104 protein-coding genes and 8 pseudogenes (2 of these 112 only partly in view) are annotated in these 113,416 nt (G+C 69.7%); 58 read left to right on the forward strand and 54 right to left on the reverse strand.

Features of this window, described 5'->3' with window-relative positions:
- The 6 genes and pseudogenes from M2157_RS46190 to M2157_RS46215 all read right to left on the reverse strand — a co-directional run.
- Window positions 1-667, reverse strand: partial view of an MFS transporter gene (locus M2157_RS46190; RefSeq protein WP_280859531.1) — the 5' end (the start) only. Its footprint begins 686 nt before the window's first position; the window shows 667 of its 1,353 coding nt (coding positions 1-667); it begins with the start codon at window positions 665-667; its stop codon lies off the left edge, out of view.
- Between the two features lie 355 nt (window positions 668-1,022).
- The gene (gene uidA / locus M2157_RS46195; RefSeq protein ID WP_280868451.1) at window positions 1,023-2,834 is read right to left on the reverse strand and encodes a beta-glucuronidase; all 1,812 of its coding nucleotides are present in this window, start codon (window positions 2,832-2,834) and stop codon (window positions 1,023-1,025) included.
- 52 nt (window positions 2,835-2,886) lie between these two features.
- Window positions 2,887-3,708, reverse strand: a complete 822-nt coding sequence (locus M2157_RS46200) for an SDR family oxidoreductase (protein WP_280868452.1) — start codon at window positions 3,706-3,708, stop codon at window positions 2,887-2,889.
- 25 nt (window positions 3,709-3,733) lie between these two features.
- A pseudogene (locus M2157_RS46205) lies at window positions 3,734-4,937 on the reverse strand (family 1 glycosylhydrolase).
- 240 nt (window positions 4,938-5,177) lie between these two features.
- Window positions 5,178-5,759 (reverse strand): hypothetical protein, encoded by a 582-nt coding sequence (locus tag M2157_RS46210; protein ID WP_280859527.1) that lies wholly within the window; start codon window positions 5,757-5,759, stop codon window positions 5,178-5,180.
- A gap of 189 nt (window positions 5,760-5,948) precedes the next feature.
- Entirely contained in the window at window positions 5,949-6,923 is a 975-nt protein-coding gene (locus M2157_RS46215) for a GlxA family transcriptional regulator (RefSeq protein ID WP_280859526.1), read from the reverse strand.
- A gap of 135 nt (window positions 6,924-7,058) precedes the next feature.
- Here M2157_RS46215 and M2157_RS46220 point away from each other — a divergent pair, with 135 nt between their 5' ends.
- Together M2157_RS46220 and M2157_RS46225 are read left to right on the forward strand one after the other, a co-directional pair.
- Window positions 7,059-7,697 carry an HD domain-containing protein gene (locus M2157_RS46220; RefSeq protein WP_280859525.1) on the forward strand — a complete coding sequence of 213 codons (639 nt, stop codon included), beginning with the start codon at window positions 7,059-7,061 and terminating at the stop codon, window positions 7,695-7,697.
- 78 nt (window positions 7,698-7,775) lie between these two features.
- The gene (locus M2157_RS46225; protein WP_280868453.1) at window positions 7,776-8,696 is read left to right on the forward strand and encodes an NADP-dependent oxidoreductase; all 921 of its coding nucleotides are present in this window, start codon (window positions 7,776-7,778) and stop codon (window positions 8,694-8,696) included.
- 123 nt (window positions 8,697-8,819) lie between these two features.
- Here M2157_RS46225 and M2157_RS46230 read toward each other — a convergent pair whose 3' ends face one another.
- From M2157_RS46230 to M2157_RS46260, 7 genes and pseudogenes are all read right to left on the reverse strand, one after another.
- Window positions 8,820-9,611 carry a carboxypeptidase-like regulatory domain-containing protein gene (locus M2157_RS46230; RefSeq protein ID WP_280859653.1) on the reverse strand — a complete coding sequence of 264 codons (792 nt, stop codon included), beginning with the start codon at window positions 9,609-9,611 and terminating at the stop codon, window positions 8,820-8,822.
- 45 nt (window positions 9,612-9,656) lie between these two features.
- Window positions 9,657-11,213, reverse strand: a pseudogene (locus M2157_RS46235) (MFS transporter); the annotation flags it as partial.
- 150 nt (window positions 11,214-11,363) lie between these two features.
- Window positions 11,364-11,846, reverse strand: a complete 483-nt coding sequence (locus tag M2157_RS46240; RefSeq protein ID WP_280859522.1) for a MarR family transcriptional regulator — start codon at window positions 11,844-11,846, stop codon at window positions 11,364-11,366.
- A gap of 63 nt (window positions 11,847-11,909) precedes the next feature.
- Window positions 11,910-13,064 (reverse strand): oxygenase MpaB family protein, encoded by a 1,155-nt coding sequence (locus tag M2157_RS46245; protein WP_280868454.1) that lies wholly within the window; start codon window positions 13,062-13,064, stop codon window positions 11,910-11,912.
- 102 nt (window positions 13,065-13,166) lie between these two features.
- Window positions 13,167-14,222, reverse strand: coding sequence for a polyprenyl synthetase family protein (locus tag M2157_RS46250; RefSeq protein WP_280868455.1), 1,056 nt, complete (start codon window positions 14,220-14,222; stop codon window positions 13,167-13,169).
- Window positions 14,212-14,496: a polyprenyl synthetase gene (locus tag M2157_RS46255; protein WP_280859519.1), complete on the reverse strand. Its 285-nt coding sequence runs from the start codon at window positions 14,494-14,496 to the stop codon at window positions 14,212-14,214. Before M2157_RS46255 ends, M2157_RS46250 begins: the two co-directional genes overlap by 11 nt.
- Before the next feature lie 157 nt (window positions 14,497-14,653).
- A complete protein-coding gene (locus M2157_RS46260) occupies window positions 14,654-15,400 on the reverse strand; it encodes an SDR family oxidoreductase (protein WP_280868456.1) in 747 nt (248 codons plus the stop codon).
- A gap of 440 nt (window positions 15,401-15,840) precedes the next feature.
- Between M2157_RS46260 and M2157_RS46265 the strand changes: the two are divergent.
- The 3 genes and pseudogenes from M2157_RS46265 to M2157_RS46275 form a co-directional block, all read left to right on the forward strand.
- A pseudogene (locus M2157_RS46265) lies at window positions 15,841-16,161 on the forward strand (MFS transporter); the annotation flags it as partial.
- Between the two features lie 115 nt (window positions 16,162-16,276).
- Window positions 16,277-17,446 (forward strand): MFS transporter, encoded by a 1,170-nt coding sequence (locus M2157_RS46270; protein WP_280868560.1) that lies wholly within the window; start codon window positions 16,277-16,279, stop codon window positions 17,444-17,446.
- 118 nt (window positions 17,447-17,564) lie between these two features.
- Window positions 17,565-17,981, forward strand: coding sequence for a nuclear transport factor 2 family protein (locus M2157_RS46275; protein ID WP_280859516.1), 417 nt, complete (start codon window positions 17,565-17,567; stop codon window positions 17,979-17,981).
- A gap of 37 nt (window positions 17,982-18,018) precedes the next feature.
- Here M2157_RS46275 and M2157_RS46280 read toward each other — a convergent pair whose 3' ends face one another.
- A complete protein-coding gene (locus tag M2157_RS46280) occupies window positions 18,019-18,798 on the reverse strand; it encodes an IclR family transcriptional regulator (protein WP_280859515.1) in 780 nt (259 codons plus the stop codon).
- A 148-nt stretch (window positions 18,799-18,946) separates the two neighbouring features.
- On the opposite strand from M2157_RS46280, the gene M2157_RS46285 reads away from it, so the two are divergent.
- The 4 genes from M2157_RS46285 to M2157_RS46300 all read left to right on the forward strand — a co-directional run bounded on the left by M2157_RS46285 (window position 18,947) and on the right by M2157_RS46300 (window position 23,502).
- Window positions 18,947-20,146, forward strand: a complete 1,200-nt coding sequence (locus M2157_RS46285; RefSeq protein ID WP_280859514.1) for an FAD-dependent monooxygenase — start codon at window positions 18,947-18,949, stop codon at window positions 20,144-20,146.
- A gap of 205 nt (window positions 20,147-20,351) precedes the next feature.
- Window positions 20,352-22,049, forward strand: coding sequence for a thiamine pyrophosphate-binding protein (locus M2157_RS46290; protein ID WP_280859513.1), 1,698 nt, complete (start codon window positions 20,352-20,354; stop codon window positions 22,047-22,049).
- Between the two features lie 61 nt (window positions 22,050-22,110).
- On the forward strand, window positions 22,111-22,929 hold the full coding sequence (locus tag M2157_RS46295; RefSeq protein WP_280868457.1) for an SDR family oxidoreductase: 819 nt from the start codon (window positions 22,111-22,113) through the stop codon (window positions 22,927-22,929).
- Window positions 22,930-22,950: 21 nt separating this feature from the next.
- On the forward strand, window positions 22,951-23,502 hold the full coding sequence (locus tag M2157_RS46300) for a VOC family protein (protein WP_280859511.1): 552 nt from the start codon (window positions 22,951-22,953) through the stop codon (window positions 23,500-23,502).
- A 421-nt stretch (window positions 23,503-23,923) separates the two neighbouring features.
- Here the strand turns inward: M2157_RS46300 and M2157_RS46305 are convergent, their stop codons facing one another.
- The 7 genes from M2157_RS46305 to M2157_RS46335 all read right to left on the reverse strand — a co-directional run bounded on the left by M2157_RS46305 (window position 23,924) and on the right by M2157_RS46335 (window position 30,908).
- Entirely contained in the window at window positions 23,924-24,862 is a 939-nt protein-coding gene (locus M2157_RS46305) for a dioxygenase (RefSeq protein ID WP_280868458.1), read from the reverse strand.
- An 11-nt stretch (window positions 24,863-24,873) separates the two neighbouring features.
- Window positions 24,874-25,929 carry a maleylacetate reductase gene (locus M2157_RS46310; RefSeq protein ID WP_280859509.1) on the reverse strand — a complete coding sequence of 352 codons (1,056 nt, stop codon included), beginning with the start codon at window positions 25,927-25,929 and terminating at the stop codon, window positions 24,874-24,876.
- Window positions 25,929-26,525, reverse strand: coding sequence for a nuclear transport factor 2 family protein (locus M2157_RS46315; protein ID WP_280859508.1), 597 nt, complete (start codon window positions 26,523-26,525; stop codon window positions 25,929-25,931). Before M2157_RS46315 ends, M2157_RS46310 begins: the two co-directional genes overlap by 1 nt.
- 33 nt (window positions 26,526-26,558) lie before the next feature.
- A complete protein-coding gene (locus M2157_RS46320; protein WP_280859507.1) occupies window positions 26,559-28,049 on the reverse strand; it encodes an aldehyde dehydrogenase in 1,491 nt (496 codons plus the stop codon).
- Between the two features lie 175 nt (window positions 28,050-28,224).
- Window positions 28,225-28,641, reverse strand: a complete 417-nt coding sequence (locus tag M2157_RS46325; protein ID WP_280859506.1) for a nuclear transport factor 2 family protein — start codon at window positions 28,639-28,641, stop codon at window positions 28,225-28,227.
- Window positions 28,638-29,600, reverse strand: a complete 963-nt coding sequence (locus tag M2157_RS46330) for a PDR/VanB family oxidoreductase (protein WP_280859505.1) — start codon at window positions 29,598-29,600, stop codon at window positions 28,638-28,640. The genes M2157_RS46325 and M2157_RS46330 overlap by 4 nt, the downstream gene beginning before the upstream one ends.
- Window positions 29,601-29,609: 9 nt before the next feature.
- Window positions 29,610-30,908: a Rieske 2Fe-2S domain-containing protein gene (locus M2157_RS46335; protein WP_280859504.1), complete on the reverse strand. Its 1,299-nt coding sequence runs from the start codon at window positions 30,906-30,908 to the stop codon at window positions 29,610-29,612.
- Window positions 30,909-31,202: 294 nt separating this feature from the next.
- On the opposite strand from M2157_RS46335, the gene M2157_RS46340 reads away from it, so the two are divergent.
- Both M2157_RS46340 and M2157_RS46345 read left to right on the forward strand, forming a co-directional pair.
- Entirely contained in the window at window positions 31,203-31,844 is a 642-nt protein-coding gene (locus tag M2157_RS46340; protein WP_280859503.1) for a TetR/AcrR family transcriptional regulator, read from the forward strand.
- Window positions 31,845-31,979: 135 nt separating this feature from the next.
- Window positions 31,980-32,402 carry a heme-binding protein gene (locus M2157_RS46345; protein ID WP_280859502.1) on the forward strand — a complete coding sequence of 141 codons (423 nt, stop codon included), beginning with the start codon at window positions 31,980-31,982 and terminating at the stop codon, window positions 32,400-32,402.
- 201 nt (window positions 32,403-32,603) lie between these two features.
- On the opposite strand, the pseudogene M2157_RS46350 reads toward M2157_RS46345, so the two are convergent.
- A pseudogene (locus M2157_RS46350) lies at window positions 32,604-33,281 on the reverse strand (transposase family protein).
- A 135-nt stretch (window positions 33,282-33,416) separates the two neighbouring features.
- Between M2157_RS46350 and M2157_RS46355 the strand changes: the two are divergent.
- Window positions 33,417-34,187, forward strand: coding sequence for an aminoglycoside phosphotransferase family protein (locus M2157_RS46355; protein ID WP_280859501.1), 771 nt, complete (start codon window positions 33,417-33,419; stop codon window positions 34,185-34,187).
- Window positions 34,188-34,724: 537 nt separating this feature from the next.
- On the forward strand, window positions 34,725-35,024 hold the full coding sequence (locus M2157_RS46360) for a hypothetical protein (protein WP_280859492.1): 300 nt from the start codon (window positions 34,725-34,727) through the stop codon (window positions 35,022-35,024).
- A gap of 309 nt (window positions 35,025-35,333) precedes the next feature.
- Here M2157_RS46360 and M2157_RS46365 read toward each other — a convergent pair whose 3' ends face one another.
- Window positions 35,334-35,828, reverse strand: coding sequence for a MarR family transcriptional regulator (locus M2157_RS46365; protein ID WP_280859491.1), 495 nt, complete (start codon window positions 35,826-35,828; stop codon window positions 35,334-35,336).
- A gap of 146 nt (window positions 35,829-35,974) precedes the next feature.
- On the opposite strand from M2157_RS46365, the gene M2157_RS46370 reads away from it, so the two are divergent.
- Together M2157_RS46370 and M2157_RS46375 are read left to right on the forward strand one after the other, a co-directional pair.
- Window positions 35,975-36,583, forward strand: a complete 609-nt coding sequence (locus M2157_RS46370) for an SDR family oxidoreductase (RefSeq protein ID WP_280868459.1) — start codon at window positions 35,975-35,977, stop codon at window positions 36,581-36,583.
- Between the two features lie 59 nt (window positions 36,584-36,642).
- A complete protein-coding gene (locus tag M2157_RS46375) occupies window positions 36,643-37,083 on the forward strand; it encodes a DUF6069 family protein (protein ID WP_280859489.1) in 441 nt (146 codons plus the stop codon).
- 169 nt (window positions 37,084-37,252) lie between these two features.
- Here M2157_RS46375 and M2157_RS46380 read toward each other — a convergent pair whose 3' ends face one another.
- Both M2157_RS46380 and M2157_RS46385 read right to left on the reverse strand, forming a co-directional pair.
- A complete protein-coding gene (locus M2157_RS46380) occupies window positions 37,253-37,945 on the reverse strand; it encodes a VOC family protein (protein ID WP_280868460.1) in 693 nt (230 codons plus the stop codon).
- 166 nt (window positions 37,946-38,111) lie between these two features.
- The gene (locus M2157_RS46385; RefSeq protein WP_280859487.1) at window positions 38,112-39,161 is read right to left on the reverse strand and encodes a LacI family DNA-binding transcriptional regulator; all 1,050 of its coding nucleotides are present in this window, start codon (window positions 39,159-39,161) and stop codon (window positions 38,112-38,114) included.
- Window positions 39,162-39,259: 98 nt separating this feature from the next.
- Here M2157_RS46385 and M2157_RS46390 point away from each other — a divergent pair, with 98 nt between their 5' ends.
- The 5 genes from M2157_RS46390 to M2157_RS46410 are packed head-to-tail and all read left to right on the forward strand — an operon-like array spanning window position 39,260 to window position 46,833.
- Window positions 39,260-40,567: an extracellular solute-binding protein gene (locus M2157_RS46390; RefSeq protein WP_280868461.1), complete on the forward strand. Its 1,308-nt coding sequence runs from the start codon at window positions 39,260-39,262 to the stop codon at window positions 40,565-40,567.
- Window positions 40,564-41,508 carry a sugar ABC transporter permease gene (locus M2157_RS46395; protein ID WP_280868462.1) on the forward strand — a complete coding sequence of 315 codons (945 nt, stop codon included), beginning with the start codon at window positions 40,564-40,566 and terminating at the stop codon, window positions 41,506-41,508. The genes M2157_RS46390 and M2157_RS46395 overlap by 4 nt, the downstream gene beginning before the upstream one ends.
- A gap of 8 nt (window positions 41,509-41,516) precedes the next feature.
- Window positions 41,517-42,383, forward strand: a complete 867-nt coding sequence (locus tag M2157_RS46400; protein ID WP_266375211.1) for a carbohydrate ABC transporter permease — start codon at window positions 41,517-41,519, stop codon at window positions 42,381-42,383.
- A complete protein-coding gene (locus M2157_RS46405) occupies window positions 42,383-44,182 on the forward strand; it encodes a DUF2264 domain-containing protein (RefSeq protein WP_280868463.1) in 1,800 nt (599 codons plus the stop codon). The genes M2157_RS46400 and M2157_RS46405 overlap by 1 nt, the downstream gene beginning before the upstream one ends.
- Window positions 44,179-46,833 (forward strand): discoidin domain-containing protein, encoded by a 2,655-nt coding sequence (locus M2157_RS46410; RefSeq protein ID WP_280868464.1) that lies wholly within the window; start codon window positions 44,179-44,181, stop codon window positions 46,831-46,833. The genes M2157_RS46405 and M2157_RS46410 overlap by 4 nt, the downstream gene beginning before the upstream one ends.
- 349 nt (window positions 46,834-47,182) lie before the next feature.
- Here M2157_RS46410 and M2157_RS46415 read toward each other — a convergent pair whose 3' ends face one another.
- On the reverse strand, window positions 47,183-48,064 hold the full coding sequence (locus M2157_RS46415; RefSeq protein WP_280859481.1) for a LysR substrate-binding domain-containing protein: 882 nt from the start codon (window positions 48,062-48,064) through the stop codon (window positions 47,183-47,185).
- Window positions 48,065-48,135: 71 nt separating this feature from the next.
- On the opposite strand from M2157_RS46415, the gene M2157_RS46420 reads away from it, so the two are divergent.
- The 5 genes and pseudogenes from M2157_RS46420 to M2157_RS46440 all read left to right on the forward strand — a co-directional run.
- Window positions 48,136-49,341 (forward strand): thiolase family protein, encoded by a 1,206-nt coding sequence (locus M2157_RS46420; RefSeq protein WP_280868465.1) that lies wholly within the window; start codon window positions 48,136-48,138, stop codon window positions 49,339-49,341.
- Window positions 49,338-50,033 carry a 3-oxoacid CoA-transferase subunit A gene (locus tag M2157_RS46425; RefSeq protein WP_280868467.1) on the forward strand — a complete coding sequence of 232 codons (696 nt, stop codon included), beginning with the start codon at window positions 49,338-49,340 and terminating at the stop codon, window positions 50,031-50,033. The genes M2157_RS46420 and M2157_RS46425 overlap by 4 nt, the downstream gene beginning before the upstream one ends.
- Window positions 50,030-50,701 carry a 3-oxoacid CoA-transferase subunit B gene (locus M2157_RS46430; protein WP_280859478.1) on the forward strand — a complete coding sequence of 224 codons (672 nt, stop codon included), beginning with the start codon at window positions 50,030-50,032 and terminating at the stop codon, window positions 50,699-50,701. Before M2157_RS46425 ends, M2157_RS46430 begins: the two co-directional genes overlap by 4 nt.
- Before the next feature lie 30 nt (window positions 50,702-50,731).
- Window positions 50,732-51,526, forward strand: coding sequence for an IclR family transcriptional regulator (locus M2157_RS46435; RefSeq protein ID WP_280859477.1), 795 nt, complete (start codon window positions 50,732-50,734; stop codon window positions 51,524-51,526).
- 120 nt (window positions 51,527-51,646) lie between these two features.
- A pseudogene (locus M2157_RS46440) lies at window positions 51,647-51,925 on the forward strand (oxidoreductase); the annotation flags it as partial.
- A gap of 317 nt (window positions 51,926-52,242) precedes the next feature.
- Here the strand turns inward: M2157_RS46440 and M2157_RS46445 are convergent.
- Complete coding sequence (locus M2157_RS46445; RefSeq protein WP_280868468.1) at window positions 52,243-53,451, reverse strand: MFS transporter; 1,209 nt, start codon at window positions 53,449-53,451, stop codon at window positions 52,243-52,245.
- A gap of 98 nt (window positions 53,452-53,549) precedes the next feature.
- Here M2157_RS46445 and M2157_RS46450 point away from each other — a divergent pair, with 98 nt between their 5' ends.
- The 4 genes from M2157_RS46450 to M2157_RS46465 all read left to right on the forward strand — a co-directional run bounded on the left by M2157_RS46450 (window position 53,550) and on the right by M2157_RS46465 (window position 56,126).
- Window positions 53,550-54,131 (forward strand): TetR family transcriptional regulator, encoded by a 582-nt coding sequence (locus M2157_RS46450; protein WP_280859475.1) that lies wholly within the window; start codon window positions 53,550-53,552, stop codon window positions 54,129-54,131.
- Window positions 54,128-54,262 (forward strand): hypothetical protein, encoded by a 135-nt coding sequence (locus M2157_RS46455; protein ID WP_280859474.1) that lies wholly within the window; start codon window positions 54,128-54,130, stop codon window positions 54,260-54,262. Before M2157_RS46450 ends, M2157_RS46455 begins: the two co-directional genes overlap by 4 nt.
- 9 nt (window positions 54,263-54,271) lie before the next feature.
- Window positions 54,272-54,928 (forward strand): hypothetical protein, encoded by a 657-nt coding sequence (locus tag M2157_RS46460; protein WP_280859473.1) that lies wholly within the window; start codon window positions 54,272-54,274, stop codon window positions 54,926-54,928.
- 694 nt (window positions 54,929-55,622) lie between these two features.
- On the forward strand, window positions 55,623-56,126 hold the full coding sequence (locus tag M2157_RS46465; RefSeq protein ID WP_348541843.1) for a GNAT family N-acetyltransferase: 504 nt from the start codon (window positions 55,623-55,625) through the stop codon (window positions 56,124-56,126).
- Window positions 56,127-56,231: 105 nt separating this feature from the next.
- Here the strand turns inward: M2157_RS46465 and M2157_RS46470 are convergent, their stop codons facing one another.
- The 7 genes from M2157_RS46470 to M2157_RS46500 form a co-directional block, all read right to left on the reverse strand.
- Complete coding sequence (locus M2157_RS46470; RefSeq protein ID WP_280868561.1) at window positions 56,232-56,768, reverse strand: GNAT family N-acetyltransferase; 537 nt, start codon at window positions 56,766-56,768, stop codon at window positions 56,232-56,234.
- A 68-nt stretch (window positions 56,769-56,836) separates the two neighbouring features.
- Window positions 56,837-57,457, reverse strand: a complete 621-nt coding sequence (locus M2157_RS46475; protein ID WP_280868470.1) for a hypothetical protein — start codon at window positions 57,455-57,457, stop codon at window positions 56,837-56,839.
- Window positions 57,400-58,416, reverse strand: coding sequence for a DUF4232 domain-containing protein (locus tag M2157_RS46480; protein ID WP_280868471.1), 1,017 nt, complete (start codon window positions 58,414-58,416; stop codon window positions 57,400-57,402). The genes M2157_RS46475 and M2157_RS46480 overlap by 58 nt, the downstream gene beginning before the upstream one ends.
- Window positions 58,417-58,932: 516 nt before the next feature.
- Window positions 58,933-59,541, reverse strand: coding sequence for a superoxide dismutase (locus M2157_RS46485; protein WP_280868472.1), 609 nt, complete (start codon window positions 59,539-59,541; stop codon window positions 58,933-58,935).
- Between the two features lie 557 nt (window positions 59,542-60,098).
- On the reverse strand, window positions 60,099-61,565 hold the full coding sequence (locus M2157_RS46490; protein WP_280868473.1) for a hypothetical protein: 1,467 nt from the start codon (window positions 61,563-61,565) through the stop codon (window positions 60,099-60,101).
- Window positions 61,566-62,308: 743 nt separating this feature from the next.
- Complete coding sequence (locus tag M2157_RS46495; RefSeq protein ID WP_280868474.1) at window positions 62,309-63,283, reverse strand: alpha/beta hydrolase; 975 nt, start codon at window positions 63,281-63,283, stop codon at window positions 62,309-62,311.
- A gap of 94 nt (window positions 63,284-63,377) precedes the next feature.
- A complete protein-coding gene (locus tag M2157_RS46500; protein ID WP_280868475.1) occupies window positions 63,378-63,695 on the reverse strand; it encodes an antibiotic biosynthesis monooxygenase in 318 nt (105 codons plus the stop codon).
- 143 nt (window positions 63,696-63,838) lie between these two features.
- Here M2157_RS46500 and M2157_RS46505 point away from each other — a divergent pair, with 143 nt between their 5' ends.
- The 3 genes from M2157_RS46505 (at window position 63,839) to M2157_RS46515 (ending at window position 67,031) form a co-directional block, all read left to right on the forward strand.
- The gene (locus M2157_RS46505) at window positions 63,839-64,744 is read left to right on the forward strand and encodes an AraC family transcriptional regulator (RefSeq protein WP_280859464.1); all 906 of its coding nucleotides are present in this window, start codon (window positions 63,839-63,841) and stop codon (window positions 64,742-64,744) included.
- A gap of 159 nt (window positions 64,745-64,903) precedes the next feature.
- Window positions 64,904-65,653: an SDR family oxidoreductase gene (locus tag M2157_RS46510; protein ID WP_280868476.1), complete on the forward strand. Its 750-nt coding sequence runs from the start codon at window positions 64,904-64,906 to the stop codon at window positions 65,651-65,653.
- 937 nt (window positions 65,654-66,590) lie between these two features.
- A complete protein-coding gene (locus M2157_RS46515; RefSeq protein ID WP_280868477.1) occupies window positions 66,591-67,031 on the forward strand; it encodes a VOC family protein in 441 nt (146 codons plus the stop codon).
- Between the two features lie 335 nt (window positions 67,032-67,366).
- Here the strand turns inward: M2157_RS46515 and M2157_RS46520 are convergent, their stop codons facing one another.
- From M2157_RS46520 to M2157_RS46530, 3 genes are all read right to left on the reverse strand, one after another.
- A complete protein-coding gene (locus tag M2157_RS46520) occupies window positions 67,367-68,155 on the reverse strand; it encodes a peptidoglycan-binding protein (RefSeq protein WP_280868478.1) in 789 nt (262 codons plus the stop codon).
- Window positions 68,152-68,313 (reverse strand): hypothetical protein, encoded by a 162-nt coding sequence (locus M2157_RS46525; RefSeq protein WP_280859457.1) that lies wholly within the window; start codon window positions 68,311-68,313, stop codon window positions 68,152-68,154. The genes M2157_RS46520 and M2157_RS46525 overlap by 4 nt, the downstream gene beginning before the upstream one ends.
- A 148-nt stretch (window positions 68,314-68,461) precedes the next feature.
- Window positions 68,462-69,064, reverse strand: a complete 603-nt coding sequence (locus tag M2157_RS46530; RefSeq protein ID WP_280868479.1) for a peptidoglycan-binding protein — start codon at window positions 69,062-69,064, stop codon at window positions 68,462-68,464.
- Window positions 69,065-69,442: 378 nt separating this feature from the next.
- On the opposite strand from M2157_RS46530, the gene M2157_RS46535 reads away from it, so the two are divergent.
- Entirely contained in the window at window positions 69,443-69,574 is a 132-nt protein-coding gene (locus M2157_RS46535; RefSeq protein WP_280868480.1) for a hypothetical protein, read from the forward strand.
- 344 nt (window positions 69,575-69,918) lie between these two features.
- Here the strand turns inward: M2157_RS46535 and M2157_RS46540 are convergent, their stop codons facing one another.
- The 6 genes from M2157_RS46540 to M2157_RS49200 form a co-directional block, all read right to left on the reverse strand.
- Window positions 69,919-71,481 (reverse strand): long-chain fatty acid--CoA ligase, encoded by a 1,563-nt coding sequence (locus M2157_RS46540; RefSeq protein ID WP_280868481.1) that lies wholly within the window; start codon window positions 71,479-71,481, stop codon window positions 69,919-69,921.
- Window positions 71,482-71,530: 49 nt separating this feature from the next.
- Window positions 71,531-72,388, reverse strand: coding sequence for an SDR family NAD(P)-dependent oxidoreductase (locus tag M2157_RS46545; protein ID WP_280868482.1), 858 nt, complete (start codon window positions 72,386-72,388; stop codon window positions 71,531-71,533).
- Window positions 72,381-73,229, reverse strand: coding sequence for an alpha/beta hydrolase (locus M2157_RS46550; RefSeq protein WP_280868483.1), 849 nt, complete (start codon window positions 73,227-73,229; stop codon window positions 72,381-72,383). Before M2157_RS46550 ends, M2157_RS46545 begins: the two co-directional genes overlap by 8 nt.
- 229 nt (window positions 73,230-73,458) lie before the next feature.
- Window positions 73,459-74,046 (reverse strand): hypothetical protein, encoded by a 588-nt coding sequence (locus tag M2157_RS46555; RefSeq protein WP_280868484.1) that lies wholly within the window; start codon window positions 74,044-74,046, stop codon window positions 73,459-73,461.
- A gap of 666 nt (window positions 74,047-74,712) precedes the next feature.
- Complete coding sequence (locus M2157_RS46560) at window positions 74,713-75,120, reverse strand: hypothetical protein (protein ID WP_348541844.1); 408 nt, start codon at window positions 75,118-75,120, stop codon at window positions 74,713-74,715.
- 417 nt (window positions 75,121-75,537) lie between these two features.
- Window positions 75,538-75,687 (reverse strand): hypothetical protein, encoded by a 150-nt coding sequence (locus M2157_RS49200; RefSeq protein WP_348541845.1) that lies wholly within the window; start codon window positions 75,685-75,687, stop codon window positions 75,538-75,540.
- 422 nt (window positions 75,688-76,109) lie between these two features.
- Here M2157_RS49200 and M2157_RS46570 point away from each other — a divergent pair, with 422 nt between their 5' ends.
- Window positions 76,110-76,973: a universal stress protein gene (locus tag M2157_RS46570; RefSeq protein WP_280868486.1), complete on the forward strand. Its 864-nt coding sequence runs from the start codon at window positions 76,110-76,112 to the stop codon at window positions 76,971-76,973.
- A gap of 188 nt (window positions 76,974-77,161) precedes the next feature.
- Here the strand turns inward: M2157_RS46570 and M2157_RS46575 are convergent, their stop codons facing one another.
- From M2157_RS46575 to M2157_RS46585, 3 genes are all read right to left on the reverse strand, one after another.
- Window positions 77,162-78,121 carry a sigma-70 family RNA polymerase sigma factor gene (locus M2157_RS46575; protein WP_280868487.1) on the reverse strand — a complete coding sequence of 320 codons (960 nt, stop codon included), beginning with the start codon at window positions 78,119-78,121 and terminating at the stop codon, window positions 77,162-77,164.
- Window positions 78,122-78,146: 25 nt separating this feature from the next.
- Window positions 78,147-79,346 (reverse strand): FAD-dependent oxidoreductase, encoded by a 1,200-nt coding sequence (locus M2157_RS46580; RefSeq protein ID WP_280868489.1) that lies wholly within the window; start codon window positions 79,344-79,346, stop codon window positions 78,147-78,149.
- A gap of 359 nt (window positions 79,347-79,705) precedes the next feature.
- Window positions 79,706-80,671, reverse strand: a complete 966-nt coding sequence (locus M2157_RS46585; protein WP_280868490.1) for a DUF1152 domain-containing protein — start codon at window positions 80,669-80,671, stop codon at window positions 79,706-79,708.
- 270 nt (window positions 80,672-80,941) lie between these two features.
- Between M2157_RS46585 and M2157_RS46590 the strand changes: the two genes are divergently transcribed.
- From M2157_RS46590 to M2157_RS46605, 4 genes are all read left to right on the forward strand, one after another.
- Entirely contained in the window at window positions 80,942-81,466 is a 525-nt protein-coding gene (locus M2157_RS46590; RefSeq protein WP_059209554.1) for a PadR family transcriptional regulator, read from the forward strand.
- Window positions 81,463-82,161: an ABC transporter ATP-binding protein gene (locus M2157_RS46595; RefSeq protein WP_280859442.1), complete on the forward strand. Its 699-nt coding sequence runs from the start codon at window positions 81,463-81,465 to the stop codon at window positions 82,159-82,161. The genes M2157_RS46590 and M2157_RS46595 overlap by 4 nt, the downstream gene beginning before the upstream one ends.
- On the forward strand, window positions 82,158-84,455 hold the full coding sequence (locus M2157_RS46600; RefSeq protein ID WP_280868492.1) for an FtsX-like permease family protein: 2,298 nt from the start codon (window positions 82,158-82,160) through the stop codon (window positions 84,453-84,455). The genes M2157_RS46595 and M2157_RS46600 overlap by 4 nt, the downstream gene beginning before the upstream one ends.
- Before the next feature lie 426 nt (window positions 84,456-84,881).
- Complete coding sequence (locus M2157_RS46605; RefSeq protein ID WP_280868493.1) at window positions 84,882-85,379, forward strand: lamin tail domain-containing protein; 498 nt, start codon at window positions 84,882-84,884, stop codon at window positions 85,377-85,379.
- 225 nt (window positions 85,380-85,604) lie between these two features.
- Here the strand turns inward: M2157_RS46605 and M2157_RS46610 are convergent, their stop codons facing one another.
- Window positions 85,605-85,958 (reverse strand): hypothetical protein, encoded by a 354-nt coding sequence (locus M2157_RS46610; protein ID WP_280859440.1) that lies wholly within the window; start codon window positions 85,956-85,958, stop codon window positions 85,605-85,607.
- A 291-nt stretch (window positions 85,959-86,249) separates the two neighbouring features.
- On the opposite strand from M2157_RS46610, the gene M2157_RS46615 reads away from it, so the two are divergent.
- Window positions 86,250-87,188 (forward strand): RIO1 family regulatory kinase/ATPase, encoded by a 939-nt coding sequence (locus M2157_RS46615; RefSeq protein WP_280868494.1) that lies wholly within the window; start codon window positions 86,250-86,252, stop codon window positions 87,186-87,188.
- A 566-nt stretch (window positions 87,189-87,754) separates the two neighbouring features.
- Here the strand turns inward: M2157_RS46615 and M2157_RS46620 are convergent.
- Complete coding sequence (locus tag M2157_RS46620; RefSeq protein WP_280859438.1) at window positions 87,755-88,570, reverse strand: SAM-dependent methyltransferase; 816 nt, start codon at window positions 88,568-88,570, stop codon at window positions 87,755-87,757.
- Window positions 88,571-88,744: 174 nt separating this feature from the next.
- Between M2157_RS46620 and M2157_RS46625 the strand changes: the two genes are divergently transcribed.
- A complete protein-coding gene (locus M2157_RS46625; protein ID WP_280859437.1) occupies window positions 88,745-89,350 on the forward strand; it encodes a hypothetical protein in 606 nt (201 codons plus the stop codon).
- 151 nt (window positions 89,351-89,501) lie between these two features.
- Here the strand turns inward: M2157_RS46625 and M2157_RS46630 are convergent, their stop codons facing one another.
- From M2157_RS46630 to M2157_RS46640, 3 genes are all read right to left on the reverse strand, one after another.
- Complete coding sequence (locus M2157_RS46630) at window positions 89,502-90,746, reverse strand: MFS transporter (protein ID WP_280868496.1); 1,245 nt, start codon at window positions 90,744-90,746, stop codon at window positions 89,502-89,504.
- Entirely contained in the window at window positions 90,743-91,027 is a 285-nt protein-coding gene (locus M2157_RS46635) for a hypothetical protein (protein ID WP_280859435.1), read from the reverse strand. The genes M2157_RS46630 and M2157_RS46635 overlap by 4 nt, the downstream gene beginning before the upstream one ends.
- 827 nt (window positions 91,028-91,854) lie before the next feature.
- Entirely contained in the window at window positions 91,855-92,016 is a 162-nt protein-coding gene (locus M2157_RS46640; protein ID WP_280868497.1) for a hypothetical protein, read from the reverse strand.
- Window positions 92,017-92,204: 188 nt separating this feature from the next.
- Here M2157_RS46640 and M2157_RS46645 point away from each other — a divergent pair, with 188 nt between their 5' ends.
- The 10 genes from M2157_RS46645 to M2157_RS46690 all read left to right on the forward strand — a co-directional run bounded on the left by M2157_RS46645 (window position 92,205) and on the right by M2157_RS46690 (window position 105,689).
- Complete coding sequence (locus tag M2157_RS46645) at window positions 92,205-93,386, forward strand: ROK family transcriptional regulator (protein ID WP_280868498.1); 1,182 nt, start codon at window positions 92,205-92,207, stop codon at window positions 93,384-93,386.
- Window positions 93,387-93,799: 413 nt separating this feature from the next.
- Window positions 93,800-95,323 (forward strand): sugar ABC transporter ATP-binding protein, encoded by a 1,524-nt coding sequence (locus tag M2157_RS46650; protein ID WP_280868499.1) that lies wholly within the window; start codon window positions 93,800-93,802, stop codon window positions 95,321-95,323.
- Window positions 95,320-96,348 (forward strand): ABC transporter permease, encoded by a 1,029-nt coding sequence (locus M2157_RS46655; RefSeq protein ID WP_280859431.1) that lies wholly within the window; start codon window positions 95,320-95,322, stop codon window positions 96,346-96,348. Before M2157_RS46650 ends, M2157_RS46655 begins: the two co-directional genes overlap by 4 nt.
- Window positions 96,349-96,446: 98 nt before the next feature.
- A complete protein-coding gene (locus tag M2157_RS46660) occupies window positions 96,447-97,496 on the forward strand; it encodes a substrate-binding domain-containing protein (RefSeq protein ID WP_280859430.1) in 1,050 nt (349 codons plus the stop codon).
- 68 nt (window positions 97,497-97,564) lie between these two features.
- Window positions 97,565-98,761 (forward strand): Gfo/Idh/MocA family oxidoreductase, encoded by a 1,197-nt coding sequence (locus M2157_RS46665; protein ID WP_280868501.1) that lies wholly within the window; start codon window positions 97,565-97,567, stop codon window positions 98,759-98,761.
- A 16-nt stretch (window positions 98,762-98,777) separates the two neighbouring features.
- Window positions 98,778-99,785, forward strand: coding sequence for a sugar phosphate isomerase/epimerase family protein (locus M2157_RS46670; protein ID WP_280868502.1), 1,008 nt, complete (start codon window positions 98,778-98,780; stop codon window positions 99,783-99,785).
- Window positions 99,786-100,279: 494 nt separating this feature from the next.
- Window positions 100,280-101,431 carry an inositol-3-phosphate synthase gene (locus tag M2157_RS46675; RefSeq protein ID WP_280868503.1) on the forward strand — a complete coding sequence of 384 codons (1,152 nt, stop codon included), beginning with the start codon at window positions 100,280-100,282 and terminating at the stop codon, window positions 101,429-101,431.
- Entirely contained in the window at window positions 101,428-102,096 is a 669-nt protein-coding gene (locus M2157_RS46680; protein ID WP_280868505.1) for a UbiA family prenyltransferase, read from the forward strand. Before M2157_RS46675 ends, M2157_RS46680 begins: the two co-directional genes overlap by 4 nt.
- Before the next feature lie 104 nt (window positions 102,097-102,200).
- Window positions 102,201-103,364, forward strand: coding sequence for a sugar phosphate isomerase/epimerase family protein (locus tag M2157_RS46685; RefSeq protein ID WP_280859425.1), 1,164 nt, complete (start codon window positions 102,201-102,203; stop codon window positions 103,362-103,364).
- A gap of 204 nt (window positions 103,365-103,568) precedes the next feature.
- Window positions 103,569-105,689: a PQQ-dependent sugar dehydrogenase gene (locus M2157_RS46690; RefSeq protein ID WP_280868506.1), complete on the forward strand. Its 2,121-nt coding sequence runs from the start codon at window positions 103,569-103,571 to the stop codon at window positions 105,687-105,689.
- Between the two features lie 92 nt (window positions 105,690-105,781).
- Here M2157_RS46690 and M2157_RS46695 read toward each other — a convergent pair.
- Window positions 105,782-105,955 (reverse strand): annotated as a pseudogene (locus tag M2157_RS46695) (CoA-transferase); the annotation flags it as partial.
- Between the two features lie 455 nt (window positions 105,956-106,410).
- On the opposite strand from M2157_RS46695, the gene M2157_RS46700 reads away from it, so the two are divergent.
- The 8 genes and pseudogenes from M2157_RS46700 to M2157_RS46735 form a co-directional block, all read left to right on the forward strand.
- Window positions 106,411-106,908: an SRPBCC family protein gene (locus M2157_RS46700; RefSeq protein ID WP_280868507.1), complete on the forward strand. Its 498-nt coding sequence runs from the start codon at window positions 106,411-106,413 to the stop codon at window positions 106,906-106,908.
- Entirely contained in the window at window positions 106,901-108,520 is a 1,620-nt protein-coding gene (locus tag M2157_RS46705; protein WP_280868508.1) for an NAD(P)/FAD-dependent oxidoreductase, read from the forward strand. Before M2157_RS46700 ends, M2157_RS46705 begins: the two co-directional genes overlap by 8 nt.
- Window positions 108,521-108,535: 15 nt before the next feature.
- On the forward strand, window positions 108,536-109,015 hold the full coding sequence (locus M2157_RS46710; protein WP_280859421.1) for a hypothetical protein: 480 nt from the start codon (window positions 108,536-108,538) through the stop codon (window positions 109,013-109,015).
- 73 nt (window positions 109,016-109,088) lie between these two features.
- Window positions 109,089-109,973, forward strand: a complete 885-nt coding sequence (locus M2157_RS46715) for an SDR family oxidoreductase (RefSeq protein ID WP_280868509.1) — start codon at window positions 109,089-109,091, stop codon at window positions 109,971-109,973.
- 11 nt (window positions 109,974-109,984) lie between these two features.
- Entirely contained in the window at window positions 109,985-110,473 is a 489-nt protein-coding gene (locus tag M2157_RS46720) for an MSMEG_6728 family protein (protein WP_280868510.1), read from the forward strand.
- 53 nt (window positions 110,474-110,526) lie between these two features.
- Window positions 110,527-111,381: an oxygenase MpaB family protein gene (locus M2157_RS46725; protein ID WP_280868511.1), complete on the forward strand. Its 855-nt coding sequence runs from the start codon at window positions 110,527-110,529 to the stop codon at window positions 111,379-111,381.
- Between the two features lie 93 nt (window positions 111,382-111,474).
- On the forward strand, window positions 111,475-112,269 hold the full coding sequence (locus tag M2157_RS46730) for a leucine-rich repeat domain-containing protein (protein ID WP_280868512.1): 795 nt from the start codon (window positions 111,475-111,477) through the stop codon (window positions 112,267-112,269).
- 255 nt (window positions 112,270-112,524) lie between these two features.
- Window positions 112,525-112,719: pseudogene (locus M2157_RS46735) on the forward strand (GTP cyclohydrolase I); the annotation flags it as partial.
- Window positions 112,720-112,739: 20 nt separating this feature from the next.
- On the opposite strand, the pseudogene acnA reads toward M2157_RS46735, so the two are convergent.
- A pseudogene (gene acnA / locus M2157_RS46740) lies at window positions 112,740-113,131 on the reverse strand (aconitate hydratase); the annotation flags it as partial.
- A 164-nt stretch (window positions 113,132-113,295) separates the two neighbouring features.
- Window positions 113,296-113,416: the end of a Rieske (2Fe-2S) protein gene (locus tag M2157_RS46745; protein ID WP_280868513.1), read on the reverse strand. It continues 371 nt past the right edge of the window; only the last 121 of its 492 coding nucleotides appear in the window; its start codon lies off the right edge, out of view — the gene reads right to left on this strand; its stop codon occupies window positions 113,296-113,298.

Consider the following 113,416-nt stretch of genomic DNA (forward strand, 5'->3'; position numbering starts at 1 on the left):
GGAAGAGCACCACCAGGGCGGCGCCCAGGACGCCCGGGACCAGGAACACCAGGAACGTGCTGGAGGCCACCGCGTAGGCGAGGCCGATGCCGACCACCGGGGCGATCTGGGTCATGACGCTGGTCAGGGCGGAGACCCGGCCCCGCTGCTCCTCGGGCACCCGGTCGGCCTGGACGTTCTGGATGGCCTGCCCGGTCGTGGCCCAGCCGATCATGCCGAGCACCCATGCCAGGCCGAGCAGGAGAACGGACGGCGCGAGGGCGACCCCGACGAGCGCGATGGTGCCGAGCAGAGTGCCGCCGATCATGAAGGGGGTCCGGCGGCCGAGCCGGGAACGGGTCCGGTCGCTCCAGAGGCCGATCAGGGGGCTGAGAACCAGGTAGACGACCTGGGCGGAGCCGGTGACGTACCCGAGTTGCTCCTCGTGCCCGGGGGCGAGGTCGTCGATCCGCACCGCGAGCGAGTAGGACAGGGGGACCATGAGGGCCAGGGAGCCACCGAAACTGGCGGTCATCAGCCACAGGAGATAGCCCCTGCCCACCCTCCGCAGCGGCGGTGCCTCGATCTCGGGCGCGGCGGGGGGCTCGCTGGGACCCCCCACGGCGTCCTGCGGTGCTGTCTTCGCGAGGGGAACCACCACGCTGACGTCCGGGTCGTCGTGAGGCATGAGGACTCCTTTGTCACATGATCGCTAGGGGCGGGCGGTGGCAACCCGTGGGGGAGAAGGCGGGCTCGCGGCACCCGGGGTGCGGGTCGGACTGGGCGGGGCTGGAACACCGGCCGTCTTGGGCGCCGGGGGACCCGGTCGCGGTCGACGCGGGCCGGACGTTGCCGCGGGACCGGTCGGTGTACGTCGCCGATGACGGGTCGCCGTACGGCCCCGGGACCTGCGGACGGCATCGGGCCACGGCGCCGGGATTCCGTGAGGACGCCCCTGCGCGTCTTGCGGCCCCCTCACCGCCGCTGCTGAACCTGTGTCCAGAGCGCCGACGCCGACAGCGCGCGGCACGCAGTCGCAGCTGTCAGTCGGCCGCGACCTGCCCGGGCTTTCGGCCGCCCAGTCCGAGCCAGCGCCCCCGCAGGGCGAACGCCGCCGACTTCGGCTTGCGGTCGCGGGTGAACACCCCCTTCTTGTTGCCGTCGACCCGGTGGATGCCGGGCGAGGTCTGGAAGTCGGCGAAGTTCCACACGTGCTCGCCGACGAACTCGGGGATGCGGTCGAACACCCGGTGGTACATGGCGAGGAAGTCGCTCTGGTACTCCTCGCTCCACGGGGTGTCCCAGACGGAGTGCAGGCCGGGCTGGGTGTCGGCGCCGTACTCGGACATCATGACCGGCTTGCCGAAGCGCTGGACCCAGCCGCGCAGATCCTGCTCCAGATATCCCTCGGCGGTCGCGAGGTCGCCCGTGAACAGGTACCAGCCGTAGTAGCGGTTGATGCTCAGGACGTCGAACAGGTCGCCGATCTGGTCGTTCTGCGGGGTCGCGAACATGACGGCGGCGTAGGTGAGGGGCCGGGTCGGGTCGAGCTTGCGGGCCAGTTCGACCAGCGGCTCGAAGTAGTCACGCGCGCCGTCCTCGTTGGAGGCCGGTTCGTTGGCGAGGCACCACATCACCACGCTCGGGTGGTTCCTGTCCCGCTCGATCAACTCCCGCAGGTGCTGGGCGTGGACGTCCCGCGTGGCCCCGCCGAAGTTCTCCGGCGCGAAGGTCGGGGTCGGCGGCACGCCGGTGAGACCGCCCTGGACCCCCAGGTTGAGGCCGACGGCGGCGGTCTCGTCGATGACGACGATGCCGTGCCGGTCGGCGAAGTCCAGGACCTCCTCGGCGTAGGGGTAGTGGGAGGTGCGGAAGGAGTTGGCGCCGGTCCACTGCATGAGCTGGAAGTCGTGGACGAGGTAGGCGTCGTCGTGGCCCTTGCCCCGGACGGGGGTGTCCTCGTGCTTGCCGAAGCCGGTGAAGTAGAAGGGCTCGCCGTTGATGAGGAAGTCGGTGCCGCGCACCTCGACGGTACGGACGCCGAAGGGCTGGGTGTAGCTGTCGACGGTCTCGCCGTCCACGGCCAACTCCACGACGAGGTCGTAGAGGTAGGCCGCGCCCGGCTGCCAGAGCGTGACGTCCTCGATGCGCAGGGCGCCCTCGGGGCCGTCTCCCTCCGCGACGGTCCGTCCGTCCTCGTCCACCGCGCGCACCCGCACGGTGACCGTGTCGGCGTGCTCGCCGGCGACCTCCACGCGGTAGCCGACGGTACCGGCCGCGGCGTCCCGTCCGGTCACGACGGTGACGTCCTCGACGAAGGTCGTCGGCGTGCTGTACAGGCGGACCGGGCGCGCGATGCCCGCGTAGTTGTAGAAGTCGTGCAGGTACGACTGCCGCTCGCGGCCGTCGGGCCCTGTCATGACGGTGCCGGGCGGGATCGTCACGTTCGTCAGCCGGTTGTCGACGCCGACCGTCAGCCGGAACACCGCGCCGGGCTCGACGACATCGGTCAGGTCCGCCTCGAACGGCGTGTAGCCGCCGGTGTGTTCGGCCACGAGCCGCTCGTCGACGTAGACCTGAGCGGCGTGGGTGACCGAGCCGAAACGCAGGACCACGCGCTCGCCGGTCCAGCCGCGTGGCACGCGCACGTCGCGCTGGTACCAGACGACTCCGACGTGGTCCCGGATCTCCGGGTCCACGAACAGGTCGTTGTAGCTGGCGGGCACGGGCACTTCGAGCGGTGGGGCGAGCCGTGACGCCCAGGGGGTGGCGCCGGCGCGGGTGCCGGGAGCGAACCGCCACAGGCCGTCGAGGCCGACGAGGTCGCGGGTGGGGGTGGTACGGGGCGAGAGCATGGAGTTCCTACCGGGGGCTCGGTGTGGTCGGGATGGTCGGGGCGATGTGCGGTTACGTCGTCTCACCGGCGTCCGCGAGGAGCGTGCTGCCCGTCATGAAGGCCGAGAGGTCGCTCGCGCAGAACAGCACCACCCGGGCGATGTCGTCCGGCACACCGAGCCGGCCGAGGGGCCCTGGCCTCATCACGGAGAGGAGCGCCTCGGAGTCCAAGGGGACCCCGGCCGCCGCGGCCGCCGCCATGTTCCCCTCGGTCGGCACGAAGGTCGGTGCGACCCCCAGCACGCGGATGCCGAACGGGGCGAACTCCAGGGCGAGTTGACGGGTGAGGCCGCGTGCCGCGTGCTTGGAGCCGACGTACGCGGCGAGCCCGGGGGCCGTCCCGCGGAACCCGGCCGTGGACACGACGTTGACGATGACGCCCCCGCGCCCGGCCTCGCTCATCCGGCGCGCGGCCTCCCGGGAGCCGAGGAAGACGCCGCGGGTGTTGACGGCGAACACCTCGTCGAAGGCCTTGTCGGACATCTCCAGCGCGGGGACGCTGGGGAAGACCCCGGCGTTGTTCACCCAGATGTCGATCCCGCCGAGCTCCCGGACCGCGAGGTCGGCGGCGGCCACGACACTGTCGGGGTCGGTGACGTCAAGAGGGGCGGCCAGGGCGCGGCCCTGACCCCGGGCGCCGAGGTCCTCGGCGACGGCCGTGGCGAGCTCGTGCTGGATGTCGGCGACGAGCACGTCCGCGCCCGCCTCGGTCAGCCGTTCGGCGACGGCCCGGCCGAGCCCCCGGCCCGCGCCGGTCACGACGGCGCGCCGCCCGGACAGCGAGACGAGTTCGGTCAGGGACTTCGACGAGACGTCGGGTACGGATATCTGCACGATGCGTCCTCTGAGTGCGGTGCGGTCAGATCCGGCCGCGGCGGGCGGTCTCGCCCAGCCAGGCCAGCGAGGGCTTGGGTCGGCGCTCGAAGGTCTCGCGGTCCACCGCGACCAGGCCGAACGTCGGCGCCCAGTGGCCCCACTCGTAGTTGTCGAGCAGGCTCCAGTGCAGATAGCCGCGTACGTCCACCCCGTCGGCGATCACCTTGCCGAGATGCTCCAGGGCCTCGCCCGTGTAGGCGATACGGCGCCTGTCGTCGCCGGTGGCGATGCCGTTCTCGGTGACCAGGATCGGCAGGCCGTCGGTGACCTCGGCGGTGTGCCGTACCGCGATGCTCAGGGCGTCGGGCCGGTAGGCGGTCCCGACGAGCGTGTTGTCCGGGTGCGGAGGGTAGGGCTCGATGCCCTCCGGGCCGACCCACTGGCTGGAGTACGACTGCACGCCCACGAAGTCGTCGCCGCGCGCCCCTTCCAGGTAGAGGTCCTCCCAGATGTACTCGAGCTCCCGCTTCTTCTCCTCCGCCCCGGGACGGGCGACGAAGGCGCGGTTGGCGACCGTCCATCCGACCTTGGCGCCGGTGCGCTCGCGCAGCACCTCCCGCGCGGCGTGGTGCGCCTCGACGAACCGCGCGCCGATGGCCGGATCGGGGGCCGGCAGCGGCGGACGCGGACCCTCGTTGTCGAGGGTGGGGCTCTGCCACTCCCCGTCGGCCTGCGGGTTCTGCAGGGCCCGCGCCATGCCGGCCATGATGGCCAGCATGTTCGGCTCGTTCATGGTGACGGTCCACTCGACGCCTTCGAGGATCGGCGCGACCGTCTCGACGTACGTCCGGAACCGGTCGACCGCGCGCTCGCCGAGCCAGCCGCCCTCCTGGGCGAACCAGAGCGGGCTGGTGAAGTGGTGCAGGGTCACGACCGGCGTCAGACCGAGCTCGAACGCCGTGTCGATCATGCGCCGGTAGTGAGCGAGTTCGGCGCGCGAGACCAGGCTGGGGACGGGCTCGATGCGGCGCCCACTCGATGCCGAAACGGTAGGCGTTGAGTCCGGCGTCCGCGAGCAGCCGCATGTCCTCGCGGTACCGGTGGTAGCTGTCGCAGGCGTCGCCGCTGCGCTCCATGCCCGGGATGCGTCCCTCGTTCGCCCAGAAGTCGCTGTTGAGGTTGTTGCCTTCGATCTGGTGCGGTGCGGTGGATGCGCCCCAGAGGAATCCGGGAGCGAGTTCGGTCATCGTCGAGTGCCTTCCTGACGCCAACAGTTACCATGTGGTTGGTTTTCGCTGGAACGTAGACCGGGATCGCGAGGCGGGGAAGGGCGCAGGGGGGTTTCGTAACCTGAGCGTTACATGAGGGGGGTGTGTTTACGCCTGCTTGGGCGCGGCTGGGCCGGCCGGGCAAGGGGGGCTGGGGTGTGGGCGGCGACGACCGGACCACTCAAGGTCAGCAACTCGTCTGGCAACCCGGCCGCGCGATCAAGCGCTGCTACTGCCCGGAGGGCGACGGAGCAGGTGCAGACACACGACCGAGGCGATGACGGTCCGCCGCTCCGATGCGTCCAGGCCGGGGGCCGTTTCGACAACGTACTGCTGCAACCCGATCCACGTGTCGTGGGTACTCGCCGTGACCCGGCCGAGGACATCCGGTGCTGGACTGCGATGCGGATCGGTCTCCGTGAGCTGCCATTCGGTGGACAGATGGCCCCGCCGTGTGAGGAGGAGCCGGCGTCCTTGCTCCGTCTCAAGGCTCAGCTGCCAGGTCTTGATGAAGTGTCCGGCACGCGCGGTGCCGACCTCCCGTGCCGTGTCGTCGGTGAAGCGGAACCTCGCCGACCGGAACCGCTCGATACGGACGAGGCACTCTCCGGACGCCTTCGTGAGGAGGGAGTGCGTGTCGTCGGTGTGTGTGACATGGGCGAGAAGGGTTCCCTCCACGGTCGAGACGGCCAGCGCCGGTCCCGCGTCCCTGCGCCACCGCGAACGCTTCGGCTGCCCCACGACGACGGCTTCCAGTGCGAACAGATCGGCTTCCGCCGACGGTCTTCCTTCCCCCGCCACGGCTTCCCCCTTGACCGAGTACGAACACTGTGACCGACAACGCGTCCGAATCCCATCCCCGTAGCACCCACGACGACGCCCGTCGGCTCGGGATGAAGCGCGCGGACTCACCGAACCGCGGGCCCCGGTACGGCGGGGTCGCAGCCACCGCGACGAACCCGCACCGACGCTGTCGCCGCCGCCCGGACGCTACCCGGCCTGTTCGCGCCGCGCGGTGGCGAACCGGCGCTGGTAGGCGGCGGGACTGATGGACAACTCCCGGGCGAAGACGCGGCGCAGGCTCTCGTAACTCGGGAAACCGGCCATGGACGCCGTCTGCGTGGCGGTGTACCCCTGATCCAGAAGGGATTTCGCGATGTCGAAGCGGATCGACTCGACGTACCGGGCCGGCGTGGTGCCCAGTTCCTCGCGGAACAGCCTGGTGAGGTGACGCGTACTGACGTTGAGCCGCCCCGCCAGTTCGGCCAGGGAGTAGGGGCCGGCCGGGTCCGCCGTGACCAGGTCTACGACCCGGCGCAGGGCGGGAGACCGGGGCGGCGGGCCCTGCAGGGGAGCGGAGAACTGCGATTGGCCGCCCGCTCGATGCAGATAGACCACAAGGGAGCGCGCCACCTGCCGACTGATGTCGGGACCGTGGTCCTCTTCGACGAGGGCGAGCGCGAGATCGATTCCCGCTGTGACGCCCGCTGACGTGTAGACAGTGCCGTCGCGCACGTAGATGGCGTCTGGCTCGACGCGTGCCTTCGGGTGCCGGGCGGCGAGTTCGCCGGTGATCTTCCAGTGGGTGGTCGCCCGTCTGCCGTCCAGAAGGCCCGTCGCGCCGAGGACGAAGGCACCGGAGCACACCGAGGCGACTCGGCCGGCGCGCCCCGCCAGCTCCCTGGCCGCTTCGGCGAGTTCGCGCGTCACGGGGGTCCTGGGATAGACGTCTCCGCCCGGGATCAGGAACGTGTCGGGATCCGGCTGCGTGGTGGCGCTGCCGTCGACGGCGATCCGCATGCCGATCGAAGAGGTGACATCGGCGCCCGTCGTCGACACCAGGGCGATCCGGTAGTCGGCGCCGAGCAGGTTCGCCTCCCCGAACACCTCGGCGGGACCGGCGACGTCCAGCAGCTTGACGCCGTGGTAGACGAGGACGGCCACCCGGTGCGGGTCGGTGCTCACGGGCCCACCCTGGGATGACCGGATTCGAGGGGTTCATGGCCGGACGGAGGCGGCGCCGCGGACCGTGTGGTCGGCAGTGTGGAGAACGGACGCACGGTCCCCTCGCAGCGCATCGCATCGGAAAGCAGGGACGTCATGACGGACATCATCGCAGGGGTGGAGATACCCGAGACATCGGCTGTCGTGGAGGCCACGGAATTTCTTCGGGCGAGGACGAGCCCCCTGATCTTCCACCACTCCCGGCGGGTATTTCTCTTCGGCTCTCTGCACGCGCGGGCAAGGGACCTTCTGCCTGATCCCGAGGTGCTCTACATCTCGGCGATGTTCCATGACGCGGGCCTTGTGATCCCGTTCTCCGAGACGCAGCAGCGCTTCGAGCTGGACGGCGCCGACCATGCGCGGAAGTTCCTGCTCGACCGCGGGTTTTCCGAGAGCGCCGCCGAGGTCGCCTGGAAGGCGATCGCCCTGCACACCACGCCGGGGATTCCAGGCCGCATGGAGCCCGAGGTCGCCGCCACGAACTACGGCGTGCTGACCGACGCGATCGGCTGGGGGATGGACACGCTGGAAGTCGACCAGATGGACGAGATCGTCGCCGTTCACCCGCGGGGCGATTTCAAGAAGGAATTCCTGCAGGCATTCGTAGACGGCCTCAAAAACCGCCCAGACACCACTTACGGGACCGTCAACGCGGATATTCTGGAACACTTCCTTCCCGGTTTTCGCCGTACGTCCATGGTGGAGCGCGTCATCGATGCTCCCTGGCCGCGATGACCGGGCAGCAGCCGAAATCGAGTTACGCCATCGCTGCGTCTTGCACTGCCCACCCCACACACTGAGAAAGGAACGCTCATGCGCGCCATCACTGTCCGGGGTCGCGAGGCCGGGCTCACGGGGTTGACCCTGGAGGATCTTCCCCACCCCCATGCCGCCGAGAACGACGTCATCGTCCGGGTGCACGCCGCCGGCTTCACCCGAGGCGAGCTCGACTGGCCCGCGACCTGGACCGACCGTGCCGGCCGCGACCGCACGCCGAGCGTGCCCGGCCACGAGGTCTCGGGGGTGGTGACGGAACTCGGGTACGGAACCACCGGCCTCACCGTCGGCCAGCGAGTCTTCGGACCGACCGACTGGACCCGCAACGGCTCGCTCGCCGAGTACGTCGCAGTGGAAGCCCGCAACCTCGCCCCGCTCCCCGCCGACGTCGACCACGCGGCGGCCGCCGCACTGCCGATCTCCGGACTGACCGCCTGGCAGGGCCTGTTCGACCACGCCCGTCTCACCACCGGCCAGACCGTCCTGGTCCACGGAGCCGCCGGCGGCGTCGGCTCGATCGCCGTCCAGCTCGCTCACGAAGCGGGAGCCCGCGTGGTCGGCACGGGCCGCTCCGCCGACCGGGACACCGTCCTTGGCCTGGGCGCGCACGCGTTCCTCGACCTGGAGGCCGACCGGTGGGAAGACATCGGCCAGGTCGATGTCGTGTTCGACGTGATCGGCGGCGACATCCTCGACCGCTCGGCCACCCTCGTGCGCCCCGGTGGCACGCTCGTCAGCATCGCGCATCAGCCCACCGTGCGCCCCGACGACGGACAGGCCGTGTTCTTCGTCGTGGAACCCGACCGCGTACGCCTCGCCGACCTCGCCCGGCGTCTGCGGGACGGCCGGCTGCGGGTGCGCGTCGGTGCGGTGCGGTCGCTTGCCGACGCGCCAGCCGCGTTCACCTCGCGAGAGCGTGTCCCCGGCCGCACGATCATTCGGGTCGCCGAGGACTGAGAGCGGGAGGGGCGACGTAGCCGACGGCGTCCAACGGTACGGGCCACCCCTGCCGCTGTACTGGGCAGCTTGCCGCCGGGCCGGACACGCCTGAACGGAAGGGCGTGTCCGGCCCGGCGTGTGTCACTCGCCCGGGTGGGAGAGCTCGATGTCGTGGCTTTCCACACCGGAGCCGTGCACGGTCACCTGGGTGGCCTTCGGCGGGTAGCCGGCCGCCGTGACCGTGTACTCGCCGCCGTCGAGGTCGGTGAAGGCATAGCCGCCGTCCTCGCCGGTGGTCGCGGTGGCCACCACGTTGCCGGCCGTGTCGATGAGCGTGACCCGCGCGTCGTTCAGCGGTCGGCCCGCGGCTTGGACCAGGCCCCGCACGTGCAGGCCGGGGGAGAGTTCGAGCTCGGTCCTGGTGACGCCCTGCGCGGCGATCTCGACGGGCAGCGCGAGCGGCCGGTGGCCGGCCGCGGTCACCGCGAGGGTCAACTGGCCGGGCACCAGTTCCGCGAAGCCGAAGGTGCCGTCCGTGTCGGAGAGCCCGGAGGCCAGCACATCGCCGCGCACGTCGGCCGCGACCACCATGGCGCCGGCGACCGGCTTCCCGAGGCCGGCCGACCTGACCGTGCCGACCAGGCCGCTGGTGCCGGAGAGCAGGATGTCGTACGAGACCGGCTCGCCGCCGACCACGACCGTGGACGCCTGCGGCTGGTAGCCCTCGGCGGAGGCGATGAGCACGTAGCTTCCCGGTCCCGGCGCGTCCACCGCGTAGGCACCGTCCGAGTGGGCCACCATGCGGCCCACCTGCCGCCCGTCCAGCGAGATCAGGGTGATGACCGCCCGCGGCACGGGTGCCGACTCGGCGCCGATGACGTGCCCGCTGACCGGGACGCCGGTGGAGGACCGGACAGCGGCCGGGCTCGGCACCTTCGCGTCGTGCTCGGTGTTCTCCTGGGTCCCGTCCTCCCGGCCTCGGAGGCCGAACGCAGCCAGAGCGGCGCCTACCAGGGCGAGGACGCCGGTGACCAGGACGGCGGTGTGGACGCCGTTCATGAACGCGGTGTGGCTGCCCTCCACCACGGCCGCCCTGAGCTGGGCCGGCATCGCGTCGGAGACCGGGGCGACGCCCATCGCGACCGCGTCCTTCGCCTCCTCGAAGCGCGCGGCCGCCGAGTGGGGCACGCCCGCGTCGGTCAGTGAGTCCGTGAGCGTGGAGCCGACACGGCTGCTGATGAGGGAGACGAGCACCGAGGTGCCGAGCGCGCCGCCGACCTGAAGTGAGGTGGCCTGGAGGCCACCCGCGATACCGCCGTCCTTGACGGGGGCGTTGCCGACGATCGCGTCGGAGGACGCGGCCATCACCATGCCGACGCCGAGACCGAGCGCGACGAACGGCGGCCACATGGCGGCGTACGAGGAGTCGGCGCTCCACGCGAGCATCGTGAACGCGGCGCCGGCCTGGAGCACCATCCCGAGCGGCATGGTCAGGCGCGGCCCGAACCTCTCGGTGAGCTTCGCGCCGAGCGGCGAGGCCACCATGGAGGCGAGGCTCAGCGGCAGGGTCCGCACACCGGACTCGACGGGCGTGAAGCCGTGCACGTTCTGCAGGTACAGCATCACGAAGAAGATCGCGCCGAGCAGGACGAAGAAGTTCAGCGCGGTGACGAACACACCGATGGTCAGGGCCGGGTTGCGGAACAGCCGCATCGGCAGGAGAGGGTGCGCGACGCGGGTCTCGTACCAGCCGAAGAGAACCAGGACGACGACACCGCCGACGATCGCGCCGAGGGTACCGGCCGAAGTCCAGCCCCACGTCTCGCCCTTGACGACGCCGAAGACGACGGCGATCAGTCCGAGCGCGAGCAGGACGACACCGGGCACGTCGAACTTCTCGCTCGCCGCCGCCTCGTTCCTGGACTGCGGCAGCACCACGAGACCGAAGACGAGGGCGATCACGCCGATAGGGGCGTTGATGTAGAAGACGGACTCCCAGTTGACATGCTGGACGAGCAGTCCGCCGACGATCGGGCCGAGCGCGGTGGCGACGGACGAGATCATCGCCCAGATGCCGACCGCCATGCCGAACTTCTTCGGCGGGAACACGGCACGCAGCAACGCCAGCGTGTTGGGCATGAGCATCGCGCCGAAGAGGCCCTGCAGGGCCCGGAAGGCGATGACACCCTCGACCGAGCCGGCGAGGCCGATCGCGACGGACGCCACGGTGAACCCGACGACGCCGACGAGGTAGACCGTGCGGCGCCCGAAGCGGTCGCCGAGCTTGCCGCCGAGGATGAGGGCGGCGGCGAGGGCGAGCAGGTAGGAGTTGGTGACCCACTGCAGTTCGGCGGTCGTGGCGTTCAGGTCGCGAGCGATCTCGGCGTTGGCGATCGAGACGACGGAACCGTCGAGGCCGACCATGAACAGGCCGAGCCCGACGGCGATCAGCGTCAGCCAGGGATTGGCGCGAAGACCGCGGGGGTGGCGGTGGGATACGGGCGTGGGCGCTGTGGAAACAGCGGTGACAGACATGTGTGAGCTGTCCTCGGGACGTGCGGCGCGCGGCTGGGGCGCGTGGACATGTGGGGGCGAGCCGTGAGTGGAGGCTGCGCAGGGGCAGCACATCCAGCCCTGCCGCAGCAGCGGCAAGGGCAGTAGGCGTACGGCGGCCGAACCGAACGGTCAGGCGGCGGAGTGGTCGCGCAGGCGCCGGGTGAGAGCCTCGAGAGCGCCGAGCGCCGAGCCGAGGGCGTCGCGGTCGCCGTCCGTGAGGGTACGCAGCGCGGCCGCGAGCTGTCGCGCCGCGACGTCCTCGGCCTGGACGATGCGCTGACGCGCCTTGGCGGTGACACGCAGGTGCGCGACACGCCGGTCGATGTCGTCCTGGTGGCGTTCCAGCAGACCCGCGTCGGTGAGGCGGGTGACCAGGGCGCTGACGTTGTTCGGCATCATCCGCAGCGCTTCGGCCGCCTCGTGGACGGTCGCGTCGGCGTGCTCGGCGACGTACTGGAGCAGGGCCAACTGCCGCTCGGGGAGACTGAGATGGGGCAGTCGCCGGTCGATGCTCTGCTTGACGTACCGGTTCAGTGTGGGCAGGCACGCCACGAGGCCCGCGGCCACCTGGTCGACGCCCTGGCTCGCAGGAGCCTCACTGATTCCGGTCATGGCACCAAGTTACCTATGAAAAGAAACCTATGTCAAAATACTGAATCGCCAAGGGGCGGGGCGTCAGACGGTGGGGGTCGGTGGGGTCCACCGGTGGGTGCGGGGTACGCCGGTGATGCCGTAGTCCTTCTTGAGTGTTTCGGGGATCGCGTAGTGCATGACGCGTCCACGGGTGAGGGAGGACAGTTCGAGGACCGTGGTGAGGTGGCCGAGGCGGTTCAGGGCCCAGGCGCCGAGCGGGGAGCGGTCCTCGATGGTCTCCAGGACGCCGAGGAGGTGGGGCACGGCCTTGACGACGGTGTCCCACGAGGTGCGCGGCACATGGAGCCAGTCGGCGCAGGTGTCGCCGATGAGGTGGCGGATGAGGGCGGAGACGATGGGGTCGAAGAAGGTGCCGGGCACCACCTCCTCGTAGAGGTCGATCAGCTGCTCGGTCAGATGGGCACCTTCCTCGGAGGGGCCCATGTGCCGGACCATGTACAGGTCGAGGAACTGGCGGGCCTCGTCGAGGGTCCGGGGGACGGCGTCCTGGTCGACGCCCAACATGGCGCCGACGACGCGCCACGCGTAGTAGTACGCTTCCGCGCCCTCGGTCGACATGTGGATGCCGAGGCGGTGCAGGCTGTCCAGGACGAGCAGGGAGAAGAACATCTGCCCGCCGATCATGTCCTCCTGGCAGATCGGCGTTCCGAGCCCCGCCGTGTCCCAGCGGTTCTCGCGGGTGAGGTGGTGGCGGATGGCGGCGTGCAGGAGGCGTACCTTCTGGGCGGCCGGGATGAAGCGGCTGCCGGACTCGAAGGCGTCGGGCTGCATCAGATGGACGGTGAACTGCCCGGTCTCCGCCATCCGTTTGGACGGGTACTTCAGACCGTGACTGGCCGACAGCAGCTTCGCCACGTGCGGGACGACGTAGCAGGCGGGCATGGAGGCGAAGGACAGCGCGGTGGAGATGTGCACGTTGTTGTCGATGAAGAACAGCCGGGCTTTCTCCATCTCCGCCCAGTCCACCCAGGCCGGCGGGGTGCGGGTGGATTCGAGGTACTCGCGTGCGACGTCGGGCAGACCGTCCGGCAGGGGAGTGCCGGCGTTGGAGACGTACCGCATCAGGGTGTTGAACGTGCCCACCTCTCCGCGGGCGAAGAGTGCGGCGACGGTGGCATCGGCGAGTTCGTCCCCGGTTCGCCGCAGGGCGTCCAGCGATGCGTCGGTGTAGGCCATGGCGGGGTTCCTCGTCTTCCTCTGGAGCGTCCACGACAGGAGGGGGCGGCGGGTCGGGAGGGCAAGGCTCGCGTCGGATGCGAGCGGTGTGTATGGGGGCGGTCAGGACAGGCGTACCGCCGCGGAATGCGCCAGCGCGGTCAGTCCGCCGGCGGCGTGTGCCGGCAGGTCCAGTTCGTGGAGGGCGCCGAGAGCCTCCTCGACCCGTGCCTCGATCATGCTCTCGATGCGGTCGGGCGCCTTCAGCCGGCGCATGACCCCGCGCACCGTGTCCAGCCCCGTCCCGTCCAGGTCGTCCCGGCCCAGCAGCGTGTGCAGCGACTCCCGCTCCGCGTCGTCGGCGAGACGCCATGTCTCCGCCAGCAGCGCGGTGGGCCGTCGGCCGCGCACATCGTCGGCATTGGCCTTGCCGGTGAGCTCGGGGTCTCCGAACAGCCCGAGCAGGTCGTCCCGGAGCTGGAACGCCTCGCCCAGCGGCAGCCCGTACGCGGAATATCCCTCGCGCAGCCGCACGCCCGCCCCGGCCAGCGCCCCACCGATCAACAGAGGTTGTTCGACGGTGTACTTGGCGGTCTTGTACCGGATCACCTTCAGCGCTGCCTCGGTGTCCAAGCCGCCACCCGTGCGCAGAATCTCCAGACACTCGCCCGCGATCAGCTCACGGGCCATCACCGCCCACAACGGGCGGGCCCGGACGAGATACGCGGCGGGCAGACCGCTGGCGGCGAACAACTGCCCGGCCAGCGCCATCAGCAGATCTCCCACCAGCATCGCCAACGACCGTCCGGCGGCATCGGCGTCGGGACGATCCCCTACGGCCCGGCGCAGGGCGACGTGGGTGGTGGGGCGCCCGTGCCGCAGCGGGCTGTCGTCGATGAGGTCGTCGTGCACGACCGCGGCGGCATGCACCAGTTCCATCGAGGCGGCCGCCCGCACCAGCGCGTCGCTGTCCGGCTGCCCCACCGCCCGCCAACCCCAGTAACAGAACGCCGCCCGCAGCCGCTTGCCGTCCGCGACCGCCGCCTCCAGTCTCCCGGCCACGGCACCGAGCATCGGATCGACCGCCGCGAACTCGTCGGCCTCCCGGGCGACGAACCGCCGCAGCACCTCGTCCACGCGGGCCTTGAACAGGGTCGGCTCCCACCGCTCATACGCCACCGGCGGCCTTCCGGGCCAGGGCGCGCTGGGCGAGGATCTCCAAGTGGGCCGGGGGCACGGCCGCATACCGGTCCAGCACCAGGCGCCCACGCGCCACGAGTTCGCGCTCTGCCTCTCCGGCCAGCTCGGTGGCGTCCGACCGGCGCAACAGCCCTCGCACCGTCCCCAGGGCCGAACCCACCGTGCTCACCGCCAGATCGGCCAGTCCGGCAGCCAGCAGGAGTGCTTGGCTGTCGCTGATCAGGCCTCCGGCCTCTCCCGCTTTTCGCGTCACGCCGTCCCCCTCGTCCGTCGTACAGCCCTGGCAGCCCTGGGCGCACACCGTCCTCCCGAGGATCGCGGCACACAGGACGCGACCGCGGAAGAACTCACGATCGGGTGATCCCGTCGCTCTACCGTGCGGATTGAGCGGTTCGCTCCGAAGAGACCTCTCAGCGGCGCGTGCTTCCGCCGTCAGCGACGACGATCTGCCCCGTGATGAACGCGGCGTCGTCTGAGGCGAGAAACGCCACGACGCCCGAGACGTCGGCCGGCATCTGCACCCGCTTGATGTTCTGCATCTGCACGGTCTGGTCGAAGAAGAACTCGCTCGTCTTCTCCGCGGCCGTGGCCGTCCGGACGAGGCTCGCTGCGACGCCGTTGACGGTGATGTGGTGAGCGGCGAGGTTGGCGGCCAGGACAGAGGTGAGTCCGTTCAGCGCGCCCTTGGCGGAGATGTAGGAGACGAAGGGGGGTGGGGGACTCCAGTAGCTCGACGACGTGATGTTGATGATCCGTCCCGCCTCGGACTCCTTCAGGTCCGGCAGGAATGCCCGGGAGGCCAGGAAGGGACCGTCCACGTTCACGGCGAACGTGCGACGCCACGCGTCGAACGTCACTTGGTCGATATCGGCGAGCAGAACGACGGCCGCGTTGTTCACCAGGATGTCGGCGGCGCCGAGTTCACGCCGGACCCGGGCGGCGAACCCGTTGATCGCGTCCTCTACCGAGACGTCGACCTTGTCGCTGAAGAATCGCTGACCGGTCTGCGTGACGAGGGCCCGCGTCTCGTCGGCCGGATCGATGTCCGCTACGGCGATGTCCGCGCCCTCCGCCGCGAGCCTGCGGGCGATCTCCTGCCCGATGCCCGTACTGCCCCCGGTCACGACGGCAGTCCTGCCCGTCAGCCTCCCCGTCATGAGTCACCGCTCCTTCCGGGCGGCCACGGCACGGCCGTCCTGCAGAGATGGTGCGCTGGGCGACCGCGGATCAGCGGCGGCTTGTTCGTCCAATGAACATGACCGTTGAGCGTGACGGGGGTCACTCCTAGCTTGACGCTGCTCGGCCGGTCGCCACCGCGCCGGGCAGCCTCCTGAATCAGGTCCGGTGGAAGGGCGGCGCGGGGACGCTCCGCGAGGCCCAGGGGCGGCACGGCAGCGGTGTTGCCGGGATGACCGCGACAAAAACACCCCACAGCGGGGCCCGGCAGCGGACGCCGGTTCCCACAGCAGCGCTTCGCGCCAAGGAGTCGTCCATGGTCCAGATCGATTCACCCAAGGCGGCAGAGGGAGAGGGGGGCAGATACACCCTGACCCCGGGCACCCTGACCGCGGTGGTTCTCGCCGTGTGCCTCGCGCAGATGGCCCTTGCCGTCCCCTCGCTCATCAACGGCCTGATCCAGCAGGACCTCGCGCCGTCCTCGGCCCAACTGACCTGGATCACCGACGCCTTCATGCTTCCCGTGGCCGCACTGGAGCTGGGCTTCGGCGTGTTCGGTGACCTGTTCGGCCGTAAGCGACTGCTCGTCGGGGGCGCCGCGCTCATCGCGGTCGGCTCGACCCTCGCGGTCCTGGTACCGGGTTCGGGATACTCGACCGACACACGGGTGTCATTGCTGATCCTCGCCCAACTCCTCAGCGGCATCGGGGCTGCGGCCATCTTCCCGACGAGCCTGGCCATGGTGGCAGCAGGCACGCACACCACCGCCACCCGCGCGCGGGGCGTGGCGATCTGGGCCGCCCGCGCTGTCGATCGGCGGCTTCCTCGGACCGCTGCTGGCAGGGCTCTCCACCAAGATCCACAGCGGTTGGGCCGGGAACGCGAACTGGCGCTGGGCCTACGTCGGTGTCCTCGTCATCGCCGCGGTGAGCGCGCTCCTGTCGCTGGCCATCGCCCGCAACTCCTCCTCGCCCCAGGGCCGTTCCCTCGACTGGCCGGGGCAGATCACCTCCGCACTCGGCCTGTTCGCCCTGCTCTACGCCGTGATCCAGGGCTCCGAGAGCGGCTGGGGGAGCCCGCAGATCGTCATCGCGTTCCTCGCCGCGGCCGTGCTCCTCGCGCTGTTCGTCTTCGTGGAGAACCGCGCGGAAGCGCCGCTCCTTCTCCTGAGCGTGTTCAAGAACCGGGCGTTCGCCGTGAACTCGGTGGTCACCGTGATCGGGATGTTCGGCTTCCTCGCGATCATGTACTCCACCAGTATCCGCCTCACCATCATCCAGGGAATCAGCCCGCTGAAGGCCTCCGTCGCGTACCTCTTCTTCGGAGGCATCGGCTTGGTGCAGCTGCCCCTCACCTCCAAGCTGCTCGAGCGGTACAACCCCCGGTGGGTGCTCTTCACCGGCCTGGTCCTCATCGGCGCCAGCGGGCTGTGGTTCGCGGGCGTTCCGACGAGCGATCGGACACTGACCGCCATCGTCGGGCCGCTGATCCTCGCCGGCGTCGGCTCGGCACTCGCCTTCGCCGCCATCAGCGCGGTCGCGGTCAACACCCTGCCCAACCACCTCGCCGGCATGGCAAGCGGTGCCACGAGCACGTTCCGGGACCTCGGGTTCGCACTCGGCCCCGCGATCATGGGCGCTGTCGCGCTGAGCCAGGCCGCCAAGGAGATCGCGCGCAACCTGACCGACAATCCCGGCCTGAGCAAGGCTTATGCGGCGTTCCAGGCCGCTCCGGCACATGCTCCAGCGGATCAGAAAGCGCAGCTGGAGGCGGCGGTGCACGCTGTGGGCTCGGGCCCGCTCGGCGCCAACTCGGTGCCGGGCAGCATCACTTCGCCGGACGGTCAGGTCATCCCCTTCAACCCGCTCAAGGACGTCGCTTTCCACGCCCTCAGCAGCAGTTACTCCCTGGCGTTCGTGCTCGGTGGTGTGGCCGCTCTGGTGGCGGCGGCGCTCACCCTCGTGGGTGGGCCCGGTGGCGTGGACCAGGCTCATCTCGACGACGACCCGCACACCCTCGACGGCTGACGGCCGGCGCCGGGACAACCGGAGCGCTCGCCGCGACTCCCCGACAGAGATAGTTGCGGCGGGCCATGGCATACAAGAGACAAACGATCAACAGACACACTCGGACAGGAGACACACCATGACCACGACACACCCGGGGACGAGCAGGAACGACGTCCGCACACCGGCCACGGTCGCCGAGGCGGAGGACGCGTGGCTCGTCGCGATCACGAAAGGCGACGAGGAACAGCGTGAACTCATGCTCCCCGACTGCGTGATCGTCCACGGTCCGGTCGGGAACTTCCATGAACGCGAGCGTTTCCTCGCCTACAACGCGTCCATGGGAGCCACCGTCGAGGCCGAGACCAGCGAGGTGACCTGCCGGGAGCGGGACGGACGGGCCATCGTGACGTGCTTCCAGAAGATGCGCATCCGGCGCCTGCCCGACCTGCCGCCGTTCCTGGTGCAGGCCGTGGCCACCCGGGTGTGGTTCTCGACCGACGAGGGATGGCGCCTGGGCCACATGCAGCTCTCCCGGCGGCAACCGTCGGCATGACACGCATGACGTGCCGGTTTCCTCGCCTCGCGAGAGGTCACGAGGTGCGAATGGGGATGCCCGGCCGCCAGCCGAGACTCCTGGACAACCCCAGTCCGCTCGCGACCAGCGAGGGAACGGCCGCCTGCAGTTTGATCGAACCCGCGGCCACCACGACGGAGAGGGCCGCGACGACTTTGCCGCGGCCGTCGACGATGCGCGTCGCGACCGACTCGGCCCCCTCGCTCAGCTCTTCCTTGACGACCACCGTTCCGGTCGAGCGACAGGACGCCAGCTGGCCACGGAGTTCGGCCGGGTCCACGATCGTTCTGGGAGTGAAGCGTCGCAGTCTTCCGGCCAGCACCTCGTCGATGAACGCCGGACTGCTGTGGCTCAGCAGTACCTTGCCGACGCCTGAGCAGTGCAGGGGCAGCTGGCCGCCGACCTGTGAGGTCAGACCGACGGCGTTGAGGGCCGACAAGCGCTCGATGATCACGGCCTGGTCGCCCTGGAGGACAGCCAACTGCACATGCTGGCGAAGAGCCGTGTACAGGTCCTCCACGAACGGCTGCGCGGCGCTGCGCAGTGTCTCGGCGCGTGGTGCGAGGGTCCCGAGGCGCCACAGAGGCAGGCCGATCGCGAAGCGGTTGTCGCTGGTGCGTTCCAGCGCGCCCGCCTCCACGAGTTCGAGCGTCAAGCGCCTGGCGGTGGCGTGCGGCATGCCGGTGCGCCGGACCAGGTCGGCGAGGGTCATCTCGGTGTTGTTGGGGTCAAAGGCGAACAGCAGATCCCAGAGTCGGGAGCTGACAGTGCGTCCTGGCTCGTTCGCACGAGGCATGGGCCTCTCCTTCATCCTGCGTGGCGCCGGTGACTCTACCTCCAATGTTCGTTGGATGGACGAAGCTGTTCTTTCAGCGCGCACTTTGCCGGACCCTTGCAGGGCAGCCAGCCACCACCTCGCCAGAGGTCAACGGGAGTGAAAGAGCATGATGACTACGGAAGCAGGCCCCAGGATCGCGATCCTCGGTGGCGGCATCGGAGGCCTCGCTGCCGCGGCCTTCCTCCGCGACAAGGGCTTCCACAGTGACGTCTACGAGCAGGCCGCAGCCCTGACCGAGGTCGGCGCCGGCCTGGTGATCGCCCCCAACGCCGCCCGCCTGCTGCGGCGTCTCGGCGTACTGGACCGGTTCGTCGAGCGCGCGGTGCAGATGGAGATCGGCTGGGAGTTCCGGCGCTGGGAGAACGGCGCCGTCCTCTCCGCGGAGAACCTTCAGGACGGGTGCAAACGCCTGTACGGCGAGCACACTTACACCGCCCACCGCGCCGACCTGCTGAATGCCTTGCGGTCGGCCGTCCCCGAGGACTCGCTCCACCTCGGCAGGCGCTGTGTCTCGGTCGAGTTCGAAGGCGATCAGGCGGTGCTGAGGTTCGAGGACGGCGAAACCGTTCGCCCGGACATCCTCATCGGTGCCGACGGAGTCCACTCACGGGTGCGCAGCGCGATCGTCGGGCCGACCCAGGCCAGGGAGTCGGGCATCTGCGCGTACCGAGCCCTCGTACCGGCGCACAAGGCACCCGAATTCGCCAGGCGGCCCGCCCAGACCCTCTGGATCGGCCCCGACCACCACCTCGCGCACTACCCGGTCTCCGGCGGGGAGTACGTCAACCTCGTCGCCTTCGCACCCGCCGGCGCGAGCAGCGTCGAGTCGTGGACGGCCACCGCGACACTGGAGGAACTGCTCGACGAGTTCGACGGCTGGGACCCGCGGCTGGTGGAGCTGATCCGGTCGGCCGACACACCGGGGCGCTGGGCGCTGCTCGACCGTGAGCCCCTCGACAACTGGAGCCGCGGCAACGCGACCCTGCTGGGTGACGCGGCCCACCCGATGTTCCCCTTCTTCGCCCAGGGCGCCGCCCAGGCGATCGAGGACGGAGCCGTCCTGGCCCTCTGTCTCGCAAAGGACCCGGACAGCCCGTCGGCGGCGCTCGGACGCTACGAAGAACTCCGCCGCCGCCGCACGGCCCGCCTGCAGGAGATCTCACACGGACGGTCCCACATCAACCACCTTCCGGACGGCCCCGAGCAGCAGGCCCGCGACCTGGCGTACTCGCAGGACGACCCCCTCAGAGCGAACGGCTGGATCTACGAGTACGACCCCGAGGTCGCCGTCTCGGCCTCGGTGTGAATCAGCCCCGACGCTCCGGCCGGGCGGGCCCGGTCGACGGGTCTCGACCTTGCCCCGTCGGACAAGGCGTTGACCATCCAACGAACACGGTCATTGCCGCCCCCCGGGCCACACCCGAGACTCCGGTACGGACGGCCCGTGACATGGCCCTGTTCCCCATGACCTCTGCGAATCCCTGAGTACGTCCCGAAGGGCGGATCACCCAATGGCACAGGCAACCGGTAGTGGGCTCGTCGTGCGAACACTGCAGCGAGCCGGAGTCGACGTCGCCTTCGGCCTGAACGGAGCACACGTCGACGGCATCTTCCAGGACGCCCTGGACGCGAAGCTCCGCATCGTCGACGTGCGCCACGAGATGAACGCCGGCCACGCGGCCGAGGGCTACGCACGGGTCACCGGGGATCTGGGGGTCGCCGTCGTCACGGCCGGAGGCGGCTTCACCAACGTGCTGACCTCCATCGCCAACGCCCATCTGGACCGGACCCCCGTCCTCTACATCGCCGGCTCCGGCCCCCTCGAGACGGACCAGATCAACGACCAGCAGGCCGGCTTCGACCAGGTCGCCATGGCGGCCCCGGTGACCAAGTTCGCGCACCGCGTCACCCGTACCGAGCTGATCCCCCGCCTGGTCGCCCAGGCGATCCGCATCGCGCAGTCGGAGCCCAAGGGCCCGGTGCTCCTCGACATTCCCTGGGACGTCCTGCGCCAGCAGGTCGACGTCGACGAGGTCGAGGACTACCGCCTCGACATCGACGGCACCGGCATCGCTCCCGCCGCCGGCGTCGACCGGATCCTCGAGGCGCTCGCCGCCGCCCGGCGGCCGATCGCGCTGGTCGGCAAGGCCTTTGTCACCGCCGAAGCACGGACGCAGCTGCACGAGTTCGCGGCCCGTACCGGAGTCCCCCTCTTCTCCGACTGGGAGGGCCTCGGGGCGATCGTCGGCTCACAGCAGCACGTCGGTCTCGTCCAGACCCTGGCCACCGTCCCCGAGGACGAGCGGCCCGACCTGGTCCTGCTGTTCGGGCTGCGCTTCGGAATGACCACCCAGTTCGGCACGGGCCGACTGCTCCCCAAGAGCGCGCGGATCTTCCAGATCGACCCCGACGGCCGTGAACTCGGCCGCCTCCAGGAGGTCGAACTCGGCATCCAGGCCGACCCGGTCGGCACCATCGGCCTGCTGAACGAGCGCCTGGACGACAACCCCGTACCCGCCGGGCGCGACGACTGGCTCACGACCCTGCGGGACATCTCGGCCACCCGGCGCTCCGCACTCGCCGCAGAAACCGAGGACCACGAGGACGACGCGATCCACCCGTACCTCGCGGTCCGCACGATCGCCGAGAGCGTCCCCGACAACGCCACCGTCGTCGTCGACGGCGCCCTCACCGAACTGTGGCTCTCCGAGACCATCGCCCTCGCCCCGCTGGCCCACTACCTCGGGCACGGCTACCTCAGCTCGATGGGCAGCAACTTCGGCGTGGCCCTCGGAGCGCAACACGCCACCCCCGACAAGGCGACGATCCTCGTCACCGGCGACGGCGCCGTCGGCTACAGCCTCGCCGAGTTCGACACCCTCGTCCGCGCAGGACTCCCGGTCATCGTGATCGTCCTCAACAACCAGGCCTGGGGCGCCACCCTGCACACCCAGCAGTTCCTCTTCGGAGAGGACCGTGTCACCAACAACCGCCTGCAGAACGGCTCCTACAGCGGCGTGGCACGAGCCCTCGGCGCGGACGGCGTCGACGTCACAGAACTCGACCAGCTCCGCCCGGCGATCGAGGCCGCCCTGGCCGCTCGCCGGCCGACATGCATCGACGTACGCGTCAGCCTCGCGCCCATTCCTCCGGAGGAGCGCGTCCTGAACGGCGGAGCTCCGTTCGGCGGCATCGAGATCGACGCATGAACTGCCACTCCTGAACGGCCACCGCCGAACCGCCACTCCTGATCCCCCACCAAGGAGAACCATGAACGACACGACCGACGCCGGAAGCCGCGACCGGGTCGTCGAGGACCGGCGTCAGCGCTTCCTCGGCAAGACCTGCCTCGTCACCGGCGGTAGCAGAGGACTGGGCCTGGCAGCCGCACAGGCCTTCGCGCGCGAGGGCGCACGCGTGGTCGTCATCGCGCGGGACCCGGACCAGCTGAAGCTCGCGAGTGGTCTGATCGGCGAGGGCACGATCGCCGTGGCGGCCGACCTCTCCTCAGTGGCCGGCATCAAGGCCGCCGTCGCGGAGGTCGCCGCACAGGTCGACCACCTTGATGCCGCCTTCCTCAACGCCGGGCAGGCGGGCATCAAGCGCCTCGACGACATGGACGAAGCCACCTGGGACATGGTGTTCGACACCAACGTCAAGGGCTCGTTCTTCCTCATGCAGGGGCTCAGGCCCTTGCTCGCACCCGGTGGAGCCGTCGTCTTCTGCGGCTCGGCAGCCGGCCGAAGGGCCAGCGCGGGAACCGCCGCCTACGGAACCAGCAAGGCCGCACTCGAGCACCTGACACGCATCCTCGCCGCCGAAGTCATCGGCGACGGAATCCGGGTCAACATCGTCATTCCCGGCGGTATGAACACCGACATCGCCGCACGTACGACGGGCCTTCCGCCCGGCGGAGCCGAGGCATTCCGGGAGCGGGTCAGGCTCAGCACGCCCATGCTCCGAGAAGGAGAACCGGACGAGCTCGCCGACGCCGTGCTCTTCCTGGCCTCATCCGAAGCCGGCTACATCACCGGCGCGGCCCTCCCGGTGGACGGCGGCGCCACCGGCTTCACCCGCCCGTCGGCATAGAGACGAGCGAGGACAACCGTCATGGAGTTTCCCTTCGGCCAGCCGACCGACGCCGTCATCCAGGTCGCGTACACGGTCCCCGACCTCACCGCCGGGATGCGCTGGTGGACCGGCGAACTCGGCGTCGGCCCCTGGTTCGTGAACGAGAGGATCGGCGGCGCGGGCTCCACCTACCGTGGTGAGCCGGGGAGGGCCGAGTTCACCCTCGCCCTCGCCTTCTCGGGACACATGATGGTCGAGCTCATCCAGACCCTGGACGACGAACCCTCCATCTACCAGGACGCCCACGAACGCCGTGGCTACGGCTTCCATCACGTCGCCAAGGCCGTGCCGAACGTCAGGGAAGAGGTCGAACGTCGCGAGGCGAGCGGAGCGTCGGTGCATTTCCACGATCGTGCCCCAGGGGGTGAGGTCTTCTTCCTGGACACAGGTGAAGACGCCCCGGGAATGATCGAGTTCGTCCAGGACAACGAGATCACGCGCGCAATCTTCACGTCCGTCTGGCGGGCATCGGTCGACTGGGACGGTTCGCGACCTGTGCGCGACTTCGCGGAGTTGCTGCCAGTCCGGTGACCTCGATGCCCGTGTCACAACGGGTGTTGCGTCACCGGCGCGGACAACCGGGCCGCTGCCGCGGTGGTGGCCCACGAGGCAGGGATCATCCCGCCTCAACCTTCCCCGCCATGATGCCGCCACCGGGCAAGGGGCATGACCAGTCCCCTTGCCCAGGGGTTCGGTGCCTGCGTGTATCGCACGGCAAGGACGCTCCTCGTCCACCACGAGCTTCACCGTTTCGCTCACCGCATAGGCAGCAACCGTGCCGAGCGGGTCAGTACGGATCTGGCAACCTCTCGTGTGACCGGTACACGGACTCCGAAGCGCCACCCATGACCTCGACGGACCGGCCTCGCCCAGTCCACCGGGGGCGGCCGGCCCCGGGAACCCGAGCCGGCCGGCAACACCGGACCGTGTTCCGGGCGCAGCGGCCGGCAGGTCAGACGCCCTTGGGGGCGAGGACGATGTCGAAGCGCACTCGGCTCCATGTGCCGTCGATGACGCGGCCGTCGGGTGTCGGCGTGCCGGCGGGCTGCCGTTCGAACCGCTTGATCAGGGAGTCCTTCACGCCGAAGACGGTGTCCTTGCGGCCGATCGGGTCGCCCTCGGGGAAGATGTGGGTCACCAGCGTGCGCGCCCCCTCGTGGGACACCATGAAGTGCAGGTGGGCGGCGCGCAGCGGTGAGCGGCCGACCGCGTCGAGCATCTGGCCGACGGGTCCGTCGTCGGGGATGGGGTACGGCGTGGGGGTGAGGCCCCAGAAGCGGTAGCTGCCGTCGGCCGCGGAGAAGAGGTGTGCCCGGCCTGCGCGCTTGCCGGCCTCGTACTGCACGTCGTAGAGCCCGTCCTCGTCGGCTTCCCAGACTTCGATGAGCGCGCCGGCGAGTGGGGTGCCGTCGGTGTCGGTGACGGTGCCCTCGACCCAGCAGGGCTCGCCGGGGGCACCGAAGGCCAGGTCGTCGCCGAGTTCGATGGCGGGGGAGTCGTCGACGAAGAACGGCCCGAAGACGGTGGCCTCGGTGGCGCCCTGGTAGGCCTGGTTGTTGACGTTGATGGTCTGCATGCTCGTGCCGAGGGTGTCGGAGAGCAGGATGAACTCCTGCCGGACCTCGTCGGTGATGTGGCCGGCCCTGGTGAGGAAGTCGATCGCCGTCCCCCATTCCTCCTCGGTCAGCCGGACCTCGCGGATGAAGGAGTGCAGGTGCTTGACCAGGGAGGTCATGAGTTCCCGCAGCCGCGGGTCCTGGCAGGCGTCGAAGGAGGCCACGACGTTGTCGACGAGTTGCTGCTCGACCGCCTGCTGCTCCGGCGACACCTCGCGGTAGATGGTGCCGCGGGCACCGGCCTGGGCCGAGCCGGGGTTGACGTAGGTAGCCATGACGGCCTCCTTCAGTTGATCGGGTCGCCGGCCCACGCCGCCTTCAGCAGCGCGGTCAGGTTCTCGTCGGTGACGGGGGCCGGGTTGTTGTCGGGGATCGCCTTCGTGATCGGCCCCAGCGCCTTGGCGATGCCGTCCTCGGGCATGCCGTAGTCGCGCAGTGCCCTCGGCGCGTCGAGCACCTCGCGGAGGGCGGCCAGTCCGGCGCCGGCCCGTCGGGCGTCGAAGGCCTGGGCGATGCGGGCCTCCGCCTCGGGGGCGTGCGGGGCGTTGAAGGCCAGCACGTAGGGCAGCACGACGGCGTGGGTCTGTGCGTGCGGGAGGTTGAACATGCCGCCGAGGACGTGGCAGATCTTGTGATGCATCCCGGAGCCGGCCGAGGCGAACGCGACAGCGGCGAGGTAGGCGCCGTACAGCGTCTGCTCGATGCCCTCGACGCCGGTCGAGTCGTCGGCCACCGCGGGCAGACCGGTCGCGAGTGCGCGGATGCCCTCCTGCGCCAGCGCCCGGTCGATCGGGTCGGCACGCGGCCCCCACATCGAATCCACGCAGTGCGCCATCGCGTTCAGGCCGCTGGCCACCGTCATCTCGCCGGGCAGCGAGGTGAGCAGAGCGGCGTCGTAGACGACCGAGGCGGGCAGCACCTTGTCGTCCACGCCGGTGGTCTTGGTCTCGCCTTCGGTCAGGCCCCACACGTTGGTCGCCTCGGAGCCCGCGTAGGTGGTGGGTACCGCGACGATCGGCAGCCCGGTGGTCAGCGCCACCGCCTTGGCCAGCCCCGTGGTCGAGCCGCCGCCGACGCTGACCAGGATGTCCACGCCCGCGTCCACCGCCGTCCGCAGTGCTCGCCCCGCGACCTCGACCGGTACGTGCATCACGACCTCCTCGTGACGCAGGACGACCGGGATCTCCTTGGCGATGGGGTCGGCCAGCTCCTTCTCGCGGTCCGAGGCGATCAGCATGACCTTGGAGCCGTCGAGTGCCTCGACCTCCGCCGCCACGGCGGCGGGTGACTCCCCGGCCGCGAACACCACCCGCTGGGGAAGGGTCGCGTGGGTGAACTGCATCAGGCTTCCGCCAGCCATTGCTTGCCTTCGCTGTAGAGCTGCTCGACGGCTGTGCCGGTGAGGCCGGGAAGCCCGTCCTTCACCGTGAATCCCGCCTTGGTCTGCAGGTAGCCCAGGTGCCGGTAGCCGGTCGGGAACCGGTTCAGGAGGTCGGGGTCCAATGTCAGTGAGGCGGCGGGGTCCACGACGTCGAGCCGGTCCTTCTCGTAGATCGGCTGCCGGCGCACGATGGTCCAGCGACCCTCGTGGCGGGAGAGGAAGTCGTAGAAGCGGCCGGTGCACACGACATCGACCTCGACGCCGTCGACGCTCGCGCGCTGATTGATCGTCATCTTCGTCTGTGCGACGGCCCGGTCGCCGACGATGTCCGCGGTGTGGCCGCCCAGGAAGTGCAGGATGCTGACGCCGTTCTCGAAGCCCTCACGGCTGGCCTTGATGAAGTCGGTGGCGCTGCCCTGGAACCAGGTGGCGCTCATCCGGCCCTCGCGCGGATGCCAGACCGTGGCGAAGCGGTCCCAGTCCCCGGCGTCGCGCCACAGCGCCCAGTTCTCGATGAGCCGCCGTATCTCATGGCGGTCGTTGTCGGTCTGCGACATGGTTCGATCTCCGATCGGATCTCGTGGTGCAGGTCAGATCGGGTAGTGGCGTGATCCCGACTGGATGGTGATCCAGCGCAATTCGGTGAACTCCTCCAGCGCGGCGCGCGACCCGAACCGGCCCCAGCCGCTGGCGCCGACGCCGCCGAAGGGCATCTGGGGTTCGTCGTGCACTGTGGCGCCGTTGATGTGGCAGATGCCCGACTTGATCCGGCGGGCCACGTCGAGCGCGGCGGCCGCGTCCTTGCCGAAGACCGCGGCGGAGAGTCCGTACTCGGTGTCGTTGGCGACCGCGACGGCTTCGTCGGTCGAATCCACCTCGATGATCGAGACCACCGGTCCGAAGGTCTCCTCGGTGTAGACACGCATGTCCGGCGTGACCCCGCGCAGCACGGTGGGCTGCACGAACAGGCCGTCGGCCGTACCGCCCGCCAGGACCTGCGCGCCCTTGGCACGGGCGTCCTCGATCAACGCGATCACGTGGTCGCGGGCGGCGCCGTGGACCAGCGGGCCCACCTGGGATGCGGGGTCGCTCGGGGGCCCGACGACCAGCTTGGAAGCACGCTCGGCCAGACGGGAGGAGAGCTCGTCGGCGACGGTCCTGTCCACGATGACGCGCTCGGTCGACATGCAGATCTCGCCCTGGTTCATGAAGGCACCGAAGCTGGCCGCCGCGGCGGCCTCCTCCAGATCGGCGTCGGGAAGGACCAGGAAGGGCGCCTTGCCACCGAGTTCGAGCACGACACGGGTGAGGTGGCGACCGCCGAGCTCGCCGATGATACGGCCGACCCGGCTGGACCCGGTGAAGTTCACGCGCGTCACGGCGCGGTGGGCGATCAGCGCCTCGACGACGCTCGGGCCGTCCTCGGGCGCGTTGCTGATGAGATTGACCGCTCCGGCGGGCACACCCGCGTCGTGCAATACCTGGACGATGGCGGCCTGGGTGAGCGGCGTCTGCTCGGAGGACTTGAGCACCACGGTGTTGCCCCACACCAGCGGCCACACGATGGAGCGAACGCCGAGGATCAGCGGCGCGTTCCACGGTGCGATGCCGACGACGACGCCGACCGGCTGACGTACGCCGAGGGCGGTGAGGCCGGGCACGTCCGACGGGATGACCTCGCCGACGGCCGCGTACGCCTGGGCCGCCGCCTCGACGAGCATGCCCTTCGCCACGTGCACGTTGAAGCCGCACCAGGGGAGGGTTGCGCCCATCTCGCGGCTCATCGTGGCGACGATGTCGTCGGTCCGCTCGTCGAGCAGGACGGCCGCGCGCTCCAGAACCGTCCGACGTGCGGCCGGCGGGAGGCTCGACCAATCGGGAAGGGCGGCAGCCGCCGCGTCCACCGCGAGGTTGACGTCCTCGACGGAGGCCGCCGCGACCCGTGCGATCGGTTCACCGGTGAGGGCCTCGGTCGTATGGAAGTAGCGACCGTCCCTGGCCGCGACGTGCTCGCCCGCGATGAACAGGTCGCTGGTCCGGACCGCGCCGGACGGGGGAGCCTCGGTCTCAGTGGCTGACATGTCTTGCCTCATCTCCACAGCAGCGGCTTTCGCCGCACGAACCCTGCATGTCGAACTCTCCGCCCACGGCGGCATGCCCTGAACCCTCATGTCCGTTCATCGAACAGCCGCGTGAGGGTTCAGGGCGGTCGGCCTTCCGGGCCTCAGGCTTGTGGTGTCCCGGGCTTCTCGTGTCTCAGGCGGGCGGCATGCGCTTGGCCTGGTGCAGGTGCGCCAGGCGCCAGCCCTCCGCGGTCTCCTCCCACACCCGCGTCACCGCTTCCTGGACCGGGAACGGCGGGAGGTTCTCGTCGAAGACGATGTGCATCTCCTGGAGGCAGGTGGTGATCGCGGTGGTGCCGTGCACCGTGATGCTGAGATTCTCGGCCTTCGCGAAGACATGGCGGCGGCGGGTCCAGGTGAAATGCGCGAAGGTCTTGCCGTCGTCGATCTTCCCGACCGGGCCGTGGACTCCCCGGAAGTCCGCCAGCAGGAGGGCGGTCATCGCTTCTTCGCCCTTGGTGAGAGCCGCGAGCCAGGCGGCCTCCGCCTGCTCGACCGCCTCGATGATGTCGGTGGGTGCGGTGGATGTGGTGGACGTCGTTGTCGTCATAGGTCCAGCTCCAGAATCGGTGAGAGTGCTCGTGACGAGCACGTGGTGAACATGCCGTCGGCGCGTTCACGGTCGGTCAGGATGTCGTCGCGGTGGTCGGGCTCGCCGGCGAGTACGCGGACGATGCACTCGCCGCAGATCCCCTGCTGGCAGGAGTAGGGGGCGTCGATGCCGCCCGCGAGCAGGACGTCGAGGACGCTCTCGCCGTCCTTGACCTCGTACTCGCCGCCGGACTTGGCCAGCCGTACCCTGAAAGACGCTCCGGCCGTGTGGGCGGCGGTGTCCTCCACGGGTGCGAAGCGCTCCTTGTGGATCGCTTCGGCAGGCCATCCCGCTCCGAGTGCCATGGAGATCACGAAGTCCATGAAGCCCCCGGGGCCACAGACGTAGATCGCCGTGTCGGGGTCGGGTGGACCGAGGTCGGCGGCGGAGATGAAGCGCTGGTCGTCCGGGCCGTCGTCGAAGTGGAGCCGAACGTGGGGGTTCTGCTCCAACTCGTCGAGGAACGCCGAATCCGGCCGGCTTCGAGCGAAGTGGTGCAACGTGTACTCCGCGCCCCTGGCTTCGAGCTCGTGTGCCATGGCCAACAGGGGAGTCACGCCGATACCGCCGGCCATCAGCAGATGGCGACGCGCCCGGTCCGAGACGCCGAACCTGTTCCGCGGACGGGAGATCCGCAGCCTGTCGCCCTCGCGGAGCCGGTGCATCCCCAGCGAGCCGCCGCGCGACGCCGCCTCGGCGAGCACCGCCAGCCGGTAGCGGGCGCGGTCGTGGGGCGGCCCGCACAGGGAGTACTGGCGGACCAGCCCGGCGGCACCGTCCACCAGTACGTCGACATGGGCGCCGGCGGCGAACTCCGGGAGCTCGATGCCGCCGGGACTGACCAGATCGAGCACCACGATCCGGGAGGTCGCGTCGTGCCGGGCGACCACGATGGTGTCGAGCCACTCGTTGTTCATGGTTCGCGCTCAGATGCCGGCGGCGGCCGGGGCGTCGGCGTCGTCGCCCGCCTTGCGCTTGCCGAGGGTGAACAGGCCGGACTCGGTGCGGTGGACCACCGACGGGTCGCGGACGATGTTGATCGGGTCGCGCCCGGCCTCGACGTCGTCGGCCATGGCGAGAAGCATGCGGCGCAGCATGACGACGCCGCGGTCCGAGGTGGCCAGGGTCTCCTCGGAGTCCAGGGTGATCGCTCCCTGCGAGCCCTGGGCCTCCGCGTCACCGGGGAACTTCTGGCGTTCCTCGTCGGTCAGCTCGTGGTTCTGCTTGCCGTTCTGCGTGATGCCAATCACGAAGCCGACCATGCGCTCGGGATCGTTCGTGCGGATCGAGAAGAAGAGCCGGTGGCTGGTGTCGTCGGAGGGCACGACCCACAACAACTGGTCGGGTCGCTTGTCGGGGGTGGCCTTCACGAAGTCGGGCAGCCCGAACACGTTGGGAAGGTGCTGCTCGACCGCGAAGGCGCATTCGGTGACCTCGCCGTCCTCGCCCTCGACCTCGAATCGCTGGGTGTACTTCAGCCCGTGGTCGGTGCGTTCGTACGTCACACGGTCGGCGATGAGGGACGGGTCGAAGAAGTTCTCGGGATAGCCGCCGGCCTTGCCGGTGCCCAGCATCTGGTACCCGCTGTGCGTGGAGTGCAGCCAGGTGACGTGCGTCGGGTCGGCGGAGTTCTCGTAGATGTTGAGCCAGCTGAAGTCCGTCGGCATGCCGGTGATCGCGGCGTGGGGGACGGGCCAGCTGGCGAAGTACTTCTCGTCCTCCGCGGGGTTCTCCAGCACGTCGTAGCGGGGGAGTTCGGGCTTGAGCTCGGGCGGGCCCATGTAGACGAAGACCAGGCCGTAGCGCTCCTCGACGGGGTACCACGGCTGCCGGGCGGCGTCGCGCCTGCGCCCCAGGGCCGGCTCGCAGGCCTGCTCGATGCAGCGGCCCTGCACGTCGAACTTCCAGCCGTGGTAGCAGCAGCGGATGCCGTCGTCCTCGACACGGCCGTAGAAGAGGCTGGCGCCGCGGTGGGTGCAGCGCTCGATCACCACACCGGGGTTGCCCTGCCCGTCCCGGAAGACGACCAGGTCCTCACCGAGTACGCGCGTCTTCTGCGGCAGCGCACCGGCGATGAGCGTCTCGGAGCTGGCGACCGGGTGCCAGTAGCGGCGCAGGGCCTCGCCCATGGGGGTACCGGGCCCCACCTCGCGGAGGCGGGCGTTGTACGAGGGCTTCGGGCGGCCGTAGGCCGTGCCGGTGTCGACCTCTGAAGTGGTGGTCATCGTTGTGTCTCCCGTGCGGCTCGGGTGCACAGCAGATGGAGCATGCAGGGCTGTGGGGGAACACCTGCGAGGGCACCGTCGTGTGCGACCTCGAATAGGATTGTTGATTCACATTCGCATTTCACCTGGGAGTGCGTCAAGGGTCATGTTCAGGTGCTCGTCGGTCGGGAAGCGGTCGGTCGACAGAGGGCCTGGCGGGGTGGAACGGCGACCAGGCGCACCGCTGATCGCGGTCCGGCGGCGCTGCGTACAGCGGCTGCCGGAGGGGGTATTGACGGCGTATACGCTGGTGCGGTGAGTACCGAACCGTCCCTCGATCTGCCGCCGGCGCAGCAGGCGCGCAGCCGGCTGACCCAGCAGCGCATCATGGAAGCTGGCACGGCCCTGCTCGAAGAGGGCGGCACCGAGGCGCTCACCGTCGCGGCCGTCGCCGCCCGGGCGGGTGTCTCCGTGGGCAGCGTCTATCGGCGGTTCGGCGACAAGGACCGCCTGATCGCGGCCTTGCAGCATGACATGATCGACCAGTTCCGCGCCGACATCGTCCGCCGCTTCACTCCGCTGCGTACGGATCCGACCGCGCTGGTCGCCTCGGCGGTCACCGGACTCACCGAGACGTATCAGGCGCACGAGCGCCTGATGCGCGTCTTCCTGGCCGCGGGCGCCACCGATCCCGCGGTGGCCCGGGTCGGCTCCGAGGCCGCCATCGACGCCGTTCGTGTCTTCCGGCAGTTCCTGGAGCCGATCATGTCGATGATCGACGCGCCGGAGCCGGAGGCGCGTGTGGATGTCGTCTATCGCCTGATCTACGGGACCTGTCAGAACCGCGTGCTGTACGGCGAGCTGTTCGAGTCCGACCGTCCGCTGACGTGGCGTCAGCTCACTGATGAGCTGGTGGACGTCGCCTGCCTGTACCTGCTCGGGGCGTCGGTGCGGTGAGCTCTGCCGTGCCGGATGTGAATGTGATCCCCACTTCACATTCACGCCCGACGGCTACATACTGAGCGGACTCCACGGAAGACGGCCGGTTGACCCTCCGGTCGACGAGAGGCCGGCAAGGGAAGGAACCGCTCCATGCGAGAGCCGCTCAGCTACGAGATCGCGCACGGCGCCGCACTCGCCGCCCTGGAAGCAGGACGGGCCGAGGGCCACAAGGTGTGCGCCGTCGTGGTCAACCGAAGTGGTGTCACGAAGGTTCTCCTCAGTGACGACGGCGTGGGACTCCTCGGCGTGGAGACCGCGCGACGCAAGGCCTACACCTCGGCCGTGAGCGGTGTCACGACAGCGAGGTTCGCGGCCTTCGCGGCATCCCCCCAGATGCAGGTGGCACCTCCCCACCTGGTCGATTCCAACCTCCTGCCGGTGGCCGGCGGCGTGCCGATCGTGACGGCCGACGGGGAGGTCATCGGCGCCATCGGGGTGGGCGGGGCGGACGACTCCACGGATGACCGCATCGCACAGCGGGCTCGTGAGTCGGTCGCAAAGGTCGTTGCCTAGGTCGTTGCCCAGGTCGTCGTGGCGCGGGGCTGCCCGATGGTCGCTACAGCGGTTGCGTCGAGGGCCAACCCCGCCGTTGTACCCCCCGGCGTGACTGCGACACCGTTGGCGAACCCGTACAGGCCGGGCTCGCCCTGAGGGTCGTCCCGCGATGATCTGTGAGTCGCTGGGCACGGCAGCACTGCGCTGCGGCTTGCTCGCTCACCCGGTGAGGCAGAGGTTGTGCAGGCGGGCGATGCCGTGCATGGCGTCGTGGACGCCGTCGCCCTTGAGCCGACAGTCGCGCAGGATCTTCCAGCCCTTCATGGGTGTGCAGGTGTGCTCGCCACGGGCTCGGCCCTGCTTGTGTGAGCGGTTGTGTTCTTCCTTCCACCTCGGGAGTTCCGTTCGGCCTGGCTTACGGCGGTGCGGGATGACCAGGCTTGCGCCGGGACAGCCGCCGTCTGCGATGGCGACAGTGTTGCCGACGGCGGCCTTGGCTCCGGATTCCTCCCACGCCTTGCAGTCGTTGCGGTTACCGGGAAGAGGCGGGCCAACCACCACGACCAAGGGTGCCGTCCACGATGAGCACCGTGTCCTTGCGGAACCGTTTGCGGAGTCGAGCGCGAGCCATGGCCCAAGATGATCGATGATGTGGGCAGCCGCGGACTTCGAGATGCCGAATAACGGAGCCGGCTGTCGCAGCGTCAAGTTCGTGCGCCAGTACATGGTGACCAAGAGCACGCGGTTCTCCAAGTGCAGGCTCCAGGGACGACCTTGGCTTTGTGAGTCCGCGCCCTCGCGGCGTAACGCGGTGATCAGCTTGCGGGAGCAGCGTGGGCTCATCCCGGTGAACGGGGCTGTCCAGGACGGCTCCGACGCCGTGATCACTCCGTCAATGAACAGTTCGTTTCACGCGCCGTCACGTCACAGAGGTGGGAGGCAAGCCCTGGCCGTCCGTCGCTCACCGAGCCACGTTAGGGCTGGGGCCAGTCGAGGTGCCGCGCCTTCAGGCGACTGGGTAACGTGAACTGCGTGTCGAGTGAGGAAGTGATGCAGGACGGTGCCCATCGGCGGGTGGTGCGGATTGGTGACACTGTCCGCAGGCCCGTCCAGCCGTGGACGCCCACCGTCCATGCGTTGTTGCGGCACCTGGCGGAGGTTGGCTTTGCCTATGCGCCGCAGCCGCTGGGAATCGACGACGAGGGGCGTGAGGTCCTTACCTACATTGAGGGTGACTCCGGTCAGTTGGGCTGGGCCAAGGTCGTGGACGACCATGGTCTGAGGAACTTCGCCCGGCTGTTGCGCGACTACCATGATGCCTGCAGGAGCTTTTCACCTCCGCCGAGCGCGAACTGGTCCACGGACTCAGGCAGCCCAGGCGCTGACGAGGTCATCTGCCATGGGGACTTCGGTCCCTGGAACGTCGTCTGGCAGGAAGACCAGCCGGTGGGAATCATCGACTGGGACTTCGCCCGCCCGGCACCACGCATGCACGACGTGGCCTACGCCCTGGAGTACGTTGCCCCGTTCCGCGACGATGCCGAATGCCTGCGCTGGCTGCACTGCCCGGCGCCGCCCGACCGCCGATCGCGACTGGAGGACTTCTGCAGCGCGTACGGCCTCGACTCGCCCGCGGGGATCGTCGACGCCGTCATCGCCGGGCAGCAAGACAATGCCGACCTAGTCCGCCGGCTGGCCGAGCAGGGGCACGAGCCCCAGGCCACCTGGGCTGCCGATGGGTTCCTGACCGAACTCGACGACAGAATCGACTGGAGCAAGGCGCACCGGCATCTGGTCGAGTAGCCAAAGGGCCGGCAGAAGGCATGCCGGGATGCGCTCACGGATGGGTTGCTGGAGGGGAAGTGGGTGACCGGGCCGGAGCCAGGCGGCCCGGCCCCACAGGGCGGTGCCCGGTCGGCCGAGTCGGCGGCCGTTGACGGACGGCATGGTGGCGTGCTGGGAGCCCGCGAGGACGGCTTGGCCGGAGTGCTTGCCGTCGCAGAGGGCGGTATCGGCGGCACGCTGCAGCAGGGACAGCTGGTAGATGCCGAGGATGCGGGGATGGGCGGGCCCGACCGAGGCGGTCACCGCGACGGCCTGGCCGTCGTCGAGGGCGACGGGCGTGTGCAGCATCCGCTGGGCGGGGTCCAGCGCTGCCGTCGGCCGTCTCGGGGCCGGCCAGATGAAGATCCGTATCTTTCCCCGTACAGGCCACGCCTCCCGCCTGCGACAGTGCAGCCGCGTGGTGTCCATCTCGCTGCGTAAACTGTTGCCTCGTGTGCCTGTCTGTGATGTCAACGTGCACACTGACGGTTTCCCGTTCAACCGAAGGACTGAGCCGTGCCCGACCGACCCGAGATTGTCTGCATCTGCGGCTCTACCCGGTTCGTGGACGAGATGCGTGCGGCGAACCGTGATCTGACCTTCGCAGGTGTCATCGTCGTCGCGCCAGGCGAAGCAGACGAATTGATCACCAACCAGCAGAAGACCGCGCTGGACGCCCTCCACCTGCGCAAGATCGACCTGGCTGACCGGGTTCTGGTCGTCAACCCCGGCGGGTATATCGGCGAGTCCACGAGCAGGGAGATCGCCTATGCCCACGCCACCGGCAAGCCGATCTCGTTCACCGATCCCGTCTGACCAGTAGACGCTTCGTGGTGCGCGCGGACAACAAGTCTCGGTCAGCCTCGGAGCGTGCTTCCAGAGGGTCTTCGAAATCGTCGGGCGCAGCCTTGTGCTTGTGTCGCGTGACGTGATCTCTGATGAGGCGTGGGCCGTGCTCGGGCTTCTGTTCCTCGCTGTGAAGGCTAGGGGCTGTCCGCCGGTAGACCGACGCACGGTGGTCGAGGCGACGGCGTGGCGGTTTCGCCCCGCGCCCTCACTGCTCGGCGGGGTGGTCGACGATCTCGGCCGGCACGTCGGTCGGATCGTGGGGAACCCCGAACGCTCTCAGCCCCGGTCGCCGTCGCAGTGGTCGGGGGCGATGGTGTGCAGGATCCGCTGGCCGATGTGGGCAAGCTGTTTGACCTGCGCCTTGGTCAACGGGTCGAACACCAGACGGCGCACCTCCGCGACGTGGCCGGGAGCGACGTCGACGATCTTGTCGTACCCCTCGTCGGTCAGGGCGGCCAGCGTGTAGCGGCCGTCGGCCGGATCGGGGCGGCGCTGGGCGTATCCCTTGCGTTCGAGCCGGGCCACGACCTGGGAGAGGCGGGAGAGCGAGCCCTCGGCGAACGCGGCGAGCGCGCTCATGCGCAGTTCCCGCTGCGGCGAATCCGACAGTGCCGCCATCACCCCGTACTCGAAGTGCGTCAGCCCTTCGTCGCGCAGTTGCGTGTCGAGCGCGTGTTCCAGGCGTCGCATGATGCCGACCAGGCCGAGCCAGGCGCGGCGCTCCTCGTCGTCGAGCCAGCGGGGTGCCTCGTCAGCAGGGGTGTTCGTCATGCTCCCCAATGTACCGATGCTTCACGCTTGAAGTGAATCCAGCTTGTGATGACTTGAAGCTTGAAGCCATTGCCGCTACTTTTCAGTTAACGCTTTAAGTGACTGCCCGGGGTTCCGAGCAGCGCCGAAGCCTTGAGGAGCCCCCCATGAAGCTGCTTGTCCTCGGTGCCACGGGAGCCACCGGGCGCCTGGTCGTCGACCAGGCTCTGGCCGCGGGCCACACCGTGCGCGCGCTCGTCCGCTCACCCGAGAAAGTGGACGCTCAGCCCGGCCTCGACGTGGTCGCCGGGCAGGCCACCGACGCCGGTGACGTCACGCAGGCCATGGCGGGCGTCGACGCGGTGATCAGTACTCTCGGCGCGACCGGTGGAACCGTCATCACCGACGCCACGCGCGCCGTCATCTCCGGCGCCGCCACCACCGGCGTCACCCGGTTCGTGGAACTGTCCTCCTTCGCCGTGCTGCGCGAACGCCTGAGCGGACCCGCCAAGTTCATGTCCAGCACGGCCATGGGCGCCATGGTCAAGGACAAGGCGGCCGCCGAGGACGCGTTGCGTGCCAGCGACCTCGACTACACCCTCGTCCACGCAGTCCGCCTCACCAACGGTCCTGCCACGGGCGCCGCCAAGCCCCTGCCCGAGTCGGCGACCTTGCGCATGGGGGACACCATCAGCCGCGCCGACGTCGCCGCCTGGATCCTCACCGCGCTCACCGACACCACCACCGGCCGCCGCTCCGTCGCCATAGCCGGCTGACCCCACCCGCTTTCCCACCCGCCTCCCCGCCCCGTCCCCACTCGATCCGGAGAAACACGATGAGCCACCAGCTCGCCGCCGGCCCGGCCCGTCCCAGCGGTCTCGTCGTCACCGGCGGCCTGATCGGCACCGCCGCCGTCGCCGTCGCCCTCAACGCCGTCATCGCCGCGATAGCCCACGCCGCCGGCGCCTCGGACGATTTCGAAGCCCTCCAACTGCCCGCCTACGCCGCCTTCACCGTCTTCGGCGTTGTGGTCTCCGCTGCCGCCTGGGCGATCATCCGCGCGCGATCGGCCCGTCCGGCCCGGCTGCTGCGCACCCTCGTGCCCGTCGTCCTGATCGTCAGCCTGATCCCCGACATCATGGTCGGCGTCTCCGACAGCAGGCCCGGCACCAGCTGGGGTGCCGTCATCGCCTTGATGGTCATGCACGTCGCTGTCACCGCCGTCGCCGTCCCCGCCTACCTGCGATTCCTCCCCCTCCCCGCCGACCAGGACTGACCAGGTGTCCCGCAGGGGCTGCCCTCACCACGGTCGTACGGCACCCAGAAGGCGCCGCACGACCGTGTCGGCCGACGTCGACATCGAGGAAGTGCGCTTCTTGCGGGCGGAGATCGCTCAAGGGCCGTACGCGCGGCCTAGGGTGTGAGCAGCACGGTCGAAGAAGGACTCAGCCGTCTCGACCCTGCCACGTGGTAACGCAGGCTTCGTTTCCCTCCAGGTCGGCAAGTACCCAGAAAGCGGGGGCACGGGTCGCGGACACAAGTCGGCCTCCAGCCGCCAGTGCGGCCTCGATCCGCCGGGGTGCCTCGTCATGCGGAACACAGATGTCGAAGTGGATGCGATTGCGCTGAGGGCGCGCCCGGTCCATCTGCTGGAACCAGATGGCAGGACCCTGCCCGACCGGGTCGACGAGCGGATCCTCCGGTCCCTCGGCATCCGCCTCATCCGTATAGCCCAGCACCGCCTTCCAGAACGGCCGAATCCCGGCGATGTTCAGTGCATCGATCGCGATCTCCAGAAGCTGGACGGACCGCGGTGCCCCCGTTCCGATTTCGGGCTCGGTCAGAAGGCCGGACCCGTCAGCGGTGGCGGAGATCTGACGCGCGAGTTCGACATCCCGGGTAGTAACCGCTGCGCGGTCCAACGACTGCAGAGTGAAGACGACCCGATCGGGGCGGACATCGACCAGAAGGTGCCGATCGGCGTTGTCGCCGCACACCGCGACGGTGTCCGCCGCCAAGCCCGTCGCCTGAGCCAGCGATCTGACCCGGACCGACGTTCGCAAGGTGCCCAGCAAGAAGCGCCACCCGTAGTCCTGGACCGCCTCTGATGCTTCCTGCCGACTCAATATCTGCTCCATGGCGGCATCCTTGCAGCCCCCGCTGTCAGCAGGCCGGTAGCCGGTAGCCGGTAGCGAGGGACCGTCACCGTCCGGATCCTGGTCGCCCTGCGACCCGTTGCCGCCGACCGCCGCCGACCCGATCGAGCGCCCCCTCGCCGAGTGGGCCGGCGTCCGCACCACGGGCTCAGTGCGGTGGACGGCGTCCGCTGCTCTCCCGCACCACCAGTTCCGTCGCCACCTCCACCCGCGTCGTCTCCGGCTGTTCCCCGGAGAGCAGTCGCAGCACCATCCGGGCCGCGAGCGCCGTCATGTCGGCCAGGGGAGTGCGGACGGTCGTCAGGCGCGGGGTGACCCAGTCCGCGAAGGGCAGATCGTCGAAGCCGACCACGCTGACGTCGGCCGGGATGCGCAGGCCCAGTTCGGCGGCGGCGCGGTAGGTGCCCAGCGCCTGGTGGTCGCTGCCGGCGAAGATCGCCGTAGGACGGTCGGACAACGCCAGGAGTTCCAGGGCGTGTTGGTGCGCGAGGTTGTGGGTGAAGTCGCCGTAGCGCACCAGCTCGGCGTCGAAGGGGAGATCGGCCTCGGCCAGCGCCGAGCGGTAGCCGTCGACGCGTGCCCGGGAGGTGAGCCGGCGCTCCGGGCCGCTGATGATCGCGATGCGCCGGTGGCCCAGCTCGATGAGGTGGCGGGTCGCGGCCAGTCCGCCGGGCCAGTTGGTCGCGCCCACCCACGGCGTGCCCGGCGCGGGTTCGTCGATCGGCATCACCAGCGCGAAGGGGATGCCGAGCCGGCTCAGCTCCTCGTGCTGCTCGGGCGTCAGTTCGGGCACCACGAGGATCGCTCCGCGCGTGGAGCGGGTGGCCAGCGAGTCCAGCCACTGACGGGCGCGTCTGGTCCGGCCGTGGGTCGAGGAGACGACCAGCCCCATGCCCGCGTCGTGCAGGACGTCCTCCGCACCCCGGATCAACTCGACCGCCCAGGGGCTGTCGAGTTCGTTGATGACGAAGTCGATCAGCCCGCCGGGCGGGGCCGCGGTGGCCGCCGGGCGGTGTTTCGCCAGATAGCCGTGCTGTCCCAGCAGGCGCTGCACCTTGGCTCGTGTTTCCGCCGATACATCGGATCTGTCGTGCAGCACCTTGGAGACCGTGGACACCGAAACGCCTGCCTGATCGGCGATTTCGGCCAGGGTGCGCCGTCTCGCCTCACCGGATCCTGTCCGAACCGTTGACGTCATCGGATGAATCTCCTACGTTGCCGGGCGATCAAGTTTTGCGAAAACTATCGCAATCCTTGCTCCCGACGTAAGACTCCTCGGCGAAAAGGCGGTCCCCCATGAAGAGATGGCGCGCGGCTTCCCTGACCGCGGCCGCGGCCCTGGCTCTGGTCCTCTCCGGCTGCGGAGGAACCGGCGGCGGCGCCGACGGCGGGTCGGGCGGCGGCAAGGGCGAGTTGCTGGTCTGGGTGGACAACACCCGGATGCCCGCGGCCCAGCAGTACAAGAAGGCCCACCCCGACCTGAAGATGCGCATCGTCACCATCCCGCCCGACGCGGGCTACGTACCCACCAAGATCTCGCTCGCCAACCGCACCAAGAGCGGCTGGCCCGACGTCGTGTTCCTGGCCAACCCGGCCGAGGCGGCGACCCTCGCGAGCGAGAAGTTCGGCTACGCGGCCCCGCTCGACGACCTTGTTCCCAAGTCCGTCCGCGACGGCTTCACCCCTGGCTCCCTCGACACCTGCACCTTCGGCGGCAAGACGTACTGCCTGCGCAACGACATCGCCCCCACCGTCCTGTGGTATGACGCGACGCTGATGAAGCGGTACGGCTACCAGGTCCCCAAGACCTGGGCCGAGTACCAGCGGACCGGCCTGAAGGCGGCCGAGGAGCACCCCGGCACCATCGTCGGAGCCGTCAACGGCAAGTACGGCGCCGGCATCTACTTCGGCAGCAGCGGCTGCGCCACCCGCGACACCCTCAGCCTCACCGAGGTCCACATAGACCTGGGCCAGGCTAACTGCACCCGAGTCGCCGATCTGCTCCAGCCGCTCGCCCGCGAGAAGGCCGTCACCACCGTCGTACCCATCGACCCCGGCTTCGCCAAGTTCGGCAAGGGCGACCAGATCCTCATGCTGCCCGCCCCGGCCTGGTTCGGCGACTTCATGTTCGGCCCTGCCTTCAAGGTGCCCAAGGGCCGGATCGCCGCCGCCCCCATGCCCACCTGGTCCGGCGAGAGCAAGCCCTACGCCGGACAGGTCGGCGGCGGTGCCTTCCTCGTCTCCGCGCACGCCGGGGAGCGCACCAAGGAGGCGGCGGATCTCGTGCGCTGGATGACCACCGACGTGACCCTCCAGGCGGAGCAGCCGACCTACCCCGCTTTCACGGCGGCCGCGAAGAAGTGGGGCGAGGCCAAGTCGAAGGACCCGTACTACGCCGCCGATCCGATGCCCGCCCTGACCGCTGCCGCGAGCGCACTGCGTCCCGGCTTCGGCGCGGTCCGCTTCGAGGCCGACTGGCAGAGCAGCTTCAACGACACGCTCGTCAAGGCGATCGACTCCGGCGGCAACCTCCGCAGCGCACTCGGGAGTTGGCAGGACAAGCTGGAAGCGGCGGCCAAGACCAGCGGGTACACGGTCGGATGAAAACGCTCACGACACCCCGTCCGTCCGCGGTCGCGGCGCCGGTACCGGTGACACCCCGCCGCCGGCGCCGCCCCGCCCGCAGTGCCGCCGTCTGGATCCTCGTCGGCCCGTACACCGTGTTCCTCGTGGTCTTCGGGCTCGCGCCCGCCGGGTACGCCCTGTGGACCTCGTTCGTCGACAAGGGCTCCTTCACCGGCGGGCGCGACTGGACGACCGTGTTCGAGGACTACCGGCTCGCCGACGCGGCCGCCAACGTGGCGACCTATCTGCTGCTGTGGCTGCCGATCCTGCTGCTGACCGTCCTGTCCCTCGCCTTCACCCTGCACGCCCGCCCAGGCCGCACGACGAGCGCGCTCCAACTCATCTACTACCTGCCCGGCGCGGTCACCGGCTCGGCCGCGGCCTTGCTGTGGCTGTTCATGGTCAGCCCGGACAGCAGCCCGTTCTCACCCCTGCTCAAGCTGATGGACATCCAGAGCGCCACGGAGGCGCTGTCCGGCGGCAGCGTCATCGCCGTCCTCACCGTGATGGGCGTCGCGGTGCACGCGGGCGGCTGGATCGTGGTCCTGTACGGGGCGCTCAACGCGCTCCCGAAGGATGTCCTGGAGGCCGCGCAGGTCGATGGCGCCTCGGCCTGGCGGACCATGTGGCACGTCAAGCTGCCGATGGTCCGCACGTACGTCGCCTTCGTGCTGATCTCCAGTTTCGCCTCCGGCAGTCAGGTGTTCGTCGAGCCGACCGTGCTGTCCACCGGCGCCCCCGGCCAGATCAGCCCCACCTGGTCCGTCAACCAGCTCGCCTACACCTACGCCACCCAGGACGGCGACTTCGGCAAGGCCGCCGCGCTGTCGCTGGCCATGCTCGCGGTCGGAGTCCTGGCCGCCTGGATCGTGATCACCCGCACCCGCATGTACGCCACCGACTCCTCCGACTCCCGGTGAGTGAAGCGATGACCGCTCTGTCGCGCGGCGCCCGCGCCCTGTTCCTGCTCGGCGCGGCCGTCTTCTTCGGACTGCCCCTGCTCTGGCTGCTTCTCGCACCCACCCGCACGGCCGACGACCTGACCACCGGCTCACCCCTCGGCTTCGGCTCGCTGGGCAACGTGGGCGACGCCTGGTCACACCTGACGTCGTACAACGACGGCCAGATCACCCTGTGGATCGGCAACTCGATCATCTACGCGGCGGCCAGCGTGGCCATCTCGCTGCTGCTGTGCGTCCCCGCGGGCTATGCGCTCGCCAAACACGACTTCGCCGGCCGCCGGGCCCTGCTCACCCTGTCGATCGTGACGATGATCCTTCCCCCGGCCGCGCTGGTGCTCCCGCTGTACCTGGAGATGTCGGCACTCAACCTCACCGGCACGGTCTGGTCGGTGATCCTTCCGCTGTCCTTCTACCCCTTCGGCGTCTACCTCGCCTTCCTGCACTTCCAGGCGAACCTGCCCGACAGCCTGCTGGACGCCGGACGCGTCGACGGGGCGAGCGAATTGCGGCTGTTCTGGTCGGTGGCGGTGCCGCTGGCCCGCCCCGCCATCGCGCTGATCGCCTTCTTCGGCTTCGTCCGCTGCTGGACCGACTTCTTCCTGCCCTTCGTGATGCTCTCCGACGACCGCACCTTCACCCTCCAACTCGGCCTGATGTCCCTGCTCCAGTCCACCGGCGCGGTCAACAACTCCAGCGGCTTCGCCGACCTCGACATCCACCAGCCGGAGGCGGCCCTGGCCGGACTCGTGGCCTGCGCGCCGCTGCTGATCGGATTCGTCCTCGCCCAGCGCTTCCTGCGCACCGGGCTGCTGGCCGGGGCGGAGAAGGGCTGATGGACGAGGACGCACGTACCGAACTGGCCTCCGAAGTACGGGACTTGGTGGATCCCCTGGTGTCCCGCTTCAGCGCGGGCCGGGCGCGCGTACGGCTCGGCGTGAACACCGCGATCCACGACGACACGGCCGCCGAACTGGAGGCTTTCGCCCGGCCACTGTGGGGACTGGCGCCCCTCGCGGCGGGCGGACAGACGGTGCCGCACGCCGAGTTGTGGGTCCGAGGGCTCGCCCACGGCAGCGATCCCGCGCACCCCGAGTACTGGGGCGAGCCCGTCGACCACGACCAGCGCATCGTCGAGATGGCCGCCATCGGCTTCGCGCTCGCCCTCGCCCCCGAGAAGTGGTGGGACCCGCTGAGCGGCCCCGAACGCGACCGGCTCGCCCGCTGGCTGCTCAGCGCGCTGCCCCGGCAGACCACCGACAACAACTGGCTCTTCTTCCCGGTGCTCATCAGCCTCGCCCTCGACCGGGTGGGGGTGCCCTACGACCGTTCGCTGATCACCACCCGCCTCGACCGCCTGGAGACCTTCTGGCTCGGTGACGGCTGGTATGCGGACGGCCCCACCGAACGGCGCGACTACTACGTCCCGTGGGCCATGCACTTCTACGGCCTGCTGTACGACACCCTGACCGGCGGCGACCGCTTCAAGGAACGGGCCGCCCGGTTCGCCGGCGACTTCCGGCACTGGTTCGCCGCCGACGGCGCCGCCGTCCCCTACGGCCGCAGTCTGACCTACCGCTGGGCGCAGGCCGCCTTCTGGGGCGCGTTGCCCTTCGCGGGCGTCGACGTACTGCCGTGGGGCGAGGTGAAGGGCTATCTGCTGCGGCATCTGCGCTGGTGGCGCGGACGGCCGGTGACCGGGCCCGACGGGCTGCTGTCCGTCGGGTACGGCTATCCGCAGCCCGCGCTGGCCGAGCAGTACAACGCGCCGGGCTCGCCCTACTGGTCGCTCAAGGCGTATCTGCCGCTCGCGCTGCCGGAACAGCACGCGTTCTGGACCGCCAAGGAGGAGCCGGCTCCCGTCCTGCCCGCCGTCAGCGCCCAGCCGCACGCCGGGGCGGTGCTGATGCGCACGCACGGCGACGTCACCCTCCTCGCCGGGCGCCAGCACCACCCGTGGGTGCGCCATGGCGCCGAGAAGTACGCCAAGTTCGCGTACTCCACCCGCTTCGGCTTCAGCCTGCCGAACGGCACGCTCGGACTCGAACAGGGCGCCTACGACTCGATGCTGGCGCTGAGCGACGACGGCGGGGCGCACTACCGGGTGCGCGAGGAGCCGGCCGCGCACTACGTCACCGCCGACACGGTCCTCAGCACCTGGCACCCGTGGCCCGACGTGGAGATCACCACCTGGCTGACGGCAGCCGCACCCTGGCACGTGCGCACCCACCGCATCCGCACCGCTCGCGCCCTGCACACCGCCGAGGGCGGCTTCGCCGTCGACCGGGACGCGGGCACGGACCGCGAGAGCGGACCGGGACACGCACGGGTGTCGGCCCCCGCGGGACTCACCGGACTGCGCGACCTCGACGGCCGACGCCAGGGCGAGGTCGTCGACTGCCTGCCCGGCACGAACGTCCTCGCACGACGCACCGCCCTGCCCGTACTCGCAGGCCGACTCCCGCCCGGCGAGCACTGGTTGAGGTGTGCCGTGCTCGGAGCCCCGGACGGAAGCGAAGCCGAGACGGCGTGGCGAGAACCTCCGCCTCTCACACATCCGACGCCCCTCACACGGCCGACGACCACCGCACATCCCCCGACCACCGCACATCCGACGACTGGAGACGGGACTTGAGACTCAGACATCTGTCCGTACTGGCCGCCGTGACCGCGCTGCTGACCTCCCCGGTCCAGGCGCAGGCGGCGCAGCCCGGACACACCTACCACGTCGCCCCACGAGGCAATGACCACGCGTACGGCACGCAGGCAAGCCCTCTGCGCACCATCGGCGCCTGCCTCGACCGCGTCCGCCCCGGCGACACCTGCCTGATCCACAAAGGCACCTACCGGGAACAGTTCACCCCTCCCTCCGGTACCGAGGGCGCCCCGATCACGATCGCCGCGTACGGCGACGGCCCGGTGACCGTCGACGGGACCGAGAAGGTGACCGGCTGGAAGGCCGCGGGCGGCGGACTGGTCGCCACCGACACCGACCTGCCGCCCGACCCCGACTTCAACGCGGTGTTCCTGGACAACGCCCGTGCGGCGGAGGGCCGTTGGCCCAACTCCGGGGCCGATCCGCTGAACGCCACCTGGGCCGAGGCCGACACCACCTCCACCGACCAGCACATCGACGACACCGACCTGCCCGGCGCCGACTGGACCGGCGCCACCGTGCACCTGTGGGCGGGGTCCAACCCCTGGGCCCAGCAGACCGGCACGGTCACGGCTACCTCGCCGGGCAAGCTGGACTTCAAGGGCGGCAACTACCGCTGCCCACCGCTGTGCATGGGCAACCAGACCTACCGCAACTACTACCTCGTCGGATCGAAGGCCGCCCTCGACCAGCCGGGGGAGTGGTACTACGACAAGACCGAACACCGCCTCTACCTGGTCCCCCCGAAGGGCGGCATCGCCGGCCACACGGTGACCGCCAAGCACCGGCTGTGGGGCGTCGACCTGAGCGAGAGCTCGTACGTCACCGTCCGCGGCCTCAGCCTGTGGGGAACCTCCCTGCGAACAGGCCCGTCCAGCAAGGGCGTTGTGGTCGACCGACTGCACGCCACCTACATCTCCGAGTTCTCCACCCTGCCCATGCCGCCGGACAGCGATCTCGCGATCGAACCGTTCGAGGGCCACATCGTCGCCTCCCGCATCCTCGACTCGGGTGTGCAGATCCTCGGCACCGGCAACACCCTCAAGAACAGTGAGATCGCTCAGTCGGCCGGCAACGGCGTACTGGTCCGCGGCACCGGCAACACCGTCACCAACAACTACATCCACGACGTCGGCTGGATGGGCAGCTACACCCCCGGCATCGAGATCAACGGCAACGGCCACACCGTCACCCACAACACGATCCGGCGCACCGGACGGGCCGCCATCGACACCGCCTGGCAGCTCAACGGCACCGAATTCCACGACAACCGCATCGCCTACAACGACATCTCCGAGGCGATGCGCACCTCCCGAGACGGCTCACCCTTCTACGTCTGCTGCAGCCTGAACGGCTCCGGCACCTCCATCGACCACAACACCGCGCACGACGCCGACGGCCAGAACGGCTACTACATCGACAACTACTCCGGCCACTTCCGGCTGCATCACAACGTCGCCTGGAACACCGGAAGCCGGGGCGTCTACTTCAACGGTCACACCGGCCCCAGCATCGCCAACGAGGACCACAACTCCAGTTACGGGGTCGGCATCAACGTCGTCTCGTCCGCCATCGGCGGCGCGACGGACGCCTCCGGCTCGTACCTCAGCAACATCGTCGGACCCAGGCCGGTCACCGCGACACCGGTCGGGGACCCGCTGCCTATCGTCCGCTCCAACCTGATCAGCGAGAAACCCGGCTACACGGACGCCGTCAACGGCGAACTGTGGCTGACGCCCGGATCGCCCGCCATCGACGCGGGCGAGGTCATCGACGGCATCACGACCGACGTCCGCGGCACGGCTCCCGACCAGGGGGCCTACGAGTACGGCGCCCCCATCTGGTCGACCGGCTGCGACCTGCCCGGCTGCCGGCAGCGGGTGCGGCACGGCAACTGGAGTGCCACCGCGAGCGACGGCACCGAGGCCTCCGCCACCGTCGACGGCGACATCAACACCCGCTGGACGGGCGCCGCCCCGCAGGCCGCCGGCCAGTTTCTGACCGTCGACCTCGGCGAGAGCAAGACCTTCGACCGGCTCTCCCTCGACGCGGGCCGCGACACCCGCGGCCAGCCGTACGGCTTCACGGTCTCCGTCAGCCGCGACGGCACGAACTTCAGTGACCCGCTCGCCAGGGTCTCCGGCCGCTCCTTCACCCAGGACGCGGTGTTCCCCGCGCAGACCACCGCCCGCTACATACGGATCACGCTCACCGCGAGCGGGCCCGCACCCTGGGTCGTCAACGACATCCGGCTGTACGGTGACGGGCCCGACGCCACCTCGACGCTCCAGGCCGAACGGGCCACGAGCGTACGAGGGGTGGAGCGAGGCACGGCGGCCACCGGAGTCCTCGGCTCCGGCGACTGGGTGGCCTTCCGCAAGGCGAACCTCCGTGGCGACAACCTCACCGCACGACTCAACTCCGCCTGTGCCCGGGGTTGTTCGCTCCAGCTGCGCTTGGACGCGCCGGACGGTCCGGTGGCCGCGGTGGTGCCCGTCACGGGTGCCGGGGACTGGCAGAAGCAGTCCGTGCGCCTGAACCGCGAGGTCACCGGCGCGCACGACCTCTACCTCGTGGCGAAGGGCACGGGCCCGGTCGCCGCACTCGACTGGCTGACGATCAGGCCCTGACGTGCGAGGGCCGGGCCGGGCGGCGGGATACGGAACCTCGCTGCCCGGCCCGGTCGCGATGACTGCCCCGTACCCGGGTCGGGCCGCGACGGAGTCCAGTTGCTCCGCTGACGGCCGCAGGGCCCACAGGGCACCGCTCGGCGGCTCCTGGCAGTGCGGAGACGCCCCCTGCGCCTGACGTTCGCCCGCGTGCACCGGTCGGTGGCCGCATACCGGAGGAACCCGAGCTCCGGATGGGGCCAGAGCGCGGCTCCGGTTGCGATCGAAGTCCGATCGGGCGAGACCCCCCATGGCGGAGTCCCGGCGCCGCCCCCGACGAGGACCCCGGTCAACGCGTTCGCGGCCCGTCTCAGAACATCGCCCGGATGATCCCCACGGTGCGCTCCAGGTGCGGCTCGGAGCGGTCCGCGCGGTGGGCCACGGCCAGCTCCACGCGTGCGCCGGCCCCGGACAGCGGTCGGTAGGCGACGCCGTCGAGCGTCAGCGCGGTCACGGGTTCGGGCACGACGGCGACGCCGAGGCCGCCGGCCACGAGCGTGACCAGCGTCGAGGTCTCGCCGACCTCGTGGCGGATGTGCGGCTCGACCCCGGCGTCGCGCAGAAGGCCGAGCACGACGTCGTACATCACCGACCGGCGGTCGGCGGAGTGCACGATCAGGTCGACACCGGCCAGGTCCGCCGCCCGCAGCCGTTTCCTGCGGGCGAGCGGGTGGTCGGCCGGTACGGCGACGACGAGCCGGTCCCGACGCAGCGTGTGCACGGTGAGGGAGAGGTCGGCGGCCACGGGACGCAGCAGCGCGACGTCGATCGCGCCGGTGCGCAGCGCCTCGACCTGGTCGGGCGCGAGCATCTCCCCGCGGAAGGAGAAGTCGACGCCGGGAAGATCCTCCGTGAGCCGCCGCGAGAGTGCGGGCAGAACGCTGTACGTCGCCGAGCCCACGCACCCGATCGCGAGGTGGCCCACCGAGCCGGCGGCGACGAGCCGTGCGTGCTGGGCGGCCTCGTCGACGTCGGCGAGGATCGCGCGTGCCCGCTCCAGGTAGGCCCGGCCGGCCTCGGTGAGGTCGACGCGGCGTGTGGTGCGGTGGAGTAGCTGTACGCCGAGTTCGGCTTCGAGCTGGCGGATCTGCTGGGACAGCGGCGGCTGGGCCATGTGGAGCCGCTCGGCCGCGCGACCGAAGTGGCGCTCCTCGGCCACCGCCACGAAGTACCGCAGGTGGCGCAGATCCATATGTCATCCATATCAATCGGCTCGGATATGAGTACTTCAGAATATCGCGGCCCGGGACTAACGTCGCTGCCATGAGTGCTTTCCTCTACTCCGCAACCCGCACGCCGTTCGGCCGCTTCAACGGCGCGCTGGCCGGTGTACGCCCCGACGACCTCGCCGCCGCCGCGATCACCTCGACGCTCGCCCGGGTGCCGGGTCTCGACCCCGCCGCGATCGGCGACGTGGTGTGGGGCAACGCCAACGGCGCCGGCGAGGACAACCGCAACGTCGGCCGCATGGCGGCGCTGCTCGCCGGGCTCCCGGTGAGCGTGCCCGGTACCACGGTCAACCGGCTGTGCGGGTCGAGCCTCGACGCGGCGATGACGGCGAGCCGCACGATCGAGTCCGGCGACGCCGAGGTGGTGCTGACCGGCGGCGTGGAGTCGATGACGCGTGCGCCCTGGGTGCTGCCGAAGTCGGCGAAGCCGTTCCCGGCCGGCGATGTCACCGCGGTCTCCACCACTCTCGGCTGGCGGCTGGTCAACCCGCGCATGCCGAAGGAGTGGACGGTCAGCCTCGGCGAGGCCAACGAGCAGCTCCAGGAGCGCTTCGGGATCTCCCGCGAGCGGCAGGACGAGTTCGCCGCCCGCTCCCACCAACTCGCCCACGCAGCTTGGGAGTCGGGCTTCTACGACGACCTGGTGGTACCGGTCGACGGCGTCGACCTGGCCCGCGACGAGGGCATCCGGGCCGGATCCACGCCGGAGGTCCTGGCCGGGCTGCGACCCGTCTTCCGTACGGCGGAGCAGGGCGGCACCATCACCGCGGGCAACGCCAGCCCGCTCAACGACGGTGCCTCCGCGGTGCTGTTGGGCAGCGAGAAGGCGGCGGCCACGATCGGGGCCGACCCGATCGCCCGTATCGCGGGCCGCGGTGTGATGGCGCTGGAGCCGCAGGCCTTCGGCTACGCCCCCGTCGAGGCCGCCAACCGAGCCTTGGCCCGGGCCGGAATCGGCTGGGACCAGGTGGGCGCGGTCGAGCTCAACGAGGCCTTCGCCGTGCAGTCGCTCGCCTGCGTCGACGCATGGAAGATCGACCCGGGCATCGTCAACCAGAAGGGCGGCGCCATCGCGATCGGACATCCGCTGGGCGCCTCGGGCGGCCGCGTCCTCGCCACGCTGGCGAAGGTGCTGCGCGAGACGGGGCAGCGCTACGGTGTCGCGGCGATCTGCATCGGGGTCGGTCAGGGCCTGGCCGTCGTACTCGAGAACTGCGCTGTCACGGGGTCGGACCGATGAGCCGGGCGGAGATCCTCGAAAGCACCGACGCCGCGGTCGCCGGGATCGAGGACGGCTCCACGATCCTCGTCGGCGGCTTCGGCCTGGCCGGGATGCCGTTCGACCTGATCGACGCGCTCATCCGGCAGGGCGCCAAGGACCTCACGATCGTGTCCAACAACGCCGGCAACGGTGACGTCGGGCTGGCCGCGCTGCTGGCCGCAGGCCGGGTGCGCAAGGTGCTGTGCTCCTTTCCGCGCCAGGCCGACTCCTGGGTCTTCGACGGCCTCTACCGCGCGGGGAAGATCGAGCTCGAGGTGGTCCCGCAGGGCAACCTCGCCGAGCGGATGCGCGCGGCCGGTGCCGGCATCGGCGCCTTCTACTGCCCGACCGCGGTCGGCACACCGCTCGCCGAGGGCAAGGAGGAGCGCGAGATCGACGGTCGGAGGTACCTGCTGGAGTACCCCATCAAGGGCGACTACGCGCTGATCGGCGCACACATCGCGGACGCGATGGGCAACCTTGTCTACCGCAAGACGGCCCGCAACTTCGGACCGGTCATGGCCACGGCCGCCACGACGACCATCGTCCAGGTCGACCAGGTCGTCGAGCCCGGCAAGCTCGAGCCCGAGGCCGTCGTCACCCCGTCCATCTACGTCGACCGGGTCGTCCAGGTCGAGGCCCGCCGCTACACCGTCCAGGGGGCACGATGACCACCACGCCAAGCGATCAGGCGCGCGCCGACCACCGGCTCTCGATGGACGAGCTGGCCGCCGTCATCGCACGCGACATTCCGTCCGGCGCCTTCGTCAACCTCGGCATCGGGCAGCCCACCAAGATCGCCGACCATCTGCCGGCCGACTCCGGGGTCGTGCTGCACACCGAGAACGGCATGCTCAACATGGGCCCGAAGGCCGAGGGTGACGCGGTCGACCCCGACCTGACCAACGCCGGCAAGGTCCCGGTGACCGAACTGCCGGGAGCGGCGTACTTCCACCACGCCGACTCCTTCGCGATGATGCGCGGCGGGCACCTCGACGTCTGCGTCCTCGGGGCCTACCAGGTCGCCTTCGACGGCGACCTCGCCAACTGGACCACCGGCAAACCCGACGACATCCCCGCCGTCGGCGGCGCCATGGACCTCGCCATCGGTGCCAAGGACGTCTACGTGATGATGACGCTGTTCACCCGCTCCGGAGAACCGAAGCTCGTGCCGTCGTGCACCTACCCGCTCACCGGCGTCGGCTGCGTCAGCCGCGTCTACACCGACCACGGCGTCTTCGACGTCGGCCCCGACGGCGTACGGATCCGCGAGACATACGGCATCGGCGCCCACGAACTCGCGGAGCGACTCGGCATCGTCGAGCCGACGCGGGCTTGACGTGCCGGGGCGGGGTCCGATGATGGCCGGGTGAGGACACAGAACGGCGAGTCGGTGCTGGCCAGGGCCGTACGCATCTTCGAGGCGTTCACACCGGAGGAGCCGGCCCTGACCGTCTCGGAGATCTCCCGGCGTTCCGGGCTGCACGTGGCGACCGCGTCGCGTCTGGTGGCCGAGCTGGTGTCGTACGGCTTCCTGAACCGGGACGACCGCCGGGTCAGGATCGGCATGCGCCTGTGGGAGCTGGCCACCCGGGCCTCGCCCTCCCTCTCGCTGCGCAACGCGGCCATGCCGTTCATGGAGGGCGTCCACGACGTCGTCGGCCACCATGTGCAGCTCGGCGTGCTGGACGGCGACGAGGTGCTGTTCCTGGAACGGCTGACCGCACCGGAAGCCGTGATCAACTACACCCGCATCGCGGGCCGCCTCCCCCTGCACGCCTCCTCCAGCGGTCTGGTCCTGCTCGCCCACGGCCCCGCCGACCTGCGGGAACGCGTCCTCGACGGGCCCCTGGACCGCTACACCCCGGACACCCCCGCCACCGCCGCGCGGCTGCGAGCCGTACTGGCCGAGGTCCGCCGGCAGGGGTACGCGTACTGCCCGGGATACGTCCACCCGGACGCCCTGGGCATCGCCGCGCCGGTGCGGGACGCACGGGGTGAGGTGGTGGCCGCGCTGGCGGTGATCGTGCCCAACGAGGCGGGGGGCTCGTCCGTCGTGCCCGTGGTGCGGACGGCGGCACGCGGTGTCTCCCGCGCGCTGGGAGCCGGAGGAAGATCGTCGCTCAAGGATCCGTCGCTCAAGGATTCGTCTCTCACTGATTGAGAATGCCGTCGCGGCCGTCTCCCGTCACCGCGCATCCTGCGGGCAACCCCAACGACGGGAGGCGACAACGTGGTCGGAACCAGTGCGCTGGCGGACGCCCGGCCCGGCGTCGGTTCGGGACTGACGGTCTCCGCGAAGGAGCACGTCGCCGAGGGCGTCGTATCACTCACCCTCACCCACCCCGGCGGGGCACGGCTGCCGGACTGGACGCCGGGGTCCCACATCGACCTCGTACTGCCGGACGGGACGACCCGGCAGTACTCGCTGTGCGGCGACCGATGGGACGCCCACACCTACCGGATCGCCGTGCTGAGGGAGCCCGCGGGACGGGGCGGATCCGCCCAGGTGCACGACCGGCTGCGTCCGGGGGACCGCGTCGGTGTCGGCGGCCCGCGTTCGAGGCCTCGCTCGGGGCCTACTCCGGTGCCGAGGCCCCGGGCAGCAACGCCGTCATCAGCCTCGCCTTCTACATCCACTGCTGCGACTACATGGACGAGGTGGGCCGAAGGTTGGGCCGTACCGAACGGGCCGTCCACTACGCCCAGTTGGCGCGCATCCTGCGCAAGGCATTCATCGCGAACCATTGGGACGCGTCACAGTTCTCGCCGGCTGACCCGACCGCACCGACCGCCGCACCGTGCCGAGTCGGCGCTCTCGGCACGGTGCGGCCTCGCTCGGCCGGATGGTGTGCCGCCTCGGTGCCTGACGGGGACGCCTCACCGCGGGAGGCCGGCCAGCCGGGGCCGGGTCTCCCGGCTGCTGCGCTGCTCGCGGTGCCCGGTCAGGTACGCGGCGAGGGCGAGGACCGCGGCGAGGGCGATGAGGGTGCAGACGGCACCCCAGCCCACTTGGACGTAGGCGCGGGTGCCGAGCCATGACCCGGCGCTGCCGCCGAGGAACGCGCAGGTCATGTAGCCGGTGTTCAGTCGGCTGCGGGCCTCGGGGCGCAGCGCGAAGATTCGGGCCTGGTTGGCGACCTGACCGCACTGCACCGCCACGTCCAGCAGCAGCAGTCCGACCGCGAGCGCCGCCAGCCCAACTACTCCGCCCAACGCGCCCGCGGTGAGCACCGCCGCCGAGGCGAGGGCGGCCAGAATGCACCACAGGTTCACCCGGTCGGCGCCGAGCCGGTCCACCCAGCGTCCGGCCGCGGGCGCGCAGAACATGCTGCCCGCCCCGATCAGGGCCAGCAGCCCCACGGCCTGGGTGCCCAAGCCGTAGTCGGGTCCGGTGATGAGCAGGGCCAGCGCGGTCCAGGCCGCGCTGAACCCGCCGAAGAGAGTGACCTGGAAGAGCACGGAGCGCCGTAGCTCCCGCTCGCCGCGCAGCATCCGCAGGGTGTCGGCGAGCAGGGTCGGGTAGCGGTCGTGCACGGCCGGGGCGTTGCCCGGCAGGGCGAGGCCGAGGACGACGGCCAGCAGCCCGGTCAGCACGGCGGCGACGAGATACGGGGCGCGCCAGCCCAGGTGCTCGCCGAGTACGCCGCCGAAGGTGCGGGCCAGCAGGATGCCGCCGATCAGGCCCGCCTGGAGGGTGCCGATCACACTCCCGCGCCGATCGGACTCGACCAGACCCGCGGCCATGGGCAGCAGGAGCTGCGGAACCACGGTCGCCACGCCCACCACGGCACCCGCCGCCAGGAGGAGGCCGCCGGCCGGGGCCAGACCGGCGACGAGGAGGGCGGCACCGGTCGTCGCGAGCAGGCCGGTGATCAGCGGGCGGCGGGGGAGGCGGTCGCCGAGGGGCACCAGCAGAAAGATTCCGACGGCATAACCGAGCTGGGTCACCGTCGCCACGACCGCCGCAGTGGCCGGCGTGACGCCGAGACCGTCGGCGATGAGAGGGGTCAGGGCCTGCGGGAAGTAGACGTTCGCCACGCCGACGCCACAGGCCAGCGCCATCAGGAGAGGCAGCTTGCGGGACATAACTCAGCTCCAACCGAACGAACTGGATGGTTCGCTTATCGAGCGTGGCACGCGCGCCTTGACTTCGTCAAACGAACCAGTTCGTTACCATCGGATGCATGGCATACGACTCCACGGCGACCAAAGAACGCATCCTCGCGGCGGCGACCACGGAGTTCGCCGCACACGGGGTCGCCGGCGCCCGGGTGGACCGTATCGCTGCCGCGGCCAAGGCCAACAAGCGTGCGATCTACGACTACTTCGGCGACAAGAACAAGCTTTTCGCCGTCGTCGTCGAACGCACCCTGGCCGACCTCGCCGAGGCCGTCCCGCCGAGCGACGACCTGCCCGGCTACGCCGAGCGCCTCTTCGACTACCACCGCGCCCACCCCGAGGCCCTGCGGCTGGTGATGTGGGAGGCTCTGGAGATCGGCGAGGAGCCTGTCCCGGCGGAAGAGGCCCGCACCCGCCACTACCAGGACAAGATCGACGCCGCCGAATCAGGCGGGCCCGGCGGCGACGCGCGGACCCGCGTGTTCTTCACCCTCGCCCTGACCGGCTGGAGCATCGCCATGCCCCAGCTGCGGCGCATGGTCCTCGGCCCCGACCACAGCCTCGACGACCTCCGCGACGAGGTCGCCCGGTCCGTACGGGCCCTGTCGACAGGGGAAGGGGCGTCCGGGCAGAACCGGCGGCGGTGACACAGCCGCAGCGGGGAGAGCGCACCGTCAGGGCGGCGACGGGCCGGACGACGAAGCGGGACCCCGCCCGGAGGCAGGACATCGGCATGGAGGAGCATCTGCTCAGCCACCGTGCCACCGTCTGCCTGTGAGGGACCGTCATGCGTTCTGCCCGCCATACCGTGCCGCCCGTCCTGCTCACCAGCCTGCTGCTGGCGGGCTGTTCACCCGTCTCCCTCGGCACGTCGACATCGTCCGGAACGCAGAGCCCGGTGACGGGAGCGCCGACCGGCTCGGGGCGGGCCATCGCGGTGGGGGCAGGCCCGCAGAAGCACTACACAGTGCAAAAGCAGCCGGCCGCGGGCTCCTGCCACTACCGGTACCTCAAGGGGGAACCGCTGGAGGATCCGACGTGCACGCCGGGCGCGATATCCCCGGCGGTCACGCAGGCGAACCTGGCCTCGACGATCTGCCGCAAAGGCGGCTACACCTCCGGGATACGCCCCTCCACGTACGTGACGGGCAAGGAGAAAAAGCTCAACGCCGCCTCCTACGGCTTCACCGGACGCATGGGAGATGCCGAGTACGACCACCTGATCAGCCTGCAGTTGGGCGGCGACCCCAACGACTACCGCAACCTGTGGGTGGAGCCGGCCGACCCCGGCCACAAGAAGGGCTCCGGGGTCAACAACGCGAAGGACCCGGTGGAGACGAAGCTGCACACCGCGGTCTGCAAGGGCAGCGTCACCCTCGCCGCCGCACAGCACGCGATCGTCACCGATTGGACCACCGCCCTGAGCACCCTTCACCTCGCCTGAGGAGAGGCCGGGGTAGCGGCGCGACGGGGCGAGCGGCCGACGGCTTCTGATACGGGGCCGCGGGGACTGGCGGCGCACGAAAGCCCCGGCTGGACGGGGGAGACCAGCCGGGGCCGTGTGCGGTGGCGTGCGGAGGGCGGTCGCCTCTCGGCGAAAGGCTCCATGGGGCTTCAGCCGAACGATCGTCCCCATGGGCTATAGGTGAGGCCCGGGGACACTGTCCCCTCCACCAGCCACGTATAGATGAACGGCCAACCAGCTTCGGTTGTTCCCCGCCCGCATCCCCCAGCCGCTGTGAGCTGCGGCACGCCCCCCAACTTGCGGGCAGCCGAAGAAGTCATCGCTGAGGGCGGCGAATTCGCCTGGTCGCGGATGAGCGTTGCCGGGGCACCGCTCGTCGCGTCGGGCAGCACTACCCTCATCGCCGACAGCGGGCCGCCCACAGGCTCCTCGGTCAGAGGAGGTAGGCGAGAGGAGTGCGGGTTCGTGCCACCGTGATTCGACGTGCTCGCCGCTGAACTCGGCTGCGGCGGCGGATTCTCGGTTGCTTGCCGGCCACGGTTCGTGGCCCTCGTAACGCTGCCCGGAGTTGAGAACCGCGGCTACGACGGTCCGTGCCTTGGTGTCTCGACGCCAGAGTGCCGCGAACTCGTGGCCGTCACAGCGGTCGGCGGCGAACTTTATGCTCGGACACGTGATCGAGACTGAGCGGCTGCTCCTGCGACCTCTGCGTGTGTCCGACGTTGACGTTTTCGTCGAGCTTCATGCCGACCCGCAGGTCAACCGCTTCGTCGGTTCCTTCTCGCGTCAGCAAGCACTGGAACGCCTCACTGCGATCGAGCGTCAGTGGGCTGAGCGAGGCCATGGTCTGTGCGCGATCGAGCTGAAGTCGAGCGGGAAGTTCATCGGTCGAAGCGGTCTGCCCTGGGAGCAGTTCGATGAGGTGGAACTGGGATGGACGCTTCGAGCGGATCAGTGGGGGCACGGGTATGCGACCGAGGCCGCTCAAGCGTGTCTGGACTGGGGGTTTTCCACGCTTGATGACGACTACTTCACGGCTCTCATGCGGCCGGGCAATGACGCGTCGGTACGGGTCGCCGTACGACTGGGGTTCGCGCCGCGCCGAGAGGACCATCTGCAGGGCCGCCCCGTCACCGTGTACGCCGTGGACCGCCCGGCCGATCTGCCCGCTCGTTGATGTTCCCCACGAGTCACGACAGCAGAACTCTCTTGACGCTTGAGCATCTTAAAAGTTTCGTGGCCTTCGACGAGGCCCTTCGCCGCCGTGCCGGTTGGCCCTGCGTCACATAGGGAGCGAGAAAAGCCGTACTGGCCCTGAGGGCCAGCGGGCACCGTCGCGCAAGGGCGTCACCATGGTCCGCAGCGGCATGGTCACCAGGCGGTCTTCGGGTTGTTCGACGAGTACGTCCGTATCGAGCGGGTGCCATCCGAGGCGACGGTAGAGCGGCACGAGGGGAGGTCGGCAGAACAGGAGTGCATGTTGAGGACCCATCGTGCGGGCGTGCTCCAGGACAGCTGTGACGACGAGTCGAGCCAGGCCTTGACCTTGCATGCCGGGTGCGACGGCCACCCCGCCGACGCCCACCACCTCTGTCTCGGCGTCGCCGATCGCGACAGGCAGTCGCAGCAGGCCGGCGTGTGCCACGAGCCGGTCTTCGTGTCTGATTCCGAAGTGTTCTTCTTTGGGCAGCCAGGTCAGGCCGGCCGAGGCGACACCGAAGGGGTCATCGCCGTTGCCGAGGATCTCCTCCTGGTCCGCCTTCGTGTACTGGGGGAGCCGCACCACATGCGGTGCCACAGAGGATCGGTTGTCGGGCATCCCCACATCATGATCTCTTCGCAGGGCGCTGGCCAAGTCGCTTCATCCGTACCGCAGCCCATGGGTTTTCATCGAGCAGACTGACTCACCCCGGAGCGGAACTGCCGCACGAGCGTTCCAGGGTCCCGTACGACCTGCCACAGACCGATCGACAGCAGCGCCACGCTGATGGCGAAGCAGACCCAGAACACGAACTGGGCGCCGGTCGCGAGGTTGTGGGTGCTGCCGTACTCGTACCGGCAGTAAGCCTGCGGGGGAAACGCCTTCGAGACGCCGACGCCGCCGTAGTACATGGAGCACGGGTCTTCGCCGGGGTCCTTGAGTGTGTCGTCCGCGGTGACGACCAGCAGCCAGGCCAGAGCCGCCGCCGGAACCGTGCCGAACACGATCACCTTCGTCCAGATCGGCAGGCGAGGGTGGCCGACGAGCCCAAGCAGCGCGATCAGTACGACCATGAACATCGCGGCGACGGCCACGGCCGTGACCGGTCTCTTGTACACCTCCACCAGAAGCCACATGACGCCGGCCACCGGGGGCGCGGTGAGGAGGACGACCTTGATCCCGGATGCCGTACGCGGGTGTGCGAGCAGGTACACGGCGAGCGCGCACGCGATCAGGGAGAGGAGCGGGATCACGGACGCGCGGCGGCGGTGGTGGCGGGCTCCCGGTGCGTCTCGTCCTTCCGCCACGGGCCGACGCCGAGCTTTCCGGTCGTCCCGAGGTCGAGTTCCGGGACCACCATCACGGGAGCGGCTGCGGGCGTGGCCCATACACGGACGTATGGCGCGTTGACCGGTTCGCCGGCCTGGGTGGTGTTCCGCCAGGCCAGCCCGGCCACCGCGGCCTCACCAGGTCGCAGGACGACCGGTTGCGGGCTGCTGTCCCCACCGAGGCCGGTGCTGATCTGATCGGTCCCCTGGAGGATGCGAATGCCGTGCACGGTGTGGTGGTCCTCGTCCTGGATCGCGAGCTTCGGGTAGCCGTTGAGTTGAAGGGGCCCGGTACCGCAGTTGACCAGGTGCAGGCCGACGACGCGCAGCCCCATGGCTGCGTCCCCCTGGTCGGCGTAGAGGCGCATGCCCGACTTCGGGCACGTTCCCGAGGCGGACGACGCCTCGGCTTCCGGGACGCTACGAGTCTTGATCACCTCGACGCCCGTCACCTCGGGCGCGTTCCCGACCGGCTCGCCCATGACGACGGTGCCCTTGACGGTCCGCCCCGGCCCGACCGCCTCGACGGTCCGTTCCGCGTTGTCGACCGCGCCGCCGGAGGCTGAGAGGAACCCGATGGTCAACGTGTACGTGGCGGTCTCCGTCTGCTGGTTGGTCAGCTCGAAGTCCGCGCTGTAGGCGACTCCCGCGCAGCCGCTCTCCTGTCCCCAGGCGTACAGCGCGGTGATCTTGACGCCGTCCTCGGCCGTGCCTCCGGCGGAGGGCAGGGGCAGCGCGGTCGGTGTGCCGGAGGGACGAACGGACGGTTCTGAGGACGGCGGGCTGCCGTACCGGGAGAAGTCCGACGGGCACAGTGCCTCGGCCCGGACCGGGCCGCCGCCGGTACCCCCGCCCGGCGAGAAGCTCTGGGAACCGCAGGCGGTGAGCAGCAGGGCAGCGGCGAGGACGGCGGGAGCGGTGCGGGAGGCGGTCGGCATCCGCCCACCACACCAGGGGAGCACCCTCGTGGGCTGTGGCGGAGCCCACACCTCCGGTCACAGCGGTGTCACAGATCACTCTGGAACAGCGTTTGTGTGCGGGCTTCTTCCGCCAGGCCAGTGGCGGACAGGCAAGCGCGGCCAGGGGTGTTGGCGGTTACAGGGTGGGCCGATGCCTCGTGGAGCGGCTTTCCGGCTTCCCGGCTTTCCGGCCTCGCGGAAGGCCGCCACCGCTGCGTGGGCAGCCGCCCGCGCCGCGCCCGGGGATGCCGGGAAGTGGCTGGTGCGGCTTTCATCGGTCCCATCCAGGCGATTCCAACTGGCCCCGCTTCGCGGGTGGTTCGTAAACCGGGCGCCGTGAGGTGGCTCCGGAGAGCGGCTTGATCTGGCTCGGTGGGTAGTGGCGGTCTGGGATTTGGCTCTGGTTCTCCAAACAGTCGGGCGACGACGCAGAGCGCGGTCCGGGAAGCGCGGCGGCCTCCCGGCCGGCTGGTGGCTCGGTGGTGCTGCTGCTGGTCAGGCGCCGGTTGCTGCGGTGTAACGGGCGGTGACGTCTTCCCAGTTGACCAGGTCCCACAGCTTGGTGACGTAGTCGGGGCGGACGTTCTTGTACTGCAGGTAGTAAGCGTGCTCCCACGCGTCGAAGACCAGGAGTGGGGTGCTGCCCTGGCCGACGTTGCCGTGGTGGTCGTAGACCTGCTCGACGATCAGGCGCTTGCCCAGGGGCTCCCAGGCCAGCACGCCCCAACCGGAGCCCTGGACGGAGGCGGTCGCGACGGTGAGCTGCTTCTTGAAGGCTTCGAAGCCGCCGAGGTGTTCGTCGAGGGCGTCAGCGAGGGCGCCGTCCGGGCGGTCGCCGCCGTCCGGGGAGAGGTTCTGCCAGAAGACCGAGTGCAGGACGTGGCCGGAGAGGTTGAAGGCGTAGGTCTTCTCCAGACCGACCAGCGAGGTGGGCGTGATCTGGTCCTTCTCCCGGGCCTCGGCGATCTGTTCGAGGGTGTCGTTGGCGCCCTTGACGTAGGCGGCGTGGTGCTTGGCGTGGTGCAGTTCCAGGATCTGCCCGGTGATGGCCGGCTCCAGCGCGGCGTAGTCGTAGGGCATGTCGGGAAGCGCGTAGGTGCCCATCAGGCACGTCCCCTTTCCGGGTGAGTGATCGTCAGGGGACAGCCTATGCCTCTATTGCAAGTAGGTTGCAACAACTAAGAAGATGCATCAACATGATCTGTGGCGGGGTCGGCCCGTCAGTCTTCGGTGTCTGAGCGCCTTCCGTCCGTCGGCGTGTCCTTCCTGAAGAATGATCGTCTTCTCACCCGGCGCCCGCCGGTCCCGGCCGGCCCCGCTCTCTCACCGCCAGTCGAGGACGTGGAGGCTTGTAGTGCCCCGCCTGATGCCGGACACCGGACCGCAAGCGCGTCCTCGCGGCCTCGAACTTCGTCTCTACCGTCGGAAGCGGCCTCTACCTCACCGCCGGAGTGCTGTATTTCACCGAGGCGGTTCACCTGCCGGCAGGCCAGGTGGGGCTCGGGCTCGGCATCGCCGGTCTTCTGGCGCTGGCCCTGGGCGTCGCGGTCGGCCATCTGGCCGACCGGCATGGAGCACGCGGTATCTATGCGGCCACCCTGGTGGTCCAGGCGCTGGCCACAGCCGGCTTCGTCCTGGCGGACAGCTTCTGGCCGTTCGTCTTAGCCGTCTGTGCCGCCGCCGCGGCGAAGGCGGCCGGAATCGCCGCCCGCTCCCCGCTCAAGCGGAACGCCCAGGTGGTAGCCGTAGACCATGCGCGTGTAGCCCGAGCAGTCGAGGTTGCCGACCTGCTTGCTGGACGGCCCCCTGTATGTGCCGTCAGGGAAGGTCCAGCCGACCTTCATGTACTCGTGGAAGTCGGCGCCCTCGAGCAGGTAGCCGTGCGGGTCGAGATAGCCGTACCCGGCCTCGCCCAGCACTTGCTTGCCCTGGGCCGGTCCGGAGCCGGCCGTGACCGCCGCGGCGCCGCCGAGGAACATCGCGGCGTACGCGAGGACGTCCGGGACGGTGGATCCGGCCCAGCCGCGGATCGTCTGCTCCAGTTCGGCCGTCCAGGTACCGTCGAACGGTTCCGGCAGCAGACGCACCCAGTCACCGTGGGCGACGGTCGGCAGGACCGCCCAGTCCGCGGCGTCCACCTCGAGGCGGCTCGCGGACAGGCGGACCGGCAGGTTGGTGCAGCCCTCGTTGGCCAAGGCGCGCAGACCCACCCGTCCCTTGGTCAACGAGGGCGTGGAGTCGGTGAGTTCGAAGGCCCACGAAGACGGTTCCGTCGATGTGGACGGCCAGGCCTTCGCCTGGATCCGGGCACCCTCCCGCCGCACCCGGATCGTCCAGTCGGCCCCCGCCCGCACACCCGTGGCCAGTGTGACCGCCGCTCCCAGCACGGTCACATCGTTGTCGACCTCCTTCTCCAACCGCATCTCGACCGCCCCGGAGGTGAGGAAGGACAGCCGCGCCCGGTAGTGACTCCGGGTGCTGACGTAGCCGAAGGTCAGCGCGAACGAACAGGCCTGACCCGTCGGGACCTTGTCGAACCTGGCCGTGCAACGCACATCGACATCGGTGATCTCGTCGTCGCGCAGGCTGGCGTGCCGGCTGTACCCGGCGGTCGTGAGGTCGATGATCCCGGTGCCCGGCACCACCGAGAAGTCGGTCTTGAAGGTGTCGGACGTGATCCACCTGCCGCCGCCCGGCGAGGTGCCCCAGTACACGCGGTCCCCCTCGCCCAGCGCGAGGTCCGGCAGCGTCCGCTGGAAGTCGTCCACGAAAGGCCGCTTGTTCTCCGCGAACGTCCGCCGCGGGCCGGGCAGTACGACCGTTCGCGCGCCGTGCGTCAGCAGCGCGACGCGCTGGCCGCCGGAGCTGACCTCGGTGCGGGCCGGGGTGCCGGCGAGCACGGTGGTGGTGAGCGGGGTGGCGAGGGCCACCGGGGTGAAGTGCACGGCGTCCAGGGGCGCCATGCTCACCCACGAACGAGCCGAGGACAGGCCATCCGGCCCCGGGAAGGCCGGCACGTCCGTGGCCGCGACGGCACGTGCCGGGGCCGCCGCGGCCAGACCGGTGAGCGGGGCGGCTGCAGAGGCCGCGAAGGCGGCGAGGAGTCTTCGTCGAGATGTGTCAGACATGTGTTTCATGATCTGTCGCCACCCACCCAGTCGTCACGCCACCCCCGACTTCGGTCAGTGCCAAGCGACTTGGCGGTCGGGCTGGTTACACCGCGTACAGCGGCGGCACCGCGCTCGTGGTGTTCTTGCTGTGGGCGCTCGCCGCGATCGTCGGCGGCTACGCGGTACTGCGCCGGCGCGACGCATGAGCGGTGCAGGTCCCGGCGGCCTCCCTTCGCCGCCGGGTCCGCCCCCGAGACATCGGCGTCCAGGCAGTTCCACGGCCCCGCACCGGGGGACAACCGCGCGATAGGGGACCCATACCGGCCTGGCGCCATGGGGAGCACTTCCCGTCCGCTCTCCCGGAGGCCCCCGTATGCGTCGCCGTACGACTTTTCCGTGACCCTGGCCGGGCTGGGCCGTAGCACTCGGGGTGCCCACCGCCCGGCCCTGGCCGCGATGCACCCGCGCAACCCGCCACCATCGCTGTCGTCACGGTGCCGCCGGGGTAAGCTCCCGCGGCGTGAGCCTGCTGCGGACCCTTCGACCGAGACTGCGGAATCCCGCACCAGGCCGAGGCCCTGCTCGAACGATCCGTCAGCTGATCGTCGGTGAACGACACCATCACGGGCCGGCTCGCCCTGGAACAGCACGGCGGCCGCGCCATTGAACACTGATCGCCTACCATCACTGAGCCACATCGGAACTACTCGTCGAGCTCTGCACTGAGGCGGAAGCGTACGACCCGTAACGCGACGTCGACTTCACCTATTTGCGGGGCCGTTCGAGGGCAGGACCCGGGCGAGCCAGTCCGTGCGGGTTCGGCGGGCTGTGGCCGAGATGTTTGCCTTCGGGTACAGGGCGTCGAACCCGTGGAAGCCGCCCGCCCAGACGTGGAGTTCGGCCTGGCCGCCGGCCGCCCAGATACGGGTGGCGTAGTCGGTGTCCTCGTCTCGGAAGACTTCGGCGGAGCCGGTGTCGATGTAGGTGGTGGGCAGGCCCGAGAGGTCCTCGGCCAACGCCGGCGAGACGTACTCGGGCACCGCCTCGTCAGTGAGGTCGCCGAGGACGGCGCGCCATGCGAACTCGTTCATCTCGCGGGTCCAGACGCCGGGCCCGCCGGAGTACTGGCGACTGGAGGCGCTGGTGTTGCGGTGGTCGAGCATGGGGCAGATAAGTATCTGCGCGGCGATCGCCGGGGTGCCGAGGTCGCGAGCCAACAGGGTGACACCGGCGGCGAGGCCGCCGCCCGCGCTGGCGCCGGCGACGACGATCCGTGCAGGGTCGATGCCCAGTTCTTCGGCGTGTTCGGCGATCCAGAGCAGCCCCTGGTAGCAGTCGTCGACGAGGGCGGTGCCGGTGGCCTCGGGTGCCAGCCGGTAGTCCACGGAGACCACGACCGCGCCGAACGCGTCGAGCCACTCCAGCGGGATGTCGATCTGCGAGAAACGGTCACCCATGACCATCCCGCCGCCGTGCATCCAGTAGATGCAGGGTGCGGCGGTGATGCGGTCAGTGTTCGCGGGGCTGAAGACCGACAGAGGGATCGGGGCACCGTCCGTGGCGGGCACGGTGATATCGCGCCGGTCGACTCGCCGGTGTGCGAGCAGGGAATCGATGGGCGTCGAGGGGAGCCGGCGCAGTTGGCCCAGGAACTCCGTGCTGAGCTGGGACATCAGCGGCATATCGGCGAGCAGTTCACGCAGTTCGCGGTCCAGGGCGGGTCGCGCTGTGGTCATGGTCGATGCCTTTCGTGGGGTGGTGCCGGACGGTCGGACGGGGAGGGGGTCGCCTCGGCAGGTCGCCGAGGCGGCCGGCCGGGGTATCGGGAGTTCAGAAGGCGGCCTTGCCGCGGACCGGGACGTAGTCGGTGTACTCCGACTCCTCGGTCAGCAGCCCGTCGATCTGCGCCACGATGGCCTGGGCGGCCTCGCCGGCGAAGACCCGGTGGTGGTCCTCCTCGCTGGTCCAGCCCTCGCTGACGTGGACGACATCAGGGGCGGACGCGGAGCGGGAGACGAGATAGACGACGCAGTGTTCGCTCGCGCCCGGGCTGCCCTCGTCGAGACCGGTCAACAGCAGGTCGACCAGCCTGTCGCCCATTCCGGGCCTGGCGGTCAGGGTGGCGTTGAATCCGTACTTGGCAATCATGGAAGCCTTCTTCTGCGTTGATGGAGTGCGGTGACTCCATTCAAGCGGCGTGACCTGCGGAAACGTTAGAACGATGCTCGCCGCTGCTTGCACAATCCTCGCGGACACGGGAGCCCGGACGCCGTTGGTGCTGCAATGAACGCATGCACCTCGAAGAGCTCCGCACCCTGCTGGCCCGGCATGCCCGCCCCGACTGGACCACTGCCATCGACGGTGTCCTGATCTCGAAGGTCGACCGGCCCGATCCGCCGGCTCCCTCCATGTCCGGCACGGTGCTCGCAGTCATCGCCCAGGGCGCCAAACGCCTCGCGCTGGGTGACCGGGTCTACGAGTACGGCGCCGGGCAGTACTTGGTCGCATCCGTCGACCTGCCCGTCACCGGGCAGTTCACCCAGGCCGACCCCGAGCGGCCGGCCCTCGGCTTCGGACTCACGCTGGAACCGTCGGCCGTCGCCGAACTGCTCCTGCAGGCCGGTCCCGGCGACACTCCGCGTGCCGGCGCGAGCGCGCCGTCAGGGATTGCCGTCAGCGATGCCCCGCCCGCACTGCTCGACGCGGCGGTCCGGCTGCTGCGCCTGCTCGACGAACCCCGCGACCGCGCCGTACTGGCCCCGCTGGTCAAACGCGAGATCCTGTGGCGCCTGATCACCGGCGAACAGGGCGCGGCGGTGCGCCAACTCGGCCTCGCCGACAGCGGCCTCAGCCACGTCTCCCGGGCCGTGCGCTGGATCCGCGAGCACTACGCCGAGCCCTTCCGGGTCGAGGACGTGGCACGCCTGTCCGGCATGAGCGTCTCCGCGTTCTACCGCAACTTCCAGGCGGTGACAGCGATGAGCCCCATCCAGTTCCAGAAGCAGATCCGGCTCCAGGAGGCCCGGCTGCTGCTCGCCACCCACCCGGGCGACGTCACCGGAGTCGGCCAGCGCGTCGGCTACGACAACCCGTCGCAGTTCAGCCGCGAATACCGCCGCCAGTTCGGCGAACCCCCGAGCCGGGACGCGGTCCGCCTGAGGGCCACCGCACGCACCCCCGCGGGCGTCCTGCCCTGAGCAGGGTGGCACCGGCCGAGGAGGATCGTGCAAGAGGAAGCGAGGATACTTCTACTATTCCCGCAGGTCAGAGCGATTCAATGGGAGCAACGGTTCTCCCGCGGAGCAGAAAAGTGCCTGTCCACCCGCGGATCCCACCACATCGCAAGGGGCCACAGCATGAAGACAGTTCTGATCACCGGTGCCTCCTCCGGATACGGGCGGGAGACCGCTCTCTACTTCCACTCGCAGGGGTGGAACGTCATCGCCACGATGCGCACGCCGCGTGCCGGCGTCCTGCCCGAGTCGGACCGGCTTCGCGTCATCGAACTCGACGTGACCAAGCCCGAGACCATCACCGCCGCGTTCGAGGCAGCCGGGCCCATCGACGTCCTGGTCAACAACGCGGGCGTCCCCTCGATCAGCGTGTTCGAGGGCACCCCTATGACCCGAGTGCGGGAAGTCTTCGAAACCAACACGTTCGGCGTGATGGCGACGACGCAGGCGGTACTGCCCCAGTTCCGCGAGCGCGGCTCCGGCGTGGTGGTCAACGTGACCTCCAGCGTGGTGCTGGGCCACATGCCGCTCTCGGCCGTCTACAAGGCGAGCAAGATGGCCATCGAGGGATTCACCGCATCCCTCGCGCTCGAACTCGCACCCTTCGGTGTGCATGCGAAGACGGTCCAGCCGGGCGCCTGCCTGACGACGAACTTCGCGGCCAACGCCACGAACGGCGCCCCGCTGGACGAACTGGTCCCGACGCCCTACGCACCGTGGGCGAAGAAGACCATGGGCGACTTCACCGGCCAGGACCAGTTCACCAAGGAGAGCGACGTCGCCGAGACGGTATGGCGAGCCGCGCACGACACAACCGGCCAGCTGCGATTCCCGGCCGGTCCCGACGCGGTCCGGCTCGCCCAGGCGAAGTGATCAGCCGGCACGCAAGGTGACGCCGCACCGATACCAGGAGCCGGCCCGGCGCACACGCAGCAGGCCGGCTCGCCGTCAGGCGCTCACCCCGTTGAACGGGAACCCGGGTCGAAGGCCGGCGGGGAGGGCCGCCGGGCACTGGCGGCCAGGCATGAGATTCAGGAACAGGCTTTCAACTCGCTCTTTATCGTCCGTCCGTGTCGTAGGGCGGGGACGGAAGGTTCCAGACGGCGTCTGAGCGGCTGACAATCTTTCGAAGTTCGCGGGCGCTTCGTGGCGATATGGCCCGGATCACGGTGTCGAGGAGGGCTCGGGCTTCGAGAGGGTCGCCGCAGCAGAACCAGTGCACGTCGCCCCATTCGTAGTCTTGCCACAGATCACGCTCGGGCCGGTGGACGTAGTCCTTCCACAGGCCCACCGCCGTGCTGACGTCGCCTGGCCGCAGATAGTTGCGGGTGCGCTCGAGACGGAGGATCTCGGACAGTGCGCGCAGAGACAGGCCGTGGATGACTGGCCGTGCACCCACTGTCCGGCGGCTGCCGGGGGCGCCGACACGGATCTTTCCTGGCCGTCTACGCGGCATGGACCTTTCGGTTCGTCGTCATGCGGTACATGGTGCCACGGCCTCGCATGGCGTCTCGAACGGATTCGCTCGCAGGGGATTCACCGGACGTGGGGCGGCCTTCGTCTGACCCTGTGCTCCGACGACTGAACTCCTGGCGGATTTCCATGAGACCGCGCTGCCGTCCGAATCGGAAAGCCTCATTGGACTCACGCCGGCTGGCGCCTGTCTCGCAGATCTGCTGTAACGGTGCTGAGGAGCGACCCAAGTTTTTCGGGGTCGGGCGGTACGAGGATGTCGAGAACGTGCCACCGGCTCCGTCCCAGGGACATCAGCGGCCATCCCCGGCCGCACAAGGAAGAAGGAGAATCCAGCATGGCGATTCAGCGGATGGACAACGTCGGCATCGTCGTCGAGGACATGGATGCCGCCATCGCGTTCTTCGTGGAACTCGGGATGGAGCTGGAGGGCAGGGCGCAGGTCGAGGGCCCCTTCGCCGACCAGTGCACCGGACTCGAGGGCGTCCGCTGTGACATCGCGATGATCCGGACCCCGGACGGTCACAGTCGGCTCGAGCTGGCGAAGTACCTCAGCCCCGCAGTGATCAGCGCCGGCCCGCGCAACCGGCCGCACAACATTCTGGGCACGCACCGCGTCATGTTCGCCGTCGACGACCTCGAGGACACCGTTGCCCGCCTGCGCCCTCACGGCGCCGAACTCGTCGGTGAGATCGCCCGGTTCGAGGACAGCTATCTGCTCTGCTACCTCCGCGGCCCTGAGGGCATCATCGTCGGACTGGCCGAGCAACTGCGTTGAGAAGGAGAATCCGAACCATGCAGCCGAACGAGATCACCGAGAACTCCTGAACCGCCCGACCAGCCAGGAGCTGCTGCCCCGTGGAACGGTCATGTGTACGGCGAAGAACGCGCCCAAACGAGTAATGGTCAGTACCTGTGGGCACGTTGTCGAGCCGGCAGCGTCAGTGGGCGGGCGCCTGGTGACGTGGGGGCCGACTTGCGGGTCAGGATTCGAAGACCTGCCGCTCTGTAGCCTTGCCGAACTCGGCCGCCATGCGGCCAACGGGCGCCTCACTGAAACGGTCGATGTGGACCGGAGCCGCTACTGCTCGACAAGGCCATCAGCGAGGGCGGTCAGACGTTGGGGACATGTAGCTTGTCCCAACTAATCTTGCCGGGGACGCCGTTGGCATCAGTGCCTTCGAACCCGAGCTTATGCTGCCAGGCGGCGTAGGACTTCACATCGCCCGGACCCCATACGTCGGCGCTGGCGCTCGACTGGTACCGGTTGCAGCCTTCGGCGACGAGCCGGTGGTGCGTTGCGGCGATGATCGGCGACTTCTTTCCGGTGTGGAAGAACGACACGCCAGGGAACGGCTCGGTATTCGACCTGGGGACGGGGCGTGAACCCTTGAAGTGGTCGTACGCCTCCTGAGCCGCCGCGAGGACCTTGCCGTAGATCTTGTCCATGTGCGGGCCCGCGCAGGCAGTCGAGGACCAGTGGTGGTGGTAGAAGAGGTTGCTCTTGCTGGGGCGTTCGCCGATCACCTTGGCGAAGAGCCAGCCGGCGAGTCGCGCGGAGTTCTTCCAGGTGGCCTCGGCGACTGTCCAGGCGGGCGCGAGCGTTGCGTTCGCCATTTCGATGCTGATCGTGCGCTGGTTGCCGGCCGTGTTGCCGACGGCCCAGGCGTACTCGTTCACCTTGACGTACTGAGCGACGGCACCGGCGGCGTCCACGTCGAAGTGGGCCGAAGCCGGACGCGTCTTCCAGACGTCGAGCACACCCTGGTGCGAGAGTCGGCCGCCGTTGTGGTGCAGCGTGACCGACGTCTTCCTGTACGCATTGTGGGTGACGTGGCCCGTTGCGCTGAGTTTGTCGATGAAGTTCGAGACATGACGGTCGTAAGCGATGGTGGCGGTCACTTGGGGGCCTCCGCGTCGTTCTCGACGCCGTCCTCGGCGAAGGCGACGAAGTCGCTTTCCGGAAGGGCATCGAGGCTGTCGGTGCCGGGTCCGTCGGCGGTGTCGGTCTTCTCGAGGGCCGTCTTCACGTCCTCTTGGTCGAAGTTCTTCTCGGGCATGACGCAGTCCTTTCAGATGCGACAATTTGGTGTCGCCAGCACGTTCGGCGAGCGGCCGGGGACGAAGAATCAAGAATGCTCGCGTCACCCAGTTGAGCTGCGTCACCAGTCGACTGATTGACACCGCGATTCGCGTCACGCTCACGTCTTAGACGTTGGGGACCCGTAGCTTGTCCCAACTGGTTTTGCCGGGGAGGCCGTTGGCGTGGTCACCTTCGAAGCCGAGCTTATGCTGCCAGGCGGCATAGGATTTCACATCGCCCGGGCCCCATACATTGGCGTTGGCGCTCGACTGGTACCGGTTGCAGCCTTCGGCGACGAGCCGGTGGTGCGTTGCGGCGATGATCGGCGACTTCTTTCCGGTGTGGAAGAACGACGCACCAGGGAACGGCTCGAAGTTGGCGGGGCCGCCGTCCATGTACTGCTTGTAGGCCCCGCTCGTGAACGTGGACCATTGCTTCCAGTTGTGTGCGTCCTTGATGGCCTTCGCCGTCTTGGCGTTGTAGAGCGGATCCTTGAGCTTTGCCGCAACCCTGAGAGTGTCCGGTGGGCTGAACTGCCCTGGGTGCTTGAGCGAGCGTATCTGGAAGAGACCAATGGACGGCCCCCACTTGTGGTCGACCAGATTCTGGTCTCCGATGACGACTGGGTCGCCTTTGGACTCTGCCATGGCGACGGCCGCCGCAATTTTGATGTCGCTGCCGGTGAACCCTGCCTGTGTGGCGAGGGCGCGCAGCTCGGTCAGGCTCATTTTCATTCCCGACGCCCCTCTCACTTGTTGAATCAGAATCCATGTCCCACGTGGCGCATTGCGGTGTCGGATCGAGGGCCGGGTTTCATCCAGAGCTCAGCCGAGGGGACATTGCTGGAATCTGGTAACTGCACCTGCTGTAAGGGGTGCAATCCCGCTGCGAGCTACCCTAATTGGCAGGTATGCGCAAAGAGATCAGGATCCTCTTAGCCGCGCCTCTGTGGGGTGCGAGCGGCTTTGCGAGGCGTGAAAAATCGGTTATTTCCAGCATATGACACCGTCAGGTATGGGGCAAACAGAGTGCCAACGAGCTCGTGCACGGTTGACGGTGGGACGCCGCGGACTTCGATGTGGCCCTTCCCCGCCGTTCTGGCAGGCGTGGGGGACCGGTTCTCCATCCTCTCCACGGGCGAGCGCTGCGTGGGACTGCACCGGGTAGTTGAGACCACGAACGGCGAGACCGTGCGGATGACCCACTCGCCTGAGGACCTGCTGTTCGAGGACTCCTGAGACACATCGAAGTAGGTCATGGTCCCCTCCCGTTGCGGCGTGTGGTCCACGCCTGTGCCGAGCCGTCCTGCCACCGCGTGAACTGCCGACCGCGCACGACACGGAAGTTGGAGCACGGCACCTCCACCTCGTAGAGGCCAGCCGTCTCGGGGAGGAGTCGGCCCAGCGGAGGTTCGAGCGAGGCGTCGTCGCGGGCCAGGCGGGCCACGCTTGGTCCGGACGGAAGCGGACGGGACTGTTTTGAAAGATCCTGGAATCGACCCCACAGAGTGCGGATCAGGGTGACAGCCACGAGGCGCGCGGAGTGCGCAGGGAACCCGTGGCGCCGGAGACGGCCCTGCCTTCTAGGACAGTTCGCGCTTGAGGATCTTTCCGGTGGCGGTCATGGGCAGGGCGTCGACGAACTCGACGATGCGCGGGTATTTGTAGCCGGCGAACTGCTCCTTTCCCCAGGCTGTCAGCTCCGCCGCAGTCGTAGTGTCGCCGGCCTTCCTTACGACGACGGCCTTGATCTCCTCCCCGTGACTCAGGTGCGGAACTCCGATCACAGCGACCAAGGAGACCGCGGGGTGCTCCATGAGCACCTCCTCGAGCTCACGCGGGTAGACGTTGAACCCGCCGCGAATGATCATGTCCTTGGACCTGTCGACGACGAAGTAGAAGCCGTCCGCGTCCTTGCGAGCCAGATCTCCGGTGCGGAACCATCCTTGGTTGATGGCCTCCGACGTGGCCTCGGGGCGCTTGTAGTAGCCCTTCATGATGTTGTAGCCCTTGATCGCGATCTCCCCGACCGCACCGGGGTCGTCCGCCACATCCGACCAGTCGTCGTTGATGAGTTTCATCTGGACCCCGGCGATGGGCCGGCCGATCGATCCGACACGGGGCTCGTCGCCGTACGTGGCGAATGTCGCGATGGCCACCGTCTCCGAGAGCCCGTAGCCCTCGAGGATCGTCACACCGAAACGCTTCTTGAACTCTTGGTGGATCTTCGCGGGAAGCGCGGAACCACCGGACACGGCGATGCGCAGGTTGGCGGCCAGTCGGGCGACGTCGACGCTGTCGTCGAGTGCCTCGATCAGGCCCCAGTACATGGTCGGTACGCCGCCGAAGAACGTCACGTCATGGGCGAGCATGAGATCCAGCGCCTGTCGGGCGGAGAACCTTGCTTGCAGGACGAGTGTGCCGCCGAACCCGATGGCGCCGTTCTGGATGACCATCTGGCCGAAGGCATGGAAGAGCGGCAGGACGCACAGGTAGACGTCGGGTGCCGCGGGGTCCGACTCGAAGAGCTGGACACCGGCTCGGGCGATGTCGTACACGTTCCGGTGTCTGAGTTCCGCGCCCTTGGGCTGCCCGGTGGTACCGGACGTGTAGAGGATGACCGCGGTGTCGTCGTCGGTACGCTCGACCATCTCGAACGTCTCTGGCTGCCCGGCGACAGCGGCGGCACAGATCTGGTCCGGGGTGACGCCGTCCACAGACGTGCCGTCGCCGATGAGGAAGAAGTGTGCGGCTCGATCGGCGACCTGGAAGGCCGACCATGCCTCGCGCCCGATCGGGAGTTCTGGACCGCCTTCGAAGGCGAAGTATGCCGTCGCGTCGGAGTCGTTGAGGTGGTAGGCGATCTCACGCGCCTTGAGGAGTACGTTCAACGGCACGACTACCGCACCGGCCTTGAGGATCCCGAAGTAGATCGTCGTGAACTGCGGGATGTTCGTGCAGGACAGGGCGACCTTCTCGCCAGGGCGAATGCCGCGCTCCATCAGCAGGTTGGCCACCCGGTTCGACGCTGCATCGAGTTCCGCGTAGGAGATCCGATCGCCACCGAAGACGATCGCCGTGCGCGCCGGGTATCCCGACGCGGTGCGGGTCAGTAGGCCGGACACGTTCCGGGTCGAACTCGTCATCAATGGCTCCTGGTCTGGGCGTAGTTGGGGCACCGGGCTGTTCCTGACGTCAGGTGGTCAGAAAGTCCTCGCCTGTACGCGCGTCGAGGCGTCCGAGAATGCTCTGGACCGTGTGATCCCGCGTCAGGCCCGAGTCCAGGGCGGGCGCGACGAGGCCCCGGACCCTCGAGACCACTGTCCATCTGCGCGGACTGAAGACCCGCACATCGCGGCGGCACAGGCCCTCGACGATGGCTTCCGCCGCCTGCTCGGGGCTGATGCGCCTGCGTAGGAACCTCGGTTGGGTGTCGAGCAGCGCCTGAGCTGCTGGATCCTCGTCGACGCTCTGTCGGATCATGTCCGTGTTGATCATTGCAAAGTACGCGGTCGTGACGCTGACGCCATGGGCTGCGAGCTCGACCCGCAGTCCACGGCCAAGCTGCTCGACTGCTGCCTTGCTCATCGCGTACGGGATCGTGCCGGCCCCGTTGACGAAGGCGAACACCGACGAGATCAGTACGAGCCGGCCACGGTTCTCGATGAGGCTCGGAAGGGCAGCACGGACGGTGTTGAGCACGCCCCCGACGTTCACGTCGAAGAGTCGATCGACCACCGGAGCCGATGACGCCCGGAGGGTCACGCCCCGCGCGACCACACCTGCGTTCGCGATCACGATGTCCAGGCGGCCGGCGTCCCTGACGACGGTCTCGACCGCGCGGGTCATGTCGCCGAGGTCGGTCACATCGCCGACCAGGTAGGTGACCCGCTCGTCGATCGCCTCGCCCGCAGCCGGGCGGTGCAGATCGATGACGAAGACGCGAGCACCGGCGGCGGTCAGGGACCGCGCGGTCGCCGCGCCCAGGCCCCGGCCGCCGCCGGTGACCAGGGCGACCTTTCCGGCGATCGACCGGTCGGGCCTCTCAGCCATTGAGGAACTCGAGAACCTCGGGGACGAACTCCCGGTGGTACTGGAAGACGCCGCCGTGCCCGGAGTTCGGGTAGATCTTCAGGCGGGCGTTCGGGATCCGGCGGGCCATGTCCGCCGAGTTGCTGCTCGCGACCATGAGGTCGTGATCACCGTTGGCGACGAAGACCGGCTGGGTGATCACCGAGAGGTCGTCGGGTGCGTGCAGTCCGGCCGCGCGGATGGCCTTCAGCTGCGCGCGTCGAGCCTGCAGGGAGATTTTTTCGTCGCGATTCTGAGTGCGCTCCTTGAGCCGGGCGAGGTAGTGCTTCGCGGCCCGCTTGCCCTCGGCGTCGCGCGGGAAGAACAGGAATGTCCTGGCGTCCTTCAGGGTGAGCGCGGACTTGACGTACGCCCCGACCGCGACCTTGTTGATCTCCTTGATGCCGCCGCCTCCGCGGGGGCCGGTCCCGGCCAGGACGATCCGGCGCACGAGTTCGGGTGCCTGCAGGGCCACCATCTGTGCGACTCCGCCGCCGAGCGAGAACCCGAGGAGGTCGACCTTCTCGAGTCCCATCGCACGGATGAAGGCGACGGCGTCGCGGCCCATGTCCGCGACGTCGGGCGGCACGGATCCTCCGGACGCGCCGACTCCGCGGTTGTCGAACGCGATCACCCGGCGGTGGGCAGCGATGCCGTCGATGATCCTTGGGTCCCAGTCGTCAAGGACAGCCATCAGGTGGTGCAGGAACACCACTGGAACACCCTCGGTCGGGCCGAGCTCGCGGTAGGCGAACGGCACCCCGCCGACGTCGATCGTGCGAGTGGGCACGTCGATCCACTTCATGCTCTTTGTCGTCTTCATCTGACCTCATTGGATGCGGCGCGAGGACCGCGGCTCCGGGTAGTTATATTACGGTCTTTTACCTTACGGTTGTAATGTATATACGCCGTGTGGGGTGGTGGCAAGTGTTCTCGCGCGGTGACATTCATCCGAGGCGCGATCGGGCAGACGTACCACCCGGCCCAGCCAGTCGAGCGTCCGCCTCTTGCCCAGGACCTCGCTGTATTCAGCTCTCCAGGGGGCGTTGCCCTTATCGTGTGTCACGGGAGCCCTTGCAACCGGCGACTTGTTGGCGAGCATCCGGCGCCCCGTGACCCGGGACGGCGGGCGTGCGTTCGCCACGAGCCCCGGTCGGGACGGTGCCTGGGAACTCGCGCACCAGGTCGGCGAACGCGTGGGGCGTCTCGGTCTGAGGTATGTGACCCACGCCCGCGAACAGATGGCTGGACGCACCAGGCAGGCAGCGTCGAGCCTCGTCGAGGTGGTGGTACGGCAGGACGCGGTCCTGATCGCCCCACACCACCAGGCTCGGCTCGTCCGCGGCGACCTTCCGCAGGAGCGACTCGCGCCACCGGGACCCGATTCCGCGTCGGGCAGAGGCGAGTCCCTGCCCGGTCTCCCACACGACCTGAACCGTGCCGGGCTGGGCGGCGATCGCCAGAGCGTGCTTGATGCGCATCGGCGTCGCAAGGTCAGGATTGGCGAAGTTCAGGTGCTCGATCATGCGGATGCCCGACGGTGTCACCCGGCGGCTCATCGCCCGTCCCGGCACCGGCACGGTAAGCAGGCGAAGCCGCAGAGCGACCTCCTTGCCGAAGCCGGCACCGTTGACCAGCACCGGATCGCGGCCCGTGCGGACTGCAGTGCGGCTATCTGCTGGGCCACGGCTCCGCCCAGCGAGTTGCCGATCACGTGCAGGGGCCGGACCGGAGCTCGCCGACAGCGTTCACCGAGGCGAGAGCACCCCTGGCGAGGTGCAGGCGTCCGCCCGCGGAAGCCTGACCCGGGCAGGTCGAGCGCGATGACCCGGTACGTCTGGCGAGAGCCTGGCGAACTGCCGTGCAGGTGCAGGTGCAGGTGCAGGTGCAGGTGCAGGATCGGCTCGTGCGAGGGATCGCCCTCGACGCGGTCGCCGGTCCGGCCCCTGCACGTCGATCATGACGGGGGTGCTCATGCCGAGGCCACCAGTTGCGCTGCCCCGACCGTCGAGAAGACCAGGGCCGACGGATCCGCGATCGGGTCCCGCGCGAGCAGCTGGCGATCGAGGTTGTAGTCCTGGGTCACGGCCCACGGCCTTGACGTGCCCCGCTGCGGGAAAAGTGCATAGGTGAAGTAACCGTGACGATCCATGGGGGCCAGGAACCAGCAGAGCCACGGTCTCGCCGTCGACGCGCAGAGGATCCGGCCGAACGGCGACCATCGTGATTTCGTACAGACGGATGGTTGTCGCTTAGGACATCGGTCTCGTGTTTTCGGTTTCTGGCCGGCCCTACGTCCCCGTCCGTCACGGACGGAAGCGTGCGGACCACCCGGGTTCCACCAGACCCCATTCGGCGTCCCATTGCGCGTACCTTCTCCGGTCCAGGACCAGGCGCATGCCCGCCCAGGCCGCATAGGATCCGCCGGCCACGCCGAGCGCCGCCATACCGCCCACCAGCCAGCCACTGGTCGTCGCGTTGATCGTGGTCGTCGGCGGATCGGTGACTTGTCCGTCGCGGGTCACCCACACACGTACGGCAGAGCCCTTGGGAGTTCCCGGCCTCACCAGGGCCGCACCCGTCCGCACGACACCGTCGACGTCGGTCCAGCGAACCGGTGCCGGTCGCTTCGCCCAGTCGCCACCCTCAGCGGTCGACGTCAGCCGGGCGGTGACCTGGTGCCGTTCCGCTGCCTGGGTCCGCACAGTGTGCATCGACGCTTCGTACGCTGTCCGTCCCGCGCTGACGGCGGCTGCCGGCAGCCCGAGGACCAGAACGACCATCAGAACTCGGCGCATCCAGCACTCGAACCTGTCGGACGCACGCCTCAGGGAGTTCCCGCCCTTGGCCGCGTGATCGCCGCGCCTCGGCGGCGGACCGGGTGTGTACGGCGAACCTTGTGTGCTCATGACCCGCCTTCCAACAATTTGCCAGCCGTCCCCCACCATCTGCTCCCACCGTCGAACGGCGGCGGGATCGGGGCACAGGGCCGAAGATCCCTGCCGGGCCGGCTTTCGGTCCCCGTCCACCGGTGGCCGAAACGGTCCAGCCCCGCAGGCCGCGGTCGCGTCGGTCATATCTGGGAACGACCGCGACGGGGCACGGCGCGTGATGCAGCAGCGCGTGATTGATCAGACCCAGTCGTAGCCCGGGTCCCCCTTTCTTCTGCGTGCGCCGACGACCAGCAGGTCCGCGGCCGACGCGGCCTCCAGCAGTGTTCGGCGCACCGGACACCGGGCGGCCACGGCCAGGTTGACCGAGGGTAGCGGCGGCGTTCTCATGCAGCACCTCGCTCGACAACTGCACCGTGGGATGTCCTTCCCCGGCGCGCTCCGAGGCGGCACTGATCAGGTCGGAAGGCTCGTGATCACCGGCAGCCGTATGCGCGAGGTGGAGTGAGGGACTGTGCCGGGCCGCCTCGGCCGTGGGCCGGTCCACGGCCTCCGGGCTCGATTCGGATCCGTCGATGCCGACCACCAAGGGAATCGCCACCGGACCTGTCTCCTCTCGGGGCGGGTGCCACGTGCCTGCCTTGCCTCCCCTCTACGGTTCCGCATGCGCCGGGGAGGATATTGGGGTACTCCTCGAAGTAGAGAAGCACCGCGCTCGGCATGTCGGCGACGTCCGGAGCAAGCACTCCATCGGACTCGTGCATCGTCACCCACCGTCGTATCCAGTTTCGTACGAGACGGAGGCCGCCGCCATGCAGCCAGTCATCACCGTGGGCCTGGACGGTTCACCCGAGAGCCTCGCCGCCGCCCGCTGGGCCGCCGACGAGGCCGACAAGCGCAAACTCACGCTGCGCCTGCTGCACGCGTGGCCACTGCTGGCGCCGGAACCGGCCCGCGTCCCTTCGGAAGTCGATCAGAACTACTGGGCGAAGCGCTTCGTCCACACCGCGCGCGCGGAACTGGAATCCAGCCACCCGGGTCTGACCATCATCGGGAGCCTGGTGGCCGAGGACGCCCGGAAAGCCCTGCTCCAGGCGGCGTCGGAATCCGAGCTGATCGTGCTCGGCTCCCGGGGGCTGGACACCGTCGGAAGCTACTTCCTGGGTGACGTCAGCATGCCGGTCGTTGCGCGGACGGAGCGGCCGGTTGTCCTGATCCGCACCGGATACGGGACAGCGCAGCCGACGCCGGCGAGCCGTGTCGTCGTGGCTCTGAAACTCCACGGATCCAGCGACGAACTGCTCGACTTCGCCTTCCACACCGCTGCGGTCAGAGAGGTTCCGCTCCTGGCCGTGCACGGCCGAAGCGTGCCGCTCCACGCGCGCGTGCCCTGGGGCGTGGACCACGCCGTCAGCGAAGAGATGACACGGGACGCGCAGCAGGAGTTGGGCACGGCCCTCCACCGCTGGCGCGAGAAGTACCCACAGGTGGACGCGGCCCACGCCATCCGGCTCGAGACTCCCGCGAAGGCCGTCGTGCATGCCGCGGAAGGCGCGGCGCTGCTCGTCGTCGGCCGGCGCACACACCGGCACGACATGGCACCCCACCTGGGCCACGTAACGCATGCTGCCATCCATCACGGGCGCTGCCCCGTCGCCGTCGTCCCTCATGGCTGAGCCCGGCCACCTGACAGCCGTACGCCCACGGGGCACTGGCCAGGCCCCGGGCTTCCGCCGCCCTTGCATGGAGCCGGACCGACGGGAGACGCAGGACGATTTCGTCATCCGATCAGCGGCCACGCTGAGAAGGCTCAGTGATCACCTATGAAACGCGGGTACTGCGCCTGGCAGACGTCGGCGTCGGGTCACCACTGAGTGATGAGAGGCGTGTCCGGTCCGCGCTGCCGCCAGGCTTCGGTGAGGCGGACGAGGCGGGTGGGGGCGGCGATGCCGCGCACGGTTGCGATCTTGCCGTCGGTGACGTCGAACGTCACGGTGCCTACGACCTGGTCTCCGAGCACGAAGAGGATGGCGGGGGAGTCGTTGACGAGCGCGTAGTGGACGGCGGGCGTGCCGCCGACGAGTCGCCGTTTCGCGGGTGTGGGCTTGAATCCGGCCCGTGCGATGGCGGCGATGCGCGCGGGAGTGTCGTACTGCAGCAGCGTCTTGGCCAGGCCGGCGCCGTTGGAGTCGGCGATCGCGATCGCGTCGTCGGTGAGCAGCGCCACGAGCCGTTCAATACGGCCGGAGGTGGCAGCGGCGAGGAATTCCTCGACGATGCCGCGGGCGGACGCCGGGTCGACTTCGCCGCCGCGGCGGCGCGCGGCGGTGATGCGGTGCCGGGCCCGGTGGAGGTGCTGCTGGCTTGCGGACTCGGTGATGTCGAGGATGTCGGCGATCTCGGCGTGGCTGTAGGAGAACGCTTCGCGCAGGAGGTAGACGGCCCGCTCGACGGGTGACAGGCGCTCCATGAGGGTCAGCATGGCCAGAGAGACCGATTCGCGCTGCTCGAACGTGTCGGCCGGGCCGAGCATCGGGTCCCCGTCGAGTAGCGGTTCGGGCAGCCATGCGCCGACGGTGCGTTCGCGGCGGGCCTGTGCCGAGCGGAGCCGGTCGAGGCACAGGTTGGTGATCACCTTGGTCAGCCATGCTTCCGGCACCTTGATCTGCTGCCGGTCGGCGGCCTGCCAATGCATGAACGCGTCCTGTACGGCGTCTTCGGCGTCGGTGGCGGAGCCCAGCAGCCGGTAGGCCAGCGAGGCCAGCCGGTTCCGGCTGGCCTCGAACTGGCTGGTGCCGAAGCGATCAATGGCGGTTGGGTCCACGTGGATCACCCTAAGTACCAGGCGGCTACGCGACCGCTTTTTCGGCGGATGCGTTCGGCGCGGCGGCAAGGGGGCGCTTGCGCTTGGGCAGGCCGAAGGTCGGGTGCGAGGTGGTCCAGAGCGACATCTTGACGATGCCCGTCTTGATCCGCGCGGCCTTCCGGCCGCCCACATACTTCGGCTTCGCCTGCCCTTCGGCATCGACCATCTGCAGGATCCCGTCCCGCTGCCCGAGGCTGATGTGGTTGCCCAGGTACTCCAGCCTGGTGTTCGCGATCTTGCGGCCGGTAAGGCGTCCCACGATCGAGGCCGTGGCCTGCATGCCGGTGTAGCCGGCCGAAGCGCACGACATCGGCAGCGGCCGACCGTTGTCGCCGATGGCGTAGGCACTGTCGCCGGCAGCGTAGACGTTCGGGTGCGAGACCGACTGCATGGTGCGATCGACGACGATCCGACCGTTCTCGGTGACCTCCAGCCCCCCGGCGGCGGCGATGGGGCTGACCGCGAACCCAGCCGTCCACACAGTCGCGTCGGACGCCAGGGCAGTGCCGTCGGTGAACAGCACTCGCGCCGCTTCGACGGCTTCGGCCTCGGTGTGCTCCAGGACTGTGATGCCCAGCCGGTCGCAGGCCCGGTGCAGGTGGCTGCGGGCTCCGGGGGAGAGTTGGGCGCCCAGCTCTCCGCGGGCGACCAGCGTCACCGACAGGCCGGGCCGGGACTCGGCGATCTCGGTGGCGGTCTCGATGCCGGTCAACCCGTCGCCGACGATCAGCACACTCCCGCCTTCGCCCCGCCCGCTCAGGCTGTCCAGACGCTCGCGCAGGCGCAGCGCGGAAGGCCGGCCGGCGACGTCGAAGGCGTGCTCGGTCACGCCGGGGACGCCGCGGGCGGTGACGCGGCTGCCGAGCGCGTAGAGAAGCGTGTCGTAGACGAGTTCACCGCCGCCGTCGGCGTCGGCCACGGCGACGGCCTGGCGCTCGGGGTCGACAGCGGTGACACTGGCGAGGCGCAGTCGTATCCCCGTGCCCGCGAAGACGTCGGTGAGCTGTGGAGCCGCGATCGCCCGGCCGGCCGCGAGCTGGTGCAGGCGCAGCCGCTGGACGAAGTCCGGCTCGGAGTTGACCACGGTGATCTCGGTGTCCGCCGGGGACAGCCGGCGGGCCAGGGTCCCGGCCACGTAGGCCCCGGCGTAGCCGGCACCGAGGACGACGATGCGGTGCTTCATGTGTCGCTCCTGTCTGTTCGCCTGTTCTCGGTGACTTGAGCGGAACAGCGGCCGGATTGCTGACAGGAACGGCATGTGGCATGGGTCACAGAGCGACGGGAGCGACCTCAGGATGCTCGCGACGCCGAGGCGGAGCAGGTGCAGACCGAGCGTGGGTAGGCGGCGGGTCCCGTATCAGTTCGAGGCCCGCATGGACATATCCGCCGGCGACTTCGACGGAAGGCAGTTGGTGTGGCGTGCCGTCTGGGCCTCGCTCTGCCAGGCCCGGCACGGCACCTTGAGGCCGGGTTTGGTTGTGAGCTGTCGACCGCTGACTTGTTTGTGTCCGCGGGTGTTGAGCAGACTCGGGCGGAGGAAGCTCAGTGCGGGAATGCCCGCGGCGGACGCTGACGGGGCAGAGTGGCGCGGAAATCCTCGATCACGGAACTCACCTGTCGCATCAGCGAAGTCCGTTCCAGCAGACCGAGGTAGAGATTGCGGCGGGCCAATCCAGGCAGGTCCACACAGAAGTACAGTGCCATCAGCGGGTTCACGAACAACTCGCCGTCCTTGGTCCTTTCCGTGAACCGGACATCGCCGAAGTCACCGCGCACGGCGGCGGCGACGGATCCGTTCACGATGCTCGGGTGGCTCGCGGTGTGGCGCTGGGCGTGCGCTACCGCGTCGAGATAGAGCGCGCCCTCCCGCGACGCCCCGAGCAGCGAGAACGCCCCGAGATAGGCGCCGTCCCGGTCCAGGGCGGCCAGGTTCTCCAGTACGAGCGAGTGGTTCACGCCGTGATAGGCGTCCACTCCGAAGCCGAGGCAGGCCACCAGCCGATGCGGGATTTCGTCGAGCCCGCTCACGGCGGCCAGGCTCGCCATGTCCTCCTCCGGGGTGCCGAGACCGTGCTCGTCGCCGCGCATCAGGATGTCGGTCCCGCCGTCCACCAGTACGATCGCGTCGACACCGCCGAGATGCGTGATCAGCGTCCGGTAGGCCGCCCGCAGCGGACCGACCCCGATGCTCGGGAACGCGTACACGGTCGACGGCAGATCCTGCGTCGCGAGCCACTGGGCGAGCGTCCGTTCGGGAAAGTAGTCGCCGCGCAGGGGGGTTTCGGGCCCGACGGCCGCGACGTCCTGGTCCACCCACACATCGAGGTCCAGGCCGTACAGATCGGCGAAGGACAGGTTGGCGAGGTACACCTCCTTGCCCGCGGACCGCAGCGCGAGTGCGAGCGGCAGCCCGGCATACACGTCGAAGCCGCCGCCCGCACCGGCGATGAGTACCCGTCGCGCGCCGCGCAGGCGGGTGAAGAACGCAGGTTCCCCCAGAGAGATCACCGCAGGACGGTACTGCACTTGATCGGGCGATGTCGGTGAATCACCTGACAGGTGAGGAGGGTGGATCCAGTAGATCTGGCGCGTGAATGACGCCACACCCGAGGATGACGAGCCCAACAGCTTCGTCGAGAACTCGAAGAACCTGTCGCCCATCTCTCATCTTCGGTCCGCATCTGCTGACCGGCCGTCGCTGTCTGAAGTGATCCCGGCCCGGTATCGGGTCGAGCTGCACGTTGACGCCCACTAGATACTGAGTGTAGATACTGAGGTATGACAGTCCCTCTGGCACTTCTCGGACTCCTTGAACGGGAGTCGAGCCACGGCTACGACCTCAAGCGCGACTACGACACCTATTTCGGCCGGGGCAAACCGTTGCCCGCCGGGCAGGTCTACTCGACCCTGGGGCGCCTCGCCCGTGACGGCAAGGTCGAGGTGGGTGAGACAGGGCCCGGTTCGGGGCCGGACCGCAAGCGCTACGTGATCACCGAGCTCGGCGTCACGCAGGTCGAGAGTTGGCTGACCGAGCCGGTCGCGGGTGAACCGCACCTGCAGACCGTGCTGTTCACCAAGGTCGTACTCGCGGTGCTGCTCGAGCGCGACCCCCGCGTGTACCTCGACATCCAGCGCGCCGCCCACATGGAGCGGATGAGGGAGCTGACCGAACTGCGCCGGACCGGCAGCACGATCGACTCGCTGCTGGCCGATCACGGCGTGTTCCACCTGGAGGCCGATCTGCGGTGGATGGACCAGACCGTGGCCCGGCTCGCCGCTCTGACAGCGGAGGTGCGTTCATGAGTTCGGACGATGGCTTCCTGGTGGAAGCGCGCGATGTTGTCCTGTCGTTCGGGAAGACACCCGCACTTCAGGGAGCGAACCTCTCCGCCCGCGCCGGCGAGATCCTCGCCGTCACCGGCCCGAGCGGCTCCGGCAAGTCCACCCTGCTGCACTGCCTGGCCGGGATCCTCGTCCCCGACTCCGGCGAGATCTGGTTCGACGGCCGCCGTATCGACACCCAGGGCGAGCCCGAACGCAGCACGCTGCGCCGGGACCGGTTCGGTTTCGTCTTCCAGTTCGGTCAGCTCGTCCCCGAGCTGACCGCCGAGGAGAACGTCGCACTGCCGCTGCTGCTGGCCAAGTCCCGCAGGGCGAGCGCGCTGGCCGAGGCCCGATCGTGGTTCGGGCGGCTCGGCCTGGACGGTCTCGAGGGGCGCCGGTCCGGCGAACTCTCCGGCGGACAGGCACAGCGTGTCGCACTGGCCCGCGCCCTGGTCTCCCGGCCCAAGGTGCTGTTCGCCGACGAGCCGACCGGGTCACTCGACTCGCTCACCGGCGAGCACGTGATGGACCTGCTGGTCGCCTCCGTACGGGAGGAGGGCACCACCGTCGTCCTCGTCACCCACGAGCCGCGGGTGGCCGCCTTCGCGAAGCGCGAAGTCATCGTCCGCGACGGCAAGGTGACGCCGCTGTTCGTCGAACGGCTCACCTCGTGATCCGCCTCGGCCTGCGCCTCACCGTGAGCGGCGGCAGGGAGGCCGCCGCCCGCCTGGCCGTCATCGCGGCCGCCGTCGCCCTGGGCGTCGGTTTGCTGCTGAGCATCCTGGCGGCCATCAACGCCACCGCCACCCAAAACAGCCGCAACGCCTGGCTCAACACCGGCTCCGGCACCACGACATCGAGCCAGTCGGCGGCGAAGGCGGAGACCGAGCCGCTGTGGTGGCTGCTTCGGGCGGACCACTTCGACGGCAAAACCATCGGCCGCGTCGACGTAGCCGCCACCGGCCCGAACTCCCCGGTCCCACCGGGCCTTTCACGCCTTCCCGGACCAGGTGAGTACTACGCCTCACCGGCCCTGAGCAAGCTCCTCCACTCCACCCCGGCCGCCGAACTCGCCGACCGCTACCCCGGCCACCAGATCGGCACGGTCGGCAAGGCGGCGCTCCCGGGCCCCGACTCCCTGGTCATCGTCGTTGGCCACCACCCCGACCAGCTGGCGAAGCAGCACGACGCCACCCGGGTCACCTCGATCACCACCGTCGCCCCCAGCAGCTGCAACGGCACCAACTGCACGCTCAGGGCGGGCATCGACGACAGAGGCATCAAGCTCATCCTCTCCGTCGCGGGCACCGCCCTGATCTTCCCCGTGCTCATCCTCATCGGCACGGCGACCCGCCTGGCAGCCGCCCGCCGCGAGCAGCGCTTCGCCGCCATGCGCCTGGTGGGCGCCACACCGCGGCAGATCTCCATGATTTCGGCCGTCGAATCGACGGTCGCCGCGGTCCTCGGCACGGCCGTCGGCTTCGTCCTCTTCTACTTGTTGCGTCCGCAGTTGGCGGCGGTCAACCTCACGAGTACGCCGTACTTCACCGACGACCTCACGCTGCGGACCGGCGACATCCTGCTCGTCGCCGTCGCCGTCCCGGTGGGGGCGGCCATCGCCGCCCGGATCGCCCTGCGCCGCGTGCAGATCTCCCCGCTCGGGGTCACCCGGCGCATCACGCCGCGCCCGCCGCGTGCCTATCGCCTGATCCCCCTGGCCGCCGGCATCGCCGAACTCTCGTACACCATCGGCCGGGTGCCCAGGAACACCAACGGCCAGATCTGGGTCTTCGTCCCGGGAATCCTGCTGGTCCTGACCGGACTTGTCATCGCCGGCCCCTGGCTGACCATGGCCGGAGCCCGCCTCCTGGCCCGGCAGACCAGCCGCCCCGCGCTGCTCGTCGCGGGCCGGCGGCTCGCGGACGACCCGAAGGCCGGCTTCCGCGCGGTCAGCGGGCTGGTCCTCGCCCTGTGCGTCACCAGCGCGGCCGTCGGGATCATCGGCTCCCTGAACGCCGAGCGCAGCATCCCGCAGGCGGGCCGGACGGTTGGCGGCGCCTTGGACGCCAACTACGCCCGAGGCTTCAACTCAGCTACCGGGCGTCAGATCGGCAGCGTGCCCCCGCTCTCGAAGGCCGCGCTCTCCAACCTGAACTCCGTACCGGGCGTCAACGGCGTGCTGATGATCCACACAAACCCGCTCGGCACCACGGACCCGGCCTATCACGGCCCCCAAGACGCCGCGTCCCCGCCGATCGCCGGCCTGGCCTCGTGTACGGAACTCGCGAAGATGCCGGCCCACAGCGCATGCGCGTTTGGAGCCCAAGCGGCATCGGTCACCCAGAACTACGGCAGCCTCGGCACGTACTACTGGCAGGACTGGCCCTCGGCATGGCCCGCTGCCGACATCTCCGCCCAGCGACTCGCCCGCCTTCCCGTCCAGGAGATCGTCGTGGCCACCGACGGGTCGACTTCGGCGATCGAACGCGCGCGCACCATCCTCGCGAAAACGTATCCCGACCGCGACGCCCCTTGGACCGTCCGCGAGGACCATGCCCAAAGTGGCGCACAGCTCGCCGGATACCAGCAACTGGCCAATGTCGTCATCCTGGTCAGCTTCCCCATCGCCGGCTGCAGTCTGGCGGTGAGCGTGGCCGGGGGGCTGCGCGACCGTAAGCGCCCCTTCAGCCTGCTGCGGCTGACGGGCACACAGCTCGGGGTGCTGCGGCGGGTGGTCCTGCTGGAGAGCGCGGTCCCGCTCCTGGTGGTCGCCGTCGTGGCGATCGGGATGGGCTTCCTGGCCGCCCAGTTGTTCGTACAGGCACAGTTCAGGTACTCGATCCGGGCACCGGGAATCCAGTACTACGCGATCGTGCTCGCCGGGCTCGCCGCCTCGCTGGGTGTCATCGCGTCCACGATGCCGCTGCTCAGGCGGATCACGGGACCCGAAACGGCACGCAACGAGTAGGAGGAACGACGTACGGCACGAGCCGCTGCACCCCGCCTGTTCCAGCCTCGCAACCCCGTGTACGGGCAGATGAGCTGGAGGGCCTGTTACGCACTTTCGGGTGACGGGACGACGAGGGCTGGGGTGGCGTATTCCGTCGGTCGAAGGCGGGGGCCAAGGCGTATACGGGTCGGTGATCTGGTGTGGCGTCAACTTGGTGCGTACGCCGTATAAATGGACGATGCATCCAAGAGTCACAGCAATATGGACGAAGGGTAACGGAGGGCGCATATCGCGTTCACAACCTGCACAGGGCGGTCATGGTGTGGGTGTGCGGCCGACCGGCCGCCACCCGCACACCGCACCAGCCCGTTCCGCCGCCCTGTCAGGGGCCGGGAACAGGGCGGGTGCTCGTACAGCCCTGGGGGCTTTGTGTCTTCTTCCACGGTGACTGCCCGTCGTCTGTCCGCCGCCGTGTTGGCGGCCGCCGCGATCGTCGGGGCGGTGGCGCTGCCGGCGTCGGCGGCCGACCACGCCCGGCCCGACCGGACGAAGGTGGAGATCAGCGCGGTCCAGTACGACTCACCCGGCCGTGAGGACCGCTCGCGGCGCTCGCTGAACAAGGAGTGGGTGGAGCTCACCAACACCTCGCGGCGCACCGTCAACCTCGACGGCTGGACTCTGAAGAACGAGGACGGCGACACCTACACCTTCGACCACTACCGCCTCGAGGGCCGCGCCACGGTCCGCGTCCACACCGGCCGGGGCCACGACACCGACAGCGACCTCTACATGGACCGCCGCAACTACGTGTGGGACAACCACTCCGACACCGCCACCCTGCGCAACGACCACGACCGCTTCATCGACGACGAATCCTGGGGCCGCCACGGCGGTCGCCACCACGGCGGTGGCCACCGCCACGGTGGTGACCGCCACCACTGACCCCCCGGGCATCCGCCGCACCAGGTGATGCCCGCAGGGTGAGGCGACAGCGCCCCGACCGGCTTGCCCGGTCGGGGCCATCCGTCTTGTAGCCCCCACCGCTCTCGTCAGGGCTCGGGCGGACCGATGCGCACGGGGGCTTCCTGTCGCCGCCAGATGGACTGCATCGGGGTGGACTACGAGTCGTGTCTCGCGTGCCACCGAACAGGCCGGCGCTGACCGAGGTCAGCAGGCGATCCGGTCGTGGCAGCTGGTGAAGACGGGAGTGTCGTCGAGGGCGTCGGCCAGAGCGGTGCCGGCGATGGTCGCGACACCGACCGCCATGAAGAAGATGACGACCCGCAATTGCAGCGGTAGCGCGTCCCACCGGCGGCGCGCCCGCGACCGGGACTCCTGACGGATCGTGAACCCTGATACGGGGCGGCGCACGCGGAGTTGCCGGGCGTGCGCACTGTTCGGAAGGCACAGGCCGCCGTCAGGGTGCCCGGCGTCCTGGCCGTGCTGAATCGAGGTACGGATTTCGCGGCCCGCCTCGGCCCAGACATCGGCACCGCAGATCTTGCAGATGTACGCGGCCACGGCGCTCCCCCCGAGAGACGACGGGGTCAGCGTAGCGGTCGGCCCGAGAGCGCCCGGCCGGCATGATTTCGACTCCGGCCTGGAGGATCACGCCGGAAACCGACGGCACTGCTGGGGCCGCTCGACGCGGGCCGGCTTTATTCAGTTGCCGCGCCCCGTGCCCGACCCGCACCATGGGCGAGCCACCGGGAGCTGCCCGGTGCTCCACGAGAGGAGGCACGACCGTGAATACGACTGTCCTCGGCCTGCCCGCAGACCGCCTCCCTCTCGCCTCATGGAGCACCTCCAGCGATGTCTCACGACAATCTCTCGCAGCACCCTCAGTACCCGGCATTTCCTGACGCCTTCAGCACCGACGCCAACCGCTACGTCCCGCCGTCGGACGACCTGGGCGACATCGACGACCGGTTCGTCTTCGACTTCCGTGCCTACGACGACCTCGAGGACGGCCAGCGCTGGTCGACCTGGCTCAGCGTCGAACCACTCTCTCGAGGCCCCGAGCCACTGCCGGACTGGGTGGTGACCTCGCAGGGCGCGATCGACACCGAGCTCGGCATCCTCAAGACCGGCAAGGAAGCCGACGTTCACCTCGTCGAGCGCGCCGACCCGCTCGACCCCGACGGCGGGGTGGTCATGGCGGCCAAGCGGTACCGCTCTCCCGAGCACCGTTCCTTCCACCGCTCCGCCTCCTACACCGAGGGCCGTTCGATGAAGCGCTCACGTGACGAGCGGGCCGTCAAGCGCAAGAGCACCTTCGGCCGGCAGGTCGCGGCCGGCGAGTGGGCGGTGTCCGAGTGGGGTGCGCTGGTGCGGCTCTGGAATCTCGGGCTGCCGGTTCCCTACCCGGTCCAGATCGACGGCACCGAGATCCTGATGGAGTGGATCACTGTCGTCGACGAGGACGGTGCCGTGGCGACCGCGCCCCGGCTCGCCCAGGTCCGACCCTCCCCCGAGCTGCTGGCGGCGTACTTCGAGCAGCTGACCGATGCGCTCGCGACGATGGTGCAGAGCGGCATCGTGCACGGCGACCTCTCGGCGTACAACATCCTGGCGGCGGGCGAGCGGCTGGTCATCATCGACCTGCCACAGATCGTCGATCTGGTCGGCAACCTCAACGGGATGGACTTCCTCCAGCGGGACTGCGCCAACATCTGCGGCTGGTTCCGCTCGCGGGGCCTCGATGTCGATGAGCACGCGCTGTTCGCGGAGCTGATGGCGCACGCCTTCTGAACCGGGCGGGCCAGACCGTTTCCGACGGCTCTTGAACGGTCTCTGGGCGGTGACGAGCGAGCCCGACGCGACAGCCGGCGCCACACGAGCCACTCGTGTGGCGCCGGCTGGCCAGAGGCGCAGTGATCACCGGGTGCGCAGGGCGGGAAACTTGCCCGTCGCACGCAGGACGGAGGGGTGTGGGACCGCACCCACGCCGGGGCAGGGCTGCTCCACGCGCTGGACCTGTGCGCCTTGGCTGCCGTTCCCGAGCCGCCGGATGGTGCCAAGCGACGTGCATTCGCGGCGAGTTGACGGCAAGTAGGGTGCCGCGCCCCGGGGGAGTGGCAGGAATGGCCTTCGCGCTCTCTGACGGCGGCCACTTACGCGGCCGCCACCGCGGAGGAACCTCCCGCTGAGGCCGAGAGCCCGGAGCCGGCCACCGGATCTGCCGCGGCGACGGCGATGCCTCGTCCAGCCATGGGCGTTGCAGCACAGTACTTCGCCGAAGCGACTCCAGCTCTCGCTCCGAGCCTCGGCCTCCGCTGCGCCCGCGCCACCTCACAGCACGGCCGCACGGCGCGACGTCACGGCTTGCGGGCGAGCCCGCCGTGTTCGGCGATGACTTCCTGGGTCGGATCGGCGGCGTCGGGCCGCCAGTGGGGGACCGAGACGACACCGGGGTCCAGAAGCTCCAGGCCGTCGAAGAACGAGGTGATCTCGTCGAGGGTACGCAGGTTGTACGGCACGGCGCCGCTCTCGTTGTACGCGTCCTGGGCCTGCTCGAAGACCGGGTCGAAGCCTCGCGAACCGTCGTTGATGGAGAGGTAGCTGCCGGACGGCAGCGCTCCCATCAGGCGGGTGACGATGGAGCGTGCCTGGTCGTGGTCGGCGACGTGGCCCAGGATGTTGCTGAGGATCAGGGCGGTGGGCCGGCTGAAGTCCAGCGTGTCGGAAGCGGCCGCGAGGATGCGGTCCGGGTCCAGCACGTCGGCGTCGACATAGGCGGTCGCCCCTTCCGGCGTGGAGTAGAGCAGGGCTCGGGCGTGTGCCAGGACCATCGGGTCGTTGTCGACATAGACGATCCGGGTCTCGGGGGCGAGACGTTGGGCGACCTCGTGCGTGTTCTCGGCGGTCGGCAGGCCCGTTCCGACGTCCAGGAACTGTCGTATGCCCGCCTCGGCGACCAAGTACGTGATGTTGCGGCGCAGGAACGCACGGCTGCTGCGGGCGATGGTCACGATGCCGGGGAACACGGCGGTGTACGCGTCGCCGGCCTGCTCGTCGACGGGGTAGTTGTCCTTCCCGCCCAGCCAGTAGTTCCAGATACGGGCCGAGTGCGGCACCGAGGTGTCGATCTTCTGATGCGCCGCCGGTTCGGGCGTGGTGGCGTGGTCGGGCATGTCTACCGTCCGTCTTTCCGCTGAAGCGAGGAGTTCCGGTCACAACTTATGGCCCGACACCCGTGCTCCGTACGTCAGTTCACATATTCGGTGTGTCTGTGCGGGCCGGCTGGTCCGGCTTCTATCAGGGACACGCGGACCAGGTCGCCGTAGTGCTCATCCAGCGGTGTGCCGGTGCGACGGGCCATCGCCTGCCCGGATGGGCGCTCGCGCAAGTCAATAGGTCAGGATGTGCGCATGACACACAGCGCGCGTGCCCTGCTTTCTCTCCTTCTGCTGCCAGTGCTTCTCACTGGATGTGGCGCGGACAAGAAGAACGGGACGGCAGCCGCCGACCTCGACGCTGCCGCCCAGTCCTGGGGCGTCGCGCCGGAACTTGTCTATGTCACCGAGGTCTCCGGCTTCACGGTGTGGCAGCCGTCGGTCGGCGTGTACGGGGATGACGATTTCGCCGCCGTGTATCGGTCCGAGAATGATGCCGCCCCGTTCGGACTCTTCGTGGATCGCCTCACGCTGACAGCCGACAACTGCCCTGAGCAGCCGCTGGTCGAGGGGGCGACCGAGCGCGTCACCTGTGAGCACGACGGCGCGGTCTGGTACCGCAAGGCAGGCGACCACCACGAATACGCGGTGCCCCGCGACGGCGTGGTGATCCGGATCAGCGCTGACGCCGACAAGGTCGACCGCACCGTTCTACGCAAGGCAGCTGAGGCGGTCCACCGCCCGGACAACGCCGAACTGGCCGCGCTCCTGACCTCCACAAATGGCGCGGACACCTGAGCAGACGACAGCAGTCGCTCAGCTGCCCGCCGAACGAGCTCTGCTCGGTCGCGTTGATGGCCAGGGCCCAGCGGGCTTTGACGGTGATTCCTTCCGGTGGCGTAGGTGCAGCGGGTAGCCGGGCGCAGGTTGCTACCAGGTGGCCGGCCCCTCATGGTTCAAGGGATGCGTTGTCCCTCGTTCCATCACGGGCAGTGGTCTGGGATGACTCGTCGGGCATCCGATGGCTGAACAGCGCGGCGAGCGCCGTGACGGCAGCGAGAGCAACTGCCGTGGTGCGCGGTCCTGTGGCGTCGATGAGCTGGCCGCCGAGTGCTGCTCCGGCGGCCGATCCCAGGTTGTAGCCGGAACCGAGCCAGGCGTTGGCCTCGGCATGACGTGATGTGTGGATGCGTTCGTCCACCAGCAGATAGGCGATGACGAACAGGGGTGTCATGGGCAGGCCCACGCAGAAAGCCGCCAGGATCACCCAGGGGGAGGTGGCGCATGCGGCCAGGACGAGTGCGCCGGCGCCGAGTGCGAGCGTCGACGCGGTGTAGCGGAGTCGAAGCGAGGCCTTCCAGGTACGGCGGCCGTAGAGGAGCCCTCCTGCCAGGCCGCCCAGGGAGAACGCGGCGAAGGAGTAGCCGGAGGAAGTGACTCCGGAGAAGCCGGCGGTGGCTTGCGGGATGATGACGTTCAGTCCGCCGGCGCACAGCCCGAGAGTGATGATCGGTACGACGATTCCCTGGCCGACGGTGGAGCGGATGAGGGATCCCTGGCCGGGCGCCGAGTTCGAGCCGGAGGCCGTTTCCGCCTCGGCAGCCGGCAGGGCGTGGAGAAGGCGGCTCAGCCCCAGGGCGGCGAGCGGCAGGAGCGCCGCGCCGGCGACCAGCGTCCACGGGGGACTGGTCAGAGACATCCCAGCCGTGCCCAGGAGAGGGGCGACGATGAAGGTCACCTCCTCGATCGTCGAGTCGAGGGCGTGGACGCTCTGCAGGTGCTGCTTGTCCGGCATGAGCCGGGACCAGACGGCGCGCAGAGTCGGAGCCAGCGGAGGCAGCAGGGCTCCGGCCGCCGTGATCACCGTCAGAGGTACGGCCCACATGCGCAGGCTCAGTGTCGCCGCGCCGATGACGAACAGGGCGGCGCTGGCGGCGGACATCCCGATCAGTGCCCACGGACCTCGGCGTGCGCACCAGCGGGCGCGGGCCGGGCCCGGCAGAGCGATGGCGAGCATCAGCGCGCCCGAGGCGAGACCGGCGGCGCCGATACCGTGTCGCTGGGTGAAGGAGATCAGTACGGCGAAGGGGATCAGCCCTGATGCCAGGCGTGTGAGGATGCCCAGTGCGAGCACCGTCCTGGTCTGCGGCAGGGCCAGCGTGGCGCGGTAGCGGGGCGTGGCCGGGTCACTCACGAGACGGCTCCTGCCGATGGTGTTGCTGCGCTGAAGAGGGGAATCTCGCGCGCGCCGCCCCACTCGCACAACGTCTGCAGGGCGCTGTGCAGATGGTCGGGATCGTGTCCGTCGGCGACCTGCCAGCCCTCCACGTGGGCGTGGCCCTTGCTGACACGGACGGCAATGCGTCCGGTGGTCTCTGTACCGGCCAGCACCGGCATGCCGAAGTAGCCGCACTGGCGGGTGCGTGCCGGTTTGTAGGCCTCCAGGAGGTATTCGACCCCGAAGAGGCTCCGCACGGGGGCGGTGCCAGATGAGGGAGTCGAAGGGGGACAGCGGGGTGGTGGCGTCCTTGATGACCGCGGTCGTATGCAACTCCAGGTGTGACGCCCAGGCAGGTTCTGGCCACCCCTCGACGCGAGCGGGTTCCGCGTTTTCGAGTTCGCCCAGAGATACGGTGACCGTTTTGACCGGTAGGCGGAAGTAGTCGGCGATGTCACCGGCCGTGACGACGCCCAGGGCCCGCAGCGCCGTACGGGTGAGCGTTCTCACGCACTCGGCGGGGCTGAGGTCACGTTCGCGGAGATCCTGGGGGATCGCGGCCTCGGTCAGCTGGTAGAGGCGCTGCCAGCCCCGCCGGTTGACGCACGCGACCTCGCCGGTGGCCAGCAGCCACTCCAGCGCCCACTTGTGCACGGACGACCGCTCCCAGCCGCTGCCTTGGGCTCCGCCCAGATCGCTGATGATCACCGCCCCGCGCTTGGCCAGAACCGCCCGTACGTGATCACACGCGGCGGGATCGACCGTTGGACCGCTCCATCCGCGCGTCGCGTAGTGGCGGCGCCGGAACCCGAACAGCGGCCACAGTTCGAGCGGGATCAGCGACGCGGCGTGGGTCCAGTACTCGAAGAGGACCGGCGGATCGGCGTCGTCGATGAGCCGCCTTGCATCCGATGGCGCCCCCCGGGCGAGCTGCACGAGTTCGTGGGAGCGCCGTACCACGTTGATGGTGTCGAGCTGGATACAGCCCAGGGCCCGCAAGGTGGCCTGTGCATCCTGCGCGGGCGTGGACAGATGGAGGCCCTGGGCGCTGACGGCGACAGCCCGTGCCTCGCGCAGTGACAGCTCATGCACTGGCGTTCTCCGCCTCCGGTTCGGTTTCGTAAAGGCCTTTGGTCTGCAGGGAGTCAGCGTGCAGCAGGACGATCCGGGCAATGGGCTGGCCGCGTCGCACCGTGGTGGCCCGCGTCGGACGCACCGCGATACTGACGCCGTTGTCCTCTCCCATGCGGGCATAGTGCTCTCGGAGGCCGTCAACTTTGTCCTGTGTGTGGAAAAAGAGGGCCTGGATGCTGCACAAGTACTTCCCACTCTGGAAAATCGTTGTTACGTTCCTCTCCGAAAGCCTGACGACGCAGTCGGCGGAGACAGGCGTCCGGGGCCCAGTCGTGGGTGAGGGGAGGGATCGTGAGACGGATGACTGCTCGACCTGAGAACACTCATCAGGCGCGACTGCTTCGTCTGCTGCGTGACAACGGGTCCAACTCCCGTGCCCAGCTGGGTGATCTGGTGGACCTGTCCCGTTCGAAGCTGGCAGTCGAGGTTGACCGACTGCTGGAGACGGGGCTGGTCGTCGCGGACGGGCTGGCCCCGTCCCGGGGCGGCCGCCGGTCGCACAACATCCGGCTCGCGCCGACTCTGCGTTTCCTCGGTGTCGCCATCGGTGCCACCTCGATCGATGTCGCCGTGACGAATGCGGAGTTGGAGGTCCTGGGGCATCTGAACCATCCGATGGACGTCCGCGAGGGCCCGGTCGCGGTCTTCGAGCAAGTCCTGGCGATGGCGGCGAAGTTGAGGGCCTCGGGGCTCGCGGAGGGTTTCGACGGCGCCGGCATCGGCGTCCCGGGACCGGTCCGCTTCCCCGAGGGTGTTCCGGTGGCTCCGCCGATCATGCCGGGCTGGGACGGCTTTCCCGTGCGGGAGGCGCTCAGTCAGGAACTCGGCTGTCCGGTCATGGTCGACAACGACGTGAACCTGATGGCGATGGGGGAGATGCACGCGGGTGTCGCACGCTCCGTGGGTGACTTCCTCTGCGTGAAGATCGGTACCGGCATCGGCTGCGGCATCGTCGTCGGTGGTGAGGTCTACCGGGGTACCACCGGCAGTGCCGGCGACATCGGTCATATCCAGGTGGAACCGGAAGGCCGCGCGTGCGTGTGCGGCAACCGGGGCTGTCTGGAAGCCCACTTCAGCGGTGCCGCGCTCGCCGGTGACGCGGAGCAGGCCGCGCGTGAGGGCCGCTCGGCACACCTCGCCGCCCGGTTGGAGGCAGCCGGACGGCTGACGGCCGAGGATGTGTCGGCTGCGGCGGCGGCCGGGGACCCGGTGGCTCTGGAGCTGATCCGCGAGGGCGGAAAACGCCTGGGGCAGGTCATCGCAGGGCTCGTCAGTTTCTTCAATCCGGGACTGGTGGTGATCGGTGGCGGCGTGACCGGGCTCGGGCACACGTTGCTGGCCAGTGTCCGGACCCAGGTGTACCGGCAGTCGTTGCCGCTGGCCACGGGCAACTTGCCGCTCGTGCTGGGGGAGTTGGGACCGGCTGCCGGAGCGATCGGCGCGGCCCGGCTCATCAGCGACCACGTCTTCTCACCGGCCTGACCGACCGCTGCCTGACCCCGTCGGCATCGGTCGGCAGCGGATCACCACGTGCCCCAGTGCAACCCGGTGGCGCCACCAACCAAGCGCCGCCGCCACCAAGCATCAGCGCGACCTCCTTGGCGAACCCGCAACCCGGTGCGCCGCGGCAACCCCGTGACGTCCCGGCGACATCGGCAGAGGAACCGGCGCACCCGTAGCGCCACCGCAACAGCCACAGCACCGCCGTATCCGCCCACGAAGCGTCGGCGGCCGTCCCCCTGCATGGTTACCGGGCGATCAAGCCTGCCCTGCCCTTCTCAGCCGCTGCGCCGGCCCGGCGCACACGACGCCAGGGCCCACACGGCCTCCCACGTAACCGAGACATCCAGCCCAGCCTGCCCACTCACGGCCCGTATCCGCCGAGGGGATTCCTCATGGCACCACAACCACCCCTGCTCACCATGTCCGGTATCACCAAGTCGTTCCCGGGCGTTCGCGCCCTGGACGGCGTGGATCTCGAGGTCCAGTCCGGCGAGGTCCACTGTCTGCTAGGCCAGAACGGGGCCGGCAAGTCCACTTTGATCAAAGTGCTCGCCGGGGCTCACCAGCCGGACAGTGGTGAGATCACCTGGCGGGGTGAGGCCGTGACGCTGGGGTCGCCGATCGCCGCCATGCGTCTGGGCATTGCCACCATCTACCAGGAACTCGATCTGATCGAGGGGTTGTCCGTCGCGGAGAACGTCTTTCTCGGACATGAGCCCACGTCGGCCGGGTTCGTGGTGCGTGGCTCCGCCGCCCGTACGGCGACCGCGGAGCTGCTGAAACGTCTGGGGCACGCGGAGATCGATCCGACGCGGCTCGTCGGTGACCTGTCCGCGGCGCAGCAGCAGATCGTCTCGATGGCCCGCGCGCTGTCCCACGAGGTTCGGTTGATCGTGATGGACGAGCCGTCGGCGGCGCTCGACCCCGAAGAGGTGGACAACCTCTTCAGGATCGTGGGCGATCTGACGGCCGAGGGCGTCGCCGTCGTCTACATCTCCCACCGTCTTGAGGAGATCCGGCGCATCGGCGACCGGGTCACGGTACTGAAGGAGGGCCGGTCGGTCGCGGGCGGCCTGCCCGCCAAGTCCACACCGACCCGTGAGGTCGTGGCCCTGATGACCGGGCGGAACGTGGAGTACGTCTTCCCCGACCGCCCCAAGGCCGGGTTCGCCGCGGAGCGAAAGCCCGTGCTGAAAGTCGAAGGGCTCAGCAGGCAAGGGGAGTTCGCCCCTGTCGATCTGGAGCTGCGGCCCGGTGAGATCGTCGGTCTGGCCGGGCTCGTCGGGTCCGGACGCAGCGAGATCCTGGAGACGATCTACGGTGCTCGCAAGCCCGACGAAGGCCGTGTCCTGGTCGACGGCACACCTCTGCGTCCCGGAAGTGTGCGCGCCGCCGTGAGCGCCGGCATCGGTCTCGCGCCCGAGGAACGCAAGGCGCAGGCCCTGCTGATGCTGGAGTCCGTCAGCAGCAACGTCTCGATCTCCACGCTGTCCCGGTTCGCCCGCGCGGGCTGGCTCGACCGGCGTACCGAGCGCGCCGCGACGCACCGGGCGGTGCGGGAACTGTCCCTGCGGCCGGACAATCCCGACGCCGCGATCAGGACCCTGTCCGGCGGCAACCAGCAGAAAGCCGTGCTCGCACGCTGGCTGTTGCGAGGCTGCAAGGTGCTGTTGCTGGACGAGCCGACCAGGGGTGTCGACATCGGCGCCCGGGCGGAGCTCTACGCAGTGATTCGCCGGCTGGCCGACGAGGGTCTGGCCGTACTTCTCGTGTCCAGTGAGGTGCCCGAGGTCCTGGGGCTCGCCGACCGGGTGCTGGTGCTCCGCGAAGGCAGCGTCGTGCACACGGCGGACGCCCGGGAGCTCGACGAGCACCGCGTACTTGATCTTGTGATGGAAGGGAGCCCGACGCCATGACGCAGCCGACCACTGCGGCGCACGAGGATGCGCCGACGTCCGCCGCCAAGTCCGACGGGGAGCAGCACAGTTCGCGCCGATCGGGTCCGCGGTGGGACGTGCGTACTCTGTCGTTGCTCGGTGTCCTCGCCGTCCTCGTGGCGGTCGGTGGGATCACCGCACCGGACGAGTTCCTCGCGACGAGCAATCTGCAGCTCGTCCTCACCCAGGCGTCCGTGATCGGCGTCGTCACCGTCGGCATGACGTTCGTCATCACCAGCGGCGGCATCGACCTGTCGGTCGGCGCGATCGTGGCGCTCGCCTCGGTGTGGGCGACGACCGTGGCCACACAGGAGTTCGGCTTCGCGGGCATCCTGTTCACCGCGGTGATCGTCGGTGTGGGCTGTGGTCTCGTGAACGGTCTGCTGATCGCCTACGGCAGGATGGTGCCGTTCATCGCGACGCTGGCCATGCTCGCCTCCGCCCGGGGCCTCGCGCTGCAGATCACGGACGGCAGCACGCAGATCGTGAGCGTCGAGTCGGTGCTCGATCTCGGTGCCAGGGACTCCTACATCCTCGGCATCCCGCCCCTTGTCCTGATCTTCGCCGCGGTCACCGTCATCGGCTGGCTGGTGCTCAACCGCACCACCTTCGGCCGCCGCACCGTCGCGGTCGGCGGCAACGCGGAAGCGGCCCGCCTCGCCGGTATCGACGTGCGCCGCCAGCGCCTGTACCTGTACCTGCTGTCCGGGCTGTGCTGCGGGATCGCCGCGTTCATGCTGATCGTGCTCGCCGGCTCGGGTCAGAACACCAACGGCAACCTCTACGAGCTTGACGCCATCGCCGCGGCGATCATCGGCGGCACCCTGCTCAGCGGGGGCCGCGGCACCATCATCGGCTCCGTCCTCGGCGTTCTGGTCTTCACCACGATCACCAACATCTTCGCTCTGAACAACCTCGAGACCGCTGTCCAGCAGATCGCGAAGGGCGCGATCATCGTCGCCGCCGTGCTGGTCCAGCGCCGCTCGCTGCACGGCGACACCTGACACCGTGCAGCACGCCGGACGGCGGCCCCTGACACCGCCGTCCGGCACCCCACCTCCTCCGTCCGACGCACACCGCCCAGCCGAAGGGTCGATCCGTCATGGCAAGAACCGCCGCCACCAGCCGCAGAGCACTGCTGTTCGGCACCGCCGCCGTTTCCGCCGGCGCGCTGCTCACGGCCTGTACCAGCAATGAGCCCAAGGACCAGGAACAGGCCGCGGACAACGCTGCTCCGGTCGCGGACGACAAGGCGGGCAAGGCCGTCACCATCGGCTTCGCCGGACCCCAGGCCGACCACGGCTGGCTCAACGCCATCAACTCCAACGCCAAGTCCCGTGCGAAGAAGTACGCGGACGTCACGCTGGAGATCACCGAGGGCTCCAACGACACCGCCCAGCAGATCGGTCAGGTCCAGACACTGATCAACAAGAAGGTCGACGTACTGGTCATCCTGCCGGCCGACGGCAAGGCGCTCACCCAGGTCGGCCTGCAGGCAATGAGGGCGGGTATCCCCGTCGTCAACCTGGACCGCGTGTTCGCCTCCCCGCAGGCGTACCGCTGCTGGATCGGCGGCGACAACTACGGGATGGGCCTCAACGCCGGCCACTACATCGGCGAACAGCTCAAGGGCAAGAAGAACGCCAAGGTCGTCGAACTCGCCGGCCTCGACAACCTCGAACTGACCCAGCAGCGCACAAAGGGCTTCGACGACGCCCTGAAGAACTACCCCAACATCCGCAAGGTGGCCCGCCAGGCGGCCGACTTCACGGTCGAGTCCGGCCAGGCCAAGATGGCACAACTGCTGCAGGCCCAGTCAGGCTTCGACGCGCTGTGGAACCACGACGACGACCAGGGCGTGGGTGCGCTGCGCGCCATCGACCAGGCCGGACGCGACGACTTCCTGATGGTCGGCGGCGCGGGCGCCAAGTCCGCGATGGACGCCATCAAGGCCGGCAACAGCGTGCTGAAGGCGACCGTCCTGTACCCGCCGACCATGGCCGCCTCCGCCATCGATCTCGCCCGGGCGCTCGGCCAGTCCAAGGGCATAGGCGGTCTCGCCGAGTTCGAGATCCCGTCCTCGCTGACCCTCTACTCGGCCGTGGTCACCAAGGACAACGTCGACCAGTACCTGCCGACCGGCTTCATCTGACCGGACCGGGCCGCGGGCCCCGCGCACACCACGACGATTCAGTGACACTCCGACGAGGAGGATTCCGTATGGAACAGAGGGACAGTCGGACCGCACCGCCGACACTCGGCGTGGGGATGGTCGGCTACGCCTTCATGGGCGCCGCGCACTCACAGGGGTGGCGCACCGTAGGGCACGTGTTCGACCTGCCGCTGCGGCCGGTCATGGCCGCGATCGCCGGCCGCGACGCGCACGGTGTGCGGGCGGCGGCCGACAAGCACGGCTGGGCCGCGGCGGAGACCGACTGGCGCGCCCTCATAGCCCGCGACGACGTGCACCTCGTCGACATCTGCACACCGGGCGACAGTCATGCGGAGATCGCGATCGCGGCGCTGGAGGCGGGCAAGCACGTGCTGTGCGAGAAGCCGCTGGCCAATTCGGTCGCCGAGGCGGAGGCCATGGTCGCAGCCGCCGAAGCGGCCCGGTCGCGCGGGCAGTTGGCCATGGTGGGTTTCAACTACCGGCGCGTGCCGGCCCTCACCTTCGCGCGCGGCCTCGTCGCGGACGGCAGGCTCGGCACGCTGCGCCACGTACGGGTCAGCTACTGCCAGGACTGGCTGGTCGACCCCGACTTCCCGCTGACGTGGCGGCTGCAGCGGGAGCACGCCGGATCGGGGGCGCTCGGCGACCTGGGCGCACACATCGTCGACCTTGCCCAGTACCTGGCGGGTGAGGTCCTGGTCGGCGTCTCCGCCCAGATGGAGACCTTCGTCAAGGAACGCCCCCGTCTCGACGGTGCATCCTCCGGCCTGACGGCATCCGGCGGCCCGCTGCGTGGGCCGGTGACGGTCGACGACGCGGCCGTCTTCACGGGCCGGCTCGCCTCGGGGGCGCTCGCCACGTTCGAGGCGACCCGGATGGCGTCAGGACGCAAGAACGCCCTGCGGCTGGAGATCAACGGTGAGTTCGGTTCGCTCGCCTTCGACCTGGAGCGGCTCAACGAGCTGTCCTTCCACGACCATCGGGAGCCCGCCGCCACGGCGGGGTTCCGCAGGATCGTCGTCACCGAGGCCGACCACCCCTACCTGGACGCCTGGTGGCCGCCCGGCCACGGCCTCGGCTACGAGCACACCTTCGTCCATCAGGCCCGCGACCTCGTCGAGGCCATTGCGTCCGGCGCCGACCCGAGGCCGTCGTTCGCCGACGGGCTGCAGGTCCAGCGGGTGCTCGCGGCCGTGGAGGAGAGCGCCGAGAAGAACTCCGTCTACACCCCGATAGCCGTCTGAGGAGGCTTGGAAAAGGATGCCGCGTCAGTTCACGCTCTTCACCGGCCAGTGGGCCGACCTCCCCCTCGAAGAGGTCTGCCGTCTCGCGCGCGACTTCGGCTACGACGGGCTCGAACTCGCCTGCTGGGGCGATCACTTCGAGGTCGACAAGGCGCTCGCGGATCCGTCGTATCTGGACTCCCGGCGCGCGCTGCTCGACAAGTACGGCCTCAAGTGCTGGGCGATCTCCAACCACCTGGTCGGCCAGGCCGTCTGCGACGCCATCATCGACGAACGCCACCGGGCCATCCTGCCGGGCGAGGTGTGGGGCGACGGCGATGCGGAAGGGGTCCGGCGGCGGGCCGCGAACCGGATGAAGGACACCGCGCGGGCCGCACGCGCCTTCGGCGTCGACACCGTCATCGGCTTCACCGGCTCCGCCATCTGGCACCTGGTCGCGATGTTCCCGCCCGCCCCCGAGTCGATGATCGACCGCGGGTACGAGGACTTCGCCGAGCGCTGGAACCCGATCCTGGACGTCTTCGACGCGCAGGGCGTGCGGTTCGCCCACGAGGTCCACCCCAGCGAGATCGCCTACGACTACTGGACCACCCAGCGCGCTCTGGAGGCGGTGGGCCACCGGGCGGCCTTCGGCCTCAACTTCGACCCCTCCCACTTCGTGTGGCAGGACCTGGACCCGGTCGGTTTCCTCTACGACTTCCGCGACCGGATCTACCACGTCGACTGCAAGGAAGCCCGCAAGCGCCTCGACGGCCGCAACGGCCGCCTCGGCTCCCACCTGCCCTGGGGCGACCCGCGCCGCGGCTGGGACTTCGTCTCCGCCGGCCACGGTGACGTTCCCTGGGAGGACGTCTTCCGCATGCTGCGCTCCATCGACTACCAGGGCCCGGTCTCGGTCGAGTGGGAGGACGCCGGCATGGACCGGCTCCAGGGCGCACCCGAGGCACTGAACCGGCTGAAGGCGTACGACTTCGAGCCGCCGTCGGCCTCGTTCGACGCGGCTTTCGGCGGTGGCGACAACTAGGGCGCTTTGCAGCAGGAGGCGAAGCCGGCACCGCCCGCTCCCGGTGGGAGTGCTGACGAACTGTTACGGGAGGGTCGCCGGGTCCATCCGGGCTGCCCGAACACGGCTTTGTCCTGGATCTGGAAGAAGTTCGTTGTTTCGCTGCGCAAGGGGTTCCGGTCGAGGACGAACGGGGCTACGGTCCACTTCGTGCACAGGCACCACACAGCGGTTCGGGACTGACGGCGCATCAAGGCCGTACGGCGCACCCTTCGTTCGACCGACCAACCGAGGACGACCCTGCACAGCGCAGGGCCAAGAACCCTCAGGCACCGCGTATTTCTCAGCGGCGGCCCATTGCCGCCCCCTCGCACGCCGCAACCGCGCGCACCACGGAGCAGCTCTCCGGGCCGCGGCCAAAGCCGTCCCAAGGCCGACGGTGAGCGGGAGGCCCTCGAGCCCCTGCCCACCGTCCTCCACCACATCGGAACCTCGACATGGCAGGGAGGCAGCCCGTGAACCACGACGGGAACGCATCGGAGCCCCAGACCGGCGGACGGACCGCACGCACCGGTGTCTGGTTCGTCGGAGCCCGCGGATCGGTCGCCACCACCGCCGTCGCCGGATGCGCGGCGGTCACCGCCCAACTGCGGCCGCCGACCGGCATGGTCACCGAGACCGCACCCTTCGACGGCACAGGCCTGCCGTCCCTGTCCGCACTCGTCTTCGGCGGCCATGACACCGCCCACTGCCCGCTGCCCAAGCGGGCCGAACACCTCACCGACGCCGGCGTCCTGCCGCACGGGCTCGGCCCCGCCGTGCGCGCCGAACTGCAGGCCGCGGACGAGGAGATACGGCTCGGCGGCCCGCTCCCGGGCGATACCCGAAGCGACGAGGAACTCATCGCGGACTTCGCGGCCGACCTCACCTCGTTCCGCGTGCGCAACGCACTGGCACGGGTGGTCGTCGTCAACGTCTCCTCCACCGAGCCGCTGCCCGCGCCCGACGCCGTACGGCTGCCGCCCAGCTCCCTCTACGCGGCCGCCGCCGTGCGAGCCGGCTGCCCCTACGTCAACTTCACGCCGTCCACCGGTTTGCGCACCCCGGCCCTCATGGATGCCGCCGCGGCCGGCGCACTGCCCCACGCGGGCCGTGACGGCAAGACCGGCCAGACCCTGTTGCGAGCCGTGCTCGCCCCGATGTTCGTCCAGCGTGCCCTCGAGGTGCGAGCCTGGTCCGGCACCAATCTGCTGGGCGGCGGTGACGGGGCGGCCCTGGCCGATCCGGGCGCGGCCGCGGCGAAGAACGCCGGCAAGGAACGCGTCCTGGCCGACACCCTCGGGCACACACCGCAGGGCGAGGTGCACATCGACGACGTCCCCGCCCTCGGCGACTGGAAGACCGCCTGGGACCACATCGCCTTCGACGGCTTCCTCGGCACCCGCATGATCCTGCAGACCACCTGGCAGGGCTGCGACTCGGCCCTGGCCGCACCCCTCGTACTCGACCTGGCCCGACTGGTCGCCCGCGCTCACGAGGCGGGCCTGTCCGGCCCGCTCACGGAGCTGGGCTTCTACTTCAAGGACCCCGACGGGGGCCCGGCGGGTCTCTCGGAACAGTTCACCGCGCTGCTGTCGTTCGCCGACCGTCTGCGGGAGTCGCGGTGATCCGCTCTCGCCCGGCCGGCCTCGCCCCACCCGCAGCGGTACGCACCCAGAAGTCCGCCCGGCCCGGCGACGACCAGAACCCCGCGGGCCTTCGCGAGAGGCGCGGGCGACGGGCACGGCTGCGGGACTGGACCGAACTGCTGCGCGCCTCCGCGCTGTTCACCGTGCCCGGCGACGCGCTCGCCGGTGCCGCCGCCACCGGTCGGCGGCCCAACCGGGGCACGGCCTACGCGGCGGGCGCCTCGCTGCGTCTCAACGGAGCGGGCAGGGCGCTCGACGGCTGCGCCGACCGCGACGAGGACGCCGTCGAGCGCCCCCATCGGCGGGCCCCCTCCGGCCGTATCTCTCCTGCGGCGGCGCCGGGGGCGACCGGACTCCCGACCGCGGCCGGACTCACGTTCGCCGCCCGCGCCGGCCGTCCCGCAGCCGCGGTGGCACCGGCACTGACCGCCACCAGCTGGACGTACGACCTCCGGTTGAAACACACCCCCGCGGCCCCGGCGGCCACCGCGCCGGCCCGCGAGAAGCACCGCCTGCGTTGCCGTACGGCGGTCATGCCCCTCGCCCCGTCACCTGTTGGCGGCAGCCACTGCCGCCTCACCACGAGCGACGACGTACGCGCGCTCGTCCTGGTCTCCACCCCCCGCGCAGTATCCGGCCGTTGAGCGGCCACCGAAGTGAAGTCCCTTCTCCTGCGGCACGCCGGCCTCGCCGGAGGCTCAAGCCGTCGGGTACCCGCAGCACTGCGACGACGAAAGAGAGAACCACTGTGACCGCGTTCAACGACGAAGCCGTCACCGGCGACGCCCTGCGCCGCACACTCGGCGTCAGCCGCCGCCGCTTCCTCAGCACCTGCACGGCCGTCACCGGGGCGGCGATCGCGGCCCCGGTCTTCGGCGCCGCGCCCGCCCTGGCGCAGAACAGATCGGAAGCCGCCGGCGATGACCGTGGCCGTTCCGCCCTGGTCCCGCCGCACAAGCGCGGCATCATTCTCTACACCGTCCGGGACGCCATCGGCCGCGACCCGCTGGCCTCCGACCTTCCCTCCGGCTTCCGTGAGGTGTTCAAGCAGCTGTCGCGCTTCGGCTACCGCCAGGTGGAGTTCGCAGGGTACGGCCAGCACGCCAACGCGCCCGGCGGCGCCGATCTGGGCACGGTCCAGGGCGCGAAGCTGCTGCGCTCCTGGCTCGACGAGTACGGGCTGCGGGCGCAGGGCAGCCATGGCTACATCCCGCCGTCCTGGCCGCTGACGCCGTCCGACCGGGACACGTTCAAGCGCTGGCTGGAGATCGCCAACATCCTCGGCATGGAGCACATGGGAACCGGCGCCGACCCCACCAACACCCCCTACCGGGCCGACTGGGACGTCGCCGCGCAGAAGTGGAACACCCTGGGCGCCATCGCGTGCCGCGAGGGCATCAAGCTCTACACCCACAACCACGACAGCGCCTACGACTTCCTGCTCGACGGTGGCCCGCTCGACTCCCAGGGCCGTCCGACCCGCAGCTCCGGCATCCGCAAGCTCGAGTACTTCCTGAAGGTGACGGACCGCAAGAGCGTCTACCTGGAGCTGGACGTCTTCTGGGCGCACGTGGCCCAGTACAAGTTCCACACGTACACCGCCCACGACGGCTCACAGCGCGAGCGCGTCTTCGACCCGGCCGCACTCGTGGAGCGCAACAGCACCCGTTTCCCGCTTTTCCACGCCAAGGACGGTGTCGTCAACCTCCAGAGCGGCCTGGGCTACGACATGGTGCCGTTCGGCACGGGTGACATCGACTACCGGCGGTTCTTCACCCGGGTGGGGGCGAAGAACTACCGCAACCCGATGGTCGAGCAGGACAACGCACCCAGCACGAGCGTTCCCGGCCAGTCCCTGGACTTCGCCCGCATCGGCTACGACAACCTCGCGGCGCTGCGCGCCCGCCACTGACGGAGCGTCATCCGCGGTGCCCGCCCGGCGTCCTGGCGTCGGGCGGGGCCCCGGGCATGCCCGAAAAGACTGGAAACAACAGGACAAACTTTCCTTGAGATTATTGAAACTTTGTCCTTGACGAGTTGAAAGTGGGCGCCCTAGCGTCCAACTCACGCATTCCGCCTGGCTTTTCACCCGCCGGCCAGACCAAAGGAGTTCTGAGTGCGCAACAGACGGATCGTCACCCTCGTGGGGGCGGCTGCGTTGGCAGGAGCCGTCGGGCTCCTGCCCCTCTCCCCAGCGCAGGCCGCCAAACCGGACCCCGCACCGCCGGCTTCGTCGGACTTCCAGAAGGTCACCCTCAACGACCGCCCGGGCGAGCCCATGGCCCTCGCCGTCCTTCCCGACCGGCGGGTGCTGCACACGGCGCGCACGGGAGAGGTCCGCGTCCACGACCCCAAGAGCGGCGTGAACTTCCTTGCCGCCGACATGAAGAAGAGCCCCGCAGGGCTCTACCAGCACGACGAAGAAGGCGTACAGGGCATCGCCGTCGATCCCGGCTTCGCCAAGAACCACTGGGTCTACCTCTACTACTCGCCCCGCCTCGACACCCCCATGGACGACCCGGCCACGCCGGGAGTCAACGAAGGGGACGCGCCGCAGTCCGGCACGGCCGAGGACTTCGCCAAGTACAAGGGCGTCACCCGCCTGTCACGGTTCAAACTCGTGGGCAACAAACTCGACTTCGCCACCGAGCAGAAGGTCATCGACGTACCGGCCGACCGCGGCATCTGCTGCCATGTCGGCGGCAAGATCGACTTCGACCGCAAGGGCAACCTGTTCCTGTCGACCGGCGACGACTCCAACCCGTTCTCCTCCGACGGCTACGCCCCGCTCGACGACCGCACCGACCGCAACCCGGCCTACGACGCGCGGCGCACCGCGGGCAACACCAACGACCTGCGCGGCAAGGTCCTGCGCATCCAGGTCAAGCCCGGCGGCGGATACGAGATACCGCGTGGCAACCTCTTCGCGCCGGGCACCGCGAAGACCCGCCCCGAGATCTACGCCATGGGTCTGCGCAACCCGTTCCGCTTCGGGGTCGACGACAAGACCGGCGAGGTCTACGTCGGCGACTACTCTCCCGATGCCAACAACGCCAACCCCGACCGCGGCCCCGCCGGCCACGGGCGCTGGATGGTCATCGACCGCCCCGCCAACTACGGCTGGCCGTTCTGCGTGACCCAGGACATGCCGTACCAGGACTACGACTTCGCCACCCAGAAGTCGAGCGGCGCCTTCAACTGCGCCAAGCCCGTCAACGACTCGCGTCACAACACCGGCCGCAGCGAGCTGCCGCCGGTCACCGACGCGGAGATCGTGTACGGCTACGGAGCGTCCGAGGAGTTCCCTGAGCTCGGCACGGGCGGCATCGGCCCCATGGGCGGCCCGGTGTACCAGTACGACAAGCGCAACAAGGCCCAGAACCGCTGGCCCCAGTACTTCGACGGCAAGCCGCTCTTCTACGAGTGGACCCGTGACCAGATGAAGGCCATCACCCTCGGCAAGAAGAACGAGGTTCTCAAGATCGAGGACGCGATCCCCACGATCAAGACGGACGGCCCGATCGACGCCGAGTTCGGCCCCGACGGCGCGTTGTACGTCCTGGAGTACGGCACCGGGTACTTCGCGGAGCTGCCCGAGGCCCAGCTCTCCCGCATCGACTTCACCCGGGGCAACCGCACCCCGGAGCCCAAGGTCGCCGCGGACCTGGTCAACGGCACCAGCCCGCTCACCGTCCAGTTCTCCAGCGCCGGCACGAAGGACGCCGACGGCGACGCCCTCCGCTATGCCTGGGACTTCGACGCCGACGGCACGGTCGACTCCAGGGAGGCGAACCCGAAGCACACGTTCACCAAGAACGGCGTCTTCGACGCCACGCTGAAGGTCACCGACAGCACCGGGCGTTCGGCCTCCGCGTCCGTTCCCGTCGTCGTCGGCAACAAGGCGCCGGTCGTCTCGCTCACCACCGACCCGGCCCCGCACGGCGGCACCGCGTTCCACTGGGGTGACACGGTCACCTGGCAGGTCACCGTCACCGACGACCAGCCGGTGGACTGTGCGAAGGTCAGCGTCTCGTTCATCCTGGGCCACGACTCGCACGGACACCCGCTGTCGACGAGCAACGGCTGCTCCGGATCCTTCAAGACCTTCGTGGACGGCGGTCACTCCGGTTCGGACAACCTCAAGGCGGTCTTCAACGCCACCTACACCGACACGCCCCCGGACGGCCTGCCGTCCCTCTCGGGCAGCGCCGAGGTCGCCCTGACCCCGGCCGACTGACCGGCGACGACGACACCGCGACGGGGCGCCACTTCGGGGCGCCCCGTTGTCGCGCGACGACATCGCGACCGGTGCCGGTGCGCACGATCCGCCGCCAGGGGGTTGAAGGCGGCGGCACTGCGGGGGAAGACGAGGTTGCCGTACCCGTCGCCGCGAGCAGCCCGCACGAGCACGACGTCGGTGGTGATGGCCTCCGCGAGGATGTACGTCCGGCCGGCGAAGGCGGGTATACCGGTGCCACCGGCGCGTAGCCGTTCGGCGGGCGTCCTGTCTTCCCGGCCTCCTGACGCGAGTCTTTGGCCAGAAGGAAGGGTCGTTGGGGCACGCCCGGCATACATGGCCGCGTCCCGCCGTGAACCCGGCAGCGGGTCCGGCCGGGCCTGGTCCTCCGGGGATCCGTCCGGCCGCTCATGGCGACCTGGTCCGGAGCAGACCGCCACCAGGGCGACGGGCACTCACTGCCGCCGTCATGGGACTACGCGGCCACCCCCTGCGGACCGTGCCCGACCGTCGCCGCAACCGACTCCTGAGGGGTCTGGCCCGCCCATCCCGAGGACGATCCGGGCCTTGGGTGAGCCGAGCGCCGGGCGATCACGCATCCGGGCAGGTGAAACCACGTGGGGGAGCCCGGCTCCGGGGGTGCCGGTTGGACCCGCCAGGCTCGGGCACTCGGGGCACGGCCGACGGGCAACCCGGTCCAGGCAGTCCCTTGGAGGTATCCGTGGCTGTTCGCCATCGTCTTGTCAAAGTCAGCCCGAGCGCTGTGTGGGCCGTCCTCGCCGACGGCCACCGGTATGCCGAGTGGGTGGTGGGAACCTCCCATTCCGAGCCGGTTCGCGGGCAGTGGCCGCACCAGGACGCGGCGATCCGCTTCCAGGTCCCACTCGGCCCGCTCAAGCTGGTCAACGAGACGGTCGTACGCCGCTGCGAGGAAGGCGTGGGCCTGGAGCTGGAGGCCCACGCCGGACCGCTGGGCACCGCACGCATCGCGATCGAACTGCGGCCGTGGGGCGAGCACTGCCTCGCGATCGTGGACGAGCACCCCCTCCAGGGCGCAGGCGGCCGACTGCACAACGTCGGCTTCGAAGCGCTGATCCAGATGCGCCACCGCACCATGCTGGCCCGCCTCGCCCGGCTGTGCGAGAACGGCGTGCGAGAGGCCCGCGAGGCTCCGCGGCAGGCGTCGGTGCAGGGTGTGGCGGGAGCCGGGCATGCCTGACGCCGTGGTGATCGGAGCGGGCCCCAACGGCCTGGTCGCCGCCAACCTGCTCGCGGACGCCGGGTGGAGCGTCGAGGTGCTGGAGGAGCAGCCGGAGCCGGGCGGCGCCGTCCGCCACGACCACGGCGTCGATCCCGCCTACGTCAGCGACGTCTTCAGCGCCTTCTACCCGCTCGCGGCCGCCTCTCCGGTCCTGTCCGCGCTGCGCCTGGACCGGTACGGGCTGCGCTGGACCCACGCGCCCAGCGTGCTCGCCCACCCGCTCACCGACGGCAGCTGCGCCCTCCTGGACCGTGACATCGACACCACCGCCGCGTCCCTCGACGCGTTCGCACCGGGCGACGGGGCCGCCTGGCGGCGACTGCACGACGTATGGGAGTCTCTGCGCCCCGACATCCTGGACGCCCTGTTCACCCCCTTCCCGCCCCTGCGCGCGACGGCACGGCTGGCACGGCGGCTGCGGGCCGGGGGCGGACTGCGCATGGCACGCACCCTGGTCCTGCCGGTGCGTCGCCTGGGCGAGGAGGAGTTCCGCGGCCAGGGCGGCCGGCTGCTGCTGGCAGGCAACGCCCTGCACGCCGATCTCGCCCCCGAGTCGGCGGGCAGCGGCGGCTTCGGCTGGCTGATGGGCATGCTGGGACAGACGTACGGCTTCCCCGTCCCGGTCGGCGGCTCCGGCGCCCTGACCGAGGCCCTGGCCCGACGCCTGCAGGATCGGGGCGGGCGGATCCGTTGCGGGCAGCGCGTCGAGCGGATCGTCGTCCGCGGCGGGCGGGCCGTCGGCGTGCGGACGGCGGCCGGTGACGCGGTGGTGGCGCGCCGGGCGGTGCTGGCGGACGTGTCGGTGCCCGCCCTGTACGGCGATCTCCTCGACGCCGAGCACCTGCCCGCGCAGCTTCAGGAGGACCTGCGCCGCTTCCAGTGGGACTTCGCCACGTTCAAGGTGGACTGGGCGCTGGACGGCCCGGTGCCCTGGCAGGCCGAGCAGGCGTCCCGGGCGGGCACCGTGCACCTCGCCGACGGCCTGGACGAGCTCACTCGTTTCGCCGCGCAGATCGCCATGCGGGAGGTACCGGACCGGCCCTTCCTGCTGTTCGGCCAGATGACCACCGCCGACGCCACCCGCTCCCCGCAGGGCACCGAATCGGCCTGGGCCTACACCCACATCCCCCACGAGATCGGCGCCGACGCCGGCGACGAGGGCATCACCGGCCGCTGGGACACCAAGGGCCAGGAACTCATGGCCGACCGCGTCGAACGCCAGGTGGAACGCTTCGCGCCCGGCTTCCGCTCCCTGGTCCGCGCCCGCCGCATCCTGGCGCCCCCCACCCTCGAGTCCCTCGACGCCAATCTGCACGGCGGCGCCATCAACGGAGGCACGACCGCGATCCACCAGCAGCTCGTCTTCCGCCCGGCCCCCGGCACCGGGCGCCCCGAGACCACCGTCCCCGGCCTCTTCCTGGCCTCCGCCGGGGCCCACCCGGGCGGCGGCGTCCACGGCGCACCGGGCGCCAACGCCGCCCGTGCCGTACTGCACCGCCACCGGGCACCCGGTCTGGCCCGCGCCCAACGGCTGCTGACCCGCCGCGACCGCACCGGAGCCGGCCGCTGACGTCAAGGAGAACCCGTGAACCACGTCCAGGAAGCCCCCGACACCCCCGAAAGCCCGGAAGGCCCCGACCGCAACCACCGGCGGCCGCCCGGGGTCGACGACAAGACCGTCGAGGCCCTCGGCGCGCTGTCCAAGGCCCTGGAGACGACCGAGCGGGCCAGAGGCAGTCTGTACGCGTTCCATCAGCTGACCGGAGGCGCCGACCTGGAGCTGGACCGTGCCGTCCGGCTGCTGCGCGAAGCCGGTCACCCCGAATGGGCCGAGAAGGTCCGCGCGGAGATCCTGGGGCGCAACGTCATCCCCGGGCATTGGACGTTCCAGATCGTCGAGGCCTACAACGCCACCTACTACCGCCCCTTCCAGGAACTGGAGTCGAGCGCGGTGGCGGAGCTCGCACAGGGCCGCGACCACCTGTACGAAGCGGAGATGAAGGAAGAGCGCCGCACCCCCGGCCACCCCGACCACGCCGCGTGCCCACCGGGCCCGGAGACCTGAGGCGCATCCGGACACCCCGTCGGCACGGAAGTGTCGGCATGGGGGCACAGTCCGACGGAAAGAAGGTCAGCCCGTGCGCAGCAGCCCGCTCGCCGGCCGGACGGTGGCCGTCACCGGAGCAGCCCGCGGTCTGGGCGCGGCCATGGCCCGCGAGATCGCCCGCCGCGGCGCCCGGGTCGCGCTGCTCGGCCACGAGAAGGCCGCCCTGGACACGGTGGCCGCGTCCCTGCCGGGCCCGGCGCTGGCCATCGAGGTCGACGTCACCGACCCGGCCGCGCTCGCCGCGGCGGCCGCCGCCGTGCGGGCCCATCTCGGCCCGCCCTCGGCCGTCGTGGCGAACGCGGGCATCGCGGAAGGGGGCCCGTTCCTCGCCTCGGACCCGGCTGCCTGGAGCCGCGTCATCGACGTCAACCTCACCGGCAGCGCCCACACGGCCCGGGCGTTCCTGCCGGACCTCATCGACACGGCGGGCTACTTCCTCCAGATCGCCTCGCTGGCATCGCTGGGCGCCGCACCGCTGATGAGCGCCTACTGCGCATCCAAGGCGGGGGCCGAAGCGTTCGCGCACGCCCTGCGGGCGGAGGTGGCGCACCGGGGCGTCGCCGTGGGCATCGGCTACCTCAACTGGACCGACACCGACATGATCCGCGACGCCGACCGGTATGCGGTGCTGCGTGAACTGCGCACCCACATGCCCCCGCCGGCCCGCCGCGTGTACCCGGTGGAAACGGTCGCCGCACGCCTGGTGACGGGTCTGGAGCGGCGCCGTACGACCGTGTACGCGCCGGCCTGGCTGCGGCTGGCCCAACCGGTGCGCGCGGCCCTGCCGTCCGTGGTGCTGCGGGTGTCACGCCGCGCGCTGCCCCGTCTGGAGGCCGAGAAGCCCGTCGAATACACCGGTCCCCTCGGCGCAGGAGGCCTCGCCGACCGCGCGGCCCGCGCGCCGCGCAAGAACTGAGCAGGTGAGCCGTGCAGACCTTTCTGCCCCACCCCGACTTCCGGGCGACGGCACTGCTGCTGGACCGGCGACGGCTGGGCAAACAGCGGGTCGAGGCCCTGCAGGTGCTGCGTGGCCTGACCGTCCCCGGATACGGCTGGCGCAGACACCCGGCCGTACGGATGTGGACGGGGTACGAGGAGGCGCTCGTACGGTACGGCCTGGAGATCTGCCGGGTCTGGCGCGCACGGGGACACCAGGACAGCTGTGCCGCCTCGCTCGCCGCCGGCCTGGCCGCGCACCGGCCCGGCGCCGCGGTGCGCGAGCAGTGGCAACTGGCCGCCGCCCGCGAACTGCCTCCCTGGCTCGGCGACGAGGCCTTCCACGAAAGCCACCGCTCGGCACTCGTCCGCAAGGAACCGGAGGTGTACGCCGCTCTGTTCCCCGACGCACCAGCTGATCTGCCCTACGTGTGGCCGGCGTCGGACCGCGAGCCGCAGCAGGCGCACGTCGGCCGGTAACCCCATGCACGGGCAGGCGGACACTGGAAGCAGCAGAAGAGGGGAGGCCGGTCATGCTGACGGCAGTCCGTGAACAGTTGGGCCAGGCCCTGTTCCGCCGCGTCGCGGGCCCCGACGGACCGGCGAACCGCGCCCGCATCCATGACAGCCCGGGCCCGCGCTGGTTCGCACCCGACCGCCCGATCCGCACGGTCCACGGCGATGCCTCGATGTTCATCGGCGGGCTCGCCGCGCTTCTCCTGCAGTCCCTGCACCCGCTCGCCATGGCGGCGGTGGCCGGGCACTCCGGTTACCGCGGCGACCCGTGGGGCCGCCTCCAGCGCACCAGCACCTTCCTGGCCGTGACGACCTACGGCCCAGCGGAGGACGCCCAGCGGGCCGTCGACCACGTCCGCGGCATCCACGACCGCATCCGCGGGACGACCAGCGATGGAACGCCGTACCACGCGGCCGACCCGCACCTGCTCGCCTGGGTTCACGTCGCCGAGACGGAGAGCTTCCTGCGCGCCCACGAACGGTACGGAGCCCGCCCGCTGGACCCTGCCGGCTACGACGCCTACGTCGCTGACACCGCACGCGTCGCCGAGGCGCTGGGCGTCATCGCGCCACCCCGCGACCGCGGCGAACTGTCGGAGCGCCTGACTGCCTACCGCCCCGAACTGCACGCCACCCCGGAAGCCCGAGCCGCCGCCCGTTTCCTCCTCCTCCGGCCCCCACTGCCCCTCGTGGTGCGCCCGTTCTACGGCGGTCTCGCCGCCAACGCCATAGCGCTCCTCCCTTCCTGGGCCCGCGACATGCTGTGGCTGCCGCGCCTGCCCCTGGTGGACGACCTCGCCGTGCGGCCCACCGGCCAGGCCCTGACCCGCACCATCCGCTGGGCCATGACCCCACCACGGTCCGGCGGCTAGACGGGGTCCTTGCCTATGACGGAGGGCGGATACATCGCTGGCTTGGGACACCGGATGGTGTCGTACCGGGCGCCACGTCCCTATCGTTGCGCCATGACGGACGAACAGTTGCCGGCACAGGTCTTCCCGAACCGCTTTCCCGAGGCGGTGGACTCCCGGCCGGGGGTGCCGCAGGACCGCTGCCACTGCTTCAGCCAGGTCCGGGTCAGTCCGCCCGGCGCGACGACGTCCTTCCACGCCGAGATCCAGGACACCAGCGCTCCGGGCTGGCTCCGGCTGCTGGAGCTGATCGAGGAGGCGGCGGCCGACGGTCGGGAGGAGTTCCGCCCGCTGCCGGAGCTGAGCCCTGAGGAGCGGCGGCAGATCGTGACCCTGCCGGCGTCGATCGGACGGCTGACGGCGGTGCGGACCCTTGTGCTGTACGGAAGCAACCTGGTCCGGATACCTCCGGAGATCGGCGACATGACAAGCCTGGAGGAGTTCAGCCCCTACACTTCGCGACGGTTGCACTGGTTCCCGTACGAGATCACGCGGTGCGGTCGGCTGGTGGACAGCACGGTGAGTACGCGCTCGATCTACGGCAACTACAAGTACCGGCCGCCGTTCCCGCAGCTTCTCCCACCTGGCGATACGGTCCTGGACCTCGAGGACCTGGCTCCCGCCCGCTGGGGTACCACCGCGGCCCGCACCTGCAGTGTCTGCACCGGGCCCATCTCGTCGACGGGCCCGCACCAGGCGTGGCTCTCCCGGGTGGTGGCGACCGACGTCCTGCCAGTCCTGGTCAACGCCTGCTCCCAGGCATGCCTCGACACCCTGCCACCTGGGGCCAAGGGCCACATCCCAACGCCTCATCGGGGCGGCGCGATCGAACAGCCTCCGTCGCGCTGACTGTCGTCACGGCACCGGGCATGTGCGCTTGCCACCCCGGCCCTCAGGGAGGCGCCCGAGACCTCACCCACGCCAGACACACTCTTCGACTTCGGCCCCGACGCCGCCCAGATCCTCGCGCCAGGACGCTCTCCCCGTGTCCGCGCAGACGGCGACCGACCGGTCCGCCGCCGAGGCAACTCCGGTCGGCCTGCTGCCCGACACCCTGACCGACCGCGGCAACGCAAATCTCTTCAGATCGGCGAGGCGGCATCGCTCGCCGATTGGCTCCAGAGTCAGCTGGAACCCAAGGGCGTCGGCGTCGTCATCCAGGCCGAACACACCTGCATGACCCTGCGCGGCGTCCAGGCCACCGGCGCCACCACCATGACCTCCACCCTCCTGGGCCTGCTGCGCACCGATGCCCGATCGCGCAGTGAGTTCCTCGCACTGACAGGTCTGCCCCGCTGACCGGCGATCTCGTCCGGACGTCATGACGGCAGGAGGGCAAGCAGGGCGTGGGGCAGGATGCCGCCGTGCCGGTAGTAGTCGGCCCCGGTGGGGATGTCGAGCCGTACCTGTGCGGTCAACTTCTGCGAGGTGCTGGGACCTTGGGCCTCGACCGTGACCTTGCGGGGCAGCTCGGCCAGTCTGCGGATGGTGTAGGTTTCCTCGCCCGTCAGGCCAGCAGTCGTGCGCTTGGCCCGGGGGCGAACTGCAGCGGCAGGGCGCCCATGCCGATCAGCTTGGAGCGGTGGATGCGCTCGAACGACTCGGCGAGCACGGCTTTGACGCCGAGCAGCGCGATGCCCTCGGCGGCCCAGTCCCGCGACGAGCCGGAGCCGTACTCCTTGCCGGCGAGGACCAGCAGCGGGACGCCCTCGGTGGCGCACGGCGCCGCCGCCTTGTAGATGGTGGTCTGCTCGTGTGCCCGGGCGACTGCCGTGCCGATCTCACCCCAGGTCAAGGGCATCGCGCCGGCAGCCCGGCTGCCGATGCGTCAATCCGCGGACATCGGGGTGCTGTTCGGTGTCGGTTCTCCGCGGATCAGGCGAGCCTGATGGTGCCGTCCGTGACGGTGATGTCCGTCGACGGCAGGGGGCGGGGCGCCGGGCCCGAGATGACCTTGCCGTCCGCGATGGCGAACCTGCTCTTGTGGCAGGGGCAC

Origin of the sequence: Streptomyces sp. SAI-127, assembly GCF_029894425.1 — a bacterium.
Classification (GTDB): Bacteria; Actinomycetota; Actinomycetes; order Streptomycetales; family Streptomycetaceae; genus Streptomyces.

Excerpts from the sequence above, each read along its gene's own strand:
- M2157_RS46380 (WP_280868460.1), bottom strand. The coding sequence starts at position 37,945 with ATGGAGCAGATATTGAGTCGGCAGGAAGCATCAGAGGCGGTCCAGGAC.
- M2157_RS46315 (WP_280859508.1), bottom strand. The coding sequence starts at position 26,525 with ATGTCGCAGACCGACAACGACCGCCATGAGATACGGCGGCTCATCGAG.
- M2157_RS46550 (WP_280868483.1), bottom strand. The coding sequence starts at position 73,229 with ATGAAGACGACAAAGAGCATGAAGTGGATCGACGTGCCCACTCGCACG.
- M2157_RS46495 (WP_280868474.1), bottom strand. The coding sequence starts at position 63,283 with ATGACCACAGCGCGACCCGCCCTGGACCGCGAACTGCGTGAACTGCTC.
- M2157_RS46725 (WP_280868511.1), top strand. The coding sequence starts at position 110,527 with ATGCTGACGGCAGTCCGTGAACAGTTGGGCCAGGCCCTGTTCCGCCGC.
- M2157_RS46640 (WP_280868497.1), bottom strand. The coding sequence starts at position 92,016 with ATGGGAGAGGACAACGGCGTCAGTATCGCGGTGCGTCCGACGCGGGCC.
- M2157_RS46460 (WP_280859473.1), top strand. The coding sequence starts at position 54,272 with ATGCGTTCTGCCCGCCATACCGTGCCGCCCGTCCTGCTCACCAGCCTG.
- M2157_RS46275 (WP_280859516.1), top strand. The coding sequence starts at position 17,565 with ATGACCACGACACACCCGGGGACGAGCAGGAACGACGTCCGCACACCG.
- M2157_RS46470 (WP_280868561.1), bottom strand. The coding sequence starts at position 56,768 with ATGCCCGACAACCGATCCTCTGTGGCACCGCATGTGGTGCGGCTCCCC.
- M2157_RS46570 (WP_280868486.1), top strand. The coding sequence starts at position 76,110 with ATGCAGCCAGTCATCACCGTGGGCCTGGACGGTTCACCCGAGAGCCTC.
- M2157_RS46335 (WP_280859504.1), bottom strand. The coding sequence starts at position 30,908 with ATGACCACCACTTCAGAGGTCGACACCGGCACGGCCTACGGCCGCCCG.
- M2157_RS49200 (WP_348541845.1), bottom strand. The coding sequence starts at position 75,687 with ATGAGAACGCCGCCGCTACCCTCGGTCAACCTGGCCGTGGCCGCCCGG.
- M2157_RS46295 (WP_280868457.1), top strand. The coding sequence starts at position 22,111 with ATGAACGACACGACCGACGCCGGAAGCCGCGACCGGGTCGTCGAGGAC.
- M2157_RS46390 (WP_280868461.1), top strand. The coding sequence starts at position 39,260 with ATGAAGAGATGGCGCGCGGCTTCCCTGACCGCGGCCGCGGCCCTGGCT.
- M2157_RS46660 (WP_280859430.1), top strand. The coding sequence starts at position 96,447 with ATGGCAAGAACCGCCGCCACCAGCCGCAGAGCACTGCTGTTCGGCACC.
- M2157_RS46225 (WP_280868453.1), top strand. The coding sequence starts at position 7,776 with ATGCGCGCCATCACTGTCCGGGGTCGCGAGGCCGGGCTCACGGGGTTG.
- M2157_RS46395 (WP_280868462.1), top strand. The coding sequence starts at position 40,564 with ATGAAAACGCTCACGACACCCCGTCCGTCCGCGGTCGCGGCGCCGGTA.
- M2157_RS46505 (WP_280859464.1), top strand. The coding sequence starts at position 63,839 with ATGCACCTCGAAGAGCTCCGCACCCTGCTGGCCCGGCATGCCCGCCCC.
- M2157_RS46415 (WP_280859481.1), bottom strand. The coding sequence starts at position 48,064 with ATGGATCTGCGCCACCTGCGGTACTTCGTGGCGGTGGCCGAGGAGCGC.
- M2157_RS46665 (WP_280868501.1), top strand. The coding sequence starts at position 97,565 with ATGGAACAGAGGGACAGTCGGACCGCACCGCCGACACTCGGCGTGGGG.
- M2157_RS46525 (WP_280859457.1), bottom strand. The coding sequence starts at position 68,313 with ATGCCCGAGAAGAACTTCGACCAAGAGGACGTGAAGACGGCCCTCGAG.
- M2157_RS46645 (WP_280868498.1), top strand. The coding sequence starts at position 92,205 with ATGACTGCTCGACCTGAGAACACTCATCAGGCGCGACTGCTTCGTCTG.
- M2157_RS46430 (WP_280859478.1), top strand. The coding sequence starts at position 50,030 with ATGACCACCACGCCAAGCGATCAGGCGCGCGCCGACCACCGGCTCTCG.
- M2157_RS46450 (WP_280859475.1), top strand. The coding sequence starts at position 53,550 with ATGGCATACGACTCCACGGCGACCAAAGAACGCATCCTCGCGGCGGCG.
- M2157_RS46705 (WP_280868508.1), top strand. The coding sequence starts at position 106,901 with ATGCCTGACGCCGTGGTGATCGGAGCGGGCCCCAACGGCCTGGTCGCC.
- M2157_RS46670 (WP_280868502.1), top strand. The coding sequence starts at position 98,778 with ATGCCGCGTCAGTTCACGCTCTTCACCGGCCAGTGGGCCGACCTCCCC.
- M2157_RS46285 (WP_280859514.1), top strand. The coding sequence starts at position 18,947 with ATGATGACTACGGAAGCAGGCCCCAGGATCGCGATCCTCGGTGGCGGC.
- M2157_RS46655 (WP_280859431.1), top strand. The coding sequence starts at position 95,320 with ATGACGCAGCCGACCACTGCGGCGCACGAGGATGCGCCGACGTCCGCC.
- M2157_RS46365 (WP_280859491.1), bottom strand. The coding sequence starts at position 35,828 with ATGACGAACACCCCTGCTGACGAGGCACCCCGCTGGCTCGACGACGAG.
- M2157_RS46580 (WP_280868489.1), bottom strand. The coding sequence starts at position 79,346 with ATGAAGCACCGCATCGTCGTCCTCGGTGCCGGCTACGCCGGGGCCTAC.
- M2157_RS46730 (WP_280868512.1), top strand. The coding sequence starts at position 111,475 with ATGACGGACGAACAGTTGCCGGCACAGGTCTTCCCGAACCGCTTTCCC.
- M2157_RS46590 (WP_059209554.1), top strand. The coding sequence starts at position 80,942 with ATGACAGTCCCTCTGGCACTTCTCGGACTCCTTGAACGGGAGTCGAGC.
- M2157_RS46240 (WP_280859522.1), bottom strand. The coding sequence starts at position 11,846 with ATGACCGGAATCAGTGAGGCTCCTGCGAGCCAGGGCGTCGACCAGGTG.
- M2157_RS46445 (WP_280868468.1), bottom strand. The coding sequence starts at position 53,451 with ATGTCCCGCAAGCTGCCTCTCCTGATGGCGCTGGCCTGTGGCGTCGGC.
- M2157_RS46290 (WP_280859513.1), top strand. The coding sequence starts at position 20,352 with ATGGCACAGGCAACCGGTAGTGGGCTCGTCGTGCGAACACTGCAGCGA.
- M2157_RS46375 (WP_280859489.1), top strand. The coding sequence starts at position 36,643 with ATGAGCCACCAGCTCGCCGCCGGCCCGGCCCGTCCCAGCGGTCTCGTC.
- M2157_RS46405 (WP_280868463.1), top strand. The coding sequence starts at position 42,383 with ATGGACGAGGACGCACGTACCGAACTGGCCTCCGAAGTACGGGACTTG.
- M2157_RS46490 (WP_280868473.1), bottom strand. The coding sequence starts at position 61,565 with ATGTCTGACACATCTCGACGAAGACTCCTCGCCGCCTTCGCGGCCTCT.
- M2157_RS46425 (WP_280868467.1), top strand. The coding sequence starts at position 49,338 with ATGAGCCGGGCGGAGATCCTCGAAAGCACCGACGCCGCGGTCGCCGGG.
- M2157_RS46245 (WP_280868454.1), bottom strand. The coding sequence starts at position 13,064 with ATGGCCTACACCGACGCATCGCTGGACGCCCTGCGGCGAACCGGGGAC.
- M2157_RS46300 (WP_280859511.1), top strand. The coding sequence starts at position 22,951 with ATGGAGTTTCCCTTCGGCCAGCCGACCGACGCCGTCATCCAGGTCGCG.
- M2157_RS46220 (WP_280859525.1), top strand. The coding sequence starts at position 7,059 with ATGACGGACATCATCGCAGGGGTGGAGATACCCGAGACATCGGCTGTC.
- M2157_RS46480 (WP_280868471.1), bottom strand. The coding sequence starts at position 58,416 with ATGCCGACCGCCTCCCGCACCGCTCCCGCCGTCCTCGCCGCTGCCCTG.
- M2157_RS46510 (WP_280868476.1), top strand. The coding sequence starts at position 64,904 with ATGAAGACAGTTCTGATCACCGGTGCCTCCTCCGGATACGGGCGGGAG.
- M2157_RS46370 (WP_280868459.1), top strand. The coding sequence starts at position 35,975 with ATGAAGCTGCTTGTCCTCGGTGCCACGGGAGCCACCGGGCGCCTGGTC.
- M2157_RS46650 (WP_280868499.1), top strand. The coding sequence starts at position 93,800 with ATGGCACCACAACCACCCCTGCTCACCATGTCCGGTATCACCAAGTCG.
- M2157_RS46595 (WP_280859442.1), top strand. The coding sequence starts at position 81,463 with ATGAGTTCGGACGATGGCTTCCTGGTGGAAGCGCGCGATGTTGTCCTG.
- M2157_RS46345 (WP_280859502.1), top strand. The coding sequence starts at position 31,980 with ATGCGAGAGCCGCTCAGCTACGAGATCGCGCACGGCGCCGCACTCGCC.
- M2157_RS46330 (WP_280859505.1), bottom strand. The coding sequence starts at position 29,600 with ATGAACAACGAGTGGCTCGACACCATCGTGGTCGCCCGGCACGACGCG.
- M2157_RS46280 (WP_280859515.1), bottom strand. The coding sequence starts at position 18,798 with ATGCCTCGTGCGAACGAGCCAGGACGCACTGTCAGCTCCCGACTCTGG.
- M2157_RS46310 (WP_280859509.1), bottom strand. The coding sequence starts at position 25,929 with ATGCAGTTCACCCACGCGACCCTTCCCCAGCGGGTGGTGTTCGCGGCC.
- M2157_RS46485 (WP_280868472.1), bottom strand. The coding sequence starts at position 59,541 with ATGGGCACCTACGCGCTTCCCGACATGCCCTACGACTACGCCGCGCTG.
- uidA (WP_280868451.1), bottom strand. The coding sequence starts at position 2,834 with ATGCTCTCGCCCCGTACCACCCCCACCCGCGACCTCGTCGGCCTCGAC.
- M2157_RS46560 (WP_348541844.1), bottom strand. The coding sequence starts at position 75,120 with ATGCACACTGTGCGGACCCAGGCAGCGGAACGGCACCAGGTCACCGCC.
- M2157_RS46530 (WP_280868479.1), bottom strand. The coding sequence starts at position 69,064 with ATGAGCCTGACCGAGCTGCGCGCCCTCGCCACACAGGCAGGGTTCACC.
- M2157_RS46545 (WP_280868482.1), bottom strand. The coding sequence starts at position 72,388 with ATGGCTGAGAGGCCCGACCGGTCGATCGCCGGAAAGGTCGCCCTGGTC.
- M2157_RS46320 (WP_280859507.1), bottom strand. The coding sequence starts at position 28,049 with ATGTCAGCCACTGAGACCGAGGCTCCCCCGTCCGGCGCGGTCCGGACC.
- M2157_RS46620 (WP_280859438.1), bottom strand. The coding sequence starts at position 88,570 with ATGCCCGACCACGCCACCACGCCCGAACCGGCGGCGCATCAGAAGATC.
- M2157_RS46500 (WP_280868475.1), bottom strand. The coding sequence starts at position 63,695 with ATGATTGCCAAGTACGGATTCAACGCCACCCTGACCGCCAGGCCCGGA.
- M2157_RS46325 (WP_280859506.1), bottom strand. The coding sequence starts at position 28,641 with ATGACGACAACGACGTCCACCACATCCACCGCACCCACCGACATCATC.
- M2157_RS46515 (WP_280868477.1), top strand. The coding sequence starts at position 66,591 with ATGGCGATTCAGCGGATGGACAACGTCGGCATCGTCGTCGAGGACATG.
- M2157_RS46400 (WP_266375211.1), top strand. The coding sequence starts at position 41,517 with ATGACCGCTCTGTCGCGCGGCGCCCGCGCCCTGTTCCTGCTCGGCGCG.
- M2157_RS46385 (WP_280859487.1), bottom strand. The coding sequence starts at position 39,161 with ATGACGTCAACGGTTCGGACAGGATCCGGTGAGGCGAGACGGCGCACC.
- M2157_RS46615 (WP_280868494.1), top strand. The coding sequence starts at position 86,250 with ATGTCTCACGACAATCTCTCGCAGCACCCTCAGTACCCGGCATTTCCT.
- M2157_RS46420 (WP_280868465.1), top strand. The coding sequence starts at position 48,136 with ATGAGTGCTTTCCTCTACTCCGCAACCCGCACGCCGTTCGGCCGCTTC.
- M2157_RS46260 (WP_280868456.1), bottom strand. The coding sequence starts at position 15,400 with ATGACGGGGAGGCTGACGGGCAGGACTGCCGTCGTGACCGGGGGCAGT.
- M2157_RS46305 (WP_280868458.1), bottom strand. The coding sequence starts at position 24,862 with ATGGCTACCTACGTCAACCCCGGCTCGGCCCAGGCCGGTGCCCGCGGC.
- M2157_RS46540 (WP_280868481.1), bottom strand. The coding sequence starts at position 71,481 with ATGACGAGTTCGACCCGGAACGTGTCCGGCCTACTGACCCGCACCGCG.